The 115,343-nt window shown below is 67.7% G+C and carries 108 protein-coding genes, 2 tRNA genes and 1 riboswitch (2 of these 111 running past the window's edge); of the genes, 40 read left to right on the top strand and 70 right to left on the bottom strand.

All coding sequences use genetic code 11. The features are described 5' to 3' along the window. The 10 genes from NI1_RS29980 to NI1_RS29935 all read right to left on the bottom strand — a co-directional run. Nucleotides 1-631, bottom strand: the 5' portion of a protein-coding gene (locus tag NI1_RS29980; RefSeq protein WP_067827808.1) for a tyrosine recombinase XerC. The gene continues 293 nt to the left of window position 1, outside the view; the window shows 631 of its 924 coding nt (coding positions 1-631); its start codon is at nt 629-631; its stop codon lies off the left edge, out of view. 186 nt (nt 632-817) lie between these two features. Beyond that, a complete protein-coding gene (gene dprA, locus NI1_RS29975) occupies nt 818-2,008 on the bottom strand; it encodes a DNA-processing protein DprA (RefSeq protein ID WP_067827309.1) in 1,191 nt (396 codons plus the stop codon). Between the two features lie 903 nt (nt 2,009-2,911). Then, the gene (locus NI1_RS29970) at nt 2,912-4,420 is read right to left on the bottom strand and encodes a YifB family Mg chelatase-like AAA ATPase (RefSeq protein WP_067827307.1); all 1,509 of its coding nucleotides are present in this window, start codon (nt 4,418-4,420) and stop codon (nt 2,912-2,914) included. Beyond that, nucleotides 4,420-4,779 carry a YraN family protein gene (locus tag NI1_RS29965; RefSeq protein WP_067827806.1) on the bottom strand — a complete coding sequence of 120 codons (360 nt, stop codon included), beginning with the start codon at nt 4,777-4,779 and terminating at the stop codon, nt 4,420-4,422. Before NI1_RS29965 ends, NI1_RS29970 begins: the two co-directional genes overlap by 1 nt. An 88-nt stretch (nt 4,780-4,867) precedes the next feature. Beyond that, nucleotides 4,868-5,173, bottom strand: a complete 306-nt coding sequence (locus tag NI1_RS29960; protein ID WP_011210678.1) for a DUF2469 domain-containing protein — start codon at nt 5,171-5,173, stop codon at nt 4,868-4,870. A gap of 46 nt (nt 5,174-5,219) precedes the next feature. Continuing rightward, complete coding sequence (locus tag NI1_RS29955; RefSeq protein WP_084524022.1) at nt 5,220-5,951, bottom strand: ribonuclease HII; 732 nt, start codon at nt 5,949-5,951, stop codon at nt 5,220-5,222. Nucleotides 5,952-5,981: 30 nt separating this feature from the next. Next, nucleotides 5,982-6,764 (bottom strand): signal peptidase I, encoded by a 783-nt coding sequence (lepB, locus tag NI1_RS29950; RefSeq protein ID WP_067827799.1) that lies wholly within the window; start codon nt 6,762-6,764, stop codon nt 5,982-5,984. Nucleotides 6,765-6,839: 75 nt separating this feature from the next. Beyond that, nucleotides 6,840-7,181: a 50S ribosomal protein L19 gene (rplS, locus tag NI1_RS29945; protein WP_067827304.1), complete on the bottom strand. Its 342-nt coding sequence runs from the start codon at nt 7,179-7,181 to the stop codon at nt 6,840-6,842. A 163-nt stretch (nt 7,182-7,344) separates the two neighbouring features. Further along, nucleotides 7,345-9,006, bottom strand: coding sequence for an alpha-keto acid decarboxylase family protein (locus NI1_RS29940; protein WP_067827301.1), 1,662 nt, complete (start codon nt 9,004-9,006; stop codon nt 7,345-7,347). Then, nucleotides 9,003-9,896 carry a hypothetical protein gene (locus NI1_RS29935; RefSeq protein ID WP_067827298.1) on the bottom strand — a complete coding sequence of 298 codons (894 nt, stop codon included), beginning with the start codon at nt 9,894-9,896 and terminating at the stop codon, nt 9,003-9,005. Before NI1_RS29935 ends, NI1_RS29940 begins: the two co-directional genes overlap by 4 nt. Nucleotides 9,897-10,325: 429 nt before the next feature. Here NI1_RS29935 and NI1_RS29930 point away from each other — a divergent pair, with 429 nt between their 5' ends. After that, entirely contained in the window at nt 10,326-11,429 is a 1,104-nt protein-coding gene (locus NI1_RS29930) for a methyltransferase (protein ID WP_067827295.1), read from the top strand. Nucleotides 11,430-11,959: 530 nt separating this feature from the next. On the opposite strand, the gene NI1_RS29925 is transcribed toward NI1_RS29930, so the two are convergent. From NI1_RS29925 to NI1_RS29890, 8 genes are all read right to left on the bottom strand, one after another. Continuing rightward, nucleotides 11,960-14,395 (bottom strand): Tex family protein, encoded by a 2,436-nt coding sequence (locus NI1_RS29925; protein ID WP_084523924.1) that lies wholly within the window; start codon nt 14,393-14,395, stop codon nt 11,960-11,962. A gap of 125 nt (nt 14,396-14,520) precedes the next feature. Next, nucleotides 14,521-14,847, bottom strand: coding sequence for a hypothetical protein (locus NI1_RS29920; RefSeq protein WP_067827294.1), 327 nt, complete (start codon nt 14,845-14,847; stop codon nt 14,521-14,523). Between the two features lie 74 nt (nt 14,848-14,921). Next, nucleotides 14,922-15,605: a tRNA (guanosine(37)-N1)-methyltransferase TrmD gene (gene trmD / locus NI1_RS29915; protein ID WP_067827794.1), complete on the bottom strand. Its 684-nt coding sequence runs from the start codon at nt 15,603-15,605 to the stop codon at nt 14,922-14,924. Between the two features lie 5 nt (nt 15,606-15,610). Beyond that, on the bottom strand, nt 15,611-16,147 hold the full coding sequence (rimM, locus tag NI1_RS29910; RefSeq protein WP_067827292.1) for a ribosome maturation factor RimM: 537 nt from the start codon (nt 16,145-16,147) through the stop codon (nt 15,611-15,613). A 4-nt stretch (nt 16,148-16,151) separates the two neighbouring features. After that, entirely contained in the window at nt 16,152-16,394 is a 243-nt protein-coding gene (locus tag NI1_RS29905) for an RNA-binding protein (RefSeq protein WP_067827290.1), read from the bottom strand. After that, complete coding sequence (rpsP, locus tag NI1_RS29900; RefSeq protein ID WP_067827288.1) at nt 16,394-16,834, bottom strand: 30S ribosomal protein S16; 441 nt, start codon at nt 16,832-16,834, stop codon at nt 16,394-16,396. Before rpsP ends, NI1_RS29905 begins: the two co-directional genes overlap by 1 nt. Before the next feature lie 402 nt (nt 16,835-17,236). Next, nucleotides 17,237-17,788, bottom strand: a complete 552-nt coding sequence (locus NI1_RS29895) for a dihydrofolate reductase family protein (protein WP_067827792.1) — start codon at nt 17,786-17,788, stop codon at nt 17,237-17,239. Nucleotides 17,789-17,861: 73 nt separating this feature from the next. Further along, entirely contained in the window at nt 17,862-18,962 is a 1,101-nt protein-coding gene (locus NI1_RS29890; RefSeq protein WP_067827285.1) for an amidohydrolase family protein, read from the bottom strand. A 135-nt stretch (nt 18,963-19,097) separates the two neighbouring features. On the opposite strand from NI1_RS29890, the gene NI1_RS29885 reads away from it, so the two are divergent. Continuing rightward, nucleotides 19,098-19,805, top strand: coding sequence for a GntR family transcriptional regulator (locus tag NI1_RS29885; RefSeq protein ID WP_157535403.1), 708 nt, complete (start codon nt 19,098-19,100; stop codon nt 19,803-19,805). Nucleotides 19,806-20,035: 230 nt separating this feature from the next. Here NI1_RS29885 and NI1_RS29880 read toward each other — a convergent pair whose 3' ends face one another. The 7 genes from NI1_RS29880 to ftsY all read right to left on the bottom strand — a co-directional run bounded on the left by NI1_RS29880 (nt 20,036) and on the right by ftsY (nt 29,382). Further along, the gene (locus tag NI1_RS29880) at nt 20,036-20,713 is read right to left on the bottom strand and encodes a hypothetical protein (protein ID WP_067827278.1); all 678 of its coding nucleotides are present in this window, start codon (nt 20,711-20,713) and stop codon (nt 20,036-20,038) included. A 347-nt stretch (nt 20,714-21,060) separates the two neighbouring features. Continuing rightward, complete coding sequence (gene ffh / locus NI1_RS29875; RefSeq protein WP_067827275.1) at nt 21,061-22,629, bottom strand: signal recognition particle protein; 1,569 nt, start codon at nt 22,627-22,629, stop codon at nt 21,061-21,063. Nucleotides 22,630-22,729: 100 nt separating this feature from the next. Beyond that, the gene (locus NI1_RS29870) at nt 22,730-23,041 is read right to left on the bottom strand and encodes a hypothetical protein (RefSeq protein WP_245663465.1); all 312 of its coding nucleotides are present in this window, start codon (nt 23,039-23,041) and stop codon (nt 22,730-22,732) included. A gap of 193 nt (nt 23,042-23,234) precedes the next feature. Then, entirely contained in the window at nt 23,235-25,703 is a 2,469-nt protein-coding gene (locus NI1_RS29865) for a [protein-PII] uridylyltransferase (RefSeq protein ID WP_067827262.1), read from the bottom strand. 109 nt (nt 25,704-25,812) lie between these two features. Further along, nucleotides 25,813-26,151, bottom strand: coding sequence for a P-II family nitrogen regulator (locus NI1_RS29860; protein ID WP_067827260.1), 339 nt, complete (start codon nt 26,149-26,151; stop codon nt 25,813-25,815). Between the two features lie 3 nt (nt 26,152-26,154). Further along, entirely contained in the window at nt 26,155-27,459 is a 1,305-nt protein-coding gene (locus NI1_RS29855; protein WP_174564541.1) for an ammonium transporter, read from the bottom strand. A gap of 264 nt (nt 27,460-27,723) precedes the next feature. Further along, the gene (gene ftsY, locus NI1_RS29850) at nt 27,724-29,382 is read right to left on the bottom strand and encodes a signal recognition particle-docking protein FtsY (RefSeq protein ID WP_439957318.1); all 1,659 of its coding nucleotides are present in this window, start codon (nt 29,380-29,382) and stop codon (nt 27,724-27,726) included. A 208-nt stretch (nt 29,383-29,590) separates the two neighbouring features. Between ftsY and NI1_RS29845 the strand changes: the two genes are divergently transcribed. Further along, nucleotides 29,591-29,980 carry a DUF2237 family protein gene (locus tag NI1_RS29845; protein ID WP_067827251.1) on the top strand — a complete coding sequence of 130 codons (390 nt, stop codon included), beginning with the start codon at nt 29,591-29,593 and terminating at the stop codon, nt 29,978-29,980. A gap of 74 nt (nt 29,981-30,054) precedes the next feature. Here the strand turns inward: NI1_RS29845 and NI1_RS29840 are convergent, their stop codons facing one another. Continuing rightward, nucleotides 30,055-31,167, bottom strand: coding sequence for an FAD-dependent monooxygenase (locus NI1_RS29840; protein WP_067827248.1), 1,113 nt, complete (start codon nt 31,165-31,167; stop codon nt 30,055-30,057). Nucleotides 31,168-31,259: 92 nt separating this feature from the next. Between NI1_RS29840 and NI1_RS29835 the strand changes: the two genes are divergently transcribed. Beyond that, the gene (locus NI1_RS29835; protein WP_067827245.1) at nt 31,260-31,856 is read left to right on the top strand and encodes a TetR/AcrR family transcriptional regulator; all 597 of its coding nucleotides are present in this window, start codon (nt 31,260-31,262) and stop codon (nt 31,854-31,856) included. 103 nt (nt 31,857-31,959) lie between these two features. Here NI1_RS29835 and NI1_RS29830 read toward each other — a convergent pair whose 3' ends face one another. From NI1_RS29830 to NI1_RS29820, 3 genes are all read right to left on the bottom strand, one after another. After that, the gene (locus NI1_RS29830) at nt 31,960-32,373 is read right to left on the bottom strand and encodes a hypothetical protein (RefSeq protein ID WP_067827241.1); all 414 of its coding nucleotides are present in this window, start codon (nt 32,371-32,373) and stop codon (nt 31,960-31,962) included. A gap of 102 nt (nt 32,374-32,475) precedes the next feature. After that, nucleotides 32,476-33,837, bottom strand: a complete 1,362-nt coding sequence (locus NI1_RS29825) for a hypothetical protein (RefSeq protein ID WP_067827238.1) — start codon at nt 33,835-33,837, stop codon at nt 32,476-32,478. Nucleotides 33,838-33,904: 67 nt separating this feature from the next. Continuing rightward, complete coding sequence (locus tag NI1_RS29820) at nt 33,905-34,654, bottom strand: TetR/AcrR family transcriptional regulator (protein ID WP_245663464.1); 750 nt, start codon at nt 34,652-34,654, stop codon at nt 33,905-33,907. A 343-nt stretch (nt 34,655-34,997) separates the two neighbouring features. Between NI1_RS29820 and NI1_RS29815 the strand changes: the two genes are divergently transcribed. Further along, nucleotides 34,998-35,894 carry an NmrA family NAD(P)-binding protein gene (locus NI1_RS29815; protein ID WP_067827236.1) on the top strand — a complete coding sequence of 299 codons (897 nt, stop codon included), beginning with the start codon at nt 34,998-35,000 and terminating at the stop codon, nt 35,892-35,894. Here NI1_RS29815 and NI1_RS29810 read toward each other — a convergent pair whose 3' ends face one another. Continuing rightward, nucleotides 35,895-37,088, bottom strand: coding sequence for an FAD-dependent monooxygenase (locus NI1_RS29810; protein ID WP_157535402.1), 1,194 nt, complete (start codon nt 37,086-37,088; stop codon nt 35,895-35,897). Nucleotides 37,089-37,184: 96 nt separating this feature from the next. Between NI1_RS29810 and NI1_RS29805 the strand changes: the two genes are divergently transcribed. After that, nucleotides 37,185-37,928 carry a TetR family transcriptional regulator gene (locus tag NI1_RS29805; protein ID WP_067827228.1) on the top strand — a complete coding sequence of 248 codons (744 nt, stop codon included), beginning with the start codon at nt 37,185-37,187 and terminating at the stop codon, nt 37,926-37,928. A gap of 51 nt (nt 37,929-37,979) precedes the next feature. Here the strand turns inward: NI1_RS29805 and NI1_RS29800 are convergent, their stop codons facing one another. The 5 genes from NI1_RS29800 to NI1_RS29780 form a co-directional block, all read right to left on the bottom strand. Continuing rightward, nucleotides 37,980-38,636, bottom strand: a complete 657-nt coding sequence (locus tag NI1_RS29800) for an HAD family acid phosphatase (RefSeq protein ID WP_067827225.1) — start codon at nt 38,634-38,636, stop codon at nt 37,980-37,982. Between the two features lie 80 nt (nt 38,637-38,716). Further along, a complete protein-coding gene (locus NI1_RS29795; protein ID WP_067827222.1) occupies nt 38,717-42,493 on the bottom strand; it encodes an AAA family ATPase in 3,777 nt (1,258 codons plus the stop codon). A gap of 19 nt (nt 42,494-42,512) precedes the next feature. Further along, the gene (locus tag NI1_RS29790; protein ID WP_169815651.1) at nt 42,513-43,616 is read right to left on the bottom strand and encodes a glycoside hydrolase family 43 protein; all 1,104 of its coding nucleotides are present in this window, start codon (nt 43,614-43,616) and stop codon (nt 42,513-42,515) included. Nucleotides 43,617-43,676: 60 nt separating this feature from the next. Continuing rightward, nucleotides 43,677-44,204 (bottom strand): hypothetical protein, encoded by a 528-nt coding sequence (locus NI1_RS29785; protein WP_067827216.1) that lies wholly within the window; start codon nt 44,202-44,204, stop codon nt 43,677-43,679. Nucleotides 44,205-44,231: 27 nt separating this feature from the next. Then, nucleotides 44,232-44,657 carry a DUF1707 SHOCT-like domain-containing protein gene (locus NI1_RS29780; protein ID WP_067827213.1) on the bottom strand — a complete coding sequence of 142 codons (426 nt, stop codon included), beginning with the start codon at nt 44,655-44,657 and terminating at the stop codon, nt 44,232-44,234. A 177-nt stretch (nt 44,658-44,834) separates the two neighbouring features. Here NI1_RS29780 and NI1_RS29775 point away from each other — a divergent pair, with 177 nt between their 5' ends. Both NI1_RS29775 and NI1_RS29770 read left to right on the top strand, forming a co-directional pair. Next, a complete protein-coding gene (locus NI1_RS29775; protein WP_067827211.1) occupies nt 44,835-46,067 on the top strand; it encodes an acyl-CoA dehydrogenase family protein in 1,233 nt (410 codons plus the stop codon). A gap of 2 nt (nt 46,068-46,069) precedes the next feature. Then, nucleotides 46,070-47,200, top strand: a complete 1,131-nt coding sequence (locus NI1_RS29770) for an acyl-CoA dehydrogenase family protein (protein WP_067827209.1) — start codon at nt 46,070-46,072, stop codon at nt 47,198-47,200. Nucleotides 47,201-47,283: 83 nt separating this feature from the next. On the opposite strand, the gene NI1_RS38235 is transcribed toward NI1_RS29770, so the two are convergent. Beyond that, entirely contained in the window at nt 47,284-47,463 is a 180-nt protein-coding gene (locus tag NI1_RS38235; protein WP_157535400.1) for a hypothetical protein, read from the bottom strand. A 75-nt stretch (nt 47,464-47,538) separates the two neighbouring features. Then, entirely contained in the window at nt 47,539-47,994 is a 456-nt protein-coding gene (locus tag NI1_RS29765) for a nitroreductase family deazaflavin-dependent oxidoreductase (protein WP_067827207.1), read from the bottom strand. Between the two features lie 135 nt (nt 47,995-48,129). Between NI1_RS29765 and NI1_RS29760 the strand changes: the two genes are divergently transcribed. The 6 genes from NI1_RS29760 (at nt 48,130) to NI1_RS29735 (ending at nt 55,225) form a co-directional block, all read left to right on the top strand. Then, complete coding sequence (locus NI1_RS29760; protein ID WP_067827205.1) at nt 48,130-48,570, top strand: carboxymuconolactone decarboxylase family protein; 441 nt, start codon at nt 48,130-48,132, stop codon at nt 48,568-48,570. A gap of 53 nt (nt 48,571-48,623) precedes the next feature. After that, nucleotides 48,624-49,337: a metallophosphoesterase family protein gene (locus tag NI1_RS29755; protein WP_067827202.1), complete on the top strand. Its 714-nt coding sequence runs from the start codon at nt 48,624-48,626 to the stop codon at nt 49,335-49,337. Nucleotides 49,338-49,523: 186 nt separating this feature from the next. Further along, nucleotides 49,524-49,967, top strand: coding sequence for a CBS domain-containing protein (locus NI1_RS29750; protein ID WP_067827199.1), 444 nt, complete (start codon nt 49,524-49,526; stop codon nt 49,965-49,967). Between the two features lie 19 nt (nt 49,968-49,986). Then, nucleotides 49,987-51,285: an ArsB/NhaD family transporter gene (locus tag NI1_RS29745; protein ID WP_067827196.1), complete on the top strand. Its 1,299-nt coding sequence runs from the start codon at nt 49,987-49,989 to the stop codon at nt 51,283-51,285. Between the two features lie 104 nt (nt 51,286-51,389). After that, nucleotides 51,390-53,546, top strand: coding sequence for an acyltransferase family protein (locus NI1_RS29740; protein ID WP_067827787.1), 2,157 nt, complete (start codon nt 51,390-51,392; stop codon nt 53,544-53,546). Nucleotides 53,547-53,695: 149 nt separating this feature from the next. Next, a complete protein-coding gene (locus NI1_RS29735) occupies nt 53,696-55,225 on the top strand; it encodes a substrate-binding domain-containing protein (protein ID WP_067827193.1) in 1,530 nt (509 codons plus the stop codon). Between the two features lies 1 nt (nt 55,226). Here the strand turns inward: NI1_RS29735 and NI1_RS29730 are convergent, their stop codons facing one another. Continuing rightward, nucleotides 55,227-56,108, bottom strand: a complete 882-nt coding sequence (locus NI1_RS29730) for a potassium-transporting ATPase subunit C (protein ID WP_067827190.1) — start codon at nt 56,106-56,108, stop codon at nt 55,227-55,229. A gap of 1 nt (nt 56,109) precedes the next feature. Then, nucleotides 56,110-58,254, bottom strand: a complete 2,145-nt coding sequence (gene kdpB / locus NI1_RS29725; protein WP_067827186.1) for a potassium-transporting ATPase subunit KdpB — start codon at nt 58,252-58,254, stop codon at nt 56,110-56,112. 98 nt (nt 58,255-58,352) lie between these two features. On the opposite strand from kdpB, the gene NI1_RS37530 reads away from it, so the two are divergent. After that, complete coding sequence (locus tag NI1_RS37530; protein ID WP_084523915.1) at nt 58,353-59,573, top strand: RNA-guided endonuclease InsQ/TnpB family protein; 1,221 nt, start codon at nt 58,353-58,355, stop codon at nt 59,571-59,573. Nucleotides 59,574-59,586: 13 nt separating this feature from the next. Here NI1_RS37530 and kdpA read toward each other — a convergent pair whose 3' ends face one another. Then, nucleotides 59,587-61,257, bottom strand: a complete 1,671-nt coding sequence (gene kdpA, locus NI1_RS29720) for a potassium-transporting ATPase subunit KdpA (protein ID WP_067827184.1) — start codon at nt 61,255-61,257, stop codon at nt 59,587-59,589. Then, nucleotides 61,258-61,344 carry a K(+)-transporting ATPase subunit F gene (gene kdpF, locus NI1_RS39610; protein WP_245663483.1) on the bottom strand — a complete coding sequence of 29 codons (87 nt, stop codon included), beginning with the start codon at nt 61,342-61,344 and terminating at the stop codon, nt 61,258-61,260. It lies immediately after the preceding gene. A gap of 333 nt (nt 61,345-61,677) precedes the next feature. On the opposite strand from kdpF, the gene NI1_RS29710 reads away from it, so the two are divergent. Genes NI1_RS29710 through NI1_RS29700 form a run of 3 tightly spaced genes read left to right on the top strand, consistent with a single transcriptional unit; the run spans nt 61,678 to nt 65,065 of the window. Further along, complete coding sequence (locus tag NI1_RS29710) at nt 61,678-61,875, top strand: hypothetical protein (RefSeq protein WP_067827179.1); 198 nt, start codon at nt 61,678-61,680, stop codon at nt 61,873-61,875. Next, the gene (locus tag NI1_RS29705) at nt 61,872-64,367 is read left to right on the top strand and encodes a DUF4118 domain-containing protein (RefSeq protein ID WP_067827177.1); all 2,496 of its coding nucleotides are present in this window, start codon (nt 61,872-61,874) and stop codon (nt 64,365-64,367) included. Before NI1_RS29710 ends, NI1_RS29705 begins: the two co-directional genes overlap by 4 nt. Continuing rightward, nucleotides 64,364-65,065, top strand: a complete 702-nt coding sequence (locus NI1_RS29700; RefSeq protein WP_281179517.1) for a response regulator — start codon at nt 64,364-64,366, stop codon at nt 65,063-65,065. The genes NI1_RS29705 and NI1_RS29700 overlap by 4 nt, the downstream gene beginning before the upstream one ends. 6 nt (nt 65,066-65,071) lie before the next feature. Here the strand turns inward: NI1_RS29700 and NI1_RS29695 are convergent, their stop codons facing one another. Next, nucleotides 65,072-66,265 (bottom strand): cytochrome P450, encoded by a 1,194-nt coding sequence (locus NI1_RS29695; RefSeq protein WP_067827174.1) that lies wholly within the window; start codon nt 66,263-66,265, stop codon nt 65,072-65,074. A 137-nt stretch (nt 66,266-66,402) separates the two neighbouring features. Beyond that, nucleotides 66,403-66,840 carry a MarR family winged helix-turn-helix transcriptional regulator gene (locus NI1_RS29690; protein WP_067827172.1) on the bottom strand — a complete coding sequence of 146 codons (438 nt, stop codon included), beginning with the start codon at nt 66,838-66,840 and terminating at the stop codon, nt 66,403-66,405. Nucleotides 66,841-66,915: 75 nt separating this feature from the next. Between NI1_RS29690 and NI1_RS29685 the strand changes: the two genes are divergently transcribed. The 8 genes from NI1_RS29685 to NI1_RS29650 all read left to right on the top strand — a co-directional run bounded on the left by NI1_RS29685 (nt 66,916) and on the right by NI1_RS29650 (nt 72,691). Continuing rightward, nucleotides 66,916-67,572 carry a mycothiol-dependent nitroreductase Rv2466c family protein gene (locus tag NI1_RS29685; RefSeq protein WP_067827169.1) on the top strand — a complete coding sequence of 219 codons (657 nt, stop codon included), beginning with the start codon at nt 66,916-66,918 and terminating at the stop codon, nt 67,570-67,572. A gap of 20 nt (nt 67,573-67,592) precedes the next feature. Continuing rightward, on the top strand, nt 67,593-68,267 hold the full coding sequence (locus NI1_RS29680) for a maleylpyruvate isomerase family mycothiol-dependent enzyme (protein ID WP_067827782.1): 675 nt from the start codon (nt 67,593-67,595) through the stop codon (nt 68,265-68,267). A gap of 109 nt (nt 68,268-68,376) precedes the next feature. Continuing rightward, entirely contained in the window at nt 68,377-69,042 is a 666-nt protein-coding gene (locus NI1_RS29675; RefSeq protein ID WP_067827167.1) for an HAD family hydrolase, read from the top strand. Nucleotides 69,043-69,386: 344 nt separating this feature from the next. Then, on the top strand, nt 69,387-69,851 hold the full coding sequence (locus NI1_RS29670) for an OsmC family protein (protein ID WP_067827165.1): 465 nt from the start codon (nt 69,387-69,389) through the stop codon (nt 69,849-69,851). Then, the gene (locus tag NI1_RS29665) at nt 69,848-70,129 is read left to right on the top strand and encodes an acylphosphatase (protein ID WP_067711244.1); all 282 of its coding nucleotides are present in this window, start codon (nt 69,848-69,850) and stop codon (nt 70,127-70,129) included. Before NI1_RS29670 ends, NI1_RS29665 begins: the two co-directional genes overlap by 4 nt. A 27-nt stretch (nt 70,130-70,156) precedes the next feature. Further along, a complete protein-coding gene (locus NI1_RS29660; protein ID WP_245663463.1) occupies nt 70,157-71,032 on the top strand; it encodes a hypothetical protein in 876 nt (291 codons plus the stop codon). After that, entirely contained in the window at nt 71,032-72,198 is a 1,167-nt protein-coding gene (locus tag NI1_RS29655; RefSeq protein WP_067827161.1) for a glutathionylspermidine synthase family protein, read from the top strand. The genes NI1_RS29660 and NI1_RS29655 overlap by 1 nt, the downstream gene beginning before the upstream one ends. A gap of 40 nt (nt 72,199-72,238) precedes the next feature. Next, nucleotides 72,239-72,691 carry a DUF350 domain-containing protein gene (locus tag NI1_RS29650; RefSeq protein ID WP_067827159.1) on the top strand — a complete coding sequence of 151 codons (453 nt, stop codon included), beginning with the start codon at nt 72,239-72,241 and terminating at the stop codon, nt 72,689-72,691. Between the two features lie 90 nt (nt 72,692-72,781). On the opposite strand, the gene NI1_RS29645 is transcribed toward NI1_RS29650, so the two are convergent. The 6 genes from NI1_RS29645 to NI1_RS29620 form a co-directional block, all read right to left on the bottom strand. Beyond that, complete coding sequence (locus NI1_RS29645; RefSeq protein ID WP_067827156.1) at nt 72,782-73,363, bottom strand: dihydrofolate reductase family protein; 582 nt, start codon at nt 73,361-73,363, stop codon at nt 72,782-72,784. Nucleotides 73,364-73,463: 100 nt separating this feature from the next. Beyond that, entirely contained in the window at nt 73,464-74,321 is an 858-nt protein-coding gene (mutM, locus tag NI1_RS29640; RefSeq protein WP_067827153.1) for a bifunctional DNA-formamidopyrimidine glycosylase/DNA-(apurinic or apyrimidinic site) lyase, read from the bottom strand. Nucleotides 74,322-74,327: 6 nt separating this feature from the next. After that, on the bottom strand, nt 74,328-75,095 hold the full coding sequence (rnc, locus tag NI1_RS29635; protein WP_067827150.1) for a ribonuclease III: 768 nt from the start codon (nt 75,093-75,095) through the stop codon (nt 74,328-74,330). A gap of 20 nt (nt 75,096-75,115) precedes the next feature. Then, nucleotides 75,116-75,298: a 50S ribosomal protein L32 gene (gene rpmF / locus NI1_RS29630; RefSeq protein ID WP_067711232.1), complete on the bottom strand. Its 183-nt coding sequence runs from the start codon at nt 75,296-75,298 to the stop codon at nt 75,116-75,118. A 2-nt stretch (nt 75,299-75,300) separates the two neighbouring features. Continuing rightward, complete coding sequence (locus tag NI1_RS29625) at nt 75,301-75,939, bottom strand: YceD family protein (RefSeq protein ID WP_067827146.1); 639 nt, start codon at nt 75,937-75,939, stop codon at nt 75,301-75,303. A 136-nt stretch (nt 75,940-76,075) separates the two neighbouring features. Further along, nucleotides 76,076-76,822, bottom strand: a complete 747-nt coding sequence (locus NI1_RS29620; RefSeq protein ID WP_067827144.1) for a DivIVA domain-containing protein — start codon at nt 76,820-76,822, stop codon at nt 76,076-76,078. Between the two features lie 328 nt (nt 76,823-77,150). On the opposite strand from NI1_RS29620, the gene NI1_RS29615 reads away from it, so the two are divergent. Continuing rightward, nucleotides 77,151-77,666 carry a GtrA family protein gene (locus tag NI1_RS29615; protein ID WP_084523913.1) on the top strand — a complete coding sequence of 172 codons (516 nt, stop codon included), beginning with the start codon at nt 77,151-77,153 and terminating at the stop codon, nt 77,664-77,666. 237 nt (nt 77,667-77,903) lie between these two features. Next, nucleotides 77,904-78,809, top strand: coding sequence for a putative endonuclease domain-containing protein (locus NI1_RS29610; protein WP_067827142.1), 906 nt, complete (start codon nt 77,904-77,906; stop codon nt 78,807-78,809). A 54-nt stretch (nt 78,810-78,863) separates the two neighbouring features. Here the strand turns inward: NI1_RS29610 and coaD are convergent, their stop codons facing one another. The 3 genes from coaD to NI1_RS29595 all read right to left on the bottom strand — a co-directional run bounded on the left by coaD (nt 78,864) and on the right by NI1_RS29595 (nt 83,509). After that, complete coding sequence (coaD, locus tag NI1_RS29605; protein WP_067827139.1) at nt 78,864-79,349, bottom strand: pantetheine-phosphate adenylyltransferase; 486 nt, start codon at nt 79,347-79,349, stop codon at nt 78,864-78,866. A gap of 192 nt (nt 79,350-79,541) precedes the next feature. After that, complete coding sequence (gene rsmD / locus NI1_RS29600; protein ID WP_067827136.1) at nt 79,542-80,108, bottom strand: 16S rRNA (guanine(966)-N(2))-methyltransferase RsmD; 567 nt, start codon at nt 80,106-80,108, stop codon at nt 79,542-79,544. Beyond that, nucleotides 80,105-83,509, bottom strand: a complete 3,405-nt coding sequence (locus NI1_RS29595; RefSeq protein WP_067827133.1) for a pyruvate carboxylase — start codon at nt 83,507-83,509, stop codon at nt 80,105-80,107. The genes rsmD and NI1_RS29595 overlap by 4 nt, the downstream gene beginning before the upstream one ends. Before the next feature lie 333 nt (nt 83,510-83,842). Continuing rightward, a riboswitch (cobalamin riboswitch) is annotated at nt 83,843-84,038 on the top strand. 133 nt (nt 84,039-84,171) lie between these two features. On the opposite strand from NI1_RS29595, the gene metE reads away from it, so the two are divergent. After that, a complete protein-coding gene (gene metE / locus NI1_RS29590; protein WP_067827774.1) occupies nt 84,172-86,463 on the top strand; it encodes a 5-methyltetrahydropteroyltriglutamate--homocysteine S-methyltransferase in 2,292 nt (763 codons plus the stop codon). A gap of 42 nt (nt 86,464-86,505) precedes the next feature. On the opposite strand, the gene NI1_RS29585 is transcribed toward metE, so the two are convergent. Both NI1_RS29585 and prpB read right to left on the bottom strand, forming a co-directional pair. After that, the gene (locus tag NI1_RS29585; protein ID WP_067827772.1) at nt 86,506-87,642 is read right to left on the bottom strand and encodes a bifunctional 2-methylcitrate synthase/citrate synthase; all 1,137 of its coding nucleotides are present in this window, start codon (nt 87,640-87,642) and stop codon (nt 86,506-86,508) included. Between the two features lie 5 nt (nt 87,643-87,647). Continuing rightward, entirely contained in the window at nt 87,648-88,556 is a 909-nt protein-coding gene (gene prpB, locus NI1_RS29580) for a methylisocitrate lyase (RefSeq protein ID WP_067827130.1), read from the bottom strand. Nucleotides 88,557-88,582: 26 nt separating this feature from the next. Here prpB and NI1_RS29575 point away from each other — a divergent pair, with 26 nt between their 5' ends. Further along, on the top strand, nt 88,583-88,783 hold the full coding sequence (locus tag NI1_RS29575) for a DUF1737 domain-containing protein (protein WP_067827127.1): 201 nt from the start codon (nt 88,583-88,585) through the stop codon (nt 88,781-88,783). A 26-nt stretch (nt 88,784-88,809) separates the two neighbouring features. Here NI1_RS29575 and prpD read toward each other — a convergent pair whose 3' ends face one another. The 3 genes from prpD to NI1_RS29560 all read right to left on the bottom strand — a co-directional run bounded on the left by prpD (nt 88,810) and on the right by NI1_RS29560 (nt 91,831). Next, a complete protein-coding gene (gene prpD, locus NI1_RS29570) occupies nt 88,810-90,321 on the bottom strand; it encodes a 2-methylcitrate dehydratase PrpD (protein WP_067827125.1) in 1,512 nt (503 codons plus the stop codon). Nucleotides 90,322-90,570: 249 nt separating this feature from the next. Further along, the gene (locus NI1_RS29565; protein WP_067827124.1) at nt 90,571-90,942 is read right to left on the bottom strand and encodes an SgcJ/EcaC family oxidoreductase; all 372 of its coding nucleotides are present in this window, start codon (nt 90,940-90,942) and stop codon (nt 90,571-90,573) included. Continuing rightward, complete coding sequence (locus NI1_RS29560; protein WP_084523911.1) at nt 90,929-91,831, bottom strand: helix-turn-helix domain-containing protein; 903 nt, start codon at nt 91,829-91,831, stop codon at nt 90,929-90,931. The genes NI1_RS29565 and NI1_RS29560 overlap by 14 nt, the downstream gene beginning before the upstream one ends. A 109-nt stretch (nt 91,832-91,940) precedes the next feature. Between NI1_RS29560 and NI1_RS29555 the strand changes: the two genes are divergently transcribed. Then, nucleotides 91,941-93,164: a DUF445 family protein gene (locus tag NI1_RS29555; RefSeq protein ID WP_218026839.1), complete on the top strand. Its 1,224-nt coding sequence runs from the start codon at nt 91,941-91,943 to the stop codon at nt 93,162-93,164. Nucleotides 93,165-93,383: 219 nt separating this feature from the next. After that, entirely contained in the window at nt 93,384-94,805 is a 1,422-nt protein-coding gene (locus NI1_RS29550; RefSeq protein ID WP_067827122.1) for a short-chain fatty acyl-CoA regulator family protein, read from the top strand. Nucleotides 94,806-94,816: 11 nt separating this feature from the next. Here the strand turns inward: NI1_RS29550 and recG are convergent, their stop codons facing one another. Beyond that, nucleotides 94,817-97,078, bottom strand: a complete 2,262-nt coding sequence (gene recG / locus NI1_RS29545) for an ATP-dependent DNA helicase RecG (RefSeq protein WP_067827121.1) — start codon at nt 97,076-97,078, stop codon at nt 94,817-94,819. Nucleotides 97,079-97,080: 2 nt separating this feature from the next. Then, entirely contained in the window at nt 97,081-98,889 is a 1,809-nt protein-coding gene (locus NI1_RS29540; protein WP_245663461.1) for a DAK2 domain-containing protein, read from the bottom strand. Between the two features lie 339 nt (nt 98,890-99,228). On the opposite strand from NI1_RS29540, the gene rpmB reads away from it, so the two are divergent. After that, complete coding sequence (gene rpmB, locus NI1_RS29535; RefSeq protein ID WP_039799620.1) at nt 99,229-99,420, top strand: 50S ribosomal protein L28; 192 nt, start codon at nt 99,229-99,231, stop codon at nt 99,418-99,420. A 75-nt stretch (nt 99,421-99,495) separates the two neighbouring features. Then, the gene (locus tag NI1_RS29530) at nt 99,496-99,996 is read left to right on the top strand and encodes a GNAT family N-acetyltransferase (protein ID WP_067827115.1); all 501 of its coding nucleotides are present in this window, start codon (nt 99,496-99,498) and stop codon (nt 99,994-99,996) included. Here NI1_RS29530 and NI1_RS29525 read toward each other — a convergent pair. Genes NI1_RS29525 through NI1_RS29515 form a run of 3 tightly spaced genes read right to left on the bottom strand, consistent with a single transcriptional unit; the run spans nt 99,980 to nt 101,989 of the window. Continuing rightward, entirely contained in the window at nt 99,980-100,246 is a 267-nt protein-coding gene (locus NI1_RS29525) for a hypothetical protein (RefSeq protein WP_067827112.1), read from the bottom strand. The genes NI1_RS29530 and NI1_RS29525 overlap by 17 nt on opposite strands. Nucleotides 100,247-100,280: 34 nt before the next feature. Beyond that, nucleotides 100,281-100,958: a uracil-DNA glycosylase gene (locus NI1_RS29520; protein ID WP_067827109.1), complete on the bottom strand. Its 678-nt coding sequence runs from the start codon at nt 100,956-100,958 to the stop codon at nt 100,281-100,283. A gap of 47 nt (nt 100,959-101,005) precedes the next feature. Further along, nucleotides 101,006-101,989, bottom strand: a complete 984-nt coding sequence (locus NI1_RS29515; RefSeq protein ID WP_439957322.1) for a thiamine-phosphate kinase — start codon at nt 101,987-101,989, stop codon at nt 101,006-101,008. Nucleotides 101,990-102,237: 248 nt separating this feature from the next. Here NI1_RS29515 and NI1_RS29510 point away from each other — a divergent pair, with 248 nt between their 5' ends. Next, a complete protein-coding gene (locus tag NI1_RS29510) occupies nt 102,238-102,918 on the top strand; it encodes a DUF3515 domain-containing protein (RefSeq protein WP_157535399.1) in 681 nt (226 codons plus the stop codon). A 31-nt stretch (nt 102,919-102,949) separates the two neighbouring features. Here the strand turns inward: NI1_RS29510 and NI1_RS29505 are convergent, their stop codons facing one another. Further along, nucleotides 102,950-104,053, bottom strand: coding sequence for a D-alanine--D-alanine ligase family protein (locus tag NI1_RS29505; protein ID WP_067827107.1), 1,104 nt, complete (start codon nt 104,051-104,053; stop codon nt 102,950-102,952). Nucleotides 104,054-104,150: 97 nt separating this feature from the next. Further along, nucleotides 104,151-105,146, bottom strand: a complete 996-nt coding sequence (locus NI1_RS29500) for an NAD(P)H-dependent glycerol-3-phosphate dehydrogenase (protein WP_067827104.1) — start codon at nt 105,144-105,146, stop codon at nt 104,151-104,153. Between the two features lie 296 nt (nt 105,147-105,442). Between NI1_RS29500 and cofC the strand changes: the two genes are divergently transcribed. The 3 genes from cofC to NI1_RS29485 all read left to right on the top strand — a co-directional run bounded on the left by cofC (nt 105,443) and on the right by NI1_RS29485 (nt 109,514). Next, a complete protein-coding gene (cofC, locus tag NI1_RS29495) occupies nt 105,443-106,270 on the top strand; it encodes a 2-phospho-L-lactate guanylyltransferase (RefSeq protein ID WP_067827101.1) in 828 nt (275 codons plus the stop codon). A gap of 62 nt (nt 106,271-106,332) precedes the next feature. Continuing rightward, entirely contained in the window at nt 106,333-108,561 is a 2,229-nt protein-coding gene (locus NI1_RS29490; protein WP_067827098.1) for an RNA degradosome polyphosphate kinase, read from the top strand. After that, a complete protein-coding gene (locus tag NI1_RS29485) occupies nt 108,558-109,514 on the top strand; it encodes an NUDIX hydrolase (protein WP_067827095.1) in 957 nt (318 codons plus the stop codon). The genes NI1_RS29490 and NI1_RS29485 overlap by 4 nt, the downstream gene beginning before the upstream one ends. Before the next feature lie 94 nt (nt 109,515-109,608). Here the strand turns inward: NI1_RS29485 and NI1_RS29480 are convergent, their stop codons facing one another. The 3 genes from NI1_RS29480 to leuC all read right to left on the bottom strand — a co-directional run bounded on the left by NI1_RS29480 (nt 109,609) and on the right by leuC (nt 112,490). Next, complete coding sequence (locus tag NI1_RS29480) at nt 109,609-110,244, bottom strand: HU family DNA-binding protein (protein WP_067827092.1); 636 nt, start codon at nt 110,242-110,244, stop codon at nt 109,609-109,611. Between the two features lie 157 nt (nt 110,245-110,401). After that, complete coding sequence (gene leuD / locus NI1_RS29475; RefSeq protein WP_067827090.1) at nt 110,402-111,010, bottom strand: 3-isopropylmalate dehydratase small subunit; 609 nt, start codon at nt 111,008-111,010, stop codon at nt 110,402-110,404. A gap of 55 nt (nt 111,011-111,065) precedes the next feature. Further along, entirely contained in the window at nt 111,066-112,490 is a 1,425-nt protein-coding gene (gene leuC, locus NI1_RS29470; RefSeq protein ID WP_067827087.1) for a 3-isopropylmalate dehydratase large subunit, read from the bottom strand. A 126-nt stretch (nt 112,491-112,616) separates the two neighbouring features. On the opposite strand from leuC, the gene NI1_RS29465 reads away from it, so the two are divergent. Both NI1_RS29465 and NI1_RS29460 read left to right on the top strand, forming a co-directional pair. After that, nucleotides 112,617-113,318: an IclR family transcriptional regulator gene (locus tag NI1_RS29465; RefSeq protein WP_067827085.1), complete on the top strand. Its 702-nt coding sequence runs from the start codon at nt 112,617-112,619 to the stop codon at nt 113,316-113,318. A gap of 117 nt (nt 113,319-113,435) precedes the next feature. Continuing rightward, entirely contained in the window at nt 113,436-113,936 is a 501-nt protein-coding gene (locus NI1_RS29460) for a pyridoxamine 5'-phosphate oxidase family protein (RefSeq protein ID WP_067827082.1), read from the top strand. A 58-nt stretch (nt 113,937-113,994) separates the two neighbouring features. On the opposite strand, the gene NI1_RS29455 is transcribed toward NI1_RS29460, so the two are convergent. The 3 genes from NI1_RS29455 to gltX form a co-directional block, all read right to left on the bottom strand. Then, nucleotides 113,995-114,067 (bottom strand) — tRNA-Glu (locus tag NI1_RS29455). A gap of 69 nt (nt 114,068-114,136) precedes the next feature. Next, nucleotides 114,137-114,208 (bottom strand) — tRNA-Gln (locus tag NI1_RS29450). 123 nt (nt 114,209-114,331) lie between these two features. Further along, a protein-coding gene (gltX, locus tag NI1_RS29445; protein ID WP_067827079.1) for a glutamate--tRNA ligase crosses the window boundary here: on the bottom strand, nt 114,332-115,343 show its 3' portion. It continues 455 nt past the right edge of the window; the window shows 1,012 of its 1,467 coding nt (coding positions 456-1,467); its start codon lies off the right edge, out of view; the stop codon is at nt 114,332-114,334.

Below are 115,343 nucleotides of genomic sequence, written 5' to 3'. Positions count from 1 at the left end.
CGAAGGCCGACCGCCCATGCCGCAACCACAACTCCAAAGCCCGATCGGCCGGCGCCCCGAACGGAACCGAACGCTCCTTGTTCCCCTTCCCCAGCACCCGCACCAGCCGCCGCTCCCGATCCACATCCTCGATATCCAGCCCGCACAGCTCACTCACCCGAACCCCGGTGGCATACAACATCTCCACGATCAACCGATCCCGCAACGCCATCGGATCATGCTGCGCCGCCCCCGATTCCGCCGCCGTCATCGCCGCCTTCGCCTGCTCCTTCCCGAGCACCGCCGGCAACACCCGATGGGCCCGCGGCGACCCCAGCCGCGGCCCCGGATCCACCTTCAACCGCCCCGTATGCGCCAGCCACCCCGTAAACGTCCGAGCTGAAGACGACCTTCGCGCCATGGTCGTCCGCGCCGCCCCACTCGCCGCCTGTTCCGCCAGCCAGGACCGCAGCAAAGCCAGATCCACCTCCCCCACCCCCGAATCCGCCGACCGCGCCAGCAAATGCTCCAACAACGACCGCGCATCCCCCACATAGGCCCGCTCGGTATGCGCCGACCGATTCCGCCCCAACCGCAAATGCCGCCCGTACTCCACCAGCAACGCTTCCAAATCCTCCGGCAATCCACCCATCCCCCCACGCTGACCCCAATCCGCCCCCACCGCAAGCGCCCCCGCCGAAGACCCCACGGTTGAGTGGCACACCACCGTCGGATCCGCCTGGATTCGCCACCCTGATGTGCCACTCAACCTCCCGCCCACCACCTGAAGAGCGGCGCCTGTCGAGTCCGCGCGACGGCGGGCCCGTGACGGCGTATCTCAGCGGTGGCGGTCGTGGGTGGCTGAGACCTCCTCTGCGGCTGAGCGATTCGAGGGGGCGAGGCGGTACCAGCCGTCGCCGTCGCAGCCGACGAGCCCGGCGAGTTCCAGGGCGGACAGCGTCGCACGGATCGCTGGTAGTGCGAGACCGGTGTCGGCGACGAGGGCTCGTGGGGAACGCGTGCCCGCGACCGGCAGGGCGGCGTAGAGCAGGGCTTCTTCGTCGGAGAGGTGGTCCTCGGGATTCGGTGGGACGGCTCCCGGGAGGGAGAGGCGCAGGGGGCCGGCCTCGTCCAGTACCTGTTCGGCGCTGGTGACGATGAATGCTTCGCCGTCTCGGATCATGCGGTGGCAGCCCGTCGAGGCGGCCGAGGTGATGGGACCCGGCACTGCCATAGCTGGGCGGCCGAGCCGGCGTGACCATTTGACGGTATTGCGCGCGCCGCTTCGCATCCCGGCTTCCACGACCACCACGCCGTCCGCCAGCGCGGCGATGAGCCGGTTGCGGGCCAGGAAATGGTGTTTACGGGCGGACGTTCCCGGCGGGTACTCACTGACCACCAGCCCGGTGTCGGCGATTTCGGCGAGCAGCCGGTCGTGCTGCACCGGGTAGGGCCGATCGGCGCCGCATGCGAGTACCGCGACGGTCGTCCCGCCGACAGCGAGCGCGGCGCGATGTGCCATCCCGTCGATACCGAAGGCTGCTCCCGAAACCACCGTCCAGCCCCGAGCCGCCAACTCCCCTGCGATCTCTCCCGTCGCATGATTCCCGTACCCGGTACTGCACCGCGACCCCACCACCGCCACAGCCTGTTCGGTGCACTCCGACAGCGACCGCGCCCCACGCACCCACAACACCAGTGGCGCCGCCCCTGCTTCGTCGCGTTCCGGATCCAATTGCCGCAGCCCGAGCATCCGCCACGCGGGCCACTCGGCGTCCTCCGGTGTCACCACCCGACCACCCAGCCGCTCCATCACCGCCAAATCCCTTTCGGCACAGTTGATTCCACGCCGCAGCTCGGTCGGCCCCCGCAACGCCTCGGGTAACGCACACTCCCGAACCGCCCGAGCCGCCTCCAACACTCCAACCGATTCGATCAACGACGACAGCGCAGCACACGGTCCCTGTACCACCCGCGACAGATACACCCATGCCAAACGTCTTTCATCCGAGACGAATTCACCACCCACTGCGCCCGGCGAACCGACTTCGCTTGCCGGACCGGCAACCCAGGAGGCGGCACAGGAGGGGCCGGCCGAAAGCTCGCCCTCCTCAGCACTTTCCGTCGACTCGTGAGGCACTCCCCCAGTCGCCTCCGGACAGGCCGACCGGTTCGGCTCATGACTCACATCCCAGCTCACCTCGGGACTCGCCTCGCGATTCACCTCTCGATTCGTCTCGTAGGTCTCCGTGAACGTCTCCCGGTCGCTATCCATGCTTTCCCCCACTCGAAAGCACGCGCCGACTTGTGCAGTGCCTCCCGCGACGAGCATCCCGACTCTCCTCGCTCTCCATCGAACCGGGGCCGCCGGCGCTGCTCGGCGTGGGCGGCGCGATCAGCGGCAGCCGGAGCGCACCGTCGCCGACCTCGCCCCCTCCGGGTTCGAGACACGCACAGCACTCGCCGCTCTCCGCGCATCCACCGTCATCACCGCATGGGCACCGCCGGCCGTCTTCGTCATAACCGCCACAACCGTGTAGACCGCTGAATGCTCCCAAGGCACCGCCCATTTCAAGATCTGCGGCGGAGCAGCTGAGGCACTCGGCACGGATGCCGCTCGGTTCGCAGGCGTGCCGCAATTCATCACGACCGCACGAATCATGAACATCACGCGAATCACTGACAGCGCACGGGTCACCAGCGGCATCTTGTCGGTCGGCAGCACACAGGTCGTTCGCGGCTCCCGGCCTATTGGTGCCGCAGGGGTGCGCGACCGCCTGGCCGTTGCCGGCACACGTGCGGTTTGCGGCACTCTGCCTGTCGGCGCGACGCTGGTCGCTGGAGGCGCTTCGCCCATCGGTGGGACACCGATCGTTGACGACGCTTTGCCTGGCGGCAGCTTGCGAATCCGGAGTGGGACGTTGGGCGTTGGTCATGAGACACCTCGTTGACGGAAGTTGATTGCTTGCAGGACGTCTTGCGCGGTGGGGAGGTCGCCGCCGCGCAGGTCGCAGACGGTCCAGGCGACGCGGATTGCGCGGTCGGCGCCGCGGGCGGACATGCGGCCGTGGCGTAGCGCGTGTTCGACCGGAGCGAGGGCCTCCCGGGGGAGGCGGAAGCGTTGACGCAGGACGTGGCCGGGGACTTCGGCGTTGGTGACGAGTTGTAGTGCGGCCCAGCGTTTCGCGGCGGCTTCGCGGGCGGCCGTGACACGGGTGCGGACGGCTTCGCTGCTCTCGACTTCGTCGCCGCTGAAGGCGCCGGCGGCTTGGGCGTGCATTTGGACGGCGAGGTCTATGCGGTCCATCAAGGGGCCGGACAACTTTCCCAGATATCGCCGCCTGGCCAAAGGCGCACAGATACAGTCGATGTCGCGTGCGGGCGCGCACGGGCAGGGGTTCGCAGCGAGAACGAGCTGAAAGCGGGCCGGGTAGCGCGCCACTCCGTCGCGGCGGGCGATTCGTACTTCGCCCTCTTCCAATGGAGTTCGCAGGGCTTCGAGGACTTTGGTCGATATCTCCGCGCATTCGTCGAGGAACAGGACACCTCGGTGGGCGCAGCTGGCGGCGCCCGGACGGGCGGAGCCGGAACCGCCGCCGATCATGGCGGCAACCGAGGACGAATGGTGCGGGGCAACGAAAGGTGGGGCGGTGATGAGGGGGTGATCGTCGGAGAGGGTGCCGGCCACCGAGTGGATAGCGGTGACCTCCAGCGACTCTCGTTCCCGAAGCGGCGGCAGCAGGCTCGGGAGGCGTTGCGCCAGCATGGTTTTGCCGATGCCGGGTGGCCCGGTGAGCAGCAGGTGATGACCGCCGGCGGCGGCCACTTCGAGTGCCCAGCGGGCTTGGTCCTGGCCGACCACCTCGCTCAGATCCCCGATGGTCGGTGGTGCCGGAACCTCCATGGGCTCGGGCGGTTGCAGTTCCGTGCCGCCGCGCAACCAGTCCACCAGTTCGCCGAGCGTGGACGCACCCAGCACCTGGACGCCGTCCACCAGACCGGCCTCGGTCAGTGCCGCGGTCGGGACCACGACGGTGCTCCGACCGGCGGTGCGGGCGGCGAGTACGGCGGGCAGGATGCCACGCACGCGGCGAATCCGCCCATCCAAGGCCAGTTCGCCGAGCAGCACGGCATCGCTCAACCGGCGGCCCGGGATCACTCCCGCCGCATCCAATACCGCTGCGGCCAAAGCCAAGTCGTACACGCTGCCCACCTTGGGCAGGGTGGCCGGGGACAAGGCCAGGATCACCCGGCCGTCCGGCCACTTCTCGCCGGTGTTCGTCACCGCCGCCCGTACCCGGTCCCGCGATTCCTGCAAGGTGGTGTCCGGCCGCCCCACCAGGTGCACCGACGGCAGCCCCTGACCGATATCCGCCTCGATCTCGACCAGCTGCCCGTCCACCCCGTTGACGGCCACCGAGAACGCTCGCCCCAACGGCATCAGAACGCCCCCTGGAGATGTTTGATCTCGGGCTCCCCGACCGGCCGCACCAGCACCGACACCACATCGAACCGGATTCGCAGCCACGGTCCGTCCTGTTCGTTCAGCCACAGCACCGCCAACCGGCGGATGCGCTGCTGCTTGAGAAAGGTGACCGCCTCGGCGGGCTGCCCGAACCCCAGCCCGCTGCGCGTCTTCACCTCCACGAACACCGTCAGCCCGTCCCCGGACCGCGCGATCAGGTCGAGTTCCCCGTACCGGCAGCGCCAGTTGCGGGCCACGATCTCCATTCCGGCGTCACGCAGAAACGCGGCCGCCAGTTCCTCCCCGTGCGCTCCCAGCGCGAGATTGTGTGCCATGAAAGCCAGCATGGCCGGGCCCGCGAACGGACCCGGCCATGCCGACCTGGGAAAACAGAAAACCTGTGGATACCCGGAAGCTGTGGAATTACTCCGGAAGCCGCAGGTCAGGCTTCTCCAGCTCTTCGATATTCACATCTTTGAAGGTGATGACGCGAACGTGCTTCACGAAGCGCGCCGGCCGGTACATGTCCCAAACCCATGCATCGGACATGCGCACCTCGAAGTACACCTCGCCGTCGGCGTTCTGCGGTCGCAGCTCGACGGAATTGGCGAGGTAGAAGCGGCGCTCGGTCTCCACCACGTACGAGAACTGGCCGACGATGTCCTTGTACTCGCGGTACAGGGATAGTTCCATCTCGGTTTCGTATTTCTCGAGATCCTCGGCGCTCATCGGGTGGAACGTCCTCCTTATCGCCACACTGGGTGTAGTAGAGACATCATCCCGCATGCACGGTAGCGGTAGCCACCCGGCCGGTCTCCCGGACGTTTCGCCAGGACCGACGGTGCTCGGGGGTGATGCCCAACCTCTGGATGGCCTCGGTGTGCTCTGGGGTGTTGTAGCCCTTGTGGGCGGCGAATCCGTAGCCGGGGTACTGGGCGTCCAGTTCGACCATCATGCGGTCGCGGGTGACCTTGGCCAGCACACTGGCGGCGGCGATGCAGGCGGCGGCCGCGTCACCCCCGATGACCGGCAGCGATGGCACCGGAACGCCCGGCACCCGGAAGCCGTCGGTGAGGACATAGCCGGGCACCGGATCCAGGCTGGCGACCGCCCGCCGCATGCCTTCGATATTGGCCACGTGAATGCCGATGGCGTCGATCTCCCAGGCCGGGACGACGATCACCGACCAGGCCAGCGCCAGCCGTTTGATGACCGGGAACAGCTCTTCACGGGTCGATTCGGTGAGTTTCTTGGAGTCGTCGAGACCCGACAGCGAGGTGTACGCCTTGGGTGCGAGCAAACAAGCGGCCACCACCAGCGGCCCGGCCGACGGACCGCGCCCCGCCTCGTCCACGCCCGCCACCGGACCCAGCCCGCTGCGGATCAGCGCGGATTCGAGCGTGCGTAGCCCGCCCGCGCGCCGCATGACGACGCGCGGCGGCCAGTCACCGCGTTCGATCGGCTCGATCTTCTTGCCGCCCCGCTGTTTCGGGGTGCTCTTCGCCATCTTCCCCACCGGTCGATTATCCCGTAGGACTCAGTTCGTCTGTGGGTCCACCGACCGCACCGGTCCGATTCGTCCGGGTGGCCAGATCTTGAAGACGGCCTTGCCGCGGACATCGTCCACCGGAACCGTGCCCTGGAGTTCGTCTTTCATGTGGTAGCGCGAGTCGGCCGATTCGGCGCGATTGTCACCCATCACCCACAAATTGCCGTCCGGCACCGTGATCGGACCGAACGCCCGCCCGCCCGCATTGAACGGCACATCCGGCCGCGCGGGATCGAACGGATTGTTGTGCACCACGTACGGCTCGTCGAGTGGCTTGCCGTCCACCAGGATTCGGCCCTGGGCGTCACAGCATTCGACCTTCTGACCGCCGGTCGCGATGACGCGCTTGACGAGATCGTTCTCGTCCGGCGGCACCAGGCCGAAGAAGGAGAGACCGTTCTGGAGACCGCGCACCAGGGTGTTGGAGGAGCGGATCGACTTGTAGTGCTTGTTCCAGTCGTCGGTCGGGCCGACGAACACCACCACGTCACCCGGCTTCGGATCACCGAAGTAGTAGCTCAGTTTCTGCACGTAGATGCGGTCGCCGGTGCAGCCCGCGCAGCCGTGCAGGGTGGGCTCCATCGACTGCGAGGGAATCACGTACGGACGGCCGATGAATGTCACCAGCAGCGCCACGATGATCGCCGCGAAACCGACCAGCATGGGCAGTTCCTGCCAGAACGGTCGCTGCTTCTTCTTCGGCTTGGGGGCCGGTGCACGTCCGTCGCCGTCGGATCCCGACACCGCCACCGCCTCGCTCTCATCTGCCACCGGAACAGAGTAGCCCGGCACCGCGAACAATCATGCGGTGCCGGGCTACTCGGCGATCCTGGATGCTGGGCTAGCTCAGCGCTTTTCCTTGATCTTGGCGGCCTTGCCGCGCAGATCGCGCAGGTAGTACAGCTTGGCGCGACGCACGTCACCGCGGGTCACGACCTCGATCTTGTCGAGGTTGGGGCTGTGCACCGGGAAGGTGCGCTCCACGCCCACACCGAACGACACCTTGCGCACGGTGAAGGTCTCGCGCACGCCGCCGTTCTGGCGACGGATGACGACGCCCTTGAAGACCTGGACGCGCTCCTTGTTGCCTTCGATAACCTTCACGTGAACGTTCACGGTGTCACCCGGGCGGAAGTCCGGGACGTCGCTGCGCAGCGACTTTTCGTCGACGAAGTCGAGGGTGTTCATTTCCGTCCTTATGTGTTTTCGCGCGAACAGAGGAACCTGGCGGCTGGCCGTGAGGCGCTCGACCGGTTCATGCTCCGGATAATTGGGCGGTGCCCGGGCAGAGTTCACCCAGGGCAACCCGAATAGTGTGCCAGAACGCTCGACGCCGCTGGTAATCGGGGGTCTACGAGCGGGAGTTGGCTCGGGTGAGGGCGGCCGCGATATCGGAGACGAGGGGCGGGTAATCGGTTTTTCCGGTCACCACCTGGAGGAAGACCAGTCGGTTCTGCTCGGCGGTGGCGGCCTTCAGACAGTCTTGCAGTTCGCCGAACGTGGTCGCGCGCAAGGTCAGCACGGATTTGTCATCGCCGCCGAAGGCATGGGGCAGGAAGATCCAGCGCCAGGAAGCGATGTCGTTGTACGGGGCTTCCGGACCGTGAATCGCCCGTTCGATGGCGTAGCCGCTGTTGTCCACCAGAATGATGACGCCGGTCAGGCGCTCGCGGATCCAAGTGCCGAGCTCCTGGATGGTGAGCTGGGCCGCACCATCGCCGATCACCAGCACCGTGCGCCGGTCGCGGCAGGCCAGGCCCGCACCCAGCGCGGCGGGCAGCGCGTATCCGATGGAGCCCCACAGCGGCTGTCCGAGAAAGGTGATGCCGGTCGGCATACGCAGGGTGGCCAGGCCGAAGAACGCCGAACCCTGGTCCGCGACAACGAGATTGTTATTGCCCAGCGCGGCCGCGACGGCGGGCCAGAGCAAGGCTTGGCTCAGCGGGGTGTCGGGCGGCACGGTGACCGGACGGGCCTCGTCCTCGGCGTGGACGACCGGGCCGGGGGCGGCGAATTCGGCGGTGAGGGCGGTGAGGATGTCGAGGGCGGCGCGGATCGAGAGCGGGGCGAAGGCATCGACGCCGCCGATGACCGTGCGCTCCGGGCCGATATCGATGGTCCGCTTCGGATCGATGCGGTGACTGAAACCGGCGGTGATGCTGTCGGTGTACTGCACGCCGACGGTGACCAGCCGCTCCGCGTCCTCGACCGCGGCGCGCACGCTCTCGGGTGAGGCCGCGCCGGTGTAGACGCCGACGAAGTTCGGGGCGGATTCGTCGACGACGGTCTTGCCCCAGGCCAGAGTGGCGTGTGGGAGATCACGGACCAGGGCGCGGAGTTCGCCGGTCGCGCCGACACGGTCCACGAACACGTCCGCGAGTACCGCCACCTGCCGCCCGCTCAGGAATTCCCGCGCGGCCTGCGCGAACGCGACACGCGCCCCGGCACTGCTGAAGTCTGCGGGCGGGGCCAGCGGGGTGGCCGGCGGGGCGACCTCCAGCCGCGCGGTGTCGGTGGCCAGCATGAGGTAGCCCGGACGCCGGTGCACCCGAACCGAATTCAGCACCCGGTCGATCTCCTGGCAGGCGTCGGCCGCGCCCAGGTCGGCTTGCGCACAGGTGATCTCGGCGGCGATGCGGCGGAAGTGATGGAAGTCGCCGTCGCCGAGCGTGTGATGGATGACGCGATGGTTGGCCTGGATGTCCTTGGCCGGGACGCCGACGATGTGCACCACCGGCACGTGCTCGGCGTAACTGCCCGCGATGGCGTTGGCCGCGCTGAGCTCACCGACGCCGTAGGTGGTGACGACCGCGCCGATGCCGCGTAGCCGGGCGTAGCCGTCGGCGGCGTATCCGGCGTTCAGTTCGTTCGCGCTGCCGACCCATTCGATATTCGGATGAGCGACGATGTGGTCGAGGAACTGGAGGTTGAAATCGCCTGGCACGCCGAATATTTCGGTGACGCCGAGTTCATGGAGCCGATCGAGCAGGTAATCGCCGACGACATAGCTCATGGACCTACCTTGTCACCCCGGCCATGAGTCAGCAACCGATCAGCTACAGAACCGGGTGTCGGGAGTGGCGCCGGCGGGGCGGGCACCACGGTGCGCACCAATTCCTCTTCGGCCGCGCGCCGGACATGGATCACATCGGGTTTCCCGGCGAGCAGATCCTGCACGAAGATCTTGGCCCGGATCACCGGCCGCCGATACCGCCGTTCCCGCACGATCGCCCGCCGCATGAGGCCGCGCCGGGTGCCGTATCGCCAGCGTGCCCAGGGTGCGCCGGGTCGCGACAGCCGCAGCGCGCCGACCACCAGCAGCGGCAGGAAGAACATTCCGAACAGCCCGGTCCAGATCTTTCCCTTGGCGATGACGATGGCCGCCAGCACCAGGTTCACGAACGCGAACGCCACCACGACCACGCGCTCATAAGGGTTCGGGTCGCTGCGGAAGTCGTTGATATCCAACAGCCAGAGCGGATGAAAGCCCAGCAGCAACAATCCGGTCACCGCGACCGCGACGAAGACGGCGTCCACCGAGGTACGCCCCTGCTCCTCCCAGTACACATCGCGCAGGTAGTAGATGAGCGCGAACTCGTCGAGCACCAGCGCCGCGCCCAGCCCGAACGACGCGGCCAGCGCCCCGATCACCCCCACACTGCTGTCGTACAGGGTGATCAGACCGACTCCCGAACTGAGCACCAGGATCACCCCGAACACCATGTGGTGAATGTGCACATCCCCGGCCCGCACATTGCCGGGCCACCACCGCACTTGTTTCCGGATGAGCCGCACACTGATTCGAATCAGCAGAAACCCGACGATGAACCCGAGTAGCAGGCAGGCCAGCGGCAGGCGACCGTTCTCGATGATCACGTCTTCCCACCACCGCCGAAAACCCATGCTCCCGCCGTTCCCACGATCGACACCGCCACGAATCAGCTACCGAGCCACCACGCTACCTGCGCGCGCCCAACACCGGTTGAACCCGCACCGAGCTCCATCCTGCGCTCGAACCAACTCTCGTAACCGTCAGGACCAGCACCCGAACCCCCCGCCCAGGGCGTCCGCGCCGGGTGCGACATTTGCGGTCTGCACCGGCTGCCGATAGCGTCGAGTGCGTGACAACACCGGTGCACGCGGCAGTCCTCTTCTGACAACAGGTCTGACGTAGTTCCAGCCGCATCCCGCGGCTGTGTCCGAACCGCAGTCCTGTCGTGCCCGGTATCGGCCGGTACTTCTTTCGTTCTCGGATACTCCATCCTTGCGCGCCCTCGGCGCGAATCCAACGGCCGACCGTGCGTTCCCGGACGTCTTCGAGGAACGAGCTCCATGAACAACTCCGATTCGATTCACTGGACCGAGAACGGACGCCGATGCCATGCGCGCTGGCGTTCCGAGAACGGTTCACCACCGCCCGCCCGCATCGAGGTGGTCGACGATCGCCTCTCCGCCGCAGCGGCCCTCCGGCTCGCGAACAGCGGCACCGCGATGCTGTGGCGAGGCGACTTCCACAATGCGAGCCAGCTGTTGAAATCCCTGGCCACCCGCCTCGATTCGACACCTTCCGCCGACTTCACGGCTTATCGCAACCTGCGGTCCCGGCGCGCCCGAATACTGGGCATGCTCCTGGTGGAACTCGACGCGGGCCATCGACTGACCCTCCGCCGCGCACCCGATCTCACCACCGCCTGCCGTGAAGCGTACGGCGACGACACCGCAGCCGCAGTGGTATCGCTGCGCGAATTGCAAGGCGTGGCAGGGGCTTCCGAATGGCGGCGCAGAGGTGTCGAGGTGCCCGCGTTGCAGGCGCGGATCCACCCGCACTATGGCGTCTTCGCGCCCGTTCGTGGCGAATACGTGGACCTGGTCGCGCGCGCACCGCTGCCATCGGACCGGCTGGCCTTCGATATCGGTACCGGCACGGGGGTTCTCGCGGCGGTGCTCGCGCGGCGCGGGGTCCGGTCGATCGTGGCGACCGATGCCAGCGCTCGCGCACTGGCTTGTGCTCGAAGCAATTTGGGACGGCTCGGATATAGCGACCGCGTCGAGCTGGTCGAGACCGACCTCTATCCACCGGGCCGGGCGCCGCTCGTCGTCTGCAATCCGCCTTGGATACCCGGTAAGCCACGCACAACAATGGATTTCGCGATCTACGATCCGGGTAGCCGGATGCTGCGGGCATTCTTGGATCGGCTGGGCAAGCATCTCAGTGCTGATGGTGAAGGTTGGCTCGTGATTTCCGATCTGGCCGAGCATCTTGGGCTGCGCACTCGGCGAGAGCTGTTGTCGGCCTTTGATTCCGCGGGGCTTCGGGTTGTCGATCGGCTGGATACTCGGCCGCGGCACTCGCGTGTTCGGGACAGTCGCGATTCGCTTCATGCCGCTCGTGCTGCCGAAGTTACTTCCTTGTGGAGGCTTTCGGCTGATCGGTGACAGGCCGCCTATGGCGGAAACGAAATAGTGTGGCCACTTCGCCTACCGTCCCCGACGTTGGTCCCCCCGCCGACTGCCGTTACCTCGCCTCCCGGCGTCGTCGGGGCCGTTGTCACCTTCTCGAACAAGAGAAAACGAACAAGAAACAGACTCATCGGTCACTGGGAAATGGTTGCGGGGTTTCACGGCGTGTCGCCGCAACCAGTTCCCACTGACCGACGGGTCTGCTACCGAGCGCCCGAAATGTGCCGATTCTTCACGCTCGAAAAGTCGACAACGGCCCCGCCGACGCTGGAAGGCGAGGTAACGGCAGACGGCGGGGGGACCACAGTCGGGGACGGCACACGAAGTGGCCACACTAATTTCGTTTCCGCTGTGGCGGAGACCGTCACCGCTCCCCAAAGCGCTCACGGGGCAAATCCCAGCTGCGGGCCAACTCGAACCGTGGGCAAAGTCCAGCCAGGGCCGAAACCAGGAACTGGCTGAGGGCTTCACGGCGTGTCGCCGCAGCCAGTTCCCGGTTTCGCGGGCTACTTACCGAAACCGGCGCGGCGGAGGGCATCCGCCATGGAGCCGTTGGGGGCGGACTGGTTGCGGCGGTCCTGCTGGCGACCTCCCTGGCCACCTTGCCCGCCCTGACCACCCTGACGGTTGCCGCCCTGGCCACCGCCTTGGCGTCCACCACCCTGACCACCCTGACGCGGAGCTCCGCCGCCGCGCTGCTGGCCGCCGCGCGAACCACCCTGGCCGCGTTCGGGTTTGGTGGTGCCGGGCTCGTCGTCGAGGCGCAGGGAGAGGCCGATGCGCTGACGCTGGACGTCCACTTCGAGCACCTTGACCTTGACCACATCGCCGGATTTGACGACCTCGCGGGGGTCCTTGACGAAGTTGTGGGACATGGCGGAGACGTGGACGAGGCCGTCCTGGTGGACGCCGATGTCGACGAAGGCACCGAAGGCGGCGACGTTGGTGACGACGCCTTCGAGGACCATGCCGGGCTGGAGGTCGGCGACTTTCTCGATGCCCGCGGCGAATTCGGCGGTCTTGAATTCGGGGCGGGGGTCGCGGCCGGGCTTCTCGAGTTCGGAGATGATGTCGGTGACCGTGGGGACACCGAACTTCTCATCGGTGAAGTCGGCGGGCTTCAGGGAGCGCAGGACCGTGGTGTTGCCGATCAGTTCGGCGACACCGCGACCGCTGGCGTCCAGGATGCGGCGGACGACGGGGTAGGCCTCGGGGTGGACGGCGGAGCTGTCGAGCGGGTCGTCGCCTTCGCGGATGCGGAGGAAGCCGGCGCACTGTTCGAAAGCCTTGGGGCCCAGGCGCGGAACGTCCTTCAGGCCGCTGCGGCTGCGGAAGGGACCGTTCTGGTCGCGGTGCGCCACAATGCTTTCCGCGATGGAGTTGGAGACGCCGGAGACGCGGGACAGCAGCGGGACCGAGGCGGTGTTGACGTCGACGCCGACCGCGTTCACGGCGTCCTCGACGACCGCGCCCAGGGAGCGGGCGAGGAGGGTTTCGGAGATGTCGTGCTGGTACTGGCCGACGCCGATGGACTTGGGGTCGATCTTCACCAGCTCGGCCAGGGGGTCCTGGAGGCGGCGGGCGATGGAGACCGCGCCACGCAACGACACATCCATGTCGGGGAGTTCGGCGGAGGCGTAGGCCGAGGCCGAGTAGACCGAGGCGCCCGCTTCCGAGACCACGATCTTGGTGGGCTTGTTCTCGGGGATGCGGGAGATCAGTTCGGCGGCAAGGGCATCGGTTTCGCGGGAGGCGGTGCCGTTGCCGATGGCGATGAGCTCCACATTGAAGCGGGCGACGAGCGCACCCAGCACCGCCAGCGACTTCTCGGTCTGCCCCTGCGGCTTGTGCGGGTAGATGACCTCGGTGGCGACGGCCTTGCCGGTCGAGTCCACGACGGCGACCTTGACGCCCGTGCGGTAGCCCGGGTCCAGGCCCATGGTGGTGCGGGTGCCGGCCGGGGCGGCGAGCAGCAGGTCGCGCAGGTTGGCGGCGAAGACGTCGACGGCGTCGCGTTCGGCGGACTGGCGCAGGCGCATCCGGGTGTCGATGCCGAGGCTGACCTGAAGTTTGGTGCGCCAGGCCCAGCGGACGGTGTCGAGCAGCCAGGTGTCGGCGGGGCGGCCCTGATCGGCGATGCCGAACTTGTAGGCGATGCGGCCCTCGTAGATGGTGCGCGCGCCCTCTTCGGGCTCTTCGGTGTCGGCTTCGAGGTGCAGGGTCAGCACCTCTTCCTTCTCACCGCGCAGCAGCGCCAGGATGCGATGCGAGGGCAGCTTGACGAACGGCTCGGAGAAATCGAAGTAGTCCGAGAACTTCGCGCCCGCTTCTTCCTTGCCCGCGCGCACCGTCGAGGTGATCTGCCCGCGGTTCCACATCAGTTCACGCAATTCACCGACCAGGTCTGCGTCTTCGGCGAAACGCTCGACCAGGATGGCGCGCGCACCGTCGAGCTGTTCGGCGCTGTACTGCGCGGGATCGGTGTTCGGGTCCCCGATCAGCGCGTCGGCCACCGGCTCGTGCCCGGCCTCACGCGCGATCTGCGCCTTGGTGCGCCGCTTCGGCTTGTACGGCAGGTAGATGTCTTCCAAGCGGGCCTTGGTGTCGGCCAGCATGATCTGCGCGTGCAGTTCGGGGGTCAGCTTGCCCTGTCCCCGAACGGATTCGATGATCGACCCGCGCCGTTCGTCCATTTCGCGCAGATAATGCAGCCGCTCATCGAGCGTGCGTAGCTGCGCGTCGTCGAGCCCGCCGGTCACTTCCTTGCGGTAGCGGGCGATGAACGGCACGGTCGACCCGGCGTCCAACAATTCGACGGCGGCGCGCACCTGTCCCTCGCCCACGCTCAGCTCGTCGGCGATACGCCGGCTCACGCTTCCCAGGCGGACAGTGCTCTCGGCACCGGTGGTTTCTGCGTTGACGGTTTCGGAGGCTGTCGTCACGCCCGCAGACACTACCGGCGTGCCCCGACTGGATGGCGACGGACTCGGCCCTGGATTTTCCCGGGCACCGTCGGCGGAGGCTGTGCGCCCGGGAAATCGCGCCGGTGGACAGCCAATTCGCGCGTTCAGGGCTGGAGCATTTTCGCTGGGCAGTACGCCATGATGTCGATTTCGGTGGCCGTCATTCCGTTCACGCCCACATTGGTGCCGGGGTTGCGGCGATCGAAGGCGATCAATTGCGCCTTGCGGCCGGGCGCACGCTCGATCTCGACGCATGTCTTGTGGCCCAGGGATACCGAGGCGGCTTTGAATTCATCGCTTTGGTTCATGTCGTCCATGAGCAGGAAGCGGAGCTCGTCTTGGGGTGTGAAGGCTTGGGCTACAGCCTGACTGGGACCGGCGATCGCGACACTTACGGCGAATGCGACAAAGAGCTTTCGGAACACTTCCACGCCTGCCTTTCCTCGTCCGAACCGAACTCGAGCAGACCGCGGGGTGCGGCTGAGCGAGAACGATAGCGGGAGGATTACTCGGGGGGAAGTAGTTCGGGGCGGCGTTCTCTAGTGCGCTGAATGGACTGTTCACGGCGCCAGGCGTCCATTTTGGCGTGATTGCCGGAGAGAAGCACGTCGGGGACGTCCAGGCCGCGCCAGGAGGCCGGGCGGGTGTAGGAGGGGCCTTCCAGGAGGCCGTCGGAGAACGAATCCTGTTCGTGCGATTGCTGATTGCCGAGTACGCCGGGGATCAGGCGTACCACGGCTTCGGTCATGACGAGCACCGCTGCCTCGCCGCCGATCAGTACGTAATCGCCGATGCTGACCTCTTCGACGCGCACGCGGCGGGCGGCATCGTCGAACACGCGTTGGTCGATGCCCTCGTAGCGTCCGCACGCGAACACCAGATGCTTTTCGGCGGACCATCTTTCGGCGGTGCGCTGGGTGAACGGCACGCCCGCGGGGGTGGGGACGACGAGCAGGGCATCGTCGGGGCACACCTGGTCCAGGGCATCGCCCCAGATGGTGGGCTTCATGACCATGCCGGGCCCGCCGCCGTACGGCGAATCGTCCACGGCCTTGTGCACGTCGTGCGTCCAGTCGCGCAGATCGTGCACCCCGACCTCGAGAATGCCTTTGTCGATGGCCTTGCCCAGCAAGGCCGTTCGCATCGGCTCCAGGTATTCGGGGAAAATGGTGACGACGTCGATCCGCATCGCGTTCACTCCGGGTCCAGCAGACCTTCGGGCGGGTCGATGACGATCAGCCGATCGGCGATGGACACCGTGGGCACCATCGCATTCACGAAGGGCACCAGGATCTCTCGCCCGGCCGGCGGGAACGCCTCGGACGCCTTGATCGAAAGCAGTTCTCCCGCAGCGGAATGCAGGACTTCCTTGACGGTGCCGACCACGGTGCCGTCGCCGAGCTGCACGGTGAGCCCTTCGAGCTCGTGATCGTAGTACTCGTCCGGGTCCTCCGACGGCGGCAGATCCTGTGTATCGACGAGAAAGAGCAAGCCGCGCAACGCATCCGCGGCGGTCCGGTCCTCGATGCCGTCCAGACGCAGCAGAAGCCGGCCCGAGTGTTCCCGGGCCGACTCCACTACGTACTGCTGCGTCTGCTTCGCCTTCGGCAGCCGCCCGGAGAGGGCGGTGCCGGGCGCGAAACGCAGTTCCGGCTCGTCGGTGCGGACTTCTACGACGAGTTCGCCACGCACACCGTGCGATTTGGCGACCCGCCCGACGACCAGTTCCATTCGATTACTGGTCCGTGTCGACCACGTCGACGCGAATGCCCTTACCGCCGATCCCGGCGACCAGGGTGCGCAGTGCGGTCGCGGTACGTCCACCGCGGCCGATCACCTTGCCCAGATCCTCCGGGTGCACATGCACCTCGACGGTCCGGCCACGACGGCTGGTGATCAGCTCGACGTGAACGTCGTCGGGATTGGCGACGATGCCGCGCACCAGGTGCTCGACGGCATCGGCAACCACGGCGGTCATTACTCGGCGGCTTCGGTGGCGGCTTCGGCCTCGGCGGCCTCTTCCTTCTTGGCGGCCTTGGTCTTCTTCGGGGTGACGGCCTCGGCAACGGGCTCGTTGTCGGCGGCGGCCAGCGCGGCGTTGAACAGGTCCAGCTTGGACGGCTTGGGAGCCTTCACCTTGAGGGTGCCCTCGGCGCCCGGCAGGCCCTTGAACTTCTGCCAGTCGCCGGTGATCTCCAACAGCCGCTGCACGGCCTCGGTCGGCTGCGCGCCCACGCCCAGCCAGTACTGCGCACGCTCGGAGTTGACCTCGATCAGCGAGGGCTCTTCCTTGGGCTGGTACACGCCGATGGCCTCGATGGCACGGCCGTCACGACGGGTGCGGGCATCCGCCACGACGATGCGGTACTGGGGGTTGCGGATCTTGCCCAGACGGGTCAGCTTGATACGAACAGCCATGAGACTGCTTCCTTTCGAAGGTTGGTCACGTCGCAATTCAGCGACCCGCACGAGGCGGGCCCGGTTTTGCGTCAAGTGCTGTGACCGCCGCGCGGTACGTAACCGGAGACGGGCTGACACTGTCCTCGATGAGGACGGTCGTTCATTTTGCCAGATCGATGCCCGCGGCCGGAAATCGGCCCGTGGCATGCGTCAGCCCACCGGATTCGGGAGCCGATTCCGGTGGGCTGCGTCACTTACCGCTCAGTGCCCGCTGCCGGAAGTCAGGAACTTCACGATCAGGCCGGCCAGCACGGCGGTGAGCAAGCTTTCGACGGAACCCACAACGGTCTCCTCATCAGGTCAACGAAACAAACATGTGAAGCATGACTGATTCACTTGCCTGAGGAGGTGGAAACGAGGTTAGTCGGTGCGATAGCGCAGCAGCACCACACCCGAGCGGAACGTCTTGGCCTCGACCTGCCGCAGCGGCGGGACCTTGCTGCCCTCCTCGAACAGCCGCGCGCCGCCGCCGAGCACCACCGGGTAGACGAACAGCCGGTATTCGTCGACGAGCCCGGCGGCGATCAATTGATGCACCAGCTGGATGCTGCCCGTGGTCACGATGTCGCGGCCGGGCAGCTCCTTGAGTGCGGCCACCGCGTCCAGATCGCGCAGCACCACCGAGTTCACCCACCCCGGATCGCCCATGGTGCGCGATACCGCGTACTTGGTCATGCGATTCAGCTCGGCGGTGATGCCGGTGCGGTCGTTGGTCTGCGCGGGCCAATAGCTCCGGAACTGCTCGAATGTCACCCGGCCGTAGAGCACCGCGTCGCAGCGCGCCGTGTGTTTCATCAACTCCGCCAGCACATCCGACTGATCCACCGCGTCGTCGCCGACGGTGAACCAGCCCTCGCTCGCGTCGATCACGCCGTCGAGCGTGATGTTCTGAGTGACAACCAGATCGCGCATGATCATCCTTTCGCTCGGAGAAATATGCCTCCCCGGAAAGGACTTCCCGAGCCGGCCCGATTCATCGGCCGCCTCAGCGATGACCGGTGACGGGGTCACGCCGGTCGTAGACGCGGCCGCGCAGCACCACCCAGGCCGGACTGGCGATCGCGGCCAGGTCGACGCGCGGATCCTGCTGGTAGACCACGAAATCCGCGCGAGCGCCGTGCTCGATGTTCGGGCGGCCGAGCCAGGAGCGGGCGTTCCAGGCCGATGCGCCGAGGGCGTCGTGCGCCGAGAGCCCGGCACCGGCCAGCGCGGCGATCTCGTCGGCGATCCGGCCGTGCGGAATGGAGCCGCCCGCATCGGTTCCGGTGTAGATCTGGATGCCCGCCGCGTGCGCCTTGGCCACGGTCTCGCGGGAGCGGCGGTGCAGGTCGCGCATGTGGGCGGCGTAGATGGGGAATTTGCCTGCGCTGTCGGCGATTTCGGGGAAGGTGTCGATATTGATTAAGGTCGGGACCAGGGCGGTGCCGTTGCGCGCCATCATCTCGATGGTGTCGTCGGTGAGCCCGGTGCCGTGCTCGATGCAGTCGATGCCCGCGCCGAGCAGCCCGTAGAGCGCGTCCTCGCCGAAGACGTGCGCGGTGACCCGCGCGCCTTCCCGGTGCGCCGCGTCGATGGCCTCCTTGAGAATCGCGTCCGACCACAGCGGCGCGAGGTCTCCGGCCGACCGGTCGATCCAATCGCCGACGATCTTGACCCAGCCGTCGCCGCGCCGCGCCTGCTCGGCCACGATCTCCGGCAGGTCGCGCTCGTCGTCCAGCTCGATGCCGAGCTCGCGGATGTACCGGCGCGGGCGCGCGATGTGCCGGCCCGCGCGAATGATCTCGGGCAGGTCCTCGCGGTCGTCGATGAACCGGGTGTCGATGGGCGATCCGGCGTCGCGCAGCAGCAGCGCCCCCGCATCGCGCTCCACCTCCGCCTGCGCGACGGCCCCGTCCCGATCCTCGTCTCCCCCACCGTATTTGATGCCGACGTGGCAGTGCGCGTCCACCAATCCCGGCACGATCCACCCCGCGGCGTGCACGGTCTCCGCATCCGCGATGGGCTCGAACGAGATCAACCCGTCGTGCACCCACAGATCCCGCACTTCGTCCCCGGGCAACACCACTCCGCGAAAATGCAGACGCATATCCGGCCTCCTCGCCACGTACGCCGTCACCGCGTTCCCCCACCAAGCTACTGCCCCCGGCGCGGCAAGATCAGCGCGACAGCGCATATTCCGGTTCCGGAAAACCGCTGGCGTGGAGCGATACTGTGAATCCTTGTGCCGGTACCCGGGTCCCTCCGCAATCACGCCTACACGACCATCAAGCAGCGCATCGTCGGCGTCGAACTGCGTCCCGGCCAGCGCCTGGTGGAACGCGATCTCGCGGCCGAGCTGGAGGTTTCCCGCATCCCGTTACGCGAAGCGCTCCGCATGCTGGCCGCCGAACGCCTGGTGCTGCTGGTGCCCGGCAAGGGCGCGCTGGTCGCCCCCTTCACCCCCACCGACGTCCGCGATCTGTTCGACGTCCGCGAAGCCCTGGAACCCCTGGCCGCCCGGCTGGCGGCCGCCAAAGCCGGACCCGAAACCCTGCCGCTGTTGCGAACCGCCCTGGAAGCCGCCCGCGCGGCCACCGCCTCCGGCGATCTGCGACGCATCGCCACCGCCAATGCCGCGTTCCACGCCGCCATCGTCGAGCTGGCCGGCAATCCGCTGCTCAGCGCTCAGATGCGCCCACTGGACGCACTGACCGAATGGCTGTTCCACCTCACCAATGCTCGTGATGCCGCCGAGCAACGCTCCGAACACGAGACCATGTACGAACTGATCGCCACCGGCCGATCCGAAGACGCCGCCGCGAGCGCCTTCGCCCACGTCACCGCCGGCCGCGAAATCAGCATCGCCCTGGCCGAATCCTGGTCCACCCCCGATTTCGACCCGGAGACCATCGCCAAGGGCAGGCGGCGCCGCCGCCCCAACCCGGCCTGAATCACACCGCGACAGCACCGAAAGCTGTTCTCATCCAACGGACTCGAGGTGCGACGACACGAATTCGTCTGCGGCCCAGCCTATCCGCTGTTCGAGGGAAACTCACCAGGCGATGCCCGCGGCCGTGTTCTCGATGGGCAGCGGGTTTCACCGCCGGCACCGGACGACAGGCGAGTAGCTCGCGTTCCGAGCGTCGGCGTCATCACCTGGAATCGGGGCGCGCCACCCGATCAATCCGGCAGCGGAGTGGTGCGGGAAATGTGCCGCAGGGTTTCCGCACCGGCGCGGTCGATCTCGCTCTGCTGCCGCTGATTTCGCGCGGCGGTGCGGGCGCGGGCGGCCGCGCTGCGGTCGAGGCGGGCGGCGCCGGCTGCGGTGGAGCGGGCCGAATCCTTCGATTCCGGTGAGCCCTGTTCGAACGCCGGCGTGCTGCGATCCTCCGGACCGGCACCTCGATCGAGGGAACGCTCCCACACGTCCAGCTGTTCCTCGCGATCGTCGGCATCGTCTTCCCGCTGATCGGCGAGCTGTTCGCGGCTGTCAGCGGCCACTTCCCGCCGATCGGCAAGCTGCTCACGGCTGTCGGCGGCCACTTCCCGCCGGTCGGCCACCTGCTCGCGGGCGGCGGCGGAGGTCTCGCGCACTTCGAAATCTATCTCCCGCTCATCGGCCGCCGCCTCCCGGCGATCGGCGAATTGTTCCCGGGAGTCGGTGAAGGCTTCGCGTCGGTCGACGGATCGTTCGCGGGCGGCGGCGTCGGCGTCACGGCGGTCGGCGGAGTGTTCGCGAGTGTCGGCGGCGGTCTCACGGCGGGTCAGCGCCACCTCGCGCCGCCGCAGCTCCTCGATCCGCTGCTCGAGAGGCGCCGGGGCACCCTCGCTCTGATCGTCCGACCGCGCCGCATCCACAACCCCATGATTGCACTCCGCGCCGCCGCGTGCGGGATCCGTTCCGGGGCGGCGGCGGAGGCATCGTCCGAGGACCGTGAGGTCGGTCCGTGCCCGGCGGCTCGGCGAACGGCCCGGCGGCGACACCGGATGAACAGCGGGTCCGCGCCGCAGCGCGGTCGGTGGCGGCCTACCGGGTGATGCGCACGGGATGGCGGAGCCGACCAGGAAGTCGGCGTGCCGCTCGCCCCGCGAAGGGGATGGTCGTCTACACCCCGTTGCGCCCACACAGCGATGGGAATCCGCTTGGCCCGCAATGAATCAGGGGCGCCTCACCACGTGAGCCGCCCCTGATACCGCGAAATCCGTTACTGCTTGGGGAACTTCAGCTTCGAGAGGTCGAAACCTTCCAGCCCCGGCGGCAGTTCGTTGAGGCCCGCGGGCAGGTTGGAGATGTCGGGCATACCGGCGGGCATCCCACCGGGCAGGCCGGGCATTCCCGGGAAACCACCGCGCAGCTTCGGCTGGGTCGGACCGCGTCCGCCCTTCTTGCCCTTCTTGCCTTTGCCCTTGCCCTTGTTGGCGCGCGCGCCCGGCATGCCGAACTGGCGGCTCATCATGCCCATCATCTTCTTGGCCTCGAAGAAGCGGTCCACCAGCTGGTTGACGTCGGAGACGCTGACGCCGGAACCATTGGCGATGCGCAGGCGGCGAGACGCGTTGATGATCTTCGGGTTGTCGCGCTCGGCCGGGGTCATACCGCGAATGATGGCCTGTACCCGGTCCAGCTGCTTGTCGTCGACCTGGGCGAGCACGTCCTTCATCTGCCCCGCGCCCGGCAGCATGCCGAGCAGGTTGCCGATCGGGCCCATCTTGCGGATGGCCAGCATCTGCTCGAGGAAGTCCTCCAGGGTCAGCTCACCGGAGCCGATCTTGCGGGCGGCCTCCTCGGCCTGCTTGGCGTCGTAGACCTGTTCGGCCTGCTCGATCAGGGTGAGCAGGTCGCCCATGCCCAGGATGCGCGAGGCCATACGGTCGGGGTGGAAGACGTCGAAGTCCTCCAGCTTCTCGCCGGTGGAGGCGAAAAGGATGGGCTGGCCGGTGATCTCACGCACCGACAGCGCGGCACCACCGCGGGCGTCGCCGTCGAGCTTGGTGAGCACGACACCGGTGAAGCCGACGCCGTCGCGGAAGGCTTCGGCGGTGGAGACCGCGTCCTGGCCGATCATGGCGTCGAGGACGAACAGGGTCTCGTCGGGGTTGACGGCATCGCGGATGCCCGCGGCCTGCGCCATCAGTTCGGCGTCGATGCCGAGGCGGCCGGCGGTGTCGACGATGACCACGTCGTACTGCTTCTGCTTGGCCTCTTCGATACCCGAGCGCGCCACGTCGACCGGATCGGAAGCGGTGATGCCGAGCGGATTGTCGCCGCCGCCGATGGAAGTGCCGGGGTGCGGGGCGAATACGGGCACGCCCGCGCGCTCACCGACCACCTGGAGCTGGGTGACCGCGCCGGGCCGCTGGAGGTCGCAGGCGACGAGCAAGGGCGTATGCCCTTGCCCCTTCAGCCATTTGGCGAGCTTGCCCGCGAGGGTGGTCTTACCGGCACCCTGGAGACCGGCCAGCATGATGACGGTCGGCGGGTTCTTGGCGTACCGCAGACGCCGGGTCTCGCCACCGAGAATCGTGACCAGTTCGTCGTTGACGATCTTGACGACCTGCTGCGCCGGATTCAGCGCCTGGGAGACCTCGGCGCCCTTGGCACGTTCCTTGACGCGGGCGATGAAGCTGCGCACCACCGGCAGCGCCACGTCGGCTTCGAGCAGGGCGAGCCGGATCTCACGGGCGGTGGCATCGATATCCGCCGGTGACAGGCGTCCCTTGCCGCGCAGATCCTTGAGGGCACCGGCCAACCGGTCGGAAAGGGATTCGAACACCGATGCTCCTGTATCTCGAGGGACGTCACTCGAGATACCAGGGTAGTGGGCCGCGCGAGCCGATGGGACGCCGACCACCGTCACCAGCGGCTCGGCGCGCTCATTCCAGGCGGGGACCGGGCCGCGGGGCCGGGCGGCGGAGATCGTGTTGCTCGGTCTGCACCATCCACACGGCTTCCCGTCCGGTGAGCCCGAGTTCGAGGGCCAGGCCGTCCAATACGGCCCATTCGATGTCGGTCGGCGGCGCGCCCGCGACGTTCGATGCGATGGTCATGGCGGTCACCGCCTGCTGCCCGGAAAGGGTGCGGCCGGGCAGCCAGGACACCACCCAGCGGTCGCCGCCGACGCAGCGGGCGATGTGCTGGGTCAGATCGCTCGTCATCATGGACGCGGATACGACTTCGATTGCCACCGACTGCTCCCCTCGTGCTCGCGACAACTCAGGTGTTTTTTCAGGCCGTGCAGGCCCAAACGCGAATACTAGGGTGTGACTCCGATCACTCGACCGGTATTTCAGCAAATTGCTCGCAACGATCGGATTAACTGGCAAACGTGCGGTTTGCCAGCCAATCCAGCATCATGGCGACCATTCAGAAAACCGAGGTCTATCCGTTTTCGGTGTCCGATTCGGGCGTTTTCTTCGGTTGTTGCGGAGGCACCACCGCCAACACCGCCGCCGCGATTTCCGCTCGCCTTTCCGGCGTGTCGGCGGCCCCGAGATCGAGGCAGAAAGTGTCCATGACGGCCGTGCCGAGCGTGACCACTTTCGCCCAGCACACATTCGCGCCGGATTCGGCGAGCGCGGCGGCCAGCCGGGACAGCAATCCGATCCGGTCCTCGGCGCGCAATTCCAGCAAAACCCGGCCGGGTTCGGTGGTTTCGGACCAGATCACCCGCGGCTGGGCCTGCGCGAACGGGCTGGGCTGGGTGCCGCCCTGTTCGCGTTCCTTGCGCGCCAGCACCGAAACCAGATCCAGATCGCCATTGATGGCCCGGATCAATTCCTGGCGCAACAGCCCCGGATCGGGCGGATTTCCGAAACGCGGCGCGACCACGAAGGTGTCGATGGCGGATTCGCCCACGCTCGCCAGATCCGCCGAGAGCACGCGCAGCGAATGCAGCGCCAGCACGCCGGCCGCATCGGAGAGCAGACCCGGATTGTCCGGCGCGACAATGGTGACCACGTGGTTGTAGCGCCCCTCCCCCGGTTTCAACTCCACGTGCACGCCACCGTTTTCCGCGCGCTTGCGCAAATCCTCCGGAATCGGTTCGGGTTCGGGCAATTCGTCGCCCGCCATGGTGATCCGGCAGCGCCGCACCAGATCTCCGATGAGCGAGGCCTTCCAATCGTTCCAGACACCGGGCCCGGTGGCGAGGGAATCGGCTTCGGCGAGCGCGTGCAGCAGTTCGAGCAATTGCGGATCGCCGTCGAGGGCCTCCACCACCATTTTCACGGTGTCGTTATCGGCGATATCGCGGCGCGTCGCGGTGTCGGGCAGCAGCAGGTGCTGGCGGACCATCATCGACAGGGTCCGCACATCCGAGGGCCAGAGCCCGAGCCGTTTGCCGATGGAGACGGCCAGCTCCGCCCCGACCACACTGTGATCCTCGGTGCGCCCCTTGCCGATATCGTGCAGCAGCGCGCCCAGCAGCAGCAGATCCGGGCGCGAAACCCGGGTGGACAGGGCGCTGGCCTGCGCCACGGTCTCCATGAGATGGCGATCCACGGTCCAGGTGTGCATCGCGTCGCGCGGCGGAAGATCGCGCACCACACCCCATTCCGGGAACAGCCGCCCCCACAGCCCCGTACGGTCCAGCGCTTCGATGGCGTCGATGGTGCCGCGGCCCGCGCCCAGCAGGACCAGCAGGTCGTTGAGGGCGTCCTTGGGCCACGGCTCGCGTAGCTCGGGCGCGTCCTCGGAGAGCCGGTTCAAAGTCGTTGCCGACATGGGCAATCCGGTCTGCGCCGAGGCCGCGGCCACCCGCAGGATCAGCCCCGGGTCGCGCTGCGGGCGGGCATCCCGTGCGAGCACCACTTCACCGGCGTGCTCGACCACCCCCTCATCGAGTGGTCGGCGTACCGGCATGCGGCGCAAGCGCGCGAGCCCGCGCCGCGGCAGCGCGTTGGCGGCGGTCCGCAGACCGACGTCGGTGGAGTAGCTGACCGTGCGCGCCGCGTCGCTGAGCGTGCGCGCCAGGTCGAACCGATCTCCGAGGCGCAGGGCGGCACCGATCTCGTCGGCGTCCTGTGCCCGCAACTGGTCCCGGGCCCGGCCCGCGACCCGATGCGATTCGGTGCGCACATCCAGCAGGCGGCGATGCGCCAGTTTCAGCCCGCCGCCGGGCACATCCGGACCGAGCCCCGGCATGGCGTCGGTCAGTTGTGCGATGGCGAGGGCATCCAACAGCTGGATGTCGCGCAGTCCGCCGCGCCCGTTCTTGAGATCGGGTTCGGCGCGGTGCGCGACGTCTCCGCTACGCCGCCACCGGGTTTCGGTCTGGGCGATCAGGGCGTCGAAGCGGGAGCGGATCCCGGTGCGCCAATCCCGCCGAACCCCGCTGATCAGCAGATTGCTGAGTCCTTCGTCGCCCACGATGTGCCGGGCTTCGAGCATGCCCAGCGCGGCGGTCAGATCGTCCGCGGCGACGCGCAGCGCCTGTGGCACCGTGCGCACACTGTGGTCGAGCTTGATGTGGGCGTCCCACAGCGGATACCAGAGCTGATCGGCGACCTCGGCGACCCGTTTCGGATCGACGTCGTCGTAGAGCAGCACCAGATCCAGATCGGAGTAGGGCAGCATTTCCCGGCGGCCCAGACCGCCGACCGCCACGATGGCCAGGCCGCTGTCGGCGGTGATGCCGACCTCGTGCCCCTTGGTGGTGAGCCACAATTCGTAGAGATCCACCATGGCCTGTCGTAAGGCTTCGGTATCCAGGCGCGCGCCGCGCCCGTTCCCGCCGATGCCACCCGCCTCTTCGAGCAGTTGGTTGCGGGCCCGGACCAGGTCCGAAGCTCCGTTGGAGACTTTCGCGCCGTTTGCGACATTGTCATCGCGCGCCTGCTGGAAACCCACAACCCACCTCTGCCTTCGATGTGCACTTATCGGTGAATCGAAAGCGGCCCCCTCCCAACCGGTCCTGACGTGTCCGGCGGGAGCGGGGCCGCCGCTCGATCGATCCTCTTTAGAGGGCGTCGGACCCACGTTCGCCGGTGCGAACCCGGATCACGCCCTCGACCGGGGTGACCCAGACCTTGCCGTCACCGATCTTGCCGGTGCGCGCCGCCTCGACGATCACCTCGACGACCTTCTCGACGGAGGCGTCGTCCACGACCACCTCGACCCGGACCTTGGGAACGAAGTCGACCGAGTACTCGGCGCCGCGATAGACCTCGGTGTGGCCCTTCTGGCGGCCGTAACCCTGGACCTCGCTGACGGTCATGCCGAGCACGCCCGCCTGCTCCAGCCCGGACTTGACGTCCTCGAGCGTGAACGGTTTGACGATTGCAGTAACCAGTTTCATGCGTCATGCCTCCTTGACGGCGGCGGTGCGCGCCGCACCACCCACAGCAGCGAAATCGTATGCCGATTCCGCGTGCTCGGACTCGTCCATGCCCACGAACTCCGCTTCGTCGTCCGCGCGGAGGCCGATGGTGAACTTGATGGCGAGCGCGATGATCAGCGTCGCGATGCCCGAGAAGGCAAGTACCGCACCGGCTCCCACGGCCTGCTTGATCAGCTGATCGAAGCCGCCGCCGTAGAACAGACCCTTGACCGCGGCCGGGGCCTCGGGGGCGGCGACCAGGCCGACCATCAGGGTGCCGGCGATACCGCCGACCAGGTGCACACCGACCACATCCAGGGAATCGTCGAAGCCGAAGCGGAACTTCAGGCCGACGGCCAGGGCGCAGAGCGCACCGGCGACGACGCCGATGGCGAGCGCGCCGACGACGTTGACCGAGGAGCAGGAGGGGGTGATGGCGACCAGACCGGCGACCACACCGGAGGCGGCGCCGAGCGAGGTGGCGTGTCCGTCACGGACCTTCTCCACCAGCAGCCAGGCGAGCATGGCCGCACCGGTGGCGACGGTGGTGGTGATGAAGGTCGCACCGGCGATGCCGTTGGCGCCCACCGCGGAACCGGCGTTGAAGCCGTACCAGCCGAACCACAGCAGGCCCGCGCCGAGCATCACGAACGGCAGGTTGTGCGGGCGCATCGGGGTCTGCGGCCAGCCCTTGCGCTTGCCGAGGACGATGGCCAGCACCAGGCCGGCGATACCGGCGTTGATGTGGACCGCGGTGCCGCCGGCGAAGTCGATGGCCTTGAGCTTGTTGGCGATCCAGCCGCCGTGCTCACCGGTGACGCCGTCGAAGGCGAAGACCCAGTGCGAGACCGGGAAGTAGACGACGGTCGACCAGACGGCGGCGAAGAGCAGCCAGGAGCCGAACTTCAGGCGGTCGGCGACCGCACCCGAGATGAGGGCGACCGTGATGATCGCGAACATGAGCTGGAAGGCCACGAAGACCGTGGCGGGAATGGTTCCGGCGAGCGGGATTCCGACCTTGACCGAAGCGTCGGCTGCGCTGGTCAGGTAGGTGCCGCCGATCAGGCTCTTGAGCCCGAAGTACTGGGCCGGATCACCGAACAGGTTCGACTTGTCGTCGCCGAACGCCATCGAGTATCCGTAGAGCACCCACAGGACGGTGACCACGCCCATTGCGCTGATGCTCATCATGATCATGTTCAGCACGTTCTTCGAGCGGACCATGCCGCCGTAGAAAAATGCCAGACCGGGTGTCATCAAAAGCACGAGCGCTGAACTGGCCAGCATCCATGCCGTGTCTCCGGCGTCGGGTGCGCCGATTACGGGGAACGCCACCTGAATTTCCTCCTCATCTCGGGCTCCGCCTCAACGGCGAGAACGAGCCTGCAATGAGGTTCCTCAGTTGGTGTTTCATCCGTGAGCCTGCGGCGTTTCACCTAGGTGAACGGATGAGATTGCACTGTTGCAGTCACGTTTCCGAACCCGCACCGATGTTTCGACCATGTTGTGAGGTAGATCTTGTTCACCCGTATCTAAGCAGGTGAGAGGTGGTTATCCGAGGAGGGCGTCGACAAACGCGCCGGGCTCGAAGGGAGCTAGGTCATCCGCGCCCTCACCCAAACCGACCAGTTTTACTGGAACGCCGAGTTGTTCCTGCACCTGAAACACGATGCCGCCCTTGGCAGTACCGTCCAGCTTCGTCAGGGCAACCCCGGTGATATCGACGACATCGGCGAAGACTTTGGCCTGCATCAGACCGTTCTGCCCGACCGTGGCGTCGAGCACCAGGATGACCTCGTCGACCGGAGCCTTCTTCTCCACGACGCGCTTGACCTTGCCGAGCTCGTCCATCAGGCCGGTCTTGGTGTGCAGGCGGCCGGCGGTATCCACCAGCACCACGTCCACACCGCGATCGATGCCCGCGCTCACCGCGTCGAACGCCACGGCGGCCGGGTCGGCGCCCTCCTTGCCGCGCACGGTCTCCGCGCCGACCCGCTCGCCCCAGGTCTGGAGCTGATCGGCGGCGGCGGCGCGGAAGGTGTCGGCGGCGCCGAGCAGGACGCGGCGGCCGTCGGCGACGAGCACGCGCGCCAATTTGCCGGTGGTGGTGGTCTTTCCGGTGCCGTTGACGCCGACGACCAGGGTCACCGACGGGCGATTGTCGTGCGGCAGTACCCGGATCGAGCGGTCCAGCTCCGGGCGCAGCGCCTCGATCAGCACGTCGCGCAGCACTTCCCGCGCCTCGGCGGCGGTGCGGACGCTGCGGGAGGCCATCTCCTCACGCAGGCGCTCGACCACCGCGGCGGTGGAGGCGGTGCCGAGATCGGCCATGACGAGGGTGTCCTCGATCTCCTCCCACGAGTCCTCGTCCAGATCGCCACCGCCGAGCAGGCCCAGCAGGGACTTGCCGACGGCGTTCTGCGAGCGGGACAGGCGGCCGCGCAGGCGGGTGAGGCGACCGGTGGTGGGGTCGATCTCCGGGACCACGGGGGTGGGGGCACTCGTGGGCGGCACGGCGGTTTCGGCCGGGGCCGGAGCGGCTTCACTCGGCGCAACCGCCGCAGCGGCGGCAGCAGCCGCGGCGGAGGGACCGGTCTCGGCCGGTGCCGTGGGCGCGGAAGTCGCGGCCGGAGCGGCGGTTCCACTCGACTCGGACGGAGCGGTCGGTTCGGCAGGTGCGGCCGGGGCTTCCGCCTCGACCACGATCTCCTCGACGATCTCCGTACCGGCCGGGGTCTCGACGACCACTTCCTCGACCGTGACCTCGACGACGGCGGGGGTTTCGGCGGCTACCTCGGGCGTGACTGCGGGTGCCGCGTCCTCCTCGGCCGCCGGGCGCTCGGGGCCGAGCTCGGGTTCAGGGAGGCGAACGTCGTGAATGCTGCGTTTGCCGGAGTCGCGCGGGACGGCCGCGTCGTCGCCGATGTGCGGCTGGCCCTCGTCGTCGGTGCGCTCGACGGGCAGCGGTACCGGTTCCGGCTTCGGCTTGGGTTTGGGCAGGGTGGCCGCGCCGCCGCCTTCGCTGAAGCTGAATCCGCCGCCAGCCGTGTATCCACCCGACCGGTCGGGCAGCTCCTGCTGCTCGCGAGCCGCCGGGGTGAGCGAGATGCGGCGGCGCTTGTAGAGGACGAATCCGGATACGAACGCCACGAGCAGCACCGCGGCGATCGCGGCGATGAGGATCCAAGCTTGTGCAGTCACGTGTCCCATCCTTTCAGAACCCTCCGAGTTGCCGGATTCACACACCTACCGACGGGTTTCGGAGCAGTGTCGTCTAACACACATCGGGTACGCATCGGCTATGGACACGCCGGAGCAAGCCGGCCCAATCGGGACAACGACCGACCGGTTTGCTCAACATCGCACCACAGTGCGGAAGGAGCGGCGAATGCGACACCGAGACAATAGGATCGGCGACGTGACCGATCGAAATGTGCTTGGGGGACCGCTGGAGGAGTGTGGCACCGATCCTCTCACCGGCTTTTACCGGGACGGATGCTGTAGCACCGGCCCCGAAGATCTTGGCAGCCACACCGTCTGCACCGTTGTAACCGCGGAATTCCTGGAGCATCAGAAATCGATCGGCAACGACCTGATCACCGCGCGCCCGGAGAACAACTTCCCCGGACTACAGCCGGGCGACCGCTGGTGCGTGGTGGCGGTGCGCTGGCTGCACGCCCACGAGGACGGGGTGGCGGCGCCGGTGGTGCTGGCCGCCACCCACGAGAACGCCCTCGAGGTGGTGCCGATGGAGACGCTGCGCAAGTACGCGGTCGACGTCCCGGACGACGTCAGCGACCTGCTGTAGCCGGTCACAGCTGCGGGGGCACACCACGGATCACGGTCGACCGAATCGGTGGTGAACGCCGCGCCGATATCGGCTCACCGCTGAGGCAGGACGCGGATCGCCGTGTCGCGCAAGGCGATCGCGACACGTGAGGCGGGGACAATGAGCGCGCCCGCGGTCCGGAAGCCCCGCAGCGCGGGCTTGGACAGTTCGCGTTGCCGCTGTTCGTAGCGGTACAGCGCCGCGCCGGGGTCACCGGGCGTCCGGGTCAGCTCCGCGGCGAGGGTGTGCGCGCCCGCGATGGCGAGGCTGGAGCCGTCGCCGAACAGGGACAGGCTGGAGCCGGCGTCACCGAGCAGGGTGACACGCCCTGCCGTCCAGCGCGGCAAGGAGACTCGGCTGACGGAATCGAAGTAGAGGTCCCCGGCGGCGCGGACCTGATCGAGCAGGTCGCCGAAGATTCCGGTGCGGCCGTCGAAGGCATCGAGCACCAGCCGCTTGTGCTGGGCGGTGTCGCGATAGTCGTAGTCCGGCACGGCGGCGGCACGGAACATGAAGGCGGCGAGGGGCTTTCCGCCCGCCGGATGCACCGAGACCGACCGGCCGGGCTCGTTGTACATGACGACCTCGCGGTCGCCGCCGAAGGTCCGGTCCACCGGCAGCGTGGCCACGTACATTCCCATGTGCCGCACGAAATCCCGCTCCGCTCCGAAGACCAGGCGGCGCACGGTGGAGTGCAGTCCGTCCGCGCCGACCACGTAGTCGAAGCGGGCGGGCGCGGCATGCTCGAAGGTGACATCGACCCCGGATTCGTCCTGCTCGAGGCCGGAAATGCTGTCACCCCAGAACATCCGGGCCTGCCCCTCGGCCGATTCCAGCAGGATAGCCGCCAATTCCGCACGCGCCAGCTCGACTTCGCCGCTCGCCGCTCCGCGCCCGCCCGCGGTGCGCATCGACGCCTTTCGCCGCCCGGCGGCATCGACGAAGGTCAGCCGGTCGACATGGGTTGCCGCCGCACGCAATTCGGGCAGCACGCCCATCTCCTCGACCACCCGCCACGCCGCTCCGCGCACATCGATCGGGTTCCCGCTGGAGCGCTGCCCGGCGGCGCGTTCGACCACGGTCACGTCGAACCCGTTGCGCCCCAGCCAGTACGCCAGCGTCGAGCCCCCGATACCGGCTCCTGAGATCAGTACGGATGCGCTCATGACTACCACCTCGGCTCATAAGTGGACGAATTCCGTCCGCTTAGCTCGATGCTACGCTAAACGGAAGAATTTCGTCCACTTATTCTTCGGAGGTGAGGACCACGGCCGAGCAACTGCGCGCCGACGCCCGCGGTAATCGGGATCAGATCCTGAACGCCGCCCTCGACGCGTTCCGGGATCACGGCACCGAGGTGCCGATGAAGGAGATCGCCGACCGCGCCGGCGTCGGAGTCGGCACCCTCTACCGCCGCTTCCCGGACCGGGACGCGCTGATCGTCGGCGTCTCACACGCCCACCTGTCCCGGCTCGCCGACCTGGCGACCGCGGCGTCCGACGCGGAACCCACGGCCTGGGCCGCGCTCACCCGCTTTCTGGGCGAATGTCTCGAACTACGTTTGGGCGCATTGGCTTCCGCTATCGAGCCCACCCTGCACCGCGCCATCAAGGTCCACGCCGACCTGCACGAGGTCCGCGACCGGCTCACCGACCGGATCGATCGAATGATCGAACAAGCCCGCGCCGCAGGCGATCTGCGCGCCGACATCCCCGCCGACGACGTCAAGCTGCTGATGACCCTCCAGGTCTACACCGGCCCGGGCGACCCGGACCCGGCAGCCGCCGCCCGGGTACTGCGCATCGTCCTGGACGGCCTGAGGCCGCCCGGGCAGCGGGCGGCGACCCACGAATAGCGTTGGGGGCCGGGTCGCGACCCGGGACAGCGGACTCGGTCGCGGTTCGTCCGACGCGAAACGCCGCCCGGCGGCAATGCCGGGCGGCGTCGGGCCGAGCGGGTCAGCGCTCGGTGCGCAGGGTCCAGAGCTGCGCGGCGGCCATCGCGGCGGTGAAGGCGGCGATGAAGAGAATGCCCGCGGTGCCGAGGGCGGTCGGATGCAGCCAGCCGGCGGCCAGGGTGACCAGGCTGTCGACGGTCCAGAAGATGTTGACCCCGGCGATGATCGCGGCTGGGCGACGCGGGATGACGCGGCGAGTGGCCACTACGAGCACGCAGACCGCGTAGGCGATGAAGAAGACGCCGGTGGCCAGCAGCACCTCGACGGAGAGGCCGAGGGGCGAATCCAGCACGGCGGCAAGGGCGGTGATCGCGACGCCGGAGAGCAGGGTGGCGATGCCGTCGGCCTCGTAGGCCAGGCGCAGGGGGGTCAGGCCGGCGATGCGGCGGGCGGTGGGAGCGGTGGCGGTGGTCATCGGAATCAGGTCCTTCCTTCGGTGATTCGTGCTGCTCCGAAGGTGGCCCGGCGGGCGCTGCCATGACCACGCCAATGCCTGCAAACTACTGCCGGCCGCTGGTCAGGACACTTTCCGGATGCTGGTCGGCACGCTGTCGAGGCTCGAACGCAGTTGCGCGGCAATGAGCTTGGCTGCCGCGTTCTGCCAGTTGTGCAGGGTGCGTTCGGGAACCTGATCGACGAACCAGGTCAGCGCTTTGCGCGAGACCGGATCCAGGTCGGTGCGCTTGGTGCGGACGCTGTACGGGCGGATGCCGGCCACGTAATAGAAGTAGACCGAGTTGTAGTGCCGCCACTCCTCGCTGGTGCCGAAGTCCGCGCCGGTGCGCGGTTTCAAGGCGGTGATGCTCTCGCTCAGCAGCGCTTTGAGTTCGGTCGCGCGATCCAGCGGGCCGACCGGGTCCCGGCCGCGCAGCCGGGAGTCGATGACGGGCAGATCGACCAGCGGATTGGAGACCAGCTTGCCCAGATCGGCGTAATGGCTGAGCGCGCGCCGGGTGAGCCGCGCGAATTCCTCCTCGCCGAGCGCCGCCAGCCCGGTCTCGGTGTCCTTGCGCGGCAGCGCGTCCGCGGCCTCCCGCAGCTCGGTGCGCGCCTCCCGCAGTTCGGGGGCGGAGGCGAAGGCCAGCCGATCCACGCCCGCCTGCAAGGGCGCGTTCAGCACCTGTAGGGCGATGGCCGCCCCGACCGCGCCGAACAGCAAGGCCACCAGGGCGGTTCGCTCCCCCGTCAACACGATGGCGACGGCCGCCTGCCCGCCGAACACGGTCGCCGTCGCCGCCGACACCAGCAGTGAGCGCGTCATATCCGCGCGCAGCGCTTCGCCTTCGTCGAAGGCGTCCAGCACCGCGATGCCGATGCCGAGCAGCACCAGATCCACCGCGACGCCGGAGAGCATCGCGGTGCGCGGCAGCACGTTGAACCCGAGCAGGATCAGCGCCGCGCTGAGCCCGAACATGAGCGCCCCGACCGTGAGCAGTCCCGCCACCGATCGCCTGGCGTCATCGGCCCATTCGGAGTGCTGCCCGAGGATGGCCAGCAGCGAACCGAGCAGCACCAGAATCATCAGCGTGCCGAGCAGATACGCGACCGGCATCAGCCCGGCCGCCGCCGGCATGGCCAATGCCACGAATACCGGAATCAGCACCAGCCGCCACAGCCGGTCCACTCGATCTGCCCAGCGCTCGGGTAGCAATCGGATGAGCACGCCGCTCCAGGCCAGCGCGGGCACGCAGACCAGCACGATCCGCACGCCGTCGAACCAGGCGGTATCGGCGGCCAGAGCATCCGCGATCACCGCTGCCGCATAGGCCAGCAGTCCGGCTCCGGCTCTGCACAGCACCGGTTTTCGCGTATCTCGCGCCAACAGATACAAACCGAGCCACCAAGCCACACCGAAAGCCACCGCCGAAACCCACACCACGCTGGGAGCCTAACGCCGCACCCCTCGGTTTCCCGCCCCCATCGCGGGTCACGAGTTCATCTCTCTGTCAGCAGTTTTCGATCACGGCCGCCGGAGAGTGGCGGCGGCGGTGTGCTTTCTGACGGCAGGCGGGCGAGCAGTAGCGAGCGGGCCGACCGGTCCCGCTGTGCCGGATCAGCGTCGCGCAGACCGGGCAGTGCGCATCGGCCGTAACGGAACCACCCCCGGTTTCGTCACGCCATACAACGGAAGTTCCGGGTTTCGTAACGCCGGCGTTCACCGGTGCGGCCCGCAGCGCATCGAGCACCAGGGTCACTCCGCGCGCCAATCCGGGCCCGCTCCCCGGCAACCGTTGAATGGCAACGCATCCGGTGAACAACGCCAGCACATCGGCGATGGTGACATCCGCGCGCACCGCCCCCTGCGCCTGTGCCGCCGCCAGCAGGTCCACCAGCGCCAGATGAAACCGCTCCCCCGCCTCCCGCATCAATTCCCTTGGCCAGCCGTCTTTTTCGAGAATGTCGCACAACGCCTGATTGCGCGGCGTAGACGCCACCACCTCGGTGCAGAACGCGAAGAACGCCACCCCGGCATCCGGCGCCCCCCGATACCCGACGGCCAACGCGGTCAACCGATCCAGCCGCTGCTGCATGACGGCTTCGAGCAGCGCTGTCTTACTGGGGAAATGCCGATGCACCGTCCCCGCCCCGACCCCGGCTCGCCGCGCGATCTCCGCCAGCGAAACCCCCGTGCCCTCCTCCGCCAGCGCCCGCTGCGCCGCCGCCAGCACCAGCGCCCGATTCCGCCGCGCGTCCACCCGCGCCCCACCGGCGGAAGGCGCTGCCGGCGTGGTGTTCCCGTGCGGTCCCCCGCCCGAGATTTCCGGCCGCCCAACGGCAGTCGATGCGGCTGGCGCGCGCGATGTCCCGGCGGGCGTTTCCACCCGATGCGCGGCGGCAAATGAGCTCGGCCCGGCCACCGTCGATGCGGTGCGGTTCGATCCGGACGGTGCGCCGGGGATGCGCGGAGTGCTGGATCGCGGTGCGGGTGCGGTCATTTCGTTACGGCTTCCTTTTCCGGCGCTGGCCGCCCGGTTCGGCGCGGCATAGCGTCCGGATACGGGTCGACCGACCCGAATACTACCGAAGGACAGGGCGAACATGTCTGTACAGAGCGATCTCGTACTGGTCACCGGCGCCACCGGCAAGCAGGGTGGTGCGACCGCCCGGCAGTTGCTGGCGGCGGGGCGGCGGGTGCGCGTGCTGGTTCGTGATCCGGAAGCGGTTGCCGCGCAGGAGTTGCGGGCCGCCGGGGCCGAGTTGGCGGTGGGCGACTTCGACGACGCGGCGTCGGTCGAGGCGGCGGTGGCCGGGGCCGGGGCGCTGTTCCTGGTCCCGCCCGCCACTTACGGGCCGACCGGCTGGGATGCCGAGCTGGAGGCCGAGCGCGGCGAACGAATGGTGGCCGCCGCCAAGGCAGCCGGAGTGAAGACCATCGTCTTCACCGGGATTGCCTCGTTCAAGCGCGAAGGGGTCTGGGGCGTGCACGGCAAGCGCCGCATCGAAGACGCGGTGCGGGCCGGCGGATCGCAGTGGACGATCCTGCGTCCGGTGCGATTCATGGAGAACTACCTCTTCCAAGGCACTCCGGTGGACGGCATTCGCGACGGCGATGTGCACCTGCACGTCTTCCCGGGCGACCGGCCGTTGCAGGTGATCGCGGTCGGCGACGTCGCCGCCTTCGCCGTCGCCGCCTTCGAAGAGCCGGCGAAATTCCATGGCCGCGTGCTGGAATTGGCCGGCGACGACCCGACCCCGGTCGCGGCGGCCGCCGCCATCAGCGCCGCCGTCGGCCGGCGGATTCACTACCGGGAGCTCGCCGAGGCGGACGCGATCGCCCTCGGCGAGCAGATGCACCAGGTCTGGAAGATGTCGCGAGCCGACGAGGGCTGGCACGCCGACATTCCCGCGCTGCGCGAACTGCTGCCGGGTCTGCGCACCTTCGACGAGTGGCTGGCGGAGTCGGGTGCGGCACGGATCAAGGAGGTGCTGAAGTAGTCACCGGAGTTTTGCTCCACTTTCGGCCTCCTCGGTCACTATTCCGACGAACGGGGGTTGAAAGTGGAGGAGAAATCCGGTGACCCGGAGCACCACGTTCCGCGCCCACATACCCCACCGCGACACCGGCACCATCAACCGCAAGTTCGCCCCGACTTTGTGTTTGCGGACGACGAGCGGGTGGTGCGCCTGCCGGTACCGCGGGAAGGCGGTGCGGAAATCGCCTGCCGCCGAGGCCAATTCGGTCGCGAGGCGATATGCGCCGACTATGGCGAGCTCCGCGCCGGCGCCGGAGACCGGGGAGGCACAGTAGGCGGCGTCGCCTACCAGCGCCACGCGGCCCGTCGACCAGGTATCCATTCGCACCTGGGCGAGGGCATCGAAGTACAGTTCGGGATCCGCCATGGCGTCCGCCAGCAATTGCGTTGCCTGCCAGCCGTTTTCAGCGGCGAAGTGTGCGCGCAGCAGTCGGCGCGCGGATTCCGGGTCGCGATAGTCGTAATCGAGCTCCGGGCTCCGGAACATGAAGTACGCCTTGGCTTGCGGGTGGTTTCCGGATCGATAGACGCCGACCATCCGGCCGGGTTCCGGGTTGTGCATGGTCACCCACCGATCCGGCCCGAGTGCGGCGTCGGCATTGCCGAAGGCGAAGTAATGCCCACGGTATTGCACGAATTCGGATTCGGGCCCGAAGGCGAGCCGCCGGACCGCCGAGTGCAACCCTTCGGCGCCGACGACCAGGTCGAAGCGCTGCGGTTCGCCGTGTTCGAAGGTGACGGTGACGCCGTCGGCATCCTGCGCGAGGGCGGTGATCGAGTCACCGAAGCGGAATTCGACTGTGCCGGAGGCGGCGTCGTGCAGCATACGCACCAGGTCGCCGCGCATGATCTCCACTTCCGCGCTGCCGGACCGGTCCCTGGTGGCGCGCATGTCGATGCGAGCGAGTTCGCCGCCGGCCGCGTCGACGAACCGCATGCCGGTGACATCGGTTGCCGCCGCGCGTATCTCATCCAGCAGACCCATCCGCTCGACGATCTCGATGGCCTCGGCGCGGATGTCCACGCCCTGTCCGCCGGTGCGCAACCGCGTCGCCCGCTCGACGACGGTGGGCCGGAACCCGTGCCGGGCGAGCCAGTACGCCAGGGTCAGTCCGGCTATGCCGGCGCCGGCGATGAGAATCCGTTCGTTCTTCATGACCACTCCCCGTGTCTCATAATTACTGACCCCTGGTCAGTGATTTGAAGGTAAGTCACTGACCGCCGGTCAGTCAAGGGGGTAGCATCGGATGCTGTGACCGACGACTCGCGTGCCCGCATCCTGGCGACCGCGCTGGACCTTTTCGCCGAGCGCGGCTTCCACGCCGTCTCGGTGCGCGAGATCGCCGCGGACGTGGGCTTGACGAAAACCGCCGTGCTCTACCATTTCCCGAGCAAGACCGATATCGTCGCCGCCCTGGCGGAACCGCTGCTGGCCGACTCCGAAGCGCTGCTCGCATCGGTGCGGGAACTCCCCTCGGCCGAGGCGCGGCGCTGGGGTCTGGTGAGCGGGCTGCTCGACGTCTGGTTCACCCACAGCCAATTGCTCCGCATGCACATGCAGGACGAAGCATTGTCCTCCGACAACACCACTTACCTGCGGCTACGCGATTTCGCACTGGCCGCCCAGGACCTGATCGCCGGTCCCGGAGCCGATTTCACCGATCGGGTGCGCGCAGCCCAGGTCTATGCGGCGCTCAGCGATCCCGTCACCATCTTCGCCGACCACCCGCCCGCCGAACTGCGGGCGGCGATCCTGGACGGCGTGCGGCGATTACTGGGCTCGCCCGCCCCTGACCTGCCCCGTCATCGAACGGTCGCGGCCGACCCGGCGCCCCCTGCCGGCCGCGGCCGGCCCGCCGCCGTATCCCCCGAAATGGCCGAAACCGCCCGGCGCATGCGAGATTCGGGGGACTACACCATGGCGGAGATCGCCGCCGAACTCGGCGTCTCCCGCGCCACGCTGTACCGCCATCTCACCGCGCCGGGCGGTGACTGAGACCCGGGTTCCCGATGTCTCGAAAAAACATTCAAGAGACAGCTGCGACCGTCAGTTCAGCGCACCGTCGTAATCGGGCAGTTTGAAGCCGCGTTCGGCGTGCCCGCCCGCGAGATCCGAAGCGCTGTTGCCGATATTGGCGACGATCGTGTAGCCCAGGCTCTCGATCTCGGTGCGCGCGCCGGTCTTGTAGGTCTCCAGCGCGGTGGCGCCCGCGGACCCGGTGGTGAGCCCGCCGCCGTACAGCTTGTCGACGGTGTAGCCGACCGAGGTCAGGTTGATCTGGGTGTAGACGTTCATCAGCGACGGCCGCCCGGTCACGAAAATGATTGCCGCGCCCTGGCTCTTGGCCCACTGGGTGAGCGCCAGCACGGGTGCGATGGCGGGTGTGATCGGGGCCGGGTTGTAGCTGGTCTCCAGCGAGGTGTTGTCGATATCCAGCACGATGGCGGGCTTACCACTGGCGGGCAGCCGGGTGGACAGGTACGCCTTGGCCTCGTTGACGACCGTGGTGACGTCGGCGATCCACTGGCTGTAGGCGGGCTTGCTGCCGCCGCCGGACAGCGAAGAGGAGCCCGAACCGCCGGAGCCGGAGGCGGATCCGGTGCCGCCGGACAGCGAGGAGGATCCGCTGTCGGCGAGGGCGGTGGCCGGCACGGCGAGGGCGACGGTGATTCCGAGGGCAACACCTGCGATAGAGCGTCTCATGACTCCGGGACGCTATCCGCCGAGCTGCTCTTACGTGATCATGTTTCAGATATTTCCCGTTGAGCGGGAACCGATTTGCCCTACGCGGGCGCCCCCACCAGGTTCTCGCCCCGCATGCGCTGCGAGATCACCTGGGTGATGCCGTCACCGCGCATGCTGACGCCGTACAGCGCGTCGGCGATCTCCATGGTGGGTTTCTGGTGGGTGATCACGATCAGCTGGCTCTTCTCGCGCAGCTGCTCGAACAGGCCGATGAGCCGGCGCAGGTTGGTGTCGTCCAGCGCGGCTTCGACCTCGTCCATCACATAGAACGGTGAGGGGCGGGCGCGGAAGATGCTGACCAGCAGGGCGACCGCGGTCAGCGACTTCTCACCGCCGGAGAGCAGCGACAGGCGCTTGACCTTCTTGCCCGGCGGGCGGGCCTCGACTTCCACGCCGGTGGTCAGCATGTCGGACGGGTTGGTCAGCAGCAGCCGGCCTTCACCGCCGGGGAAGAGTTTGCCGAAGACGCCGACGAATTCGCGCTCCACATCCTCGTAGGCATCGGTGAAGACCTGGAGGATGCGGGCATCCACCTCGGCTACCACGTCCAGCAGGTCCTGCCGGGCCTTCTTGACATCCTCGAGCTGGGTGGCGAGGAAGTTGTAGCGCTCCTCGAGGGCCGCGAACTCCTCCAGCGCCAGCGGATTCACCTTGCCGAGCGTGGTGAGGTCCTTCTCGGCGCGTTTGGCGCGCCGCTCCTGGGTGGTGCGGTCGTAGGGCATGGGCTGCGGTTCGCGGACGTCCTCGCCGCGTTCGCGCGCCTGCTCGTATTCGATCATCTCCAGCGCGGTCGGCGGCATGGGCACGTCCGGACCGTATTCGGCGATCAGGTCTTCCAATGCCACACCGAAGGTTTCGGCGATGGTGGTCTCGATCTGCTCGATGCGCAGTGCCGCCTGCGCGCGTGCCACCTCGTCGCGATGCACGGCCTCGGTGAACTGGTTGAGCTGGGCGGTGAGCAGCCGGGCGCGTTCCTTGGTCTGATCCACCTGCGCCGCGAATTCGGTGCGGCGCCGGACCAATTCGTCACGGCGGGCGGCCGCCTGGGCGACCACCTGCTCCAGCTGCTCGGCGACCTGCTCCGCCGAGCGCGCCACCACCGCGGCGACCTCGGATGCCTGCTTCCGCGCCGCCATCGCGCGTTCGGCCCGCGCCCGCGTCTCCCGTTCGGCCCGCGCGGCCCGGCGCAGTGAATCCGCCTTGCCGCGCACCGATTCCGCGCGCTCCTCGGCGGTGCGCACCGCCAGCCGGGCCTCGACCTCCATGGTGCGGGCCTCGGCCAGCGCGGCCGCGGCATCCTCGCGCATGAGCGCGGCGGCCTCGGTGCCCGCCGATTCCTGGTCTCCCCCGGCCTCTTCGAGTTCCACGCGCCGCAGCCGCTCTTCGAGCTCGGCCAGCTTCGCGAGCGTCTCCCCGCGCCCCGCTTCGGTCTGCTCGCGCTGCGCGATCAGCCGATCGCATTCACGCTGCGCATTGCGCGCCGTCTGCCCGAGCCGCCCCAGCCGGTCGTAGATGGCGACCAGCGCCTGATCGGATTCGTGCAGCGCCAGCAGCGCGTGATCGACGGCTTCCTTGCGATCGGTCTGCTCGGCCAGCGCCCCCGACAGCGCCGCCTCGAGCTCTTCGGCGGTCCGCTGCCAGGAAGCCAATTCGCTCTTGGCGGAATCGATCTCGGCCTGCACCTCGAGCTGGCTGGGCGCACGATCGGACCCGCCGAGCACCCATCCGCTGCCGGTGACATCACCTTCGCGGGTGACGACGCGGAGCTCCGGCCGCGCCGCGATGACCTGAGCGGCCGCGGCCAGATCGTCAGCCACCGCGATCCCGGCCGTCAGTGCCGCGATCGCGCCGCGCATATTCGCCGGGCACTCGACCACTTCCGCCAGCCACCGCGCACCCCCGGGCAGGGCTCCGCCCGGACGTGGGTCCACGGCGCGCGCGCCGGAAAGACCACCGGTCGGATTCGCTTCGGCCGCACCGGCGCCGGTTACGTCAGCCGCACTCGCAGAACTGCCGACGGCAGCGGCACCGCCACCGGAAAGACCTGCCGAATCGACGTGTATGCGGCCCGGGTCCGCTTGGGCCGCAGCGCCGTTCGGGTCGGGTGCGCCCGCGTAGACGAGGGCGACCCGCCCGCCATCGGCTTCCTTGAGGGCGCGGACGGCGGCGTGGGCGGAGGGGCCGGTGTCGGCGGCGACGGCGTCGGCGAGGGGGCCGAGGGCGGCGGCGACGGCGGCTTCGAAACCGCCGTGCACGCGGATCAATCCGGAGAGGGGGCCGAGCAGGCCGTCGGCGCGGTGTTCGAGCAGCCAGGCGGCGCCGTCGCGGCGGGCCAGGTTCATGGAGAGGGCTTCGATGCGGGCGGTCAGCGAGGCGACGCGTTTGCTGGCTTCGCGGTCCTTCTCACGGAGTTCGGTGACGCGCTGGTCGGCCAGTTCGAGGGCTTGGGCGGCGTGCTCGTATTGGTGGTCGAGCCCTTCCTCGCCCGCGTCCAATTCCCCCAATTCGCTTTGCACGGACTCGAATTCGGCGTCGGCGGCCTCGCCCCGGCCGCGGGCCTCGGCGATGGAGGTGGTGATACGGGCGATCTCGCCGTCCACGGACTGGGCGCGAATGCGCAGGCTGTCGACCTGGCCGGAGAGGCGGGCCAGGCCCTCGCGGCGGTCGGCGATGGCGCGCACGGCGGCGAGGTGGGCCTGTTCGGCGGCCTTGGCGGCCTGTTCGCGTTCGTGCAGGGCTTCGCGCGCGGATTCCAGGGTCTCGGTGGCGATCTCGACGGCGGCGAGCAGCTCTTCCTCTTCGGCCTCGACCCGATCGGCTTCGCGTTCCAGCTGTTCCGGATCGCGGCCCAGGCCGGCGGGCTGCTCGATGGTGAGGTTGCGGGCGCGGTCCTTGGCGATCCGGATGGTGGCGTTGACGCGTTCGGTCAGCGCGGACAATTGGAACCAGGTCTGCGCCGCCGCCTCCGCGCTGGGCGTCAATCGCGACAATTCGAATTCCTGCTGTGCCAGCGCCGCATTCGCGGCATCCAGCTCGGCCTGCACGGTGACCTGCTGCTCGCGGGCGTACGCCTCTTTGCTCTGCTGGCTCTCCAGCTCGCGGCGACGCGACACCAGATCGTCGGCGGCCAGCCGCAGGCGCGCATCGCGCAGTTCGGACTGCACGGTCGCCGCCCGCCGCGCCACTTCGGCCTGCCGCCCGAGTGGTTTGAGCTGCCTGCGCAATTCGGTGGTGAGGTCGGTCAGGCGGGCCAGGTTCGCCTGCATGGCGTCCAGCTTGCGGACCGCCTTCTCCTTGCGCCGCCGGTGCTTGAGCACGCCCGCGGCCTCTTCGATGAAGGCGCGGCGGTCCTCGGGACGCGATTCGAGAATGGCCGAGAGCTGGCCCTGGCCGACGATGACGTGCATTTCGCGGCCGATGCCGGAGTCGCTCAACAACTCCTGCACATCCATCAGGCGGCAGGAGTTGCCGTTGATCTCGTATTCGCCGGCGCCGTCGCGGAACATGCGGCGGGTGATGGACACCTCGGCGTAGTCGATGGGCAGCGCACCGTCGGAATTATCGATGGTCAGGGTCACCTCGGCCCGGCCCAGCGCAGCACGACCGGCGGTGCCGGCGAAGATGACGTCCTGCATCTTCCCGCCCCGCAGCGCTTTGGCGCCCTGCTCACCCATCACCCAGGTGAGCGCGTCGACCACATTCGATTTACCCGACCCATTGGGACCGACCACGCAGGTGATGCCCGGTTCGAGCCGCAGGGTCGTCGCGGACGCGAAGGACTTGAACCCCTTCAGCGTCAGACTCTTCAGGTGCACAGTCGGCCAGGTTACCCGGTCAGCCCGGATTGCCGAAGGTATGCCGGGGTTCGCGTCCCCCGGTCTTCGGATCGCCGACGACGATGGGAGCGTCCGGGCCGAAGGCCATACCCAGTTGCGGGCGGCCGTCCGGGCCGAAATACATGGGCTGCACCCGCACGCTGCGCCCCGCCCAGCCGGTATTCGGTTCGAGGCGGGCGTGATAGGTGATCCACGGCCGGCCGTCCACGGTCAGGAACCCGTTGTGCCCCGGCGCGATCGCGCCCGGTCCGCCCGGCAGCACCGGTCCGCCCGATTTGGTCCAGGCCGCCGGGTCCATGGGGTTGCCGCCGCGCGCCAGCTCCAGCATGCCGATCCGGTAGGTGTCGTCGAAGCTGGCATTGGCGGAGAAGCTGACGAACAACCTTCCGTCGGGTGCGACCAGAGGCTCGGGCCCTTCGTTGATCAACAGCCCTACGTCATTGGGCACCGTCTCCCAAGCCGCCGTCGGCGTCGCGATATGAACCGGCTCCCCCGCCGGCGTCATCGGATCCGACATCTTCACGATGCAAATGTCTTGCACCCGTGTGTCTTCGGGATCTTTGAGGCAAGACCAGAGGTAGTAGCCCTCCCCCGCGTATTGCATATGAACGCCGTCGATGGCCCACCCGCCCGGCAACTCCATCCGCCCGAGATATTCATAGGGCCCGGCCGGATCGTCCCCCGTGGATCGCAACGCATACATCCGATGGCTCTCGTTGCGGTCATCCTCCTGGCCCGCGAAGTAGATCCACCACCGATCCCCGATCCGCTGCAATTCCGGAGCCCAGATCTTCGTGCAGGCAGGCCCTGGGCACGCCCCGTGCTCCCACACCACCTTGGCCTCGGCATCCCCCAGCCCGCCCAATGTGGCCGAACTCCGGATCACAATATTGTCGTCGTTGTAGAAGTCCCCCTGCACCAAATGAAATCGCCCCTGGTAATAGGCGATGCTCGGATCGGCGCCCGCCGCCAGCACAGGATTGGCGAACTCCTCGCTGTACGTGCCGGATTCCGCCGCCGGCGGTGAACCACCAGCTTCAACTGGCGCGCAGACACCCACGATCAGCGCACCGGCAACTCCCAAGACTGCCCGCCAGCCCATCACCATAGCCTCCAGCAAACGTCGAGAATTCAGTCTCGGCAGTACTGGACGCGAGTTCAATCACCCCGGGAAAAGACCAGCGCTCCCCGGCGATTCGCCGCGCCGCCCGTCCGGCTGCCGCCAAGCCGAATCAACCGAATTCGAGGGCATGAGACGACGCCGCCAAACTTCCAACAGCGGTACGCCGATGATGGTGGGGCCCAGCCACGCGATGAGTTCCGCCGGGCCGCGCAGTGGGCCGTCGAGGGCGAAACTCACTACGACCGTGGCGGTTACGAGGGCGAGGTAGGAGCCGCCGAGGCCGTGGACGTAGGCGTGGGTCCAGGGGCCTGGGCGGCCGACGGCGATCCGACCCAGGACGGCGAGGGCGACGGTGAGCACGGATACCGGAACCAGCCACCAGAGGTCGGTGCGGCGCACGACGACCAGCGCCGTGGCGGTAAGTGCCACTGCCGCAACGATTCCCAGGTACCACGCGCCCAGGTGGGTCTTGTCGGGGCGATGGAAGTCGAACCAGGCCAGGACCGGGCCCAGCAATAGGCCGGCGGTCCCGGTCAGGATGTGCGCGGTCAGCAGGGCGGGGTACATGGTTCGCCTCGGCGAGGTGCGGAGTGGTCAGCGGGTGCGGTACCGCTTGTAGGCGTTGGATTCCCAGCCCATGACGACTCGGAACACCAGGACCGCGCCCCACGGGCCGATTACCCACAGCGGCCAGGGGTAGGTGAATTCGCCTGCGGCGACGGAGATCGCGGCCCAGATGAAGAGGCAGAGCAGGCCGACGCCGACCCAGGCGGAGCCTTCGATTTGCTGCCAGATGGGGAAGCGGGCCGGTTTGCCGGGCGACGCAGGGGTTTTGGCGAGCTTGGGGAGGTCCTTCAGGACCAGGTTCAGGTCTTCGCGGGTGGGGGTGTTGTAGACCTGGGCGACGCGCTCGTTGTATTCGGTGAGGTCGAGGCGGCCGTCGGTGAGGTGGCGGCCGAGCAGGTCGGCGACCTGGGCGCGTTCGGCGTCGGAGGCGCGGGTGCCGGTGGCGATGTCCATGTCGATCTCCTCCTCGGAGATATTCCATTGTGGAACGTGTGAATCAAGTGTCGTACTTCCATTGTGGAATGTCAATAGCTGGACCCGGAAGGGCAAGTGAGGGCGGGTGCCAGCACATTTGCCAGCAGGGGCGATACGGTGAGATGGTTAGGGTCGGTTCTCGTACAAGGAGTCATCGTGGATCTGGACTGGTCACCGGACGATCTGGCGTTTCGGGATGAGGTGCGCGCCTTTCTCGACGAAAAGTTAACCCCGGATCTGCGCCGGGCCGGACGATTGGCGACAAGCGTCTATCCGGATCACGAAGCCAGCATGGAGTGGCAGCACATCCTGCGCGAGCGCGGCTGGGCCGCACCGGCCTGGCCGGTGAAGTACGGGGGGTGCAAGTGGAGCCTCACCCAGCACTACATCTTCAGCCGGGAGTGCACCCTCGCGGGCGCGCCGAACCTGTCGCCCATGGGTATCCGGATGGTTTCGCACGCGATCATGGCGTTCGGCACCGAGGAGCAGAAGAACTTCTTCCTGCCCGGCATCCTGACCGGTGAGGTGTTCTTCTGCCAGGGCTATTCGGAGCCGGAGGCGGGCTCGGATCTGGCGTCGCTGAACATGGCCGCGGTCGCCGACGGTGAGGATCTGATCGTCACCGGTTCGAAGATCTGGACCACCCACGCCACCGAAGCCAACTGGATCTTCGCGCTGGTGCGCACCTCCAAGCAGGCCAAGAAGCAGCAGGGCATCACCTTCCTGCTCATCGATATGCGCACCCCCGGCATCGAGATCCGGCCGCTGGTGATGACCTCCGGCGAACAGGTGCAGAACCAGGTCTTCTTCGACCAGGTCCGGGTGCCCAAGGCCAATGTGCTGGGGCAGATCGACGACGGCTGGACCGTCGCCAAGTACCTGCTCAACTTCGAGCGCGGCGGCGGCGCGGCGGCCCCGGCCCTCCAGGTGATGGCCGAGGAGCTGGCGCAGGTCGCCGAGACGCAGCCGGGACCGAACGGCGGTGTGCTCATCGACGATCCGGCCTTCGCCGCCAAACTCGCCGATACCCGCGTCCGCGCCGATGTACTGGAGATCCTCGAATACCGCACCCTCGCACTGGTTTCCAGCGGCAAGGACCCGGGCCCGGCGGCCTCCACCATCAAGATCCTCGGCACCGAGCTGAGCCAGGCCCTCACCGAACTGGCCCTGGAGGCCGCCGGTCCACGCGGCCGCGCCTACCAGCCGCACGCCACCATGCCCGGCGGTCCCATCGCCGACTACACGGTCCCCGCCGACGGTTTCGTCTCGGGTGCGGAGTGGCAGGCCGTCGCGCCACTGCGGTACTTCAACGACCGCGCCGGCTCGATCTACGCCGGCAGCAACGAAATTCAGCGCAATATCATCGCCAAAGCCACCCTGGGACTGTAGCCATGGACTTCACTTTCACCGCGGAGCAGGAACTACTCCGCGATACCGTCACCGAGTTCCTCGCGGCCCGCTACGACCTGGAGGCCAGCCGCAACGCGGCGCGGGTCGGGGCGGGCTGGCAGCCGGAGTTCTGGCGGGCGCTGGCCGAGGAGGTCGGCATTCTCGGTGCGGCACTGCCGGAATCGGCGGGCGGCATCGGGGGCGGACCGGTCGAGACGATGATCATCGCCGAGGCGCTGGGGGGCGCGCTGGTGGTGGAACCGTACGTGGACACCGTGGTGGTCGGCGGCGGGCTGTTGCGGCGCGCGACCGGCAAGCGGGCCGAGGATCTGCTGGCGGGTATCGCCGCCGGTGAGGTGATCACCGCGTTCGCCGCCCTGGAAGCCCAGTCCGGCTACGACTTCCGCAATGTGACCACCACCGCGCGCCGCGACGGCGACGACTGGATCCTGGACGGGGCCAAGACGGTGGTCACCTCGGCCCCGCTCGCCACCCAGCTACTGGTCACGGCGCGGATCGAGAACACCGGCGGCACCGCGCTTTTCGTCGTCGACTTCGATGCCGCCGCCCCGCCGGCCGGATTGACCGCGAACCCGTTCCGCACCATCGACGAACGGCAGGCCGCCGACCTGACCTTCACCGCGATCCGCCTGCCCGCCGATGCCCTGCTGCTGGAGGACGCCGACGAGGCCATCGCCGCGACCCTCGACGAGGCCATCGCCGCGGTCTGCGCCGAAGCCGTCGGCGCCATGCGCAAGGTGCTCGCCGACACCGTCGAATACACCAAGCAGCGCCAGCAGTTCGGCGTCCCCATCGCCAGTTTCCAGGCCCTTCAGCACCGCATGGTGGACATGCTGCTGGAGCTCGAACAAGCGGTGGCGGCAACGTATCTGATCACGCTGAAGCTGGACGCCGCCCCGGCCGACCGCGCCCGCGCCGCTTCCGCCGCCAAGGCCACCATCGGCCGCGCCGCCCGCAGGATCGGCCAGGAATCGGTGCAGTTGCACGGCGCGATGGGCATGACCGAGGAACTCGCCATCGGCCACTTCTTCAAGCGCCTCACGGCCGTGCAGTACGAATTCGGCACCACCGACCAGCACCTCACCCGCTACGCGGCCCTCACCCGCCCGTAGCCCCGAAACCCCACCGGGGGCAGTGAACCGGCCGGGTGCCGCCCGATCCCACCAGGATCCGGCGGCACCCGGCCATCCCGCGTTCAGCGGTGATGTCGTCCCCCGCTCCGGACCGGCACCCGCCCAGCACTCCCCCGCCCGGCCACCCGGTCGAGCTCGGCCTCTCGCGCCGACTTCCGCACCGCCAGCACCAGGACCAGCACCAACGCGGGCCCCATCACGAAGCACAGCACGCCCAGCGCAATCAAAACCACAGCTCCCACGCCCGGATTATGGTCCCCTGCGCCCGCTTTCGCACAATTGCGGCAATCGGCCGATTCGCCCGCGCCCGGTAGGCATCAGTGGTCGAGCGTCAGTTCCAGCAACGGAACCTCGGCGATGCCGATACCGGTGGCTTGTTCGATCACACCGCTCAGTTCCTTGTAGGCGGCGGGATGGCTTCGGCGGTATTCGGCCAGCACGGGTTCGGCCTCGCCGGGAGTCAAGGTGCGAGCGGCAGCCGGGACGCGGTGCCGGAAACCGATGCTGACCCGGCACGCCGGATGCGCGCGGAGATTGCGATACCACTGGGCGTTCGGGCCGAAACCCGAAGCGACGATGACGGTTTCGGGCGTGGGCCGGGCGACGGTTTCGAGCACCACATAGCGCGGACGGCCGGATTTCCGGCCGAGGTGTTCGAGCAGGAGCAGCCGGCCGGCGAAGAGGAAGCCCAGACGGACCCGGAACAGGCCGATGGGGGCGCGGACGAACCAGCGGGTGCGGAGCAGTCGCGCACCCAATCGGGCGGTGGACATCTCTCGATCGTAGGACGGCTTGCGATGATGGGGCCGGGCGGCTGTGACCGAGCCCACAGTCTCCGGCCCATCACGCCCGGATGGGCTGTCTCGTCCAAGGGGTATCAGCACAACGAGAGCGGAAGGACGAAACTCATGGCACGCATGAATCTGGCCGAGGTCGCGCCCGAGGTGTACAAGGCGTGGATGGCGGCGGAGGTCGCCATCCGGCGTGGGCCCCTGGACGCCACGGTGCGGGAACTGGTGAAGATCCGGGTCTCGCAGCTCAACGGATGCCTGTTCTGCATCGACATGCACACCACCGAGGCGCGCAAGGAGGGCGAGACCGAGCAGCGGATCTACCACCTGAACGCGTGGCGGGAATCGGCGCTGTTCACCGCGGCCGAACGGGCCGCGCTCGAATACGCCGAACAGGCCACCGAATTGGGTCCGCACGGGGTGAGCGACGAGGCGTGGGAGGGCGTCGAGAAGCACTTCGACGAAGGTCAGCGGGGCGGCCTGGTCGCCGTCACCGCGCAGATCAATATGTGGAACCGGCTGGGCGTGCCGCTGCGGATGGAACCGCTGCCGCACTGACGGCCCCCGCAATTTCGTTGACACCCCGGCCGCGGTGTGGCTGGCTGACGGGTATGCGGGTGGCGGCGGTCGGGGATCTGCACATGCGGGAAGCCCTGCGGGGACGGTTCCGGGATGCGTTCCTGGGATTGGACGAACACGCGGATGTGCTGCTGCTGGCGGGTGATCTGACCAACAGCGGCACGCTGCGGGAAGCGCATCTGCTCTGCGACGAGGTGCGCGGGCTGCCGGTGCCGGTGGTCGGGGTGCTGGGCAACCACGACCACGACCATCGGCTCGGATATCGAATCTCGGTGCTGCTCGGCGAGATCGGGGTGCGCATGCTCGACGGCACCGCGATCACGCTGGACCACAGCGGAATTCGATTCGGCATCGCCGGTGTGATGGGTGGCGGCGGCGGATTCCCCGGACACCCGGGCGATCCCGACGCGGGCACGCTGGAGCACCGCGAGCGGCTGCGGCGCGGACCGGCCGACGCGCTCCGGTTACAGGCCGCGCTCGACACCCTCGACTGCGACATGCGGATCGCGCTAACGCATTTCGCGCCGGTGGTGGACACCTTGCTGGGTGAGCCGGTGAAGATCTATCCGGGCCTGGGTTGCCAGGAGTTGGCGCAGGCCATCGACGCGGGCGGGGCGGCGTTCGCGGTGCACGGTCACGCCCACAACGGCACCGAGTTCGGGCGCACCCCCGGAGGTGTTGCGGTACGCAATGTTTCGTATCACGTGATCGGCGTCCTCTACCGGGTGTACGAGCTGACACCCTGACCGTGCCGCCCGCGCCTCGGATACTATTTACGCACTCGTCTCTTGTGGTGTGCCGGGAAGTCTGGTCGGCCGATTCGAAACCTCGAATCGTATGGTCCGACCTGGGAGTTCCGATGCCGCGGCAGTATTCGATCTTGACGTATTCTCTTCGCGTGATACCCCGCCGCCGCGTCGTATCCTGCACCTATGCGTGCAGATCAGATAGCCGAGGAGTATCCGGTGATCGACCTGGATTCCGATGCGATGGACGCGGCCAGACTGCTGGCCGAGCACCGGCTGCCCGGCATCCTGGTCACCGGCGCCGACGGCTCCCCGCAGGCGGTGCTGCCCGCCTCGCAGGTGGTGCTCTTCATCGTCCCGAAATATGTGCAGGACGATCCTTCGCTGGCCGGGGTGCTCGACGAGACCATGTGCGGCCAGGTGGCGAATCGATTACGCGGCAAGAAGGTCCGCGACGTGATCCCGGAGCGGCTGAACCATATTCCGGCCGCGAACGCCGACGACAATATGGTCGAGGTGGCCGCGCTGATGGCCAAGTACAAGTCGCCCCTGGTCGCGGTGCGCGACGGCGACACCCTGCTCGGCGTGATCACCTCGTCGCGATTGCTCGAAGTGGCGCTGAACAACTGAGCCCGCCGGGGCGTCCGGCATGACCACCGCCACCATCGCGGTGGTGGTGTTCGCCGTCGCCTACCTGCTGATCGCCACCGAACGCGTGCACAAGACCACCGCTGCGCTCTGCGGCGGCGGCATCATCCTGCTGCTCGGCATCGAAGGTTCCGAGGACGCGTTCTTCTCGCAGGACACCGGCGTCGACTGGGATGTCATCCTGCTGCTGTTCGGCATGATGATCATCGTCGGGGTGCTGCGCCAGACCGGCATCTTCGAGTACGTCGCGATCTGGGCGGCCAAGCGCGCCAAGGGTTCCGCGCTGCGGGTGATGATCCTGCTCACCCTCATCACCGCGGTGGCGTCCGGCTTCCTCGACAATGTGACCACGGTGCTGCTCATCGCCCCGGTGACCATGCTGGTGTGCGAGCGCCTGGAGGTGGCGCCCGCGCCGTTTTTGATCGCCGAGGTGCTGGCCTCCAATATCGGCGGTGCGGCCACCCTGATCGGCGATCCGCCCAACATCATCATCGGCAGCCGGGGCGGCCTGTCCTTCAACGACTTCGTGCTGAACATGTCCCCGATCGTGGTACTGGAACTGCTCGTCTTCACCCTGCTGCTGCCGCGGCTGTTCCGCGGCTCGTTCGAGGTCGATCCCGAACGCGCCGCCGCGGTGCTGCGTCTCGACGAAAGTGAGGCCATCCGGGATCCGAAGCTGCTGATCAAGTGCGGGATCGTGCTGGCGGCGGTGTTCGCCGGATTCTTCTTCGGGCACTCGGCTTTCGGACTGGAACCCGCCGTGGTGGCACTGCTCGGCGCGGGCGTGCTGGTGCTGATCTCGCGCCTGCCGCAGAGCGAATACCTCTCCTCGGTGGAGTGGGAGACGCTGCTGTTCTTCGCGGGCCTGTTCGTGATGATCGGCGCGCTGGTGAAAACCGGTGTGATCGAACGGCTCGCGCGCGGGGCCACCGAACTGACCGGCGGCGACGCCCTGGTGGCCACCATGCTCATCCTGGTGGTGTCGGCGATCCTGTCCGGCGTCATCGACAACATCCCGTATGTGGCGACCATGAGCCCGCTGGTGGCCGATCTGGTGACCTCCCTCGACAATCCGGCCCGGGGCGACGCACTGTGGTGGGCGCTGGCGCTGGGCGCGGATTTCGGCGGCAACCTGACCGCGGTGGGCGCGAGCGCGAATGTGGTGATGCTCGGGATCGCGCGCCGCTCGGACTATCCGATCTCGTTCTGGGAATTCACCCGCAAGGGCATCATCGTGACCGCGGTGACCATCGCGGTGGCCGCACCGTATCTCTGGCTACGCTATTTCGTGCTCGCCTGACCACTCCGAAAACCTGCGCTGACCGCGACAAAGGCCACATTACGGTCAAGATCCAGGCGTGGATTGGGAAATTTCGAGCTACCGATACGAGAATGGTCGCCGCCATGTTCATATCCAGCACCGCGCAGCCCTCGCCGCCGACACCCGATGCCGTCCCCGCCGACGCACCGGCGTCCGAATCGGCTCGACCGGCCGCCTATCGACTGGATCTGGACGGTTTGCGGGGCGTCGCCATCGCGCTCGTGGTGGCTTTCCACATCTGGTTCGGGCGGGTATCCGGCGGCGTGGACGTGTTCCTGGTGCTGTCCGGATTCTTCTTCACCGGCATGCTGCTGCGCCGCGCGGAGCACGGTCCGGTCGGCGTCGCGGCGACCATCCGGCGCACGCTGCGCCGGCTGCTGCCCGCCATGGTGGTGGTGCTGGCCGCCGTCGTGATCGCAACCGTCGTGCTGCTCCCGCACACTCGCTGGTCCGATGTCGCCGGGCAGACCGTGGCCTCGCTCTTCTATTACCAAAACTGGTATCTGGCGCTGTCCTGGTCGGATTATCTGGCCGCCGACCCGTCCGTCAGTCCGCTGCAACACCTCTGGTCGATGTCGGTGCAGGGCCAGATGTACCTCGCGCTGCTGCTGATCATCGCGGGCGTCACCTGGCTGGGCCGCCGCGCCGGACGTACCGGAGCCTGGCGCAATCCGCGGGTGTACCGGGTCTGGCGGCAGACCGGCACGCTCGGCATGATCCGCCGGCTGCTGGGCGTGCTCTTCGGCGTGCTCGCGCTCACCTCGTTCTGGTATGCGGCCGAAGGGGTTTCGACCCAGCAGGGCTGGAACTACTACGACACCTTCGCGCGTGCTTGGGAACCTCTCGCCGGGGCGCTGCTGGCGCTGGCCGCCCCGCACCTGCGGCTGCCGGTGCTCGCGCGAGAAGCCCTGGCCTGGATCGGCATCGCCGCCATTGTCGCCTGCGGCTGGCTGGTGCACGGCGCGATGGTTTTTCCCGGCCCGGCCGCGCTCATCCCGGTCGGCGCGACGGCGGCGCTCATCCTCTCGGGCGCGGGCCTGCGGACCGCCGCACAGCCGGCCGTGAACCGCTTCCTGGCGGCCGCCCCGGTGGTCTCGCTGGGCGGCTTCGCCTACGCGCTCTACCTGTGGCACTGGCCGATTCTCATCTTCTACCTGGGTGAACGGCATGAACGCCAAGCCGGTGCGCTGGGTGGGCTGATCATCATCGCGGTATCGCTGGGGCTGGCCTACCTCACCCATCGCTTCGTGGAAGAGCCGCTGCGCCTGCGCACCCGGCCCACCGTGCCCGCCCGCACCCGCCTGCTGACCGGTGTCGCGGTCTCGACCGTCGGGGTGCTGGTGTTCGCCTCCGCCGTGGGCTGGCAGTGGAGCAACAGCGCCAAGGCGCACGCCGTCGGCGAACTCGATCCCGCCAAATACCCTGGCGCGGCGGCCCTCACCGATGCCGCGCTGGTGCCGCGCGCGGTGATGCGGCCCACCATCGAGGAGGCCCCGGCCGATATCGCCTATCCGACCCGCGACGGCTGCATCGCCGACTTCGACACCCGCTCGGTGATCACCTGCGAATACGGTGACAAGAACGCGCACCGGACCCTGGCGGTGGCCGGCAATTCCCATGCCGAGCACTGGCTCCCGGCGCTACAGCTGCTCGGCGAGCAGTACCGCTTCAAGATCGTCGTCTATCTGAAGATGGGCTGCCCGCTGACCGTGGCCGAGGAACCGATGTACAAGGGCCAGCAGAATCCGGACTGCCGCGACTGGTCGCGCGAGGTGATCGACCGGCTCGGCAGCGACCGCCCCGATTTCGTCTTCACCACCGGCACCCGCCCGGCCGACAGCGGCGGCGACGAAACCCCGCAGGATTATCTCGATGTCTGGCAGGCGCTTTCGGACGAGAACCTGAACGTGATCGCCATCCGGGATACCCCGTGGTTGCGCCGCAACGGCATTCGCTACCGCGCCATCGACTGCCTGGCCTCGGGCGGCGACCGCCTGAGCTGCGGGCTGAAGCGCTCCGAAGCCCTCTCCCCCGTGAATCCCGCACTGGCCCCGGCGGCTTCGTTCCCGCACGTGCATGTCATCGATTTGAACAACGGTGTTTGCGAACCGGACGCCTGCGCGGTGGTCGAGGGCAATATTCTCGTGTATCACGACGAACACCACCTGACCGCGAGCTATTCGCGTTCGCTCGCCCCGCAGATGGCGCGGCAGCTGCAACCGATCCTCGGTTGGTGGTGAGGCGTAATGGCCTACGCGACAACTGATATCGTGCGCCGGGGGTAACTCCGGGGGGACGCCCGGAATCGGGTCGGCACTCGACCGCCGGTACGCGTTGCCAACTCCGACGGCACACGAGCCGGGCGCTGAAGCCCCGGAGAGGCGGTACAGTGCAGGACTTTCCGCTGGACAACGTCTTGGGAGTCGCGGCCATCGCGGTGTCGCTGATGGCGTTCTTCTGGGAATTCCTGCTGGTGGGGCGTAAGCGGCTCGGGTATCGGGTGCAGATGGACACGCCGGTCACCGGTGAGATCGAGTCGGTGTTCCCGGGGGTGCTGCCGCAATTGCGGCCGGACGGAACAGCTTCCGCACCGGACCTGCACGATCTGTCGGTGGTGCTGGTGCGCATCGAGAACAGCGGGCGCTCCGATATCGATGCCACCGATTACTCCGCGCCGGAACATGATCCGGTCGGGCTGCACATTCATTTCCCGGACCGGCGGGTCATCGGGATGGCGGTCAACGAGCTCAGCGACGACGCGCTCGGGGACAGCCTGCGGCCGGGCAGCGGGATCGGGGCGCGGGAGGACACCGCGCACCGGGTCGGCATCATCGATCTGCCGAAGGTGCCGTTGAATCGCAAGGACCACTACAAGATTCTCGCCATCTTGCAGCGCACCGGCGGCACCGGCGAGGCCCCGCCGCCGGCGGTCCGGGTCAAGATCAAAGGCGGGCGGGTCGCCGAAACCAGTAGCAATACCGGACTTTCGCGACGGGTGCTGGCGCTCATCGTCTTCCTGGCGGCCGTGGTCACGGTTCAGTTCGTGATGGCTTTGCACACCGAGGCGACCTCCGCCGATTCCGATTGCGTGGCAGGCGATCTCACCTTGGTCGGTTCGACCGCTTTCGAGCCGGCCGTGCGCGAGGCCGCCGCCGCCTACGGCAAGCACTGCGAGAAGGCGCACTTCACCTTCGAATTCGACGGCAGCGAACGCGGTCTCAGCCGGGTGGACGAAGAGGGGAAAGGCAATCCGGGTCTGCTCGCGGTCACCGACGGCAGCAAGGGCGCAGGCTTCCCCAACCTGATGCCGCGCACGCTGGCGCTGTCGGCGTTCACCATGATCGTGCACCCGGCCGTCACGGTTCCGAACCTGACCATCCAGCAGATTCGCGATCTGTACGCGGGCCGGGTGGCCAACTGGTCGCAGCTCGGCGGCCCGGATCAGGCTGTGCGCGTGGTGAATCGGCCGGTCGGGTCGGGCAGCCGTGACGCCTTCCGCACGCGGATCCTCGGCGACGAGCAGCCCCCTGCGCCGCCCGCCACCGTTTGCCGCACCGTCATGACCGCATCCGGTCCGGCCTTCTGCGAGGTGCCCGTCACCAAGGACATGCTCAAAGCCGTCGCGGAGCTGCCCGGAGCCATCGGGTACAGCGAATACTCCGACGCGGCAAAGGCTTCCGGAGTCAAGGCGATCACCATCGACGGTCATGCCGCCACCCGGGAAGAGGTGCTCGCGCGCAACTACCCGTTCTGGAGCGTCGAATACGCCTACAGCTACGACGAACTGCCCGCCGACTCCCTGGCCGCCGCTTTCCTGCGCTATCTGACCGACAAGGCCGGGAAGGACGTGCTGCGCTCGTACGGGAACACTCCGTGCGGCGAGCTGTCCGACCCGACCTCGTGCACACCCGGTAGGTGACTCAGCCCCTGACCGGGTACTTGCCGTCCAGGTCGAGGTTGAGTTCGACCACGTTCACGCGAGGTTCACCGAAGAATCCGAGATCGCGACCGTAGCTGTGCGCCTCGACCACGGCCTTGATCTGATCGGGAGACACCTTGCGCGCCTCGGCGACCCGCGCGATCTGGAGGTCCGCGTACTGCGGCGAGATATTCGGGTCGAGGCCGCTGCCGCCGGCGGTGACGGCGTCAGCGGGTACGGCCGGCCGCGCGGGCGCGTCACCACGGATCGGGACCATGCGGCCGAGCGAGTAGTCCTCGCCCGCTGCGGCGCACTCCACCCGCACACCCAGGTAGGTGGCCAGGAACGGCCGCTGGGTCACCGCGCAGAACTCGTTGACGCTCACCACCTTCGCCGGCTGCTCGACCTCACCATCGGCCGCGCGCGGTCCGATCACCGACAGCACCGCGCCGACCCCGCCGGGCGTGCAGAACGGCCGGCTGCCGTCCACGCCCTCGAGTTCGCCGATGGCCTTGCTGCGAGCGCACACCGTGGTCAGCAACGCGGGCTTGTCCGGCGCACTGTCCACCATCGACTCCGGTCCGAGATTGCTCGCCCCGGAAGCGGTCGGGTCGTAGCCGCTGCTGCCCGCCGCCGACGGCCGGCTCTGGAAGTACTGCACCAGCACCTTCCCGCCGGCATCGGTGAACGACTGCCCGATCAGGCTGGAGCCCACCACCTTCCCGTCCCGCTCGATGAGCGACCCGTCGGCCTTGTCCTTCAGCCCGGGCAGTTGGGCGACCGCGAAAACCGCCACCGGATAGACGATTCCGGTGATGACGGTGAGCACCAGCAGCGCGCGCAGGGCGGCCAGATGTTGCCGAATCCAAGTTGACATGCGCATTTCAGGACATCCCGGGGAGGAATTGGACGACGAGGTCGATCAGCTTGATGCCGATGAACGGGGCGATGATGCCGCCCACGCCGTACACGGACAGGTTGCGGCTCAACAACTTCGAGGCCGCGGCGGGTTTGTAGGCGACGCCGCGCAGGGCCAGCGGAATCAACGCCACGATGACCAGGGCATTGAAGATGACCGCGGACAGGATGGCCGACTGCGGGGTGGCCAGGCGCATGATGTTGAGCAGGTCCAGGCCGGGGTACAGGGCCACGAACAGCGCCGGAATGATGGCGAAGTACTTGGCGATGTCGTTGGCGATGGAGAACGTGGTCAATGCGCCGCGGGTGATCAGCAACTGCTTGCCGATCTCGACGATCTCGATCAGCTTGGTCGGATCCGAATCCAGGTCCACCATATTGCCCGCCTCCTTGGCGGCGGACGTGCCGGTGTTCATGGCCACGCCGACATCGGCCTGCGCGAGCGCGGGCGCGTCATTGGTGCCGTCACCGGTCATGGCGACCAGGCGGCCACCGGCCTGCTCCTTCTTGATCAGCTCCAGCTTGTCCTCGGGCGTGGCCTCGGCGAGGAAGTCGTCGACGCCCGCCTCATCGGCAATGGCCTTGGCGGTCAACGGATTATCGCCGGTGATCATGACGGTGCGAATGCCCATGCGGCGCATCTCGTCGAAGCGTTCCCGCATGCCCTGCTTCACCACATCCTTGAGATGGATGACGCCGAGCAGCCGCGCCTTGCCGTCCTTGATCTCCGCGACCACCAAAGGCGTTCCGCCGGAAGCGGAGATGCCGTCCACGGTGACGCCGATCTCCTCCGGCACCACGCCGTCGTGACCGCGCACCCATTCGACGACCGCGCTGGCCGCACCCTTGCGCAGCTGGTGCCCGCCTGACAGGTCCACACCCGACATGCGGGTCTGGGCGGTGAACTCCACCCAGGTGGCCCCGGTCAGCTCACCGGGCGTGCGCTCGCGCTTGTGGTACGCCTGCTTGGCGTACACCACGATGGAGCGCCCCTCCGGGGTTTCGTCGGCGAGGCTGGAAAGCTGTGCGGCATCGGCGATCTCGTCGTGGGTGACGCCCGGCATGGGCACGAAGTCCGCGGCTTGGCGATTACCCAGGGTGATGGTGCCGGTCTTGTCCAGCAGCAGCGTGTTCACATCACCGGCGGCCTCGACCGCGCGGCCCGACATGGCCAGCACATTGCGCTGCACCAGGCGGTCCATCCCGGCGATGCCGATGGCCGAGAGCAGTGCGCCGATGGTGGTCGGGATCAGGCAGACCAGCAGCGACACCATCACGATGCCGCTGATGCCGTCCCCGGTCAGCGAAATACTGTCCGGCACACCCGGCAGGCTGATCTTGGAGTAGATGGCCAGCGGCTGCAAGGTCACCACCGCGAACACGAAGATGATGGTCAGCGCGGCGAGCAGGATGTTCAGCGCGATCTCGTTCGGCGTCTTCTGCCGCGACGCGCCCTCCACGAGCGCGATCATCTTGTCGATGAACGAACCGCCCGGCTCCTGGGTGATCTTCACGACGATCCGGTCGGAGAGCACCGTGGTGCCCCCGGTGACCGCGGAACGGTCCCCGCCGGATTCCCGGATCACCGGCGCGGATTCCCCGGTGATGGCCGACTCGTCCACCGACGCAATGCCTTCCACCACATCGCCGTCACCCGGAACGACCTGACCGGCCTCGACCACCACGTAGTCCCCGCGCCGTAGCTCCGGCGCGGCCACCCGCTCCTCGACGATCCGCGCCCCCGGCGACCAGTTCGCCAGACGACGAGCAACGGTGTCGGTCTTGGCCTTTCGCAGCGTATCCGCCTGCGCCTTGCCGCGCCCCTCGGCCACAGCTTCGGCCAGATTCGCGAAAAGCACAGTAGCCCACAGCCATACGACGATCGCCCAGCCGAAGAAGCTCGGATCGGCAATGGCCAGCATGGTCGACCACACCGCCCCGATCTCCACGATCAGCATGACGGGATTACGCCACAGCGTGCGCGGGTCCAGCTTCTTGACGGCGTCCGGCAACGACCTCAGCAACATCTGCGGGTCGAACAGGCCGCTCGATACCCGCCCCTGACGCGAGGTTTCACCCTCCGCAGTGTGTTCGACAGTGGGAGCAGACATCAAATTTCCTCCGTGGACATCCACAACTTCACCCGAGACGAAGACTTGTTTCGGCAAACCCCATCGGGGCTTCGAACATACGTGCTATCTTGTGGGTTATGTCTACCGCTGTTGTGAAGCGGGGCTTCCGATTCCGCTTCTATCCGACACCAACGCAAGAGGCCGAACTGGCACGCACCTTTGGATGCGTTCGGAAGGTCTACAACCTTGCGTTGGAGATACGCTCGCAAGCGTGGCAGCAGGATCGACAGCGGGTTACTTTTAACGACACGTCGGCCATGTTGACGTTGTGGAAACAGACCGAGGAACTCGCCTTCCTCAACGATGTCGCAGCAGTTCCGATGCAACAGGCGCTCCGCCACCTTCAATCTGCATTCACCGCATTCTGGGAAAAACGTGCACGCTTTCCCCGATTCAAGACTCGCAAGAATTCTCGAGCTAGCGCAGAATACACACGCAGCGGATTCCGCTGGAGGAGCGGTCAACTCACTCTCATGAAGATTACCGGGCCGCTCGACATCGTCTGGTCTCGTCCCCTCCCGGAAGGCATGGAACCATCCACAGTCACCGTGTCCAAGGACAGAGCAGGTCGCTGGTTCGTTTCGATGCGATGTGACGATCCGGGCATACGATTTCTCCCACAAGTCGATTCGGCGATTGGAATCGACGCGGGATTGAACTCGCTGGTTACGCTGTCCACCGGCGAGAAGATCGCTAATCCTAGATACGAGGAGCGCGATCGCGCTCGACTCGCGAAAGCTCAGCGGACACTGCACCGTAAGGCCGTTGGATCGAACAACCGAAACAAGGCTCGCGGGAAGGTGGCGCGCATCCATGCTCGAATCGCAGATCGTCGACGAGACTTCCTGCACAAACTGACCACCCGACTCGTGCGTGAAAACCAAACGCTCGCGATCGAGGATCTTCGGGTCAGTAACATGGTCAAGAATCACAACGTTGCCCGCGCGATCTCCGATGCGAGCTGGCGAGAATTCCGAACCATGCTGGAGTACAAAGCAAGTTGGTACGGTCGCACCGTTGTCGTCGTCGACCGCTGGTACCCGTCGTCGAAGCTGTGCTCGAATTGCGGGAACACTGCCGAGTCCATTCCATTGCAAATTCGCACTTGGACTTGCGGATCCTGCGGCAGCAAACACGATCGAGATGTGAATGCCGCGAGGAACATTCTGGCCGCCGGGTCGGCGGTGACAGTCTGTGGAGACGGTGTAAGACCTCTTCGGAGAATTCCGGACGGGCAGTCGTCGATGAAGCAGAAAACCTTGGCCCGCAAGGCCCAAGACTTCCTGTCCATTCGATAGGAGGGAGGCCAAGTCAGTGAATTCCTTCGGCGAGCGGCCCGAGCGCCAGCGCGGGCAGGAAGGTGAGGGCGACCAGGATGACGGTCACGCCGACGACCATGCCGACGAACTGCGGGCGATGGGTCGGCAGGGTGCCGATCGATTCCGGGGTGTGGCCCTGCTGGGCGAGGGAACCGGCCAGGGCGAGCACGAAGATGATCGGCAGGAAGCGGCCGAACAGCATGGCCAGGCCGAGGGCGGTGTTGAACCACTCGGTATTGCCGGTCAGGCCGGCGAAGGCGGAGCCGTTGTTGTTGGCCGCGGAAGTGAAGGCGTACAACACTTCAGACAATCCGTGCGGGCCGCTGTTGAGCATTCCGGCGCGCTGGCCCGGCATGGCCATGGCGACGGCGGTGCCGATCAGCACCACCAGCGGCGAGATCAGGAAATAGGCCGCGGCCAGCTTGATCTCGCGCGGGGTGATCTTCTTGCCCAGGTACTCCGGGGTGCGGCCCACCATCAGGCCCGCGATGAAGACGGTGATGACCGCGAGGATCAGCATGCCGTACAGGCCCGAGCCGGTGCCGCCCGGCGCGACCTCGCCCAGTTGCATATTGAACATGGTCATCAGGCCGCCGAGGCTGGTGTACGAATCGTGGAACGAGTCCACCGCACCGGTCGAGGTGAGTGTGGTCGCGGTGGCGAAGGTCGCCGAATCGCTCACGCCGAAGCGGGTTTCCACGCCCTCCATGGACGCGCCGATCGCGGTCGGCACGGTGCCGTGATGCTGCAACTGGAACGCGTTGGTCAGGGTCAGGCTCAGGATGGCGAGCGTGCCCATGACCGCCACGATGGCGTAGCCCTGCTTCTTCGAGCCGACCATGCGGCCGAAGGTGCGCGGCAGCGAGAACGAGATCACCAGCAGCAGGAAGATCTCGATCCAGTTGGTCCAGGTTGTCGGGTTCTCGAACGGGTGCGCGGAATTGGCGTTGTAGAAGCCGCCGCCGTTGGTGCCCAGTTCCTTGATGACCTCCTGGCTGGCCACCGGGCCGCCCGGAATCGTCTGCTGCGCACCGGCGACCGTCTGCGCCACCTGATCGTGCAGGTGGAAGTTCTGTACGGCGCCACCGGCGACCAGCACGATGGCGGCCACGAAGGCGAGCGGCAGCAGAATGCGGATGGATCCCCTCACCAGATCCACCCAGAAGTTGCCGAGATCGCCGGTGTGCTTGCGCGCGAAGGCCCGCACCAGCGCCACCGCGACGGCGATGCCCACCGCCGAGGAGACGAAGTTCTGCACCGCCAGCCCGGCCATCTGCACCAGGTGCCCCTGGGTCGATTCGCCGGAGTAGTTCTGCCAGTTCGTGTTCGTCACGAAACTGACCGCGGTGTTCCAGGCCAGCGCCGGGGTCATCTCGGTCGCCGGATCGTTCAGGTGCAAAGGCAGTTTGCCCTGAATCAGCTGGAAGAAGAACAGGAACAGAATGCTGACCGCCGAGAAGGCCAGCACGCTACGCGCGTACACCGCCCACGTCATCTCCACGCCCGGCTGCACGCCGATCAGCCGGTAGATGAAACGCTCTGCGCGCGAATGCTTCTCGCCGCTGTACACCCGGTACATGTAATCGCCCAGCGGCACATGCACCACGGCCAGCGCGAGGATCAGGGCCGCCGCGAAGACGATCCCCGCTGAAGTCGTGCTCACTTAGAACCTCTCCGGGAACAACAGCGCCGCGATCAGATAGACGGCGATGCCGACGGCCAGAATCAGACCGATAACGTTCTGCGTCACAGCCGTTCCACCCCGCGCTGGATCAGGCCGAGCAGGGCGAACAACGCCACCGTCAGCACCGTGAACACCACGACGGACATGTATCGAAACCTCTCTACGTCGATGACGCACCGCAAGGTGCGCCGGAGCGAGTCAAGCGTTCGATAGGGGCGATTCCGAGGTCCTTTACGGGTTCTTAGCGCCGCGAAGCGTCGCCTTGACGTTCCACATACGGATTTCCCGGTGTGTCGTCGCGATCTCGTCAAGGACCGTCCGGTACCCGTAAAGAAACCGTCAGGACCAGGCGATTCCGGTGTGCCGGCGGTAGAACGGACACGCCCGGGTGCGCACCCCATGCGCATCCGCGCCCACCCCACCCACGAGAACAAGGAGCAGGCCGTGCCGGATTTAGCGGTCACATTGATGGTGATTCTGGGCTTCGTGGCTGCCGCGATGTTGCTGCGCACCCTGGCCGCCGCCGAGGCGAATCGTGACCGCACCCGCGCGGCCCGTCCGAGTCCGCGCGGCCTACCCGCGATGATGGACGAGTGAAACGCGGTCAACTACGCATCTATCTGGGCGCTGCCCCCGGTGTGGGCAAGACGTTCTCGATGCTTTCGGAGGCACACCGGCGGCTCGAACGCGGACGCGATCTGGTCGCGGCCGTGGTCGAGACGCACGGGCGGGCCAAGACCGCGGAGTTGCTGGCCGGGATCGAGCGGATTCCGCCGAAGCTGATCGAGTATCGCGGGACGAGCATGCCGGAACTGGATGTGGAGGCGGTGCTGCGGCGGCGGCCGGCGGTGGTGCTGGTGGATGAGCTCGCGCACACCAATGTGCCCGGCGGCAAGCACGAGAAGCGGTGGCAGGATGTGCACGAGATCCTGGACGCGGGGATCGATGTGATCTCCACGGTGAACGTGCAGCATCTCGAGAGCCTCAATGACGTGGTGCAGCAGATCACCGGGGTGGTGCAGCGGGAAACCGTGCCGGACTGGGTGGTTCGCCAGGCCGATCAGGTCGAGCTGGTGGACATCACGCCGGAAGCGTTGCGGCGCAGGCTTTCCCACGGGAACGTGTATGCCGCCGATCGGGCGGACGCGGCGCTGCGCAATTACTTCCGGCCCGGGAATCTGACGGCGCTGCGTGAGCTGGCGCTGTTGTGGCTGGCCGATCAGGTCGATGCGGCGCTCGCCAAATACCGGGAAGACCACAAGATCACCGACACCTGGGAGGCGCGGGAGCGGGTCGTGGTGGCGGTGACCGGCGGCCCGGAATCGGAGACCATCGTGCGGCGGGCCAGCCGGATCGCGGCCAAATCCAGTGCCGAACTCATCGTGGTGCACGTGGTGCGCGGGGACGGGCTGGCCGGGGTGTCGACGCAGCGGCTGAACCGGCTGCGTGATCTGGCCACCGGACTCGACGCCGGCCTGCACACCGTCACCGGCGAGGACGTGCCCACGGCGCTACTGGAATTCGCGCGTCAGGTGAACGCCACCCAGCTGGTGCTCGGTACCTCGCGGCGCTCCCGCTGGGCGCGCATGCTCGACGAGGGCATCGGCGCATCGGTAGTGCAGGAGTCGGGGAAGATCGACGTGCATATGGTCACCCACGAGGAAGCCAATCCCGGGTTCCGCTGGTCCTCGCTCGCCCCGCGCGAACGACTGCTCGGTTCGTGGCTGGCCGCGCTGGTGGTGCCGTCGGCGATCTGCGGCATCCTGCTGTGGCTGGATCAATGGCTGGATCTGGGCGGCGAGAGCGCGCTGTTCTTCATCGGCGTCATCGCGGTGTCACTGCTCGGCGGCGTCGCCCCGGCGGCCCTGTCCGCCTTGCTCTCCGGGATTCTGCTGAACTGGTTCTTCACCGAGCCGCGCTACAGCCTCACCATCGCCGAGCTCGACAATTTCCTCACCATCGTGGTGCTGCTGGTGGTCGCGGTGGCGGTAGCGGCGCTGGTGGATGTGGCGGCCAAGCGAACTCGCGAGGCGCGCAAGGCATCCCGGCAGGCCGAGCTGCTGACGCTGTTCGCGGGCGCGGTGCTGCACGGGGCGGATCTGCCCGCGCTGCTGGAGCGGGCGCGCGAAACCTTCAACCAGAACTCGGTCAGTTTGATCACCGATCAGGAGGTGATCGCTTCCGTCGGTGCCGATCCCGCGACCAAGGTGTGCGACGCCGAGACCGCACTCGAAGCCGGCGACGATATGCACTGGCTGCTGCTGTGCGGCAACTCGCTCTCCGCCGCCGACCGCATGGTGCTGGGGGCGGTCGCGAATCAGGCCGCGGGACTGGTACATCAGAAGCGATTGCGCGAGGAGGCCAGTGCCGCGCAGGCGGTGCTGGAGGCCGACAAACTGCGCCGCGCCCTGCTGTCGGCGGTCAGCCACGATCTGCGCACCCCGCTCGCCGCGGCCAAGGCGGCGGTCTCCAGCCTGCGCAGCGACGATGTCGAGTTCTCGCCCGAGGACACCGCCGAATTACTGGAAACCATCGAGGAATCCGTGGATCAGCTGACCACGCTGGTCGGCAACCTTCTCGACTCCTCCCGCCTGGCGGTCGGCGTGATCCAGCCGCAGATGCGCGAGGTGTACCTCGACGAGGTGGTGCATCACGCCCTGATGAGCATGGGCACCCGCGGCCTGCGCCGCACCGCCCGCGACCGGGTGAAGGTGAATGTCGACGCCATCTCGGTGACCGCGGATGCCGGTCTGCTGGAACGGGTCCTGGCCAACCTCATCGACAATGCGGTCCGCTACTCCCCCGGCGACTCCCCGATCCAGGTGGCCGCCGAACGCACCGGCGAACGCGTCGCCGTCACCGTCGTCGACTCCGGCCCCGGCGTCCCCACCGGCCTGGAAGACCAGCTCTTCGAACCCTTCCAGCGCCTCGGCGACCGCGACAACTCCACCGGCGTCGGCCTCGGCCTCTCGGTCGTGCGCGGCTTCGTGGACGCCATGGGCGGCACCGTGCACGCCGAACCCACCCCCGGCGGCGGCCTGACAATGGTCATCGACCTCCCCGCCGGCAACGAACAGGAGCCTCAGTGAGCAACCCGGCCGCCGCGCCGATCAAAGTCCTGGTCGTCGATGACGAACCACAGATCCTGCGCGCCCTGCGTATCAATCTGTCCGTCCGCGGCTACGAGGTCACCACCGCCGCCAACGGCGCGGCGGCCCTGCGCGCGGCCGCCGAGAAACACCCCGACGTAGTCGTCCTGGACCTCGGCCTCCCCGACATGGACGGCATCGAAGTCCTGGCCGGCCTGCGCGGCTGGACCTCCACCCCCGTCATCGTCCTCTCCGCCCGCACCGACTCCTCCGACAAGGTCGAAGCCCTCGACGCCGGAGCCGACGACTACGTCACCAAACCCTTCGGCATGGACGAACTGCTGGCCCGCCTCCGCGCCGCCGTCCGCCGCTCCGCCTCCACCACCGAACCCGCCGAACCGGTCATCGAAACCCCCTCCTTCACAGTGGATCTCGCCGCCAAACAGGTAATCCGCCACGGCAAGACCGTCCACCTCACCCCCACCGAATGGGGCGTCCTGGAAATGCTCGTCCGCAACCGCGGCAAGCTGGTCGGCCGCCGCGAACTCCTGCGCGAAGTCTGGGGCCCCGCCTACGCCACCGAAACCCACTACCTCCGCGTGTATCTCGCTCAATTGCGGCGCAAACTCGAAGACGACCCCTCGAACCCCAAGCACCTACTCACCGAAGCCGGCATGGGCTACCGCTTCCAGTTGTGAAGGCGCTCAACGGGACAGGCGCAGGGGCAGGGACTTCAGGCCGTTGTTGAGGTTGGAGCGGATGCGCTTGGCGTCACCTGTCTGTTCGATGGCGGGGAAGGTCGTGAGGAGTTCTTCGAAGAAGATGCGGCCTTCCAGGCGGGCCAGGTGGACGCCGAGGCAGAAGTGCTGGGCCAGGCCGAAGGAGAGGTGGGGGTTGGGGTTTCGGCGGATGTCGAAGGTTTGAGGGTTCGCGAAGACGTCTTCGTCGCGGTTGGCGGAGGTGTACCACATGGCTACCTTGTCGCCGGATTTGATCGGGGTGCCGTTGATTTCGGTGTCGGCGGTGGCGGTACGGCGGAAGTAGTGCAGGGGGTTGGCGTAGCGGAGGATCTCCTCCACCGCGCCGGGGATGAGGGACGGGTTGTCGCGTAGGGCCTGAAGCTGGGCGGGGTGCTGGAGCAGCAGTTGCAGGCCCGAGGAGAGCATGGTTTTGGTGGTGTCGTTGCCTGCTGTCACCAACTGGGTGAAGAAGCTGCCGAATTCCAGGTCGGACATGGGGTTTCCGCCGAAATTGCCGGCGAGGATCAGGGAGGTGAGGTCGGCGGCGGGAGGTTCGGTGCGGCGGCGCATGGAGAATTGGATGGCGTAGATGGCCATTTTGGTGACCTCGGCGGTGGCGTCGAAATCGCCCACCAGGTCCGGATCCTGTTGGCTGACCGATTGTTCGGCCCACCGGCGGAGGCTGGGCCAGTCTTCGGCGGGGATGCCGAAGAGGCCGCCCACCACTTGGCTGGGCAGGACTCCGGCTACGTCGTGGACGAATTCGACTTCGCCGTCCACGTTTTCCAGCAGGGCGCGGGTCAATTCGCGGATGCGGTCGGCCAGGTCGCCGATCACACGGGATTTGAAGTGTTCGGCGAGGGGTTTGCGGTATTCGGTATGGCGGGGCGGGTCCATCATCAGGAGCATGTTGCGGGTTTGCTCGAGTCGTTCGGGGGGCTGGTTCTCCAGGATCACGCCCTCGCGTTCGGCGGAGAACAGCAGCGGGTTACGGGCCACGTGGGCGACGTCCGCGTGTTTGAGGACGGCCCAGTAGCCGGGTTCACCGGGCATGTCCTGCCAGTACACGGGCTGCGTGCGGCGCAGTTCGGCGAAGATCTCGTGGATCGGCCCGTCCACGTACAGCTGCGGATCGTAGATGTCCTCGACCGTGCTCACGGCCCACCTCGGTATTCACTTGCGAGTGTTCGGCTTCCACGCCCGACGCTAGCGAGCGGTGGTGATTCGCACGGCGGTTCCCGGGGGCCGTCTCACTGAATGGACACCGCGTCAGTGAATAGACAGCACGGACAGGGTCATAGGTAGGGGTCGGCGATCTCGCGCAGTCTCGTGAGGGCATCGCGCAACTGCCCCATGCGCTTCGGGCCCAGATGCGCGGCCCATTCGTCCTGGATCGAGGTGGCGATACGGTTCGAGAAATCGGCCATGGCCTGCCCGCGCGCACTCAGCTTGATCAGCCGGGCCCGGCCGTCGGTGGGGTCCGGCACCCGTTCCACGTAGCCGGTCCGCTCCATCTGATCGATCAGGAAGCCGGCGGTCTGCTTGGTGATCTGTGCGCGTTCGGCGAGCACGGTCAGCCGGGTGCCCTCCGGGTCGATCTGCGCGGCCAGCCGGCCCTGCGCCACCGTGATGTCGCCGTGCCCGGATTCGGCCAGGGCATCGAAGATCCGGCTCTCCATGGAGCGGTGGGCGATCATCATCAACAGGCCCACATTCAGCTCGTCGGCGGCCATTCCACTCCTTGACGATAGTCAGACTCTCTGACTATATTAGTCAGACACGCTGACTAATACTACGGGAGGCACCCGATGTCGGCACCCACCCCATACGTCGAACTCTTCGTCGATCCGCCCTGCCCCTACACCTGGATCGCCTATCGCTGGCTCGGCGAGGTCGCCCGCCGGCAACCCCTCGAACTACATCTGCGATTGATGAGCCTGGCTCGCCTCAACGCCGGGCAGCGCCTGGCCCCCGACCAGCGCCGCCAGATCCGGCGCGCCACCGATATGACCCGGGTGGCCGCCGCCGTCCAGCAGCTCTACGGCGAGCAGTCGCTACGCGACTTCTACTCCGCCGCAGCCGGATTCCTGTTCGCCCCCGAGCACACCGACGTGGTGCTGCGCGGCCGCCGCGATCCCCGCCCCTGGTCCGAACTGCTCGAAAAAGCCATCGCCGCAGGACTTTTCGAAGCCGGGCTACCCGCCGCGCTCGCCGCGGCCGGCCGCACCGACCGCTACGACGCGACGCTGTACGCCAGCCACGACGAGGCCATCGCCACCGTCGGGGCAGATGTCGGCACCCCGGTGCTGCGCATCGACGGCCACGCCTGCTTCGGCCCGGTACTGGCCTCGGTCCCGCGCGGTGCGCACGCGGTAGCACTGTTCGAATCAGTGCAAGCGCTCGCCGCCTACCCGGACTTCTTCGAGCTCAAGCGAACTCGGCGTCCGGTCCTCGACTTCCATTGAATCCCAGTGAGGTGACCGTCATGGATCGCGAATCCAGTTGGCAGGTAATCGAACAGCAGCGGCTGGCCATCGCCGACCTGGTGGAACAGCTCTCCCCGGAAGAACTGCGCACGCCATCGCTCTGCACCGGCTGGAGCGTGCGGACGGTCGCCCTGCACGTGGCCGCAACCCCGGTGGCTCCGCCGCTGATCAAACTGCTGCCCTTCGCCTTCCGCGCCCGAGGCGACTACAACCGCATGGTCGACATGCTGACCCGGCATTTCGCGCAGGACCCGGACTTCGAGCCGGTCGCCCTGCTGCGCGCGCACGCGGCCTCGCGGAAACTGCCGAAGCTCACCAACTATCGCAATATCCTCTTCGACAGCATCGTGCACGGACAGGACATCGCCATCCCACTGGGCCGCACCCTGCCGGTGGCGCCCGAGGCCGCGGCCGCCGCGGCCGACCGGGCCGTGCAGGTCGGGCGACCGGTGTGGGACAAGCATCGGCTGGACGGACTGCGCCTCGTCGCCACCGACACCGGCTGGAGTCACGGCAGCGGCGCAGAGATTCGCGGGCCGATGCTCGCGCTGCTGCTCCTGATCACCTGCCGCCCAGCCGGATTCGCGCAAGTATCCGGTCCGGGCGTGGAGATCCTGCGCGCCCGGCTCCAACCCGCACCCGCCGGATCCGACGCCCCACCACCTCGAGGCTAGCCCGCGCATGGCCGGCGCCGGCGACGCCCGGCGGGGTGGAGTCGACGGCGCCGGCCGGGGCGGCGGGGCGCGCGGACCATCGAGTGGGCGATCAGCGACGATGGGACGCATGCCAGCAGCAGCCATCGTCTTCGATATGGACGGCGTACTCATCGACACCGAACCGATCTGGGAAGAGGTGCGCCGCGGCTATATCGACGAGCTGCACGGCCGCTGGCTGCCCGGCACCCAGGACCGGCTGATGGGCATGAGCACCGCCGAATGGGCGAACTACCTCAGCACCGATCTCCTCGACGGCAAACGCACCCCGGACCAGGTCGCCGACGACGTCATCACCTGGATGGCCGACCGCTACGCCGACCATCTCCCGCTGCTGCCCGACGCCGTGGACACCGTGCGGCGACTGGGCGCGGACTACCCACTCGGACTCGCCAGTTCCTCACCCCGCCGCCTGATCGACGTGGTGCTCGGGCACATGGGTGTGCGAGACCTGTTCCACACCACCGTCTCCACCGAGGAGGTCGAACGTGGCAAGCCCGCCCCCGACGGCTATCTCGCCGCGGCCGCCGGGCTCGGCATCGCCCCGGAGCTCTGCGTGGCGATCGAGGACTCCAGCAACGGCCTCCGCTCGGCCGCCGCCGCGGGTATGACGGTTATCGCCGTCCCGCACCACCGCTATCCCCCGGCCCCAGATGCCATGGCGTTGGCCGCCTACACCGCGGACACCGGCTTGAATGAACTCACCCCCGAACTGATCAACGCCCTCATCAGCTGACGAGCCCGGCCGCGCACCGCGGTACGCCCCTACGCCATGAGCACCGCGGGTAGATCGGGCGCGGGATCTCCCGGCCGGCTCGAGCGCGTCCCGTACGCCGCCCCACGTGGCACGCCACACCCCTCGTAGCCTGGCCTGCTCTGGCCGGATCTCACCGGTCAGCCGGAACGGTTCGCAGCCCGGCGCGACCTGCGTCACCACGGCGGAATTCGCGTGCGGGCGCGGGTGTTTCCGACTCTGCGGCGGACGAGTAGCGCCCGCCACGGAGGCACACGCGGGCGATGTCCGGTATGCGCGGATGACCCTCGCACCGGGCGCGCCGAGCTAATGGGAGGATCGTGGCTATGTCCGAGCAGACCGCCGCACCGCAGACCGTCGCCCCAGCTACCACCGCCGAGCCGGTAGAGCTGTGGGCCGAGCGCACCGGGCCGCGCGCCTACACCGGCCGCAACAACCGCGGCGGCGAGGTGCTGATCGCCTCGCAGGGCGTGCCGGGCGCGTTCACGCCGGGTGAGCTGCTGAAGATCGCGCTCGCGGGGTGCACCGGGTTGAGCGCCGACTTCACGCTCTCGCGCAAGCTGGGCGAGAGCTTCGATGCCACGGTGCGGGTTTCGGGGGACGCCGATCGGGAGAACGAGGTGTACCCGGAGCTGAACGAGGTCCTGGAACTGGATCTCAGCGAGCTGGACGAGGCCACCCGCGAGCGTTTGCTGGTCGCGGCGCAGCGCTCCATCGACCGGGTGTGCACGGTGGGCCGGACCCTGAAGGCCGGGACCACGGTCAATCTGACCTTCAAGATCGACGAATGACGGGCGGCCCGGTGCGGCTCAGCGCCTGGGTGCACGGAACCGTCCAAGGGGTCGGATTCCGCTGGTGGACACGGTCGCGGGCACTCGAGCTCGGGCTCACCGGGTACGCGCGCAACCATCGCGACGGCCGGGTGCACGTGATCGCCGAAGGCGCGCGGGCCGACTGCGAATCCTTGCTCACCCTGCTACGTTCCGGGAATACTCCGGGGCGGGTGGACCTGGTTGTGGAAGACTGGGGCACCCCACAGGGCGGTATGAGCGGATTCGAGGAGCGTTAGTGCGCGGAGAGTTCAAGGAGTCGATCGTTGGCCGTTGAACGCTTCGGCGGCAAACCGGACGATCCGGATCGCCCCTCCGAAAACGGTCCCGCCGAGGATGATTCGCGGCTGACGGCATCCGACACCGGGCCGACCGAGACCACCCACAAACTCCCCAACGAGGCGATTCCGGACGCGCCGGGCCCAGCTCCGGACGCGCCCACCACGCCGTATCCGTACCCGCCCACCGCGCCCGCGCCGGGCACCCAGGCCGCGCCGATTCCCGGTATGCCCGTGCCGGGCGCGCCGGTCCCCGCGGTTCCCCCCGCCCCCAAGCGCGGCAGCATGTCGCGGCAGGAGGCCGGGGTCACCCAGCCGCGCCCGCCGTCGGTGGCCGAGGCGCGCGCCCGGGACAAGGCGCGCAAGCGCGCCGAGGAGCAGCAGCGCGCGGAGGCCGACGCGGCCGAGAACAAGCGGAAGAAGCGCAAGAAGCTGCTGATCGGCGGCATCGCGGTGGTCGGCGTGGCCGGCCTGGTCGGCGGCGGCTATCTCGCCTACAGCGCGCTCACCGGGCCCGACGTCACCGCCTACTGCACCATCGTCGCCCAGAAGGGGCAGGTGGTCGATCTGGGCAACGGGCAGACCATCACCGCCGACCACGACGATCAGGAGATCGTGGTGCCCGACGACAGCTGCCAGAAGGCCACCGCCTCCGGCACTTCCGGCACCTATCACGGCGGCGGCATCTACATCTTCAACGGCGGCCAGTACCGCTACTACTACGGCGGCGGCAACAACACCATCGGCAAGGCGCCCAGCGGCGGCACCACGGTGAAACCGAAGGGCGCGAGCATCACCACCAAGAGCGGCACCACCATCCAGCGCGGCGGGCTCGGCTCCAAGTCGAGCGGCGGCGGCTCGTAATGCGGCGGGTACGCGGCACGCCCCGTCCGGGCTGGCAGCAGATCATCGAAAGCCAAGGGCTGGTTTACGGTTCGCCCGGCCGCGACGCCTCCGGGCAGCCGCGCCCGTACTGGGACGAATCGGTGCATTACGAGTTCGACATGGCCGAGATCCTGGCGCTGGAAGCCCAGGTCGAGGTGCTGCACACCATGTGCCTGCACGCCGTCGAACAGATCGTGCTCACCGAACGCTTCGCCGATTTCGGTCTGCCGCAATGGAGTTGGGAACACATCGCCAACTCCTGGAAGCGCTCCGATCCGCACATCTACGGCCGCTTCGATCTGCGCTACGACGGGCGCGGACCGGCGAAGCTGCTGGAGTACAACGCCGATACGCCCACCTCCCTGCTGGAGGCGGCGATCGTGCAGTGGCACTGGCTGACCGACACGCACCCGGACGACGATCAATGGAATTCGTTGCACGAGAAGCTGGTCGAACGCTGGGGCGAGGTGCGCGAGCTGCTGCCGACCGCCGAACTGCACTTCACCTGGTCCGGCGCCGACGCCTCCGGTGAGGACAATGTCACCACCGCGTACATGCAGGAGACCGCCGCCGAAGCCGGCTTCGACACCATCGCGCTGCCCATCGAGGAGCTCGGATTCGATACCGAGCTCGAACGTTTCGTGGATCTGGCCGAAGCGCCCGTCGATTCGATCTTCAAGCTCTACCCGTGGGAATGGGTCCTCGACGACGACTTCGGCAAGCGGGTCGTGCAATCGCTGCCGCAGTCCATGTGGCTGGAACCGCTGTGGAAGACGCTGCTGTCCAACAAGGCCCTGCTCGCGGTCATGTGGGAGATGTACCCGGGACACCCCAACCTGCTCCCCACCTACCTCGACGATCCGCACGAGCTGACCGAGTACATTCGCAAACCGAAGCTGGGCCGCGAGGGCGCGAACATGACCATCGTGGGCGCGGGCCTGGAGACCGCCACCGGCGGCGTGTACGGCGCCGAAGGCTACGTCTACCAATTGCTGGACCCGCTACCGGAATTCGACGGGATGCGGCCCGTGCTGGGCGCCTGGATCGTCGGCGACACCTCCGCCGGGCTGGGCATCCGCGAAACCGCCGGTTTGATCACCGACGACGGCGCGGCCTTCGTCCCGCATCGCATCCCGCAGTCCTGACCCCACTACCAGTTCGACCCACCACCCTGGAGGACCAAGAATGACCACCACTCTCGCGCTCGAAGCGGGGTACTGGAGTTCGCTCGGCCGTGGCGTAGGCGCGATCCTCCTCTACGCGCTGGTCGGCCTGGTGCTCATGCTCGTCGGCTTCTACGCCGTCGACCTGACCACGCCCGGCAGCCTGCGCGCCATGGTGGCGCAGGGGCTGCCGAACGCGGTCGTCGTGAGCGCGGCGGGCATGCTGTCGATGGCGTTCATCGTGGTGCTGGCCATCTACTCCTCGGCCGGCAAGCTCGGCGAGGGGCTCATCGCCGCCGCCATCTACGGCCTGGTCGGCATCGTGGCGCAGGTGGTGTCGGTGCGCGTGCTGGAGCTCGCCTTCGGCATCAATATCGGTGAGGTGCTGAAGAAGCCCGAATTCACCACCGAGGCGCTGGTCGTCGCCGCCGCGCACTTCGCCCTCGGTCTGGTCGTAGCCGTCGCGATTCTCTGACCCCCGTCATTCCGGCACGCTTTAAGCCGGAATCCACACGGTTCGCCAGGTTGTGGATCCCGGCTTAGAGCATGCCGGGATGACGAGGGTCTAGCGGATCCGGCTGTACTTGATGAACGCCACGCCGTCCTCGAATACGCGGCTGGTCAGCACGCGGAAGCGGGCGGCATCGGGCAGGCGGGCGCATTCGCCGAAGAGCGGCCGCCCCTTGCCAAGCACGATCGGGTAGAGCTTCAGGAAGACCTGATCGATCTCGGGCAGCAGCTCCCGCGCCAGCTCACCGCCGCCGCACAACCAGATGCCGAGTCCCTTCTCCCGCTTGAGTTCTCGCACCCGCGCGAGCGGATCACCGGAAATGAGCTCCACATCCGACGCGGGAGCCTCGGGAAGTGTTGTGGAGACCACGAACTGCCGCAGGTGCGAATAGGGGCTCGAGGTCCCCGTCCGCACCCCGAAATCGTGTGTCTTGCGGCCCATGATCACGGTGTCGAAATTGTGGCTGGGCTTGTCTACCCCGAGCGCCTCGCGCACCTTGGTCGGCAGCGTCTCGGGATACTGCGCGATGATCGCCGGCCCGTGATCACCCCCGACGGGAAAGAAGTCCACCGATCCCTCATCGGTGGCTATGAACCCGTCGATCGTCGCCGCGACGTAGTAGGTCAGTTTGCGCATCAGTTTCCTCCGGCCGGCATCACCCGATGCCGCTGTGAAAACGGTAGCGCGTCAAGCCCTTCAGTAGGGAGGCTCCGCCCGGACCATACCGCTGACCGGGTCAGTTGCGCGGGCGCGGCTGGCAGCGCGGGCAGGAGAACGACGAGCGGTTCATGAACTTCTCGCGCACCATGGGCGCCCCGCAGCGGCGGCACGGTTCGTGCTCGCGGCCGTAGGCGTTGAGGGAGCGCTCGAAGTAGCCGGATTGACCGTTGACGTTGACGTACAGGGCGTCGAAGGAGGTGCCGCCGGCCAGCAGCGCCTCCGCCATCACCTGCTGGGTCTCGACCAGCAGTTTGTGCAGCGCGGGCTTGGTCAGCTTGGCGGCCGGGCGCTCGCCGTGGATCTGGGCACGCCACAGCGCCTCGTCGGCGTAGATATTGCCGACGCCGGAGACCACGGTCTGATCCAGCAGCAGCCGCTTGATCTCGGATTGCTTGCCGCGCAAGGTTTTCACCACGCGATCGGCATCGAAGAGCGGATCCAGCGGGTCGCGCGCGATATGCGCCGCGGACTCGGGCACCCAGGTCCCGTCGACCTGCACCAGATCCGACAGCATCCACCCGCCGAAGGTGCGCTGATCCACGAACCGCAGTTCGCTGCCGTTATCCAGCCGGGCGATGATGTGCGCGTGCTTCTCCACGGGCGCGCCGGCGGGCTGCACCAGCATCTGCCCGCTCATGCCCAGATGCACGACGAGTGAGGTATCGGGCTCGTCGAAGGTGAGCCACAGGAATTTGCCCCGCCGGTTCGCGGACTCCACACGCAAACCGGTCAATCGGGCGGCGAGATCGTCCCCGCCGAGGATATGCCGCCGCACCGACCGCTCGTGCTTGACGGCAACCGAATCGACGACGCGGCCCACCACATGCTCGGCGAGCCCGCGCCGCACGACTTCGACTTCGGGAAGTTCCGGCATCCGGCGCTAGCTCTTGGCCGAATCCGAACCCTCGGGCGTGTTCTCGGCGATCAACGCCTGATAGGCAGCGCCCGCGGCCTTCTGTTCCGCTTCCTTCTTGGAGCGGCCCACCCCCTGGCCGTAACCCTTCCCGCCGATCACCGCCGTGGCGGTGAACTCCTTGTCGTGATCGGGTCCGGTGGAGGTGATCTCGTAGGCCGGCACGCCGATGCCACGCTCGGCGGTCAACTCCTGGAGACTGGTCTTCCAATCGAGCCCGGCACCCATACGGGGTCCGCGCTCGAGCAATGCGGCGAACAGACGCAGCACGACATTTCGCGCCACTTCGATGCCGTGCTGCAAATGCACGGCACCCAGCAGCGACTCCATGCCGTCGGCGAGGATGCTCGGCTTGTCCCGGCCGCCGGTGAGCTCTTCGCCCTTACCGAGCAGCAGGTGACGGCCGAGACCGCCCTCGCCCAGCCCGCGCGCCACTTCGGCGAGCGCGTGCATATTGACCACGCTCGCGCGCAGCTTCGCCAGCTCACCCTCGGATTTGTCGGGATGCTCCAGGTAGAGGCGTTCGGTGATGCTCAAGCCGAGCACCGAATCGCCCAGGAACTCCAGGCGCTCGTTGGTGGGCAGCCCACCGTTCTCGTAGGCGTACGACCGGTGCGTCAGCGCCAGGCGCAGAAGATCCGGTTGCACGTCTACGCCGAGCGCCTCGAGCAGGCTGGCGTGGTCTGCTGCGTCACCCACGGCGGGGACTTCGGCAGCGTCCTTGCTGGCGGTCACGTCGGTGATGATCGGGCGGATCAGACCGCCGCGGTGACCTGACGGCCCTTGTAGGTGCCGCAGGACGGGCACGCGATGTGCGGGAGGGTCTGCTGGCCGCAGGCGCGGTTCGGGCAGGTGATCAGGGTCGGCGCGGCGGCCTTCCACTGGCTACGCCGTGCGTGGGTGTTGGCACGAGACATCCGGCGCTTCGGAACGGCCACGACTAGTTCTCCTCTGAATCTGTTTCGGCTGACTGTTTTGGCAGCGTGCCATTGGCACCCGTACCAGGGGATTCGACCGCGAAATTCGCGAGCCCGGCCCAGCGAGGGTCAAGTATCTCATGGGTATGGCCGGATTCCGCAATCGCCATCCGTATGCCGCATTCCGGGCACAGTCCCTCGCAGTCGTCTTCGCACAGCGGCTGCAAAGGCAGTTCCATACCGACGGCGTCGATGATCACCGGTTCCAGATCGACGGTGTCCTCGATCAGGCGCGGGATCTCGTCTTCCTCGGTGGTCTGCTCGGTAGCGCTGTCCGGGTAGGCGAAAAGCTCGGTGAGCTGCAACTCGATCTCGTCGGTGAAAGGCTCCAGGCAGCGCGTGCACTCGCCCGCGATGGGCGCGGTCACGGTGCCGGTGACGAGTACACCCTCGGATACCGACTGCAACGTCAGATCCAGTTCGACCTGCGCACCGACGGGAATCGCGACCAGATCCAGGCCGATCTTCTCTTCGGTGGTGACGGTGCGGTGCAGATCTTTCCGCGAACCCGGGGCTCGGCCGAGACTGCGCACGTCCAGCACGAAGCCCACGTCGGCCGGGATATGGCGACGACGCGAACCGGAACCGGAATCAGCGGGCATCTACGAATTCACCTCGGGGTAAAGGGTGGAATGGGCAACCACTCAACAATACCGAAGCGGTCCGGCCGCACTCAAACCGCCCACAGCTCGGCCTGGGCCGGGCTGTGGGGCAAGGGGTTCCGAGGGGGCGCGGCGGCTAGCGGCGGAAGTCGGCGGCGTAATCCGGCACGGTCGTACCGGATCGCACCTGGTGCCGGCCGCGGCCGATGACGCGCAGCGTGCTCTGCAAGGTCTCCTCGAAGTCGGCGAGTTTGCCGTCCACGTAGTCGTCGCATTCGGCGCGCAGGCGGTCGGAGTCGGCCTGGGCGGCGTCGATGAGCCGGGCGGATTCGGTGTGCGCGGCGCGGACCACTTCGGTCTGCGAGACCAGGCGTTCCTGTTCGGCCTTGCCTTCCGCGACCGAGCGGTCGTAGCTGGCCTGGCCGGAGGCGATCATGCGATCGGCCTCGATGCGGGCGCGGCCGGTGACGTCCTCGTACTCCTTGTTGCCGTCGGCGACGACCCGCTCGGCCTCGGCCTCGGCGGAGCTCACCAGGTGTTCGGCGTGCGCGCGGGCCTCGGCGACCATGCGATCGGCGTGCGCCTTGGCGTCGGCCAGAATGCGGTCGGCCTCGTCACGGGCGCCCGTCACGGTGTCGTGGGCCTGCGCGTTGGCGCTGCTCACCGTGGTGTCGGCGGCGGTGCGGGCATCGGTGACGATCTTGTCGCGATGGTCGAGGACGTCCTGGGCGTCATCCAGCTCGCCGGGCAGCGCTTCACGGACGTCGTCGAGCAGTTCGAGCACCTCACCGCGCGGCACGATGCAATTACGAGTCGGCGGAATGCCCCGCGCCTCTTCGATGATGGCCACGAGTTCGTCGAGCGCTTCGAATACCCGGTACATGCTGCTTCCCCACTCTCCTGCCGGTACTGCGACCCTGCCGCCAGTGCTGTGTGCGGCGAGCCGCTCGCCTTGTCGCCAGTCTGCCCCGCTTCGGGCGTTGACGCCCGGTCCTATCCGGCGTGTCGGAGAGCTGTTTCACAGACCACAAAAACAACTGGAGGAAACGCCTCCAGTTAGTGTTAAATTCTTAGAAGTAACTAAGTGCTGGACCGAGGCAGCGAAGCCTCCCGCGGTTGACAGTTCGTTTTGTTCAGTCAATGCTGAACAAGCAGAAGGAAGTGGAACGCTCTGCCGGGCTACCGCCCGACGTGTTCGATGGGAAATGACGATGGCTGTCCTGGACATCCCGCAGCGGGCCGTAATGCCGGTCCCCACCCTGGCTCACACCTACGCGTACGGCATCGAGGCCGCACGCGTCGCCGGGGCACGCTGGAGCGGACAGCTCGGCGCCTGGCTGCGCGGCGAGGCCGCGTTCGCCCAGCTCATTCGTTTCGCCCTGGTCGGCGGGTTGTCGAATATCGGCTACCTGCTGCTGTTCTTCGCCTTCTACGGCGGCGGGCCGCAGCTGGCCAACCTGGCCGGGTCCATCGTCTCCACCGCGGTCGCCAATGAACTGCACCGGCGGCTGACCTTCCACGCGGCCGGGCGGGTGCGGTGGTTCACCGCGCAGCTCGAGGGCGGCGGACTGGCGCTGGCCGGATTGGCCATCACGGCGGGAGCTTTGGCGGTACTGGAGACCACCGCGCCCGGGCTCACCGATCTGGCGCAGGCCGCGGCGGTGCTCGCGGTGACGGCGGCGGTCGGCACCCTGCGCTTCCTGACCCTGCGGCTCTGGGTCTTCTGATTCCCTCCTGATCCACCGGAACTCCTCTTCCGATTCACCGGAACCGTTCGCGGGCGTGCCGCGTCCAAACTCTCAACGGATCCGATCCAGGAGAGGAGTTCCGATGGTGCGAGGACGCGGATGCCTTGGGGGACGGCGAGATACGGCCGGGCCCAGACCGCAACGCCCGGCCCGCCGCGGCTGCGCGACGATGCCGCGGCACGGCCGGCGACCGGGCCGCTCGGGTGAGGCGGCCGAATGACCGGTTGCGCATCGAAGATGCTGACCCGCAAGCTCACCGAGGGCTGTCAGACCCCGACGATTCACAGCCGCCGGGAGCGGCATCGCCTGCTGATCGACGCGGTGCTACCGGAAATGCCGGGCCAATCCATCGTCAGCCATCAATCGGCGGCGGTGGTGTACGGCACCGCGCTCTGGCACGCGCCGCTGGAACGCGTCTGCCTCACCCGCAATCGCCGGGGCGGCGGGCGAGTCCGCCCCTTCACCAAAGTCCATGGCTCGCCGGTCGATTCGGCCGCCGAGGTGGACGGCCTGCTCGTCACCACCCCCGCCCGCACCGTCGTCGATCTGGCGCTTTCGCTTCCGTTCGACGCGGCCGTGGTCGCCGGTGACGCCCTGGTCGGCATGTTCGCCCTGACCCCCGAATCCCTCGCCGAGGAGGTCGAACGGGCCAGATGCCGCCACGGCATAGCCAAAGCCCGGAAGGTGACGAGCCTGCTGGACGGGCGCAGCCAGAGCCTCGGTGAATCCCTGAGCCGCATCATGATTCACCGCCTCGGCCTGCCCACCCCACGCACCCAGGGCAATGTCCTGACCCCCGACGGCCGTTTCGTGGCCCAGGTCGACTTCTACTACGAAAACGCCGGTGTCCTCTGCGAATTCGACGGCGCCACCCGGTACGGCAGACTCATCCGCCCCGGCCTCGACCCCGCCGAACTCATCCGCCGCGAACAGATCCGCGAAACCTATCTGCGCGCACTGGGTTTCGAGGTGGTCCGCTGGACCTGGAAAGACCTGCTCGCCCCCACCGCCGGCACCCGCCTGGCCGCCGCCCTGGCCCGCGCCGGCCGCCGTCGCCCCGACGGCCGCATCATCCCCGCCGTCGCCCCCGAACCCCGACCAATCCCCATCCACCCCTTGTGATTTCACCCCCAGTTCGACCGGTGGGCGCACTCCCCCACGCGCCCACCGGCTATCTCACTTCTGCCGCTCCGCGATCCGCTCCAGCAACCGCTTGTGCACTGCGGCCGGCAGCAGATCGGCGATATCCCCGCCATAAGCCGCAACTTCCTTCACCAGCGAACTGGACACGAAACCATAATGCGGATTGGTAGCGATGAAGAACGTATCCACCCCCGTCAGCTTCCGATTCATCTGAGCCATCTGAAGCTCGTACCCGAAATCGGTAGCATCCCGCAGCCCCTTCACAATCGCCGTGATCCCCTCCCGCTTCGCGAAGTCCACCAGCAACCCCCGCCAGGACTCCACCCGCACATTGGGCAAATGAGCCGTGACCTCCCGAATCATCTCCATCCGCTCGTCAATCGTGAACATCCCCTGCTTGTTCGGATTGACCACCACCGTCACCACCACCTCATCGAACTGCGCGGCCGCCCGCGCGATCACATCGAGATGTCCATTGGTCACCGGGTCGAACGACCCCGGGCACAGTGCTCCAGCCATGGCCGAACGCTACCGCATACCGCGCTGGTCACCGACGGCGGCGAGATCCCGGTGGAAAGGAAGTCGTAGCTGCTGGAAAGCAGGAACTCCTGTCCGAGGTCCGCGGACAACGCCTTGCGGAGATCCGCCGTAGCCGCGGCCTTTACTTCGACGACGGTGATATCGTCGCGATCGCGCAATCACTGCGGTTAGTCAGCTGGCCGCTTCGTATTCGGCGAGGTCGATGCGGGTCTCGCCGTAGTCGCGGGACTTCAAGGGGGTGAAGGCCTTCGGCCAGTCGATTGCCGGGGAGCGGGTGGAGCGTTCGACTACTACGAGGGCTTCGTCGTGGAGCCAGCCGTTGTCGGCGAGGGCTTGGAGATCGGCGTGGACGGCCTCGGCTTCGAGGGCGTAGGGCGGGTCGGAGAAGACCAGGTCGTAGGGGGCGCTGGGGGGTTTCGCAGCCAGGACGGCCGAGACCGGGGCCAGGCGGAGTTCGGCGCCGGAGAGGGACAGGTCGGTGATGTTGGACTTGATGACGGCGGCGGCCTTGCGGTCGGATTCGATCATCAGGGCGTGGGATGCGCCGCGGGACAGGGCTTCCAGGGCCAGGGCGCCGGAGCCCGCGTAGAGGTCGAGGGCGCGGATGTTCTCGAAGTCCATGCGGGCGTGCAGGAGGCTGAAGAGGGCCTCGCGGACTCGGTCGGAGGTGGGGCGGGTGCCGGCGGGCGGGACACGGAGTCGTCGCCCGCCGGCGGTGCCGGCCACGATGCGGGTCATTCCGCGGCGGCCTCGGTGAGGCTGACCTCGACCAGGAGGTCGCCGCCTTCCACCTGCTGGACCTTGCTGATCGCTACGCGGCGGACGGTACCGGCGCGAGGAGCGGTGATGGCGGCCTCCATTTTCATGGCTTCGATGGTGCCGATGGTGTCGCCGGCGGAGACCGAATCGCCTTCGGAGACAGCGAGGGTGACCACGCCGGCGAAGGGGGCGGCGATGTGGCCGGCATTGGTCTTGTCGGCCTTCTCGGCGACCGGGACCTCGCTGGCGATGGAGCGGTCGCGGACGGTGATCGGGCGGAGCTGGCCGTTGAGAATGCACATGACGGTGCGCATGCCGCGTTCGTCGGGCTCGGAGATGGCTTCGAGGCCGATGAGGAGGGTGACGCCCTTCTCCAGCTGGACGCGGTGTTCCTCGTCGTGGCGCAGACCGTAGAAGAACTGGTTGGCCGACAGGCCGGTGGTGTCGCCGAACTTCTCGCGGTGGGCGAGGAATTCGGCGGTGGGGCCGGGGAACAGCAGGCGGTTGAGGGTGGCGCGGCGGTCGGCCGAGCTGCCGTTCAGGCCCGCTTCGTCGGCGGCGGTGAGCTGGGTTTCCGGCTTGGCGGGGCCGCGACCGGCGAGGGCGCGGCTGCGGAACGGTTCGGGCCAGCCGCCGGCGGGGGTGCCGAGTTCGCCTCGCAGGAAACCGATTACGGAGTCGGGGATGTCGTAGCGGCCGGGATCGCTCGCGAAGTCCTCGACGTCGACGCCGCTGCCGACCAGCGCCAGGGCGAGGTCGCCGACGACCTTGGAGGACGGGGTGACCTTGACCAGGCGGCCCAGGAGACGGTCCGCCGCAGCGTATTTGGACTCGACCTCTTCGAACTGGTCACCGAGACCCAGCGCGATGGCCTGCTGGCGCAGGTTCGACAGCTGGCCACCCGGAATCTCGTGGTGGTAGACGCGACCCGTCGGGCCGGGCAGGCCGGATTCGAAGGGCCCGTAGACCTTCCGCAGCGCCTCCCAGTACGGCTCCAGATCGCAGACGTTCTGGAGGTTCAACCCGGTGTCGTGCGGCGAATTGGCCGCCGCCGCGACGATTGCCGAGAGCGCGGGCTGAGAAGTGGTGCCCGCCATGGGCGCCGACGCACCGTCCACGGCATCCGCACCGGCCTGCCAGGCCGCCAGATAGGTGGCCAGCTGACCGCCGGGGGTGTCGTGGGTGTGCACGTGCACCGGCAGATCGAATTCGCTGCGCAGCGCGGTGACCAGCGTGTGCGCGGCCGGAGCCCGCAGCAGACCGGCCATGTCCTTGATGCCGATGACGTGCGCCCCGGCCTCGACGATCTGCTCGGCGAGCTTGAGGTAGTAGTCGAGGGTGTAGAGGTTCTCGTTCGGGTTCGACAGGTCGCCGGTGTAGCTCATGGCGACTTCCGCTACCGCCGTACCGGTTTCGCGCACGGCGTCGATGGCGGGCCGCATCTGGTCGACATTGTTGAGGGCGTCGAAGATGCGGAAGATGTCGATGCCGGTCGCGGTGGCCTCGGAAACGAAAGCGCGCGTGACCTTTTCGGGGTACGGCGTGTAACCGACGGTGTTGCGGCCGCGCAGCAGCATCTGCAAGTTGATGTTCGGCACGGCTTCGCGCAGCGCGGCCAGCCGCTCCCACGGATCCTCGTACAGGAAGCGCAGCGCCACGTCATAGGTTGCGCCGCCCCAGCATTCGATGGACAGCAGCTCCGGCGTCATCCGCGCCACATGTCCCGCCACATCGAGCAGGCCGTTGGTGCGCACCCGGGTGGCGAGCAGCGACTGGTGCGCGTCACGGAAGGTGGTGTCGGTGACGGCCACCCCCTTGCGATCGCGCAGCCAGCGCGCGAACCCTTCCGGCCCCAGCTCCAGCAAGGTCTGCCGCGATCCGGCCGGCGGCGGCTGGGTCATATCGAGCGCGGGCAGCTTGTCGTGCGGGTACACCTTGGTCGGCCGGGTGCCGTGCGGCTTGTTGACGGTGACATCGGCCAGGTATTGCAGGATCTTGGTGCCCCGGTCGGCGGAGCTCTTCAAGGTGAGCAGTTGCGGTCGCTCGTCGATGAACGAGGTGGTGACCTTGCCCGCCCGGAAGTCCGGATCGTCCAGCACCGCCATCAGGAACGGAATATTGGTCGTCACGCCACGAATACGGAATTCGGCGACGGCCCGGCGAGCGCGCGCGATGGCGGTCGAGAAGTCCCGTCCGCGGCAGGTGAGCTTGACCAGCATGGAGTCGAAGTAGGCCCCGACCTCCGCGCCGACGTTCGCGCCGCCGTCGAGCCGCACGCCCGCGCCGCCCGGCGACCGGTAGCCGGTGATGCGGCCGGTGTCGGGCCGGAACCCGTTGGCCGGATCCTCGGTGGTGATGCGGCATTGCAAGGCCGCGCCGCGGATGTGGATCGAATCCTGGCTCAGCCCGAGGTCTTCGAGGGTTTCGCCGCCCGCGATCCGCATCTGCGACTGCACCAGGTCGACATCGGTGATCTCCTCGGTCACCGTGTGCTCGACCTGGATGCGCGGGTTCATCTCGATGAACACGTGATTGCCGCGCTCGTCGAGCAGGAACTCCACGGTGCCCGCGCACGAGTACCCGATCTGCTTGGCGAACGCCACGGCATCGGCGCAAATCCGGTCGCGCAGTGCGGGATCCAGGTTCGGCGCGGGCGCGAGCTCGATCACCTTCTGATGGCGGCGCTGCAACGAACAGTCGCGCTCGTACAGGTGGATGACATTGCCCTGCTGGTCCGCGAGGATCTGCACCTCGATATGGCGGGGGTTGATCACCGCCTGCTCCAGGAACACGGTGGCGTCACCGAACGCCGATTCGGCCTCGCGCGCGGCGGCTTCGATGGCCTCGCGCAGCTGCGCCCGATCGGCGACCCGGCGCATTCCGCGCCCGCCGCCACCGGCGACGGCCTTCACGAAGACCGGGAACTCCATCTGTTCGGCGGCGGTCACCAGCTCGTCCACGTTCGCGGACGGTTCACTGGACTTCAGCACCGGCAGCCCGGCGGCCTTGGCGGCGGCGATGGCGCGCGCCTTGTTGCCGGTCAGCTCCAGTACCTCGGCCGACGGCCCGATGAAGGTGATGCCCTCGCGCGCACAGGCGGCGGCCAGGTCCGGGTTCTCGGAAAGAAAACCGTAACCGGGGTAGACGGCATCCGCGCCGGCCGACTTGGCCGCGTTGATGATCTCCTCGATGGACAGGTACGCCCGGACGGGATGCCCGGGCGTTCCGATCTGATACGCCTCGTCGGCCTTGAGCCGGTGCACGGAGTTGCGATCCTCGTACGGGAAGACCGCCACCGTTCCGATGCCGAGTTCGTAGGCTGCACGAAATGCGCGAATGGCGATTTCACTGCGGTTGGCGACCAGGACTTTGGAGAACATTCGCCTAAGGTACCTGCCCCCGCATCTCGTTCGGGCATCGAAGTCCCGTTCGCAGCAATCTTCACAGTCACACCCCGGCCATTTGCGAATTTGTGTTAATCACCCGGACACATGCCTGCCGGTGAGCACTGCGCTCGATACACCCCTGGATTCGCCACCCTGTTAAGCACGGCCGGGCCGGAATCCCCACGCCACCGCTGGATTCCCGCGCACCGCATCGGCGCGAGCCGCGTGCGTGGCGCGAGCGAGTCGCGCATGGCTCTATGCTTGTCAGCGCAGTCGGTTCGCCCGGCGCGGCCGCGGAAGCCTCCGCCCGGCGCGCCCGGCGTCGAAACCGGTTCCCCGCCAAGCGGTTCGAACCGGTGAAGAGGGAATCCGGTGAGAATCCGGAACTGTCCCGCAGCGGTATGCAGGAACGACCGCCGTCATACGCACTGGGTGAGCCCACCTGGGAAGCGACGGCCATTAGGTCGGCCATTCGAGGCCGGTGCCCGCGAGTCCGAATACCTGCCGAATGTGCCGGATACGCCGTATTCGGCGGTCTCCGCCTCGTGGATCGGGTGGACGGACCGGTGGTGTTCCCTCGGACCGGTGTGAACCGGTGTCTTCGGGGTACCCGGGTTCGTGCACGCCTATGGCGGTGACCCGTGGCCTTGGAACACATGGAGATACCTGTGACCAACACTTCGCCTTTCACCGCGACGGTTCTGGGGTTGCCCCGGATCGGGCCGAAGCGGGAGTTGAAGCGCGCGATCGAGTCCTATTGGGCGGGGCGGATCGGCGCGGAGGAACTGCGTGCGGCCGGCCGGACGTTGCGCACCGAGCAGCTGCTGGCCGTGACCGCGGCGGGACTGGATTCGGTGCCGGTGGGCACCTTCTCCTACTACGACCAGATGCTCGATACCGCCGCCATGTTCGGGGCGCTGCCGCCGCGGGTGGCCGGGATCGCCGATCCGCTGGACCGCTATTTCGCGGCCGCGCGCGGCACCGATACGGTCGAGCCGCTGGAGATGACCAAGTGGTTCGATACCAATTACCACTACCTGGTGCCGGAACTCGGTGCGCACACGGAGTTTTCGCTGCATCCGGAGCAACTGCTCGATGAGCTGCGCGAGGCCATGGCGCTGGGTGTGGCGGCCCGGCCGGTGGTGATCGGGCCGCTGACCTTTCTGAAACTGGCCAAGGATGGCGAGGGTGATCCGTTGCGGCGGATCGACGCGCTGTTGCCGCTGTATCGGGAGCTGTTGCGCCGGTTGGCCGATGCGGGCGCGCACTGGGTGCAGATCGACGAACCGGTGCTGGTCACCGATCTCACCCGCGACGAACTGGCGCTGGTCGAGCGCGTTTACCGGGACCTGTCCGCCACCGACGATCGGCCCGCGATCCTGGTCGCCACCTATTTCGGGCGACCGGGCGCGGCGCTGCCGATGCTCGCCGCCACCGGAATCGAGGGTGTGGCACTGGATTTCACCTCCGGTACCACTCCCGGCACCGCGAGCACCGTCGAGGATGTCGCGGCGGTTCCGGCATTGACGGGCAAGCTGGTGGTGGCGGGTGTGGTCGACGGCCGCAATGTGTGGCGCACCGACCTGGACCGGGCGCTGGCCACCTTGGGGACACTGCTGGGCAGTACCGGCGCACTGGTGGTCTCGACCTCCAGTTCGCTGCTGCACGTGCCGTATTCGCTGGACCCCGAATCGGGAGCCGATGCCACGCTGCGGTCCTGGCTGGCCTTCGGTGCGGAGAAGGTGATCGAGGTGCGGACGCTGGCGACCGCCCTGCACCAGGGCACCGGCGCCGTCACCGAGGAACTGACCGCCGCTCGTGCCGCGCTCGCCACCCGCACCAGCGATCCCCGGTTGCGCAATGACACCGTCCGCGCCCGGCTGGCCGCGCTCGGCCCGGAGGCCACCAGGCGCACCCCCGCCGCGGAACGTCTTGCGCTGCAACGGGAACACCTGGACCTGCCGCTGCTGCCGACCACCACCATCGGCTCGTATCCGCAGACCCCGTCGATCCGTAAGGACCGCGCCGCACTGGTCAAGGGCGAGATCACCCCCGAGCAGTACCGCGAGCGCATGCGCGCCGAGATCGCCGATGTGATTGCGCTGCAAGAGAAGCTGGGCCTGGACGTGCTGGTGCACGGTGAACCCGAACGCAATGACATGGTGCAGTACTTCGCCGAACAGCTCGACGGCTTCTTCGCCACCGCCAACGGCTGGGTGCAGTCCTACGGCACCCGCTGTGTGCGCCCGCCCATCCTGTACGGCGATGTGGCGCGCCCGAATCCGATGACGGTGGAGTGGATCGCGTACGCGCAGTCGCTCACCGGCAAGCCGGTCAAGGGCATGCTCACCGGCCCGGTCACCATTCTGGCGTGGTCCTTCGTCCGCGATGATCAGCCCATCGAGGACACCGCTCGCCAGGTCGCCCTCGCCATCCGCGACGAGACCCTGGATCTGCAAGCGGCGGGCATCCGCATCGTGCAGGTGGACGAACCCGCGCTGCGCGAACTCCTCCCGCTGCGCACCGAAGCCAAAGCGCGCTACCTGGATTGGGCGGTCGGCGCGTTCCGGCTGGCCACCGCCGGGGTCGCGGACGCCACCCAGATCCACACCCACCTCTGCTATTCGGAGTTCGGTGAGGTGATCGACGCCATCGCCGCCCTGGACGCGGACGTGACGTCGATCGAGGCGGCCCGTTCGCACATGGAGGTGGTCGACGACCTCAATGCGGCGGGCTTCCATCTGGGGGTCGGGCCGGGCGTCTACGACATCCACTCGCCGCGCGTGCCCAGCACCGAGGAGATCGGCGCCTCGCTCGGTGAAGCCTTGAAAGCCGTTCCGGCCGAACGGCTCTGGGTGAACCCGGACTGCGGTCTGAAGACCCGTGGCCCGGTGGAGGTGGAGGCCGCCCTGCGCAACATGGTCGCCGCGGCAGCCGCGCTGCGCTGACGAAGAAGGCCCGCGATCGTTCGATCGCGGGCCTTCACCGGTTCACGCCACCGGGCGCAGGGGGCGCGGTGGTGGGCCGGTGTATTCGGAGAGCGGGCGGATGAGGGCATTGGATTGCGATTGCTCGATGATGTGCGCGGTCCAGCCGGTGATACGGCTCATCACGAAAATCGGTGTGAACATGTCGATGTCGAAGCCCATGAGGTAGTAGGCCGGACCGGCGGGGAAATCGAGGTTCGGTTCGATGCCGGTGGCCTCGGCCATCGCGGACTCCAGCTCGGTGTACATCTTCAGCCAGGTGTGACCACCGGTGAGGTCCGCGACGTCCTCGAGCGCGGCGCGCATGGTGGGGACCCGGGAGTCGCCGGCGCGGTAGACGCGATGACCGAAGCCCATCACCTTCTGTTTGCGGGAAAGCCTGTCCCGCAGCCAGTCCCGGGCCCGCTCGGGGTCGCCGATCTCCAGCATCATCCGCATGACGGCCTCGTTCGCGCCGCCGTGCAGCGGACCCTTGAGCGCGCCGATGGCCGCCGTGACCGCGCTGTACATATCGGATTCGGTGGAGGTGACCACGCGGGCGGCGAAGGTGGAGGCGTTGAAGCTGTGTTCGGCGTACAGGATCAGCGATGCCTCGAACGCGCGGACCAGGCGCTCGTCCAGGTGCCGCGCGGTGGCATCGGGTGCACCGAAGCACATGTAGAGGAAGTTCTCCGCGAACCCGCGCGCCGGATCCGGGGCGATGGGGTCCAGCCCACGACGGCGGCGCATATCGGCGGCGATGACGGTGGGCAGCACCGCCGTCATTCGTAATGCCTTGTCCAGCAGCGCTTTCCGACTGCGGCCGCGGTCCTCCAGGGGATCCTCCGCGCCCAGGTAGCTGACCACGGTGCGCACCACGTCCATCGGATGACAGGTTTCGGGCAGCCGCGCGACGAGCGCCAGCAGCGAGCGGTCGGCTCGGCGCAGCGCGCGCTCACGCTGACCGAGCTGTTGCAGTTGCTCGCGATTCGGCAGTTCGCCGAACCACAGCAGATAGGCGACCTCCTCGAACCGGCATTGCCGGGCCAGCTCCTGCACCGCGTAACCGCGATAGGTGAGGGTGCTGGTCTCGGACACCACCTTGGAGATGGCGGTGGTGTCGACCACCACGCCGGCGAGGCCCTTCTTGATCTCGGTCATGAGAATCACTCGCTCACGGTGAAATTGAAGATATCGGAATCGAATTCGTTGTAGCGGGGGTACTCGAGCAGTTCGTAGAGCCGAGCGCGATGCTGCATGCGGTCCACGAGCGCGGATTGGGTTCCGGTGGCGGCGATTTCGCGCAATCCGGCTTCGACGGCGAACATGGCCAGGCGCAGCGTGGTGACCGGATAGATGACGGCGTTGTAGCCGAGCGCCTCCAGCTCGGGGGCGGAGATGAGATCGGACTTGCCGAACTCGGTCATATTCGCCAGCAGCGGGACATCCACGGCGGCACGGAATTTCGCGAACTCGCCAGCGTCCGCGAGCGCCTCGGTGAACACGAGGTCGGCTCCCGCGTCGACGTACACCTTGGCCCGGTCGATCGCCGCGCCCAAACCCTCCGTGCCCCGCGCGTCGGTCCGCGCGCAGATGGTGAAGCCGGCGTCGCGCCGAGCCGATACCGCGGCCCGGATGCGCCGCACCATATCCGCCACCGGCACCACGGATTTCCCGTCCAGATGCCCGCACCGCTTGGGGTTCACCTGATCCTCGATATGACATCCGGCCAGCCCGGCGTCCTCGAGCATGGTCACCGTGCGCGCCGCGCTCATCGGTTCCCCGAATCCGGTATCGGCGTCGATGAGCACCGGCAGGTCGGTCACCCGCGCGATCTGCCGCCCGCGCTCCACCACCTCGGTGAGCGTGGTCAGCCCGATATCCGGCAGCGCCAGCTCCGCCGACACCACCGCCCCGGAGACATACGCCCCTTCGAACCCGAGTTCCTGAATGAGCTTGGCCACCAAGGGATTGAACGCACCCGGCAGCCGCTGGATCCGCCCGCTGCTCAGGCCCGCCCGGAACGCCGCGCGCTTCTCCCCCGCCGTGGCGGCCGACACCATCAGCCCGCTCATGCCGCCCACCGTCCTACGCTGATGCAATGACCCAGCCGCGCCTGCGCTACCGCCTGATCACCGGACCCGACGACGCCACCTTCTGTGAGCGCATCAGCGGACTGCTCGATGAGGGCTATCAGCTGTACGGGTCGCCGTCGGTCACCTACAACGGCAGCTCGGTCATCGCGGCCCAGGCCCTGGTGTGGGGCGGGGAGCTGCGCGACGGTGGCCCGCATCGCCCCTGACGGGGCGCCGGCGAGATCGTCGCGGCTCATCGGAAGATCCCCTCACGGGTTCGCGGGGCGCGGTCGAGCACCTCGGGCGCGACGGTGAAGGTCAGCTGATCCAGTTCGCCCGCACCGAGTTCCGGGACGCGCTGGGCGGCGTCGAGGAAGCGGTCCTGTTCGGCCGGGTCGAGCACGCCCTCGGCCAGGGTGCGGAACTTTTCGAGGTACTGTGCCCGCGCGAACGGCCGCGCGCCCAGCGGATGCGCGTCGGCGACGGCCAGTTCGTCGACGATGGTTTCGCCATCGGCGAGGGTGATCACGGCCCGGCAGCCGAACGCCTTCTCGGCAGGATCGGTGGAGTGGTAGCGCCGAGTCCACTCCGGATCCTCGACGGTGGTGATCTTCTTCCAGAGGGCGACCGTGTCGGGTCGCTGGGCGCGTTCGGGCGCGTAGGAGCGCTCGTGATGCCAGGTGCCGTCCTGCAATGCGACCGCGAAGATATAGGGCACCGAATGGTCCAGGGTTTCGCGGCTGGCCTGCGGATCGTACTTCTGCGGATCCCCCGAACCGCTGCCGATCACCACGTGCGTGTGATGGCTGGTGTGTAGCACGATGGTGGCGATCCGGCCGAGATCGCCTATGCGGGAACGCATCCGGCGAGCCAGGTCGATCGGCGCCTGGCTCTGGTATTCGGCCGAATGCTCCTTGGTGTAGCTGTCGAGAATTGCCCGCTTGGCCTCGCCCGGGCCGGGCAACGGCACCAGGTATTCAGCGTCGAGCCCCCCGAGCAGCCGTGCGATCACGCCGTCCGCACCCTCCCAGATCGGCGCGGGCGCACCCTCGCCGCGCATGGCGCGATCCACCGCCTCGATCGCCATCTTCCCGGCGAAAGCGGGCGCGTACGCCTTCCAGCTGGAGATCTCGCCCTTACGTGACTGCCGGGTCGCGGTCGTGGTGTGCAGCGCCTGCCCGACCGCCTGATAGACGGTGTCGGCGTCCAGCCCCAGCAGCGTCCCGATGCCTGCCGCCGCCGACGACCCGAGGTGTGCCACATGGTCGATCTTGTGCTCGTGCAGGCAGATTCCGCGCACCAGATCGATCTGGATCTCGTACCCGGTCGCCAGCCCTCGGATCAGTTCCGCGCCGCTGCGCCCGGCATGCTGAGCCACCGCCAGGATCGGCGGGATATTGTCGCCCGGATGCGAGTACTCGGCCGCCAGGAAGGTGTCGTGGAAGTCGAGTTCGCGCACCGCGACCCCGTTGGCCCAGGCCGCCCACTCCGGCGAGAAGCGTTGCACGGCAGGCAGACCGAACACGGTCGCGCCGGGCGCGTACGGATGCGCCACCGCTTGCCGCCGCGCGGAGGTCACCGGCCGCCGCAGTACCGACGCCGCCGCGACCGCCGCATTGTCGATGATCCGGTTCACGATCATCTCGCTGACGTCCGCGGGCACCTCGACCGGATCCACGGCCACCTCCGCGATCCGCGTCGCCAGGTGTTCCGAACGCGGAAACGCCTCCGCCGCGGTGCGGGCTCGAACGCTGTATGTCTTCATACTTCGCACGCTACGCAACCGAGATCAGGGCGGAAAATAGCTCGCTACAGCGTATTTCGGCGAGCGAATACGGTCCGATCAGCGAAGTCGGCGAAGGCGTGCCGAGGCGCCCGACGCGAGTACCGGCTCGAACAGCCCGTCACCGCACCACCCGATGCGAAGCGACCCGCCGCGATTCGGGGCCCTCGACCGGACGCGACACCATGGGGCGCGACAGCGGCGCACCGAGCCGCGCGGACGCGTGGGGAATCAGCCGCCGAGCGCCCGGGTGATGGCCGCCACGTCGAAGTAGTCGCGCCACGCGGCGATCAAGCCCTCGCGAATCTCGAACGTGCCCATGACCGGCAGCGGAGTCTCCTTACCGCCGCCGCGCAAGGTGTCGGTGCGCTCGTTCATGACCAGATCACCGGCGGTCACCTGCCGGTGAATGGCGAAATCGATGCCGTCGAGGGCCCCGGCGAAACCGGCGATGAAGTCGCGAATCGCCTGCCGGCCGACCACCGGTTCCATCGGAATATTGTGGTACACAGCGTCTTCGGTGAAGAACGAGGCAATATGGTCGGGATCGGGCTGCGCCCACGCGGCGCACATTTCGCGCACCAGCGCATCAGGGTCGGACATGGGGATTCCTCTCTATACCGTCGCCGATGCGGCGCGCGGCCGTGGCGACCTCCGCCAGGTAGCGGCGGCGTTCGGCGCGCGTGACATCCGCGCGCAGCGGGCCGATCTGCAATTCCATGACCGCGTGCCCGGCGCTGTCGAAGACCGGGGCGGTCAGATAGCTCAGCGGCAGCGGCACATCCCGGTCCAGGGTCTGCTGGTCGTAGGCGCTGCCGACGACGGTGGCCAATTGCGCGAGCACGCGGCCGCGCAGTTCCTTGCTGGCGGGCAGTTCGGCGAGATGGCTGGCCACCTCCGAGAGCACGCGGGCGGTGGGCAGGCTGTCGGGTTCGAGCCGCCAGACGCAGAATCCGGTGGCGCGCAGGGTGTTCAGGACGGCACGGAATTCCTCGCGGCGTTCGGGGCCACGGGTGTCGAGCCAATCCTGCTGGCGGCCGGGACCGGCGTGCGCGATGATCGCGGCGCCGGCGGGGGCCATCAGTGGAATGCGCGCTCCGGCTTCGATTCCGGCGGTGTACCGGTCCTCGGTGACGGCCACGAATTCGAAGAAGTCGCCACTGACAGCGCTCAGGGCGGCACCGCAATCCACCCGATCCGCGAGCCGGGCGAGTTCGGCATCGAGCCAACTGCGGTCCCCGGCCGCTTCGGCGGCGTGCGCACCGATGGCAGCCAAGGCGGGACCGAGTTCATAGCTGAGATCCGGCCGCCGCCGCACCCAATCCCGTTCGGCGAGGGCCGCCAGAATCGCGCCCGCCGTGGAGCGATTGAGGTCCAGGGAGTCGGCGATCTCGGCCGAGGTGAGCGATCCGTGTTGCGCCGCCAGCAGCTCGACGATGGCCATCACGCGCTGTGTCGGCGGGGACGGGTCCGTGGTCTTGCCACCGGGCACGCGGGTCTCCTAGCCTGAGCGACGATACGAATAAACAAATCGTTCTGTACGAATAATCGCACCGAGGAGCGGGCATGGCAACCAGGGCAGTATCGGAGATCTCCGCGTCGTGATCGCCGATTTCACCGAGCACTGGATGCTGTACCTCTCCATTCCGCTCATCGCCGCGCTCATCGGCTGGGTGACCAAGATCGTCGCGGTGCAGATGCTCATGCGCCCACTGGAATTCGTCGGCATTCCGCCGTGGCTGGGCTGGCAGGGCGTGATCCCGCGCTCGGCGCCGCGCATGGCGACCATCGCGGTGGATCTGATGTTCGGCAAGCTCATCGATCCGCAGGACATCATCGCGCGCATCGATATCGCCGAATTGACCACGCGGCTGCGCGAACCCATGGACGCGGGTGTGGACTACATGGTGCGCGAGATGATGATGCGGCACCAGCCGCGGCTGTGGGTGAACATGCCGGCGGCGGCCCAGCGCGCGGTGATCGAGCGGGTGCAGCGGGATCTGCCGGGGCTGATCGAGGACATCGTGTTCGATCTGCGCACCAACCTCGATCAGGTGATGGATCTGCGCGGGATGGCCATCGACGCACTGGTGCAGGACAAGTCGCTGCTGGTGACCATGGTGCACCGGGTGGGGCGCAACGAGCTGCGGTTCATCGTGCGGTCGGGGTTGATCTTCGGCACGGTGCTGGGCGTGGTGCAGATGTTCACCTGGGCGCTGACCCACAATCCTTTGCTCATGCCCGCTTTCGGTGGTTTCACCGGATTGGTGACCGACTGGCTGGCTTTGCAGATGATCTTCCGGCCGATCCGGCCGGTGGGTATCGGGCCGTTGAAATGGCAGGGACTGTTCCACAAGCGGCGCGAACAGGTGTGCACCGATTACGGCGATCTGATCGCCACCGAGATCCTCACGCCCGCACGCATTCTGGAGGCGGTGCTGAACGGGGAGCGAGCCGACCGGTTGGCTTCTCTGCTCAGCCATCACGTCGGGGAATTCCTGAACACCCAGACCGGGCCCGCCAAGCCGCTGGTCCTGCTGGTCGCCGGGAGCGACAGCCTGACCACCCTGGAGCGTGACGCCGTCAGCCTGGTGCTGGACCACATTCGCGCCGCCGCAGCGGGTTTGGACGGATTCGACCGGCACGCCATCGAGGCCCTCGACGTGCGGTCCCTGGTGATCGAGAAGACCGCGCAGCTGACCGACGACGAATACGAGGGCCTGCTGCGCCCCGCGTTCAAACAGGACGAGTGGAAGCTGGTCGCCATCGGCGCGGTGCTGGGATTCCTGGTCGGCGAACTTCAAGTTCATCTCCTGCTGGGCTGACACACCCGGCTTCCGGCAAACTTCCGGTGTGCGGTTTCGGCACGTCACCGATGGGGTATGAGTACGATGGGGTGCCGCGCGGAACCCGCCCGAGGTGTCGAATTCGCACTTTACGCAGCCGCCGCTCCGCAGCGAAAGCGCTTGCAGAATCACCGAAATAGCGGGCAGTTCAATCCATATTGCAATGTTTGCGAAGCCGAGTCGGTACCATCTCGCACTGTGCGCAAGATGTATGCGGGTGCCCGACTACGGCGGTTGCGCGAGGAACGGCGGATGACCCAGGCGGCCTTGGCCAAATCCCTGGATCTGTCACCCAGCTACCTCAACCAGCTGGAACGGGATCAACGCCCGCTCACCATTCCCGTGCTGCTGAAACTGAACTCGACGTTCGACCTGGATGTGCAGTTCTTCGCGGCCGACTCCGATGCCCGGCTCGTCTCCGATCTACACGAGATCTTGGTCGAGGCCGCCGGCGGTAATGCGGCGCCGGTCGCGGAGGTCGAGGACCTGGCCACCCGCATGCCGGAGGTCGCGAAAATCGTTGTGGCCATGCACCGCCGACTACGGGCCGCGACCGACCAGTTGGATCTCTTGTCCTCCAAGGTGGCCACCCCCACCGGTGCGCCCGGGGTGCCCATGCCCTACGAGGACGTGCGCGACTTCTTCTACGATCACCACAACCACATCGCCCAGCTCGACCTGGCCGCCGAGCGGCTCTTCGAGGACTGCGGCTTGACCGTCGGCTCGCTGGACCGCCAGCTCGCGCGGGTCGCCGAGGAACGCGCCGGTGTCACCGTCCTGGTGCGCGGCGACGGCGCCGATCCGAATGTGCCCAAGCGCCATTACGAACCGGAGACCCGCACCCTCACCCTGGCCCGCCGCCTGCGCCCCGGCCAGCGCGCCTTCCAGATCGCCACCACCCTGGCCTTCCTGCTGCACGGCGCCCTGCTCGACGAGGTGCTCGACGAAACCCCCTCGCTCAACGGCGAATCCCGCACCCTGGCCCGCATCGGCCTGGCCAACTACTTCGCGGGCGCGCTGATCCTGCCCTACAGCAAGTTCTTACGCTCCGCCGAGGAACTCCGCTACGACATCGACCTGCTCGCACTGCGTTTCGAGGTCGGCTTCGAAACCGTCTGCCATCGCCTCTCCACCCTGCAACGCCAGGGCCAGCGCGGCGTGCCCTTCTTCCTGATCCGCACCGACCGCGCTGGCAATATCTCCAAACGCCAATCCGCCACCGCCTTCCACTTCTCCCGCGTCGGCGGCAGCTGCCCACTCTGGGTGGTCCACGAAGCCTTCGCCCACCCCGGCCGCATGCTCACCCAGATAGCGTCCATGCCCGACGGCCGCCGCTACCTCTGGATATCCCGCACCACCACCCCCTCCGCCACCGGTTTCGGCACCGCCGGAAAAGAATTCGCCATCGGCCTCGGCTGCGATATCGAATACGCCGACCGCCTGGTCTACTCCAAGGGCCTGCAACTCGACGATCCCGCCGCCGCGACCCCCATCGGCGCGGGCTGCAAGGTCTGTGAGCGCCCCAACTGCGCCCAGCGCGCCTTCCCTCAAATCGGCCGCCCCCTCGCCATCACCGAGACGACCAGCACCGACCTCCCCTACCCCCGACTCCCCCGCTGAGAGCCCGCGCGTCAGGACTTGGCGAGGTACTCGAGGCGTTCGCCGTCGACCGCGGCGTGCATCATCCGGGCCAGGCCGGGATGATTCGTCAATCCGGGATCGGACTCGACCACCTCGCGGGCCAATTGCTGTGCGGCGGTGATGACTTCGAGGTCGTCCAGCAGGGAGAGCAGGCGCAGCGAGCGGGCCGTACCGGACTGGGCCGAGCCGAGGACATCGCCTTCGCGGCGTTGGCGGAGATCGAGGACGGCCAGTTCGAAGCCGTCGGTGGTGGCGGCTACCGCTTCCAGGCGGGACATGGCGGTGCCGACCGGGTTGGTTTCGGTGATGAGGAGGCAGAGGCCCGGATGCTTGCCTCGGCCGACGCGACCGCGGAGCTGGTGGAGCTGGCTGACACCGAAGCGGTCGGCGTCGACGATGGCCATGACGGTGGCGTTGGGGACGTCCACACCGACCTCGACAACGGTGGTGCAGACCAGGACGTCGATGTCGGCTGCGTTGAAAGCCTGCATGACGCGGTCTTTTTCGTCCGAGGGGAGGCGGCCGTGCAGGAGGCCGACGCGGAGGTCTTTCAAGGGGCCGGTGCTCAGCAGTTCGAACATGTCGACGGCCGAGTGGGTGGTAGGGCCTTCCTTCTCCTCTTCCTTCTTCTTGCCTTTTTTGCCGTTCTCCTCCTCGTCGCCGATGCGGGAGCAGACGACATAGGCCTGGCGGCCGGCCTGGACTTCCTCGTGAATGCGTTCCCAGGCGCGATCCACCCAGGCCGGTTTCACCTTGGCGGGCACCACCTTCGAGGTGATCGGTGAGCGGCCGCTGGGGAGCTGGGTGAGGGTGGAGGTCTCCAGGTCGCCGAGGGTGGTCATGGCGATGGTGCGCGGGATGGGGGTGGCGGTCATGACCAGCAGGTGCGGGCTGACGCCCTTCTTCGCCTTGGCGCGCAAGGCATCTCGCTGTTCGACGCCGAAGCGGTGCTGTTCGTCGACCACGACCATGCCGAGGTCGAAGAATTCGACATTGTCCTGGATGAGGGCGTGCGTGCCGATGATCAGGCCCGCCTCACCGGTGACGGCGTCCAGGAGGGCGGCCTTCTTCTGGCCCGCGGACATGGAACCGGTCACCAGGACGACCTTGGTGGCGTTGTCGGCGGCACCGAGTTCGCCCGCGTTGCCGAGGTCGCCGAGCATCTTCTTCAGCGATCGATAGTGCTGGGCGGCAAGGACTTCGGTGGGGGCGAGCAGGGCGCACTGGCGGCCGTTGTCGACCACCTGGAGCATGGTGAGCAGGGAGACGATGGTCTTGCCGGAACCCACCTCGCCCTGGAGCAGGCGGTGCATGGGGTGCGCGCGGGACAGGTCGGCGGAGATCTCGCCGATGACGGCACGCTGGCCCTCGGTCAGTTCGAAGGGCAGGCGCTTGTCGAAAGCCGCTGCGATGCCGTCGGTCCGGGGCGGGTTCGGTTCCGCGCGGCGGCCCTCGGTTTGATGGCGGCGTTCGGCCAGCACCAGTTGCAGGGCCAGGGCTTCGTCGAAACGCAGCCGGCCCCTGGCCTCTTCGATATCGGACTTGCTCTCCGGGAGATGGATCAGGCGCAGGGCGTCCGAGACGGGTAGCAGGGAATGCTCGGTGCGCAGGCTCTCCGGGAGCGGGTCGTCGATGGGGTCGAGCTGGTCGAGCACCTGGCGCACGCAGCGCAGCAGATCCCAGCTCTGCACCTTCGCGGTGGAGGGATACACCGGAATGAATTCACGTTCGAAGAACGAGACGTCCACGCCGCCCGCGCCTTTCGCGCTCTGCGCCAGACCGCGCAGCGCGCCGCCGCCGCGCACGCTGGTGAGGTTCTCGATCGACCCGTCCTCCTTATCGGGCAGGATCAGGTAGTCGGGGTGCGAGAGGTTCCAGCGGTCGGGCCGCCACCAGTGCACGGTGCCCGACATCATGGCGCGGACGCCTTCCTTCACCAGGTAGCGCACCTTGTCGCCGTTGAAGAAGGTGACCTCGATGGGCCGCGGGCCGCCGGTGTCCAGGTTCACCTTCAGCAAGCTGCCCTTGCGGTTCTTCATGGGCCGCAACTCGGTTTTGCTCACCCGCCCCATGACGGTGATGTGCTGCCCCTCCTCCGGGGCCTCCTCGGTGAGCGGCTGCCCCTGGGTGGCATAGCGCAGCGGGTAATGCCGCAGCAGGTCCTCGACGGTCTGCATGTCGAAGTGCTCGAGCAGCGGTTCGGCCGCCTTCACACCCAGCACATGGTCGAGCCGATCGGCCAGTGTCGCCATTGCTATTCCACCCCGATCTGCACCAGATCCCCGGCCTGACCGCCGGGGTACACGACCACTTCCACACCGGGGAAGCCGGCGAGCACATGCGCGCTCAACTCCTCCGAAAGTCCTTCGGGCGCATCCGCGCCCAGCAGCATGGTGACCAATTCCCCACCGAGACCGAGCATCCGGTCCAGCAGGGTGCGGCCCGCCTGGCGCACATCGGCGTCGATGACGACCACATCGTGGCCGACCAGCCCGAGCCCGTCGCCCGCCTCGCAAGTCCCGACGATCGTCAAGGCGCGTTCGGCCGCGATCCGCAGCGCGCCCCAACGGGTTCCGGCCGCCGCCTCCGACATGGCGAAGGCATCGTCCACCGCGATCCGCCCGCCGTCGTGCATGGACAGGGCCGCCAGCCCCTGCACCATCGACCCGCACGGCAGCATCAGCACCTCGCGTTGCCCGTCGCGCGCCGCCACACTCACCGCCACCAGCTCGTGCGCGGGCAGCGCCCCGTTCGGCAACACCAGCACCTCCCGGTGCGGCAGCCGCCGAATCCCTTCCAGCAGCGCCTCCGCCGTCACCTCCCCCTCCAGCACCGCGGCCCCCGCATCCTCGAACAAGCGCACCGCCCCCGCACCGGAAGCCACCGCCAGAATCCCGCGCCCATCCCCGCCCGGAGCATGCGCCGAGGCGGCGAGGGTCTCGATCCGAATCCCACTCAGCCGCCCCGCCGCCAGCCCGGCCTCCACGGCGGCCCCGGCATCCGCGCAATGCACATGCGCCGACCAGCTCCCGGCCCCGTCCCCCACCACGACGACCGAATCCCCCAGCCCCGCAAGCCGATCCCGCAGTTCGATGATCCGCGCATCGTCGGATCCATCCAGCACGTACATGACTTCGTACTGCACGGCGCTGTCCCCACCCGCCGCCGGAACCTCGTGCGCGAGCGGCGGACCGCCCCGCGACAACCGTGAATTCCGCTCCGAGTCAACAGTATTCGACACCGAGGCGGCATGCGCATGCGCACCGTCGACCGAATCCGCGTCTCGACCCCCGGCCGGAACCCCGGTGCCGTGATCGTCCACGGCCTGCCATCGCCTCGGACTCGCCGCCCCCCGACCCGATTCAGCCACCACGGACCGGGCCCCCGAAGCCACCGGCCGACCGGATTCGGCGCCGCTGCGCACATAGGCCGGCCGGCGCGGCGCCGGTCCACCCGCGACAACGACCAATTCGTCGAGCAATACCAACAGCCCGCGCGCGCCCGCGTCGACGACCCCGGCTTCGCGCAGCACGCCCAACTGGGCCGGAGTCTCGCCGAGCGCCTTCGCCGCTCCGTCCGCGGCCGCCAGCGCCACCGCGGGCAAGGTGCGCTCCGGGCAGGCGGCGGCGCTCTCGGCCGCGCGATCCAAGACGGTCAGCATGGTCCCCTCGACCGGCGAGCTCAGTGCTTCTCGCACCAGCCGGGCCGCGCGCCGCAGGGCCAGCCGCAACGTCGCCTCGGTCAGCGGCCCGTCCCGTACGACATCGGCCACTCCGCGCAATACCTGCGACAGGATGATCCCGGAATTCCCGCGCGCACCGAGCGTCGCCGCGCGCGCCATCACACCGGCGACCTCACGGGCGGACATCCGGTTGCTGTCGGTCTCCGCACTGCGGACCGCCGCGCGCATGGTCGCCAATAGGTTGGTTCCGGTGTCCGAGTCCGGGACCGGGAAGACGTTCAAGGCGTTGATCTCGTCACGATGGCGCTCGAGTCCAGCCAGGCTGAGCTGACCCCAGCGCAGCAGCGCAGTACCGTCGAGCGCGTCCCCTACCCCGGGCACCGTCACCGTCCTTCCGCCACATACCGCGCCGCCACCGGCCCGGCCACCAAGTTGTCCTCGGAAACCCCGGTCGCCAGCCTAGTCGGGCCGACCGACAGCGCGCGGTCAGCCGCCGTTCGGCAGCTGCGGATATCGCGGTGAACGGGGGGCGATTGGACACGCCCGGAAGGGGGCGGTTACTCTTGTCCGGTTGCCCGACGCAGGCACGATCCTGTACTCCCAGGTATCGGAACGCGTTCGCCGGTGTCTCACCGGTAGGCACGTCCAAGACATCAAAGTTTCCGGACTCGCTGTTTTCAACGCGGCGAGTCTCTACATGACATGAAGGAGCTCGCGACTATGGCTGCCGTCTGCGACGTTTGCGCCAAGGGCCCCGGCTTCGGTAAGTCGGTTTCGCACTCGCACCGGCGCACCAACCGTCGCTGGAACCCGAACATCCAGACCGTGCGCGCGCAGGTTGCCCCCGGCAACACCCGCCGCATGAACGTGTGCACCTCCTGCCTGAAGGCCGGCAAGGTCGCCCGCGGTTAATTCGCTTTTCGGCATCGGCCCCGGCACCCGCAACGGGTGGTCCGGGGCTTTTGCTGTGTTCGAAGGGGGTGCCGGGTGGCCGAGTGGCAGGTAGTCCCGCTGGGACCGGAGCATGTCCGGAGCCTGGCCGAATGCCATATCGAATGCTGGCGCGAGGCGTATGAGGATCTGGTGCCCGCGCATCTGCTGGCCGCCTTCGATCTCGAACAGCGCGCCGCGGCCTGGGAACGCCGCCGGGTCCAGCATCCCGACGCGACGAAGGTCGCCGTCTTGGACGGCACGGTGATCGGTTTCGCGAGCAGCGGCCCGGACCGGGACGAATCCCCCACGGCGGAGCAGCAACTCAACGCCATGTACGTGCGCTCCGCCTGGTACGGCACTGGCGTGGCGCACGATCTCATGCGCGCCGTACTGCCCGAGCACGCCGACACTTCCCTCTGGGTATTCGAGGAGAATCCGCGCGCCCGGGCCTTCTACACGAAATACGGCTTCGAACTCGACGGCGCCCGCCGAGTCGAAGCCTTCACTCCGGCAATCGAAGTGCGAATGGTGCGCCGCGTCAGCGGTCGCCGGTGAAGCAGTCCAGGTTCTGGCTGATCGTCATCGGCAGGCAGGCGATACGCGAGGTCACCTGCGAGGAGATTCCGGAGAAGCTGTTGGTATCGAACAGGCTGGCCACCAGCGTGGCGTTCTCCGTCGTCGGGGTGGCGGCGGGGGCGGTGTAGGGCTCCAGCTCTACCGGCGCCGCATTCGCGACGGGGGCGGTGGCGAGGGCCGCCCCCGCGGCGAGAGCGACGAAAACACCACGGGCAGTCTTGTTCTGCATGCACAGGCTCCTGAATCGGTTCAACGGATTCGCGTTACGGCAGACGCCAGTCCACCGGCGCGGCCCCTAATGTACCCAGCAACTCGTTGGTTCGGGAGAAAGGCCGGGAACCGAAGAATCCGCGCGAGGCGGACAACGGTGAGGGATGGGCGGATTCGATGTACGGCGTAGCGCCCAGCATCGGCTTGAGGGTGGAGGCGTCGCGGCCCCAGAGAATCGCGACGAGGGGCTGGTCACGGGCGACCAGCGCGCGAATCGCCTGCTCGGTCACGGCTTCCCAGCCCTTGCCGCGATGCGAGGCGGCCTGGCCGGGCGCGACGGTGAGAACTCGGTTCAGCATGAGCACGCCCTGATCGGACCAAGGCGACAAATCGCCATTGGACGGGGTGGGGTGGCCGAGATCCTTGGTGTACTCGGAGAAGATATTGCTCAGACTGCGCGGCACCGGCGAAACATCCGGTTCCACAGAGAAACTCAGGCCCATGGCGTGGCCCGGCGTCGGGTACGGATCCTGACCGACGATCAGGACGCGCACCTTGTCGAAGGGGCGCTGGAAGGCCCGCAGCACGTTCTCACCCTTGGGGAGATAGCCACGGCCCTCGGCGTTTTCGGTTCGGAGGAATTCCCCCATTTGCGCAATGCGGTCGGCCACGGGTTCGAGGGCTTCGGCCCAGCCCGAATCGATGACTTCCGACAGTGGTTTGGCACCCATGTCGGGATAAACTATCGTCCCGGTTTTCAGGACGGAAGCGGGGTCTCCTAAGCGAAGGATTCCCAACCGGTAGGTCCGATTCGGGGGGTTCCGTCCAGGGTCACGCCCGCGCCCTCGACCACCCGTCCGATGGGTACCCAACCCGCTGGCAGCGCACCGGAACCGGCGAAGGTGGCGGCGAAGGCGTGGTCCTCACCGCCGGCCAGAATCCAATCCAGGGGGTCCGCGCCGAGCGCCGTCGCGAGGGGTTGCAGCGCGCGGTCGTGCAGCGCGGCCGCGTCGAGATCGACGGCCACCCGCGAAGACTCGGCGATATGCCCGAGATCGGCGAGCAGGCCGTCGGAGACATCGGTGAGCGCGGTGATCGGCGCGTCCGCGGGCAACTCCAGCACGGCGTCGTACGGGGGCCGTGGAACCCGGTGCGTGGCAAGCGCTTCCGCGATCAGCCCGGCATCGACCGCCGCGAGCGCCGGGGACTCGAGCCCCGCCGACAGCACCGCCAGCCCCGCCCCCGACCAGCCGAGCCGCCCGGCCACCGCGACCACATCGCCCGGCCGCGCGCCCGATCGCAGAACGGGTTCGCGATACGGGTCTCCGAACGCGGTCACCGAAATCGTCAGATAGGGACTGCGCACCATATCGCCGCCCGCGATGGAGCCGCCCGCCCGCGCGATCTCGGCCCACATGCCGTCCGCAAGTCCTTCGACGAAATCCACCCGGGTGTCGGAGGGGCACCCCAGCGCCACCACGAACGCGCTCGGCCGCGCACCCATGGCGACCACGTCGGCGGCGTTCTGCGCGATCGCCTTGCGGCCGATATCCACCGGGCTCGACCAGTCCAGCCGGAAATGCCGGTCCTGCACCAGCATGTCGGTGGTCACCACGAACCGTCCGGTCGGCGCGGCCACCACCGCGGCATCATCGCCGGGCCCGAGCAAGACACCCGGCGACTGCGGCCGCCCCGCATTGATCCGGGCGATGAGCGCGAATTCCCCCACCTCGGCCACCGTTCGCGGGTCCGCGCCGGCCACCACCCGGGCATCCGCACCTCGGTCGCCCGCACCGTGATCGGAGGCCACGGGGTCGTGGGCACCACCCGCCACCGGCCCGGTTCCGGGCGTCTGCGCGTGGGGCCTGCTGCTGGCGGTGATGACGGTCTCCTTCGCGGTGAGCTGGTTCGGGCGGCGAACTCATCGACGGTACCCTCGAACCCGCAAACGACGACCACCAGCCGGGACGCGCCGCGCCCCGCACGGCACGATCGGGGATCGACGACCGGATGAGCAACGACACCCGCGACAGCGAACCGGAAGCCACGCCGGACGCCGCCGAGACGGCCGAAGAATCGGTGACGCTGAGCAAGGCGGACGCGGCCCAGACCGATGCCGCCGCTGCGAAGCCGGCCGAGGAGGCCGAGTACTCCCCCGGCCGTTCCCCGGCGCTCATCGCGACGGCGATCGCGCTGCCGGTGGCGCTGGTGGTGGGTGTGCTCGTGATGGGTGTGCTGGCGAACCGGAACCCGGCGCGGGAACCGCTGGCGCTGGGCTCGATTCCCGCCCCCGCCGCCACCGGTCCGGCGTGCGGTGCGCTGCTGCCCGCGCTGCCGGAGAAGATCGGCGACTACACCCTTGCCGAACTGCGCGCCCCCGCTCCGGAGGGCACCAAGGCGTGGCAGCTGCCCGACGGCGGTGAGCCGATCGTGCTGCGCTGTGGACTGGACCGGCCGCTCGAATTCAATCGCGCCTCACCCTTGCAAGTGGTGAACGGCGTCAACTGGTTCGAGATCCGGGATCAGACCACCGGCGTCACCTCCGGCACCTGGTGGGCGGTGGACCGGGGTACGTATGTCGCCCTGACCCAGCCGGACAATGCCGGACCGACCCCGCTGCAAGAGGTTTCGGACGCCATCAAGAAGGCGATGCCCGAGCAGCCCCTCGACCCGAACCCGCTGCCCAACTGAGTCAGCGGGTTTCCCGACGGCGCCGCCTCGATCAGCGCAGTCCGGTGCCGCGGGCCAGCGCGGTGGAGATGAGGGTGTCGACCAGGGTCCGGTTGTCCACTCCGGCCGCGTCCCACATGCGCGGGTAGAGCGAGATGGAGGTGAAGCCGGGCATGGTGTTGATCTCGTTGATGACCGGGCCGTCCGCGGTCACGAAGAAGTCGACGCGCGCCAGGCCCTGGCAGTCCAGCGCCCGGAAGGCCCGCACCGCCATCTCACGAACCTCTTGCGCCACATCGTCGTCCAGCTTGGCGGGCACGTCGAATTCGCAGACGTCGTCGAGGTATTTGGTGTCGAAGTCGTAGAACTCCGGTCCGTCGGTATTGTCCGGCTCGGGCATCCGGATCTCCGCCACCACACTGGCTTCCACCCGGCCGTCCGGGAATTCCAGTACGCCGCACTCGACTTCGCGGCCCACGATCCCGGCTTCCACGATGACCTTCGGATCATGCTCGCGCGCAAGCGAAATCGCCTTGTCGAGCTCATCCCAGGAATCCACCTTGGTGATTCCGATGGAAGACCCACCGCGGGAGGGCTTCACGAACACCGGCAGGCCCAGGCGGTCGCGGTCGGCCTCGGACAGGGTGGCGACGCCGGGGCGCAGCACCACCTGGTCGCCGATCGGAAGTCCTTCGGCGGCAAGGAGTTTCTTGGTGAACTCCTTGTCCATGCCGGCCGCGCTGGCGAGCACGCCCGCGCCCACGTACGGGATACCGGCCAGCTCCAGCAGCCCCTGCAAGGTGCCGTCCTCGCCGAAAGCGCCGTGCAGCACCGGGAAGACCACGTCGACGCTGCCGAGCGCGGCATCCGCGCCGTCAGCCGCGACCAAGCCGCCCGCGCGGGACGGATCGAGGGACAGGGTCATCGCGGTGCCGCCCTGGGCGTCCACCGCGGGTAGCGCACGGCCCTGCGGGGCAAGGGTCTGCATGTCCCCGGTGCCGAGCACCCAGGTGCCGTCCTGTGTGATCCCGATCGGAACCGCCTCGTACCGTTCGGGATCGAGGGCGCTCAGCACCGTACGGGCCGAGCGGCACGAGATTCCGTGCTCGTTGCTGCGCCCGCCGAACACCACCGCCACCTTGATCCTGTTGGTCATGGGCAGAACCGTACCTGGTCGAATATGGCGGCAGTGTTACGTGGTCGGGCCGGTCATGTTCAGGGGACGCGGCAGGACGAAGGTGCGAACCGGCCGGTCACTCCGACTTGAGTCGGCGGCCCAGGAGCTGGTCGACCGCTTCGGCGGCGGACAGGCCACCGTGGCAGACCTGGTGCACGGCATTGGCGAGCGGCATCTCCACCCCGTGCCGTTCGGCCAGCGCGCGCACCGATGTGCACGACTTCACACCCTCGGCGACCTGGCCATGAGTGGCCGCCTGCGCGGTCTCCATGCTGCCGCCCACGCCCAGCACATGTCCGAAGGAGCGATTGCGCGACAGCGGAGAGGTACAGGTGGCGACCAGGTCGCCGACGCCCGCCAGGCCCGCGAAGGTGACCGGCTCCGCGCCGACCGCCACCCCCAGGCGGATGATCTCGGCCAGGCCGCGGGTGATGAGGCTGGCAATCGAGTTGTCGCCCAACCCCATTCCCGAGGCGATACCGCAGGCCAGCGCGATCACGTTCTTGCACGCACCGCCGATCTCGCAGCCGATCACATCCGAATTGGTGTACGGCCGGAAGTATCCGGTGGCGCTGGCATGCTGCACCGCCTCCGCGCGCAGGGTGTCGGTGCAGGCCACCACGGTCGCCGCCGGCTGCCGCGCCGCGATCTCCTTGGCCAGGTTCGGCCCCGACAGCACCGCGACCCGGCTCGGATCCGCGCCGCTGACTTCGGCGATCACCTCGCTCATCCGCAACAGCGTCCCGGTCTCGATGCCCTTGGCGAGACTCAACAGCGTGGCATCGCCGGGAATGTGCTCCTTCCAGGCGGCCAGATTGGAACGCAGCGACTGCGACGGCACCGCGAGCACCACGATGTCCGCACCGGCCAACGCGATCCGATGATCGTCGGTGGCCGCGATCGGCGGCAGCTCGAAATCCGGCAGATACCACGGATTCCGATGCTCGGTGGCGAGCACCTTCGCCACCTCGGGCCGCCGAGCCCACATCGTGACCTCAGTCCCCGCCTCCGCCAACACCTTCGCGAACGCGGTCCCCCAAGACCCCGCTCCCAGCACCGCTGCCCTAGCCATCTGCTCAATATAGGCGGATTGTGAAAAAGCCATGCCGAGCACCGCACAACGACTCGGCACCGCCCACCCGCGCACACCGCTGACCGACCGCGCACCGCCCGACCCGCGGCGACCGACCCTGGGGTCCCTATCGACCTACGGTGAATAGGAATGCCCGCCGCGCGCGTTGCCCCCGGCATGACCACACCCGCCCCGCCCCCGCGCGTCCGCACGGCCCGCCCAACCCTGCGCGTGTCCGCACCCCGCGATTCGACGCCGCTCACACACCCGTCATCTTCGAGTGGGAGGATTCGGGCATGCGTCCGTCCGTGCACGCGGTGATCGCGGTGAAGACACTCGGGCAGGCGAAGAGCCGCCTGGCCGACCGGCTGCCCCCGCCGGATCGGACCCGCCTGGTGCTCGCCATGCTCGCCGACACCGTCACGGCCGCCCTCACGACGCCGGGTGTGGCCTCGGTGACCGTGGTGACGCCCGATCCGGCGGTGACCAGCCTGGTGCACGAGCTCGGCGCGCTGGCGCTGCCGGAACCCGTTGTCCTCGCGACCGACCCCGCCGCGTCGGCGCGGAACCTCTACTCCCCGAGTGAGTCGATGCCCGCCACGGCGCCGCGATCCGCCGGGGCCCGGGCCACGGCGGCACTCGGTGGCCTCAAAGCCGCCACCTCGGGGCCGCCGCCGACGAGCGGCCTGAACGCCGCGTTGTCCGCGGGCGCGGCCGCCATCAGACAACTGCACGGCCCGGTCGATCTGCTTGCGTTGCAAGCGGATCTGCCAGCGCTGCGGTCGCCTGAACTGGCCGACGTGCTCAGCGCCGCCGGGCCGGGGCGTTCGGTGGTCGCCGATCACGCCGGGAGTGGGACGGTGGCGTTGCTGGTGCGGGGCGGGGCGGGGCTGGAGCCGCTGTTCGGGCCGGATTCGGCGCGGCGGCATATCGCGGCGGGGGCGGTGGAGTTGCTCGGGGACTGGCCGGGGTTGCGTCAGGATGTGGACACCGCGGCGGATCTGGAGTGCGCGGCCGCGTTGGGGGTGGGTGCGGCTACGGGCACGCTGCTGGGTGAAATCGGCGTGTCGCGGGCGTGTCGCCCGGTGAAACAAGTCCGGCGGACCGACTCCTCGCGGTGTTGACCGGGCGTGATCTGCGCTGCAATGGACGGTGTCAGTTCGGCACCCACCACACGACATAAGGAATGATCGTGAGAGTGAGCGATACGGAAACCGTCAAGCAATCGCCGCTACTACCCGCGGCGCCGCCCGCGGCAACCCCACCGCCCACCGCGACCCCGCCGCTGCCGCTGGACCGGTATGTGAACCGGGAATTGAGCTGGCTCGATTTCAATGCCCGCGTACTGGCTTTGGCCGAAGACCATTCCCAGCCGCTGCTGGAGCGCGCCAAGTTCCTCGCCATCTTCGCGTCCAATCTGGACGAGTTCTACATGGTGCGGGTGGCCGGGCTGAAGCGGCGCGCGGAGACCGGGCTGTCGGTGCGCTCCGCGGACGGGTTGTCGCCGACCGAGCAACTGGAGATGATCGCGGCTCGCACCCAGGAGATCGCCGAGCGCCATGCCCGGGTCTTCCTGGACCAGGTGCTGCCCGCGCTCACCGCCGAGGGCATCGCCATCATCCGGTGGAACGAGCTCGACGACGCCGAAAAGCAGCGCCTGTCCGGGTATTTCCAGGATCAGGTCTTCCCGGTGCTGACCCCCCTGGCCGTCGATCCCGCCCACCCGTTCCCCTACATCAGCGGCCTGAGTCTCAATCTCGCCGTGACGGTTAAGGATTCGGTGACCGGCGGCGAGCACTTCGCCCGAGTCAAGGTGCCCGACAATGTGGATCGCTTCGTGCGCGTGCGCCGCACCCTGGGCAGCCGCGAGACCGCCGTCGCCGCCACCGGCCGCGAACCCATCGGCCGCGACTCCGCCGGCGGGCAGTCCAGCATGGCCGCCTTCCTCCCGATGGAAGAACTGATCGCCGCCCACCTCGATCAGCTGTTCCCGGGAATGGAAGTGGTGGAACAACATTCGTTCCGCATCACCCGCAATGCCGACCTGGAGGTCGAGGAGGACCGCGACGAGGACCTGCTCCAGGCCCTGGAACGCGAACTCGCCCGCCGCCGCTTCGGCTCCCCGGTGCGCCTCGAAGTCTCCGACGACATGACCGAGCACATGCTCGAACTGCTGCTGCGCGAGCTCGACGTCGACCCGGCCGACGTGATCCAGGTGCCCGGCCTGCTCGACCTGTCCTGCCTGTGGCAGGTGTACGGCGTGGACCGGCCCAACCTCAAGGACGCCCCGTACGTGCCGGCCACGCCCCCGGCCTTCGGCGAACGGGAAACGCCCCGAAACGTTTTCGCCGCCCTGCGCGAGGGCGACGTGCTGGTGCACCATCCGTACGATTCGTTCTCCACCAGCGTGCAGCGCTTCATCGAGCAGGCCGCCGCCGACCCGCAGGTGCTGGCCATCAAGCAGACGCTGTACCGCACCTCCGGTGACTCCCCCATCGTGAACGCGCTCATCGACGCCGCCGAGGCCGGTAAGCAGGTCGTGGCACTGGTCGAGATCAAGGCCCGCTTCGACGAACAGGCGAACATCAAATGGGCTCGCGCACTGGAGCAAGCGGGCGTGCACGTGGTCTACGGCCTGGTCGGTCTCAAGACGCATTGCAAGACCTGCCTGGTGGTGCGCCGCGAAGGTGCCACCATCCGTCGCTACTGTCACATCGGCACCGGTAATTACAATCCGAAGACCGCACGCCTGTACGAAGATGTCGGATTGCTCACGGCCGCACCGGAGATCGGCGCCGACCTCACCGACCTTTTCAACTCGCTGACCGGCTATTCGCGAAAAGCCAACTACCGCAACCTGCTGGTCGCCCCGACCGGCGTACGGGCCGGGATCGTGGAGCGGATCGAACGCGAGACCGAGTTGGCGGCGCAGGGCGAACCGGCGCGAATCCGGCTGAAGGCCAACGCCATCGTCGACGAGCAGATCATCGACGCGCTCTACCGCGCCTCTCAGGCCGGCGTGCCGGTGGAGATCGTGGTGCGCGGCATCTGCGGGCTGCGACCGGGCGTCGCGGGGATGAGCGAGAACATCGAGGTGCGCTCGATTCTCGGCCGCTACCTGGAACATTCGCGGGTGCTGCACTTCCGGGCGCAGAACGAGTACTGGATCGGCAGCGCCGACATGATGCATCGCAATCTGGATCGGCGGGTGGAAGTGCTGGCGCAGGTGAAGGATCCGCGGCTGTCCGAGCAGCTGAACCAGATGTTCGACTCCGCCCTGGACCCCGCCACCCGCTGCTGGGTGCTGCAAGCCGACGGCGGCTGGGTGGCGCAGCCCGATCCGGAGGCGCCGGGCGTGCAGGTGCGCGACCACCAGGAGTACCTGATGCGACTGCGACGGCCGGATCGCCAGTGAGCAAGAAGAACTCCGATCCCGCCGCCGATTTGGTAGACCCCCGGGTCAGCCCCAACATCCTGGCCGCGGGCGCCGTGCTGTGGCGTCCCACCGCGGACGGCACCGTCGAGATCGCCCTGGTACACCGCCCCAAATACGACGACTGGTCGCTGCCCAAGGGCAAATTGGATCCCGGTGAGACCGCCGTGATGGCGGCCGTACGCGAGGTGGCCGAGGAAACGGGCCTGAATTCGCATCTGGGGCGTTATCTCGGCCATGTGACCTATCCGGTCACCGGACACCGGAAACTCAAGCGGGTGGACTACTGGGCGGCCCGGGTGCTGGACGGCGATTTCGAGTCCAATGCCGAAATCGATGTGCTCCAGTGGCATCGGGTGGACGGCATCATGGACGCGCTGTCCTATCCGATGGACCGCACCATCGTCCGCAATTTCCTGCGTCTACCGGCCGACACCTCGACCGTGCTGGTGGTCCGGCACGCCAAGGCGGGCCGTAAGGAGCGCTTCGCCGGGCCCGACGACGAGCGGCCGCTCGAAAAGGCCGGTCGCGCACAGGCTCGCGGGCTGGTGCCGAATCTGCTGGCCTTCGGGGCGGCCGAAATCTACTCGGCCCCACCGGCCCGCTGTGTCCAAACCGTTACCCCACTGGCCGAGAAGCTCGGCGTGACGGTGGAATTGGAGCCGTTGCTGAGCGAATCCGGTTACGGCGCAGCGCCGGATGCGGCCCGCAAACGCGCCCGCGACCTGGCCGACCGTGACGTCGTGCCGGTGATTTGCAGTCAGGGCAAGGTGATTCCGGATCTGCTGGCCCGATGGGCCGAGGAGGACGGAATCACGCTGCCACCGGCCCGCAATCGCAAGGGCAGCGTCTGGGTGCTGTCGCTGCACGGCGGGCGCCTGGTGGCCGCGGACCATCTCGACCGCCTGCTGATCCCCGTCGAATTCAAATCCTGACCAGCGGCTCGGGGGCCGAAAACCGGCCCCCGACATGCGAAACGGCCCGGCATCCGCCGGGCCGTTTCACGTTGTCCTGCTAGCGAAGAAACCGTCAGCGACGCGCGGTGCGCTTGGCAGCGGTCTTCTTGGCCGGAGCCTTCTTGGCCGTCTTCTTGGCCGTGGCCTTCGAAGCGGTGGCCTTGGTGGCGGCCTTCTTGGCGACCGTCTTCTTGGCGGCGGCCTTGGCCGGGGTCTTCTTCGCGACCGTCTTCTTCGCGACCGTCTTCTTGGCGGTGGCCTTCTTGGCGGGCGCCTTCGAAGCGGCCTTCTTCGCCGTGGTCTTGGCCGGAGCCTTGGTGGCGGCCTTCTTGGCGGTGGTCTTCTTCGCCGCCTTCTTGGCCGTGGTCTTGCCACCCGACACCGGAGCCGCCACACCGCGTTTCACGGCCGGGCCACTCGAAGCGATCTTCTGCTTGCCGGCGATGATCGCCTTGAACTGAGCGCCCGGACGGAATGCCGGCACCGAAGTCGGCTTCACCTTGACGGTTTCACCGGTACGCGGGTTACGGGCCACTCGCGCAGCGCGCTTGCGCTGTTCGAAGACACCGAATCCGGTGATGGTGACGCTCTGACCTTTGTTCACAGCACGCACGATTGTGTCGACCATCTGCTCGACTGCTGCAGTAGCGGTGCGCCTGTCAGTACCCAACTTCTCGGTCAGAACATCGATCAGTTCCGCCTTGTTCATTGAATCCTCCGCAGACTATTTGGCCCGTCGTCGGACCGACTAGGTACCACGGTAAACCTTTCTGCGGCAAGAGTCTACGAGCGACGCGCGAAAAAGCGAGGCACGGCACATGTCCAGCAACCACGTTTGGGGGCGTTCAGCTAACGCCCCCCAATGATTACGTCTGCGAAATACGGGCCGGAATGGTTGCGGGTTTCCAAGTCGGCCTTGCGTTTTCGAACTGTGCGATCTCGTCGCTGTGCCGCAGGGTGAGACCGATGTCGTCCAGCCCTTCGAGCAGCCGCCAGCGCGTGTAGTCGTCAATATCAAACGGCAACACGACCGTTCCGGCGCTCACGGTTCGCGCCTCGAGGTCCACCGCCAATTCCAAACCGGGCTGTTCCTCGAGCAACTTCCAGAGCAATTCCACATCGCTCTGGGCCATCTTGGCGGTCAGCAGACCGTCCTTGCCGGCGTTCCCGCGGAAGATGTCGGCGAAGCGGGAGGAGATCACGACCCGGAACCCGAAGTCCTTCAACGCCCAAACAGCGTGCTCACGTGAGGATCCGGTGCCGAAATCCGGACCGGCGACCAGGACACTACCCCGGTTGTAGGGCTCGGTGTTCAGAATGAAGTGCGGATCCTGCCGCCATCCGGCGAACAAGCCATCCTCGAAACCCGTTCGGGTAACGCGCTTCAGATAGACGGCCGGGATGATCTGATCGGTGTCGACATTGGATCGGCGCATCGGAACGCCGATCCCCTTGTGAACCTTGAAGGCTTCCATTGTGATTCTCCTGAGTCTGTTGGGGCCGAAGGTACTTGCCGAAAAGGACGCTGATTCAGTCCAGATCGGCCGGTGAGGACAGGGTTCCGCGCACCGCGGTGGCCGCCGCGACCAGCGGTGAGACCAGGTGCGTGCGACCGCCCTTGCCCTGTCGCCCTTCGAAGTTCCGGTTCGAGGTGGAAGCACTGCGCTGACCGGGAGAAAGCTGATCTGGGTTCATTCCCAGGCACATCGAGCAGCCCGCCTGCCGCCATTCCGCGCCCGCCGCGACGAAAATCTCGCCCAGGCCCTCGTTTTCCGCTTGCAGCCGCACCCGCATGGAACCGGGGACGATCAGCATGCGCACGCCGTCGGCGACCTTGCGGTCCTTCAGAATCTCTGCGACGGCACGCAAATCCTCGATCCGGCCATTGGTGCAGGAACCCACGAAAACGGTGTCCACGGCGACATCTCGCAGCGGGGTGCCCGCCTTCAGGTCCATGTACTGCAACGCCTTCTCGGCGGCCGCGCGCTCGTTCTCGTCGACGATCTGCTCCGGATCCGGCACCGAGTCGCCCAGCGGCGCACCCTGTCCCGGGTTGGTGCCCCAGGTGACGAAGGGGGTCAGCGCGGAGGCGTCCAGGTGCACCTCGGCATCGAATTTCGCGCCCTCGTCGGTCTTCAGGGCGTCCCAGGCCGCCACGGCGGCATCCCAATCCGCGCCCTGGGGGGCGTGCGGGCGGCCCTTCAGGAACTCGTAGGTGATCTCGTCCGGGGCCACCATGCCGGCCCGGGCGCCCGCCTCGATCGACATGTTGCACATGGTCATCCGGGCTTCCATGGACATCTCACGGACCGCCTGGCCGCGGTACTCCAGCACGTAACCCTGGCCGCCGCCGGTGCCGATCTGCGCGATGACGGCGAGAATCACGTCCTTGGAGGTGACCCCCGGCGGCAACTTGCCGTCGATATTGATGGCCATGGTCTTGAACGGGCGCAGCGACAAAGTCTGCGTTGCCAGCACATGTTCCACTTCCGAGGTGCCGATGCCCATCGCCAGCGCGCCGAACGCACCGTGGGTGGAGGTGTGCGAATCACCGCACACCACCGTGGTTCCCGGCTGGGTCAGGCCCAGCTGCGGGCCCACCACGTGCACGATGCCCTGATCGAGATCGCCCATCGGGTGCAGGCGCACACCGAATTCCTCGCAGTTCTTGCGCAGCGTCTCGACCTGTAGCCGCGAGATGGGATCCGCGATCGGCTTGTCGATGTCGATGGTGGGGACGTTGTGGTCCTCGGTGGCGATGGTGAGGTCCGGGCGGCGCACCGGGCGACCGGCCGCGCGCAGGCCGTCGAACGCCTGCGGGCTGGTCACCTCGTGCACCAGGTGCAGGTCGATGTAGATGAGGTCGGGCTGGCGGTGCTCGCCTTCGCCTTCGCCGCGAACGACGACGTGCTGTTCCCAGACCTTCTCCGCCAGAGTGCGTGGCGCCTGCGCCATGACTGTTTCCACCCTTCGGTGTTGCTCGATAGACAATTCCGCGAACCGGGCTGTTGGCCGCGGGCTCACGTCCGCGTCGGGGTCCTGGTTTGCATTTCCCAACATGCGAGACGCTAATATCGTTCTATGAGACAGCATAGCGGCATCGGGGTTCTGGACAAAGCCATGGCGGTCCTGCACGCCGTCGCCGAGCAACCCTGCGGCTTGAACGAGCTGTGCACCCGCACCGGCCTGCCTCGCGCCACCGCGCATCGCCTGGCCGTGGGCCTGGAGACGCATCGCATGCTGGCCCGCGACAACCAAGGTCTGTGGCGACCCGGCCCGGCTCTGTCGGAGCTGGCGACAACCGCCAGCGACCCCCTGCTCGACGCGGCCGGCACCATTCTTCCCAAATTGCGGGAAATCACCGGCGAGAGCGTGCAGCTGTACCGGCGCGACGGCAATGCCCGCGTCTGCGTGGCCGCCATGGAACCCGCCGCGGGCCTGCGCGACACCGTGCCGATCGGCGCGCGCCTTCCACTCACCGCCGGTTCGGCCGCCAAAGTCCTGCTGGCCTGGGCCGATCCCGAATTGCAGCGGACCGTCCTACCCGAAGCCGTATTCGGCGAACGCGCCCTGGCCGAGGTCCGCCGCCGCGGCTGGGCGCAGAGCGCGGCCGAGCGCGCCGCCGGCGTGGCCAGTGTCTCGGCGCCCGTGCGCGACGCGAGCGGCGCGGTCATCGCGGCGGTCTCGGTGTCGGGGCCCATCGATCGGATGGGCCGCCGCCCGGGCGCGCGGTGGGCCGCCGACCTGGTCGCCGCCGCCGATGCCCTCCACAAGCGCATCTGACGGACTTTCGGGCCGCCGGGGATACCTGACCATGGTCCCCGGCGGCAACAGCGGCCACAGCAGCACCGACCGGACACACTGTGACGCCCGCCATACGCCGTAAATTACAGTCGGCCCATGGGAGTTAAACAACGCGCGCAGATCGTGATGTCCGAACAGGAGATCACCGAGTTCCTGGAGCGCAGCCGCATCGCCAACCTCGCCACCTTGAGCGCGACGGGCATGCCGCATCTGACCGCAATGTGGTTCGGCCTGATCGACGGCGAGATCTGGTTCGAGACCAAGGCGAAGTCGCAGAAGGCGGTCAATATTCGCCGCGATCCGCGGGTGACCGTGCTGTTGGAGGCCGGCGATACCTACGACCAGCTGCGCGGCGTCTCGATCGAGGGCCAGGCGGAAATCGTCGAGGACCCCGACGCCCTGTTCCAGGTGGGTATCAGCGTCTGGGAGCGGTATACCGGCCCGTACAGCGAAGAGATGAAGCCGTTCGTGGATCAGATGCTGAACAAGCGCATCGCGATCCGCATCGTCCCGGAGCGGGTGCGCAGCTGGGACCACCGCAAACTCGGCTTGCCCGCGATGCCGCTGGGCGGATCCACCATCGCCGCCGCCGACTAGTTCGGCAAAGAGAAAAGCGAAGGCCCCCGACCTGTTCAGGTCGGGGGCCTTCGCCTTGTAGTCCCGACGGGATTTGAACCCGCGCTACCGCCTTGAGAGGGCGGCGTCCTAGGCCGCTAGACGACGGGACCAGGACAGAGAAATACGGCGGCCGAAACCGCCGGAGCTTCTCCGAATTTCGAAAGCTTTCGCTCTCGGAGCTGGGGTACCAGGACTCGAACCTAGAATGGCTGAACCAGAATCAGCTGTGTTGCCAATTACACCATACCCCATTGACCTGGGCTTTCGGTCCGCCGCTCTGAGTGGCTTCCCGGTCGCTTCCGGCCGAGAAGAAGATTAGCAGGCCGAAGCCCAGATATACCAAATCGGCTGGTCAGAGCCGGTTTTGTACCGCTTTACGCAAGATCCGCGGCGGCCGCCCGCAGCCGTTCCATGGTCACTTCACGACCCAGCAGCTCCAGAGACTCGTAGAGCGGCGGGCTGATGTGCGAACCGGTGACGGCGACCCGCACCGGACCGAACGCCTTACGCGGCTTGAGCTCCAACTCCTCGATCAGCGCCCGCTTGAGCGCCTCCTCGAGCGCGGACGCGGTCCATTCCGAAACTCCGTCCAGCGCGGAAATGGTCGCCCGCAGTACGGGTGCGGCATCCGCACCCAGATTCTTGGCCTTTGCGGCTTCGTCGACAGCGAACTTGTCGGCGGGCGCGAAGAGGAACTTCAGCAGATCCCAGGCGTCGCCCAGAACGACGATTCGGGTCTGCACCAGATCGGCCGCCGCTTCGAACACCTTCTCGTCGATCTCGGCGCCGATATGACCGTGCAAGGTGAGGTACTCACGCAGCCGGTGAGCAAAATCACCGGGGCTCAGCAACCGAATATGTTCGGCGTTCAGAGCGTCTGCCTTCTTCTGATCGAAACGTGCCGGGTTCGAATTAACTTTCGATATATCGAACGCCTCGACCATCTCGGTCATGGAGAAGAGATCATGATCATCGGCGATGCTCCAGCCGAGCAGCGCCAGATAATTCAGCAAACCCTCCGGAATGAACCCGCGATCGCGATGCAGGAAGAGATTCGACTCCGGGTCGCGCTTGGACAGCTTCTTGTTGCCCTGACCCATCACGAACGGCAAGTGCCCGAACTGCGGAGTGAAATCCGCGACGCCGATCCGCTGCATTGCCTCGTACAGCGCGATCTGCCGCGGCGTGGAGCTCAGCAAATCCTCGCCACGCAAAACGTGGGTGATCTTCATGAGCGCATCGTCGACCGGATTGACCAGGGTATAGAGCGGATCGCCATTACCGCGGGTGAGCGCGAAGTCGGGCACCACGCCCGCCTTGAAGGTGGTCTCGCCGCGCACCAGGTCGACCCAGGACAGGTCCTTGTCCGGCATCCGCAGGCGGATC

It is taken from the genome of Nocardia inohanensis NBRC 100128 (genome assembly GCF_001612945.1).
Lineage (GTDB): Bacteria > Actinomycetota > Actinomycetes > Mycobacteriales > Mycobacteriaceae > Nocardia > Nocardia inohanensis.
The sequence above is the reverse complement of the archived record's forward strand: the minus strand, read 5'-3'. Positions and strand labels throughout refer to the sequence as shown.

Coding starts and splice junctions, on each gene's coding strand:
- NI1_RS29970 (WP_067827307.1), bottom strand. CDS start 4,420: ATGCCGTTGGGGCGAGCGTTCTCGGTGGCCGTCAACGGGGTGGACGGG.
- NI1_RS29965 (WP_067827806.1), bottom strand. CDS start 4,779: ATGGCACACAATCTCGCGCTGGGAGCGCACGGGGAGGAACTGGCGGCC.
- NI1_RS29960 (WP_011210678.1), bottom strand. CDS start 5,173: ATGAGCGCCGAGGATCTCGAGAAATACGAAACCGAGATGGAACTATCC.
- NI1_RS29955 (WP_084524022.1), bottom strand. CDS start 5,951: ATGGCGAAGAGCACCCCGAAACAGCGGGGCGGCAAGAAGATCGAGCCG.
- rplS (WP_067827304.1), bottom strand. CDS start 7,181: ATGAACACCCTCGACTTCGTCGACGAAAAGTCGCTGCGCAGCGACGTC.
- NI1_RS29940 (WP_067827301.1), bottom strand. CDS start 9,006: ATGAGCTATGTCGTCGGCGATTACCTGCTCGATCGGCTCCATGAACTC.
- NI1_RS29935 (WP_067827298.1), bottom strand. CDS start 9,896: ATGGGTTTTCGGCGGTGGTGGGAAGACGTGATCATCGAGAACGGTCGC.
- NI1_RS29930 (WP_067827295.1), top strand. CDS start 10,326: ATGAACAACTCCGATTCGATTCACTGGACCGAGAACGGACGCCGATGC.
- trmD (WP_067827794.1), bottom strand. CDS start 15,605: ATGCGGATCGACGTCGTCACCATTTTCCCCGAATACCTGGAGCCGATG.
- rimM (WP_067827292.1), bottom strand. CDS start 16,147: ATGGAACTGGTCGTCGGGCGGGTCGCCAAATCGCACGGTGTGCGTGGC.
- NI1_RS29905 (WP_067827290.1), bottom strand. CDS start 16,394: ATGACCGCCGTGGTTGCCGATGCCGTCGAGCACCTGGTGCGCGGCATC.
- rpsP (WP_067827288.1), bottom strand. CDS start 16,834: ATGGCTGTTCGTATCAAGCTGACCCGTCTGGGCAAGATCCGCAACCCC.
- NI1_RS29895 (WP_067827792.1), bottom strand. CDS start 17,788: ATGCGCGATCTGGTTGTCACTCAGAACATCACGCTCGACGGCGTGATC.
- NI1_RS29890 (WP_067827285.1), bottom strand. CDS start 18,962: ATGCGTCTGCATTTTCGCGGAGTGGTGTTGCCCGGGGACGAAGTGCGG.
- NI1_RS29860 (WP_067827260.1), bottom strand. CDS start 26,151: ATGAAACTGGTTACTGCAATCGTCAAACCGTTCACGCTCGAGGACGTC.
- NI1_RS29855 (WP_174564541.1), bottom strand. CDS start 27,459: ATGCTGGCCAGTTCAGCGCTCGTGCTTTTGATGACACCCGGTCTGGCA.
- ftsY (WP_439957318.1), bottom strand. CDS start 29,382: ATGGGACACGTGACTGCACAAGCTTGGATCCTCATCGCCGCGATCGCC.
- NI1_RS29840 (WP_067827248.1), bottom strand. CDS start 31,167: ATGAGCGCATCCGTACTGATCTCAGGAGCCGGTATCGGGGGCTCGACG.
- NI1_RS29830 (WP_067827241.1), bottom strand. CDS start 32,373: ATGACCACCGCCACCGCTCCCACCGCCCGCCGCATCGCCGGCCTGACC.
- NI1_RS29815 (WP_067827236.1), top strand. CDS start 34,998: ATGTCTGTACAGAGCGATCTCGTACTGGTCACCGGCGCCACCGGCAAG.
- NI1_RS29810 (WP_157535402.1), bottom strand. CDS start 37,088: ATGAAGAACGAACGGATTCTCATCGCCGGCGCCGGCATAGCCGGACTG.
- NI1_RS29800 (WP_067827225.1), bottom strand. CDS start 38,636: ATGAGACGCTCTATCGCAGGTGTTGCCCTCGGAATCACCGTCGCCCTC.
- NI1_RS29790 (WP_169815651.1), bottom strand. CDS start 43,616: ATGGGCTGGCGGGCAGTCTTGGGAGTTGCCGGTGCGCTGATCGTGGGT.
- NI1_RS29785 (WP_067827216.1), bottom strand. CDS start 44,204: ATGTACCCCGCCCTGCTGACCGCGCACATCCTGACCGGGACCGCCGGC.
- NI1_RS29780 (WP_067827213.1), bottom strand. CDS start 44,657: ATGGACATCGCCACCGGCACCCGCGCCTCCGACGCCGAACGCGCCCAG.
- NI1_RS29770 (WP_067827209.1), top strand. CDS start 46,070: ATGGACTTCACTTTCACCGCGGAGCAGGAACTACTCCGCGATACCGTC.
- NI1_RS29765 (WP_067827207.1), bottom strand. CDS start 47,994: ATGTCCACCGCCCGATTGGGTGCGCGACTGCTCCGCACCCGCTGGTTC.
- NI1_RS29760 (WP_067827205.1), top strand. CDS start 48,130: ATGGCACGCATGAATCTGGCCGAGGTCGCGCCCGAGGTGTACAAGGCG.
- NI1_RS29755 (WP_067827202.1), top strand. CDS start 48,624: ATGCGGGTGGCGGCGGTCGGGGATCTGCACATGCGGGAAGCCCTGCGG.
- NI1_RS29750 (WP_067827199.1), top strand. CDS start 49,524: ATGCGTGCAGATCAGATAGCCGAGGAGTATCCGGTGATCGACCTGGAT.
- NI1_RS29745 (WP_067827196.1), top strand. CDS start 49,987: ATGACCACCGCCACCATCGCGGTGGTGGTGTTCGCCGTCGCCTACCTG.
- NI1_RS29740 (WP_067827787.1), top strand. CDS start 51,390: ATGTTCATATCCAGCACCGCGCAGCCCTCGCCGCCGACACCCGATGCC.
- NI1_RS29730 (WP_067827190.1), bottom strand. CDS start 56,108: ATGCGCATGTCAACTTGGATTCGGCAACATCTGGCCGCCCTGCGCGCG.
- kdpB (WP_067827186.1), bottom strand. CDS start 58,254: ATGTCTGCTCCCACTGTCGAACACACTGCGGAGGGTGAAACCTCGCGT.
- NI1_RS37530 (WP_084523915.1), top strand. CDS start 58,353: ATGTCTACCGCTGTTGTGAAGCGGGGCTTCCGATTCCGCTTCTATCCG.
- NI1_RS29710 (WP_067827179.1), top strand. CDS start 61,678: ATGCGCATCCGCGCCCACCCCACCCACGAGAACAAGGAGCAGGCCGTG.
- NI1_RS29690 (WP_067827172.1), bottom strand. CDS start 66,840: ATGGCCGCCGACGAGCTGAATGTGGGCCTGTTGATGATGATCGCCCAC.
- NI1_RS29685 (WP_067827169.1), top strand. CDS start 66,916: ATGTCGGCACCCACCCCATACGTCGAACTCTTCGTCGATCCGCCCTGC.
- NI1_RS29680 (WP_067827782.1), top strand. CDS start 67,593: ATGGATCGCGAATCCAGTTGGCAGGTAATCGAACAGCAGCGGCTGGCC.
- NI1_RS29675 (WP_067827167.1), top strand. CDS start 68,377: ATGCCAGCAGCAGCCATCGTCTTCGATATGGACGGCGTACTCATCGAC.
- NI1_RS29670 (WP_067827165.1), top strand. CDS start 69,387: ATGTCCGAGCAGACCGCCGCACCGCAGACCGTCGCCCCAGCTACCACC.
- NI1_RS29665 (WP_067711244.1), top strand. CDS start 69,848: ATGACGGGCGGCCCGGTGCGGCTCAGCGCCTGGGTGCACGGAACCGTC.
- NI1_RS29655 (WP_067827161.1), top strand. CDS start 71,032: ATGCGGCGGGTACGCGGCACGCCCCGTCCGGGCTGGCAGCAGATCATC.
- NI1_RS29650 (WP_067827159.1), top strand. CDS start 72,239: ATGACCACCACTCTCGCGCTCGAAGCGGGGTACTGGAGTTCGCTCGGC.
- NI1_RS29645 (WP_067827156.1), bottom strand. CDS start 73,363: ATGCGCAAACTGACCTACTACGTCGCGGCGACGATCGACGGGTTCATA.
- mutM (WP_067827153.1), bottom strand. CDS start 74,321: ATGCCGGAACTTCCCGAAGTCGAAGTCGTGCGGCGCGGGCTCGCCGAG.
- NI1_RS29625 (WP_067827146.1), bottom strand. CDS start 75,939: ATGCCCGCTGATTCCGGTTCCGGTTCGCGTCGTCGCCATATCCCGGCC.
- NI1_RS29620 (WP_067827144.1), bottom strand. CDS start 76,822: ATGTACCGGGTATTCGAAGCGCTCGACGAACTCGTGGCCATCATCGAA.
- NI1_RS29615 (WP_084523913.1), top strand. CDS start 77,151: ATGGCTGTCCTGGACATCCCGCAGCGGGCCGTAATGCCGGTCCCCACC.
- NI1_RS29610 (WP_067827142.1), top strand. CDS start 77,904: ATGACCGGTTGCGCATCGAAGATGCTGACCCGCAAGCTCACCGAGGGC.
- coaD (WP_067827139.1), bottom strand. CDS start 79,349: ATGGCTGGAGCACTGTGCCCGGGGTCGTTCGACCCGGTGACCAATGGA.
- rsmD (WP_067827136.1), bottom strand. CDS start 80,108: ATGACCCGCATCGTGGCCGGCACCGCCGGCGGGCGACGACTCCGTGTC.
- NI1_RS29595 (WP_067827133.1), bottom strand. CDS start 83,509: ATGTTCTCCAAAGTCCTGGTCGCCAACCGCAGTGAAATCGCCATTCGC.
- metE (WP_067827774.1), top strand. CDS start 84,172: ATGGAGATACCTGTGACCAACACTTCGCCTTTCACCGCGACGGTTCTG.
- NI1_RS29585 (WP_067827772.1), bottom strand. CDS start 87,642: ATGACCGAGATCAAGAAGGGCCTCGCCGGCGTGGTGGTCGACACCACC.
- prpB (WP_067827130.1), bottom strand. CDS start 88,556: ATGAGCGGGCTGATGGTGTCGGCCGCCACGGCGGGGGAGAAGCGCGCG.
- NI1_RS29575 (WP_067827127.1), top strand. CDS start 88,583: ATGACCCAGCCGCGCCTGCGCTACCGCCTGATCACCGGACCCGACGAC.
- prpD (WP_067827125.1), bottom strand. CDS start 90,321: ATGAAGACATACAGCGTTCGAGCCCGCACCGCGGCGGAGGCGTTTCCG.
- NI1_RS29565 (WP_067827124.1), bottom strand. CDS start 90,942: ATGTCCGACCCTGATGCGCTGGTGCGCGAAATGTGCGCCGCGTGGGCG.
- recG (WP_067827121.1), bottom strand. CDS start 97,078: ATGGCGACACTGGCCGATCGGCTCGACCATGTGCTGGGTGTGAAGGCG.
- rpmB (WP_039799620.1), top strand. CDS start 99,229: ATGGCTGCCGTCTGCGACGTTTGCGCCAAGGGCCCCGGCTTCGGTAAG.
- NI1_RS29525 (WP_067827112.1), bottom strand. CDS start 100,246: ATGCAGAACAAGACTGCCCGTGGTGTTTTCGTCGCTCTCGCCGCGGGG.
- NI1_RS29520 (WP_067827109.1), bottom strand. CDS start 100,958: ATGGGTGCCAAACCACTGTCGGAAGTCATCGATTCGGGCTGGGCCGAA.
- NI1_RS29510 (WP_157535399.1), top strand. CDS start 102,238: ATGAGCAACGACACCCGCGACAGCGAACCGGAAGCCACGCCGGACGCC.
- NI1_RS29505 (WP_067827107.1), bottom strand. CDS start 104,053: ATGACCAACAGGATCAAGGTGGCGGTGGTGTTCGGCGGGCGCAGCAAC.
- NI1_RS29500 (WP_067827104.1), bottom strand. CDS start 105,146: ATGGCTAGGGCAGCGGTGCTGGGAGCGGGGTCTTGGGGGACCGCGTTC.
- cofC (WP_067827101.1), top strand. CDS start 105,443: ATGCGTCCGTCCGTGCACGCGGTGATCGCGGTGAAGACACTCGGGCAG.
- NI1_RS29490 (WP_067827098.1), top strand. CDS start 106,333: ATGATCGTGAGAGTGAGCGATACGGAAACCGTCAAGCAATCGCCGCTA.
- NI1_RS29480 (WP_067827092.1), bottom strand. CDS start 110,244: ATGAACAAGGCGGAACTGATCGATGTTCTGACCGAGAAGTTGGGTACT.
- leuD (WP_067827090.1), bottom strand. CDS start 111,010: ATGGAAGCCTTCAAGGTTCACAAGGGGATCGGCGTTCCGATGCGCCGA.
- leuC (WP_067827087.1), bottom strand. CDS start 112,490: ATGGCGCAGGCGCCACGCACTCTGGCGGAGAAGGTCTGGGAACAGCAC.
- NI1_RS29465 (WP_067827085.1), top strand. CDS start 112,617: ATGAGACAGCATAGCGGCATCGGGGTTCTGGACAAAGCCATGGCGGTC.
- NI1_RS29460 (WP_067827082.1), top strand. CDS start 113,436: ATGGGAGTTAAACAACGCGCGCAGATCGTGATGTCCGAACAGGAGATC.